Source organism: Limnohabitans sp. MMS-10A-192 (assembly GCF_003063335.1).
GTDB lineage: Bacteria > Pseudomonadota > Gammaproteobacteria > Burkholderiales > Burkholderiaceae_C > Limnohabitans_A.
The window spans coordinates 113,434-211,902 of the sequence record NZ_NERX01000007.1 but is presented as its reverse complement, the minus strand read 5'-3'; the positions used below and the strand labels follow the sequence as shown (position 1 = coordinate 211,902).

Here is a 98,469-nt window from a genome sequence, read left to right as displayed (position 1 = left end):
TCGCCTCGGTGTTCGAGCACCATACGAACAGCGCGTTCGCGCACCTCGGGTGAAAAACGGTTTGATTTCTTGCTCATGGCTCCATCTTCTCAAAGTGTGGAGCCTCCTCAAAATCCGGGGCGATTCAATTTTCCACAGAACTCAATCAGTTTCTATAGAAGAAATACTAACCTCGAACGTACGCTTGGACTTAAGTAAGTTGCCTGATGAGGTTAGATATATAGCTGCTGAAACTTTACTACGAAAGATTTTTAGAGTACTTCGACTTCGAGGACCAATCCCAGTTCAACCTCTTGATGATCGTCAACGATTCAGATTATTCATCATCATCGATGAAGCGAAAATTCTCAGCACTGGAGGAGGTGATCCTGATGCACCAGACAGAATTTTGAATTTACTCTTCACTGAAGCTCGAAAGTTCGGTTTGGGAATGATTCTCGCGTCTCAAATGAGTGATCATTTCGGTTCTGAGGTAAAGGCAAATGCCGCTTCTTGGCTTGTACTAAAGCCGATGGATATGAAAGAAGCAAAGAAGAATGCTCCAAATGTTCATATGGATCCTGAAGCACTTACTAGTCTTAGAGGCCGTGGGGACGGATACCTACGTGACCGCACCTCGAACCGAGCTCGTCGAATTCAAGTCAACCCTCTAATTTCGGATTCGTGACATTGCCACTTGAGATCGCGAAGATCCAAAGTTTTATATGAAACACCCTTTGGGTCGAATCGATCTCAACAACAAAGTTTCATTCGGCTTGGTTCAAAGCCTGTTTTGCCTTCATCCGCAAATTCACGGCTCGGAACCAAGTCCGAAAAAGTCATGAGGTTTTGAGACAAACGGGGTTTGAGACGCTTTTTCCGGTCCCCTGGCGCAGGCCGCAGTCAGGAGCCCAAAGCAAAAAGCCCCGCGTGGTGCGGGGCCTGAGGCTGCCTCAAGGCCTGCTAAGCAGGTTTGAGGTCTTTGTACTGGCGGAAACGGAGGGATTCGAACCCTCGATGAGGCTCTACACCCCATACTCCCTTAGCAGGGGAGCACCTTCGGCCACTCGGTCACGTTTCCAGTGGATGAAATTATAGCTTACGCTTGATCCAGATCGAAGGCTTTGTGCAAGGCACGCACCGCCAATTCCATGTATTTTTCATCGATCACGACCGAGGTCTTGATTTCCGAGGTGGAGATCATCTGAATGTTGATGCCTTCTTCGCTCAAGCTGCGAAACATCTTGCTGGCCACGCCCACATGGCTGCGCATGCCGATGCCGACGATGGACACTTTGCAGATCTTGGCATCGCCGCTGACTTCTGTGGCACCCAGGCCGGGCAAGACTTTTTCCTTGAGCAAATCGATGGTCTTGGCGTAGTCGTTGCGGTGCACGGTGAAGCTGAAGTCGGTCTTGCCGTCTTTGCTCAGGTTCTGGATGATCACGTCCACTTCGATGTTGGCATCGGCCACAGCGCCCAAGATTTGGTAGGCAATGCCAGGCTTGTCGGGCACGCCCAACACGGAGATTTTGGCTTCGTCGCGGTTGAAAGCGATGCCGGAAACGACGGCTTGTTCCATTTGTTCGTCTTCCTCAAAAGTGATCAGGGTGCCAGAGGCGGCTTCTTCGTTGATGTCGATGTCCCAGGGCGTGAAGCTGGACAGCACGCGCATGGGCACTTTGTATTTGCCCGCAAATTCGACCGAGCGGATTTGCAAAACTTTGGAGCCCAGCGACGCCATCTCCAGCATTTCTTCAAAGCTCACTGTCTGCAAGCGGCGCGCTTCGGGCACGACGCGCGGGTCGGTGGTGTACACGCCGTCCACATCGGTGTAGATCAGGCATTCATCGGCTTTGAGGGCTGCCGCCACGGCTACGGCCGAAGTGTCGGAGCCGCCGCGGCCCAAGGTGGTGATGTTGCCTTGCTCGTCCACACCCTGGAAGCCGGTGATGATCACGACTTTGCCTGCGTTCAAGTCGCCGCGCACGCGCACGTCATCGATCGATTCGATGCGGGCTTTGGTGAACGCGCTGTTGGTCTTGATGGGCACTTGCCAACCGGCGTAGCTCACCGAAGGCTGGCCTTCGGCTTGCAGGGCAATCGCCAGCAAGGCCGACGACGCTTGCTCACCGGTGGAGGCCAGCATGTCCAACTCGCGGCTGTAAGAAGTGTCGGGTTTGGCGGGGGCCAACTCCTTGGCCAAGCCGAGCAAGCGATTGGTCTCGCCGCTCATGGCGCTGGGCACCACCACGATCTGGTGGCCAGCACGCGTCCATTTGGCCACGCGCTTGGCGACATTGCGGATGCGCTCGGTCGAGCCCATCGAGGTGCCGCCGTATTTGTGAACGATCAAAGCCATGTTGAATTCTGGATAGAAGAGAAAGCGGATTTCAGGCGTCAATAAGGTCTTGAAACCAGAACATCACGCATTGAATAAGGGTTTATCCCCAGCAAAACCCGTCGATTGTACCAACCGCTCAGACTGCATCGAAGATCGTTGTTTTGTCATACCCGACTGGATCGGGTATCCGCGGGCGTCGCAGGCATGGATCCCGGGTCAAGCCCGGGATGACATTGAAATATTCGGGATGACATTGAAGTGTTCGAGATGACATTGAAGAGCCAGGGATGAGCAGGCAGCTTCAATGCCAAGACAAGAGATGCCCTTCTCGCGTCACATGACCGGCGCCAACCTTCAAGTCCAAACGGTGCCCACGGGTGGTGCAGGCGGCCACTTGATCGAGCAGCTCGTTCAGCTGTGCCGTTGAAGGCGTGGTGGCGTGACAGGTGCGCAGCCAGTGCCGCAAGACCAAGGCCTGTCGTGCACGGCTCAGCGCCTGCAAGGCGGCAATGCGTGGTGGCTGGCCCACATGGGCGAAGTCCTGCGCGGCCACCTCGTCAAGCACCTCTTGCGCCTGGGCTGCGTGGGCGGCACTGCGGGCGAAAGTGTCCCTGAAAGCCGGAAAGGCTTCGGCCAGCACAGGAAGCAGGCGGGCGCGGATGCGGTTACGGGTGAAATGCTGGTTGCTGTTGGTCGGGTCTTCCACCCAGGCTTGGCCACACTCGCGCAGCCAGTCCCGCAAAGCCGCACCGGGCACCGCCAAAAATGGCCGATGCCAGTTCAGTCCGCCACGTTGCCAATGTGCGGGCATGCTGGCCAGCCCGGGCAAGCCCGCGCCCCGCGACAGGGCAATGAGCAAAGTTTCCACTTGGTCGTCGGCATGCTGGGCCACGGCCACATCGTGCACATCAGGCCATTCGGTTTGCACGGCCTTGGCCAAGGCGGCATACCGGGCCTGGCGGGCCGCGTCTTCGGGGCTTTGCCCGGGGGCATGGCCGGCATGCACACGGCACACCAACAAAGGCAGGCCCAAATGTTCACACAGTGCGCGGCAATGCGCTTCAAAGCCATCGGCGGCATCTTGCAAGCCATGGTGGATGTGCACCGCCCTCACCTGCCCGGGCCAGCGCCGGGCGCAAGCCAGCAGCAAGGCGGTGGAGTCGGCACCGCCACTGAAGGCGACCGCAAAAGGAAAGCCCGGGCTGAAATCAGCCAGGGCCTGTTCAAGGGTTTGAGCCATGTGCGAAAGCCTTGCGGCTCGCCTGAGGGTTTTACTTACCCGCTTTGGTGTCGGTGAAACGACCGTAGCTGTTGAGGCGCTCGTAACGACGCTCTTGCAACTCTTTGGGCTTGAGGTCGGCCAATTGGCGCCACGCATCGCCCAGCGCACGCTTGAGCAAGGCGATCATTTGTTCGTGGTCGCGATGCGCGCCGCCCACAGGCTCGCTGACGATCTTGTCGATCACGTTCAAAGCCTTCAAGCGGTGCGCGGTGATGCCCAATGCTTCAGCAGCCACTTCGGCTTTTTCGCCGGTTTTCCACAGGATCGAAGCGCAACCTTCGGGACTGATCACCGAGTACACCGAGTACTGGAGCATCAGCACCTGATCGGCCACCGAGATGGCCAAGGCACCGCCGGAGCCCCCCTCTCCGATGATGGTGGTGATGATCGGCACTTCGAGCTGGGCCATTTCAAAAATATTTCGGCCAATGGCTTCGGACTGACCGCGTTCTTCGGCGTCAATGCCGGGGTAAGCGCCGGGCGTGTCCACAAAAGTGAACACCGGCAGCTTAAATTTTTCGGCCGTCTTCATCAGGCGCAGCGCTTTGCGGTAGCCCTCGGGCTTGCTCATGCCAAAGTTGCGCAGGGTGCGCTCCTTGGTGTCGCGGCCTTTTTGGTGGCCCAGCACCATGCAGGCTTGCCCATTGAAACGGGCCAGCCCGCCCACGATGGACAGGTCGTCGGCAAAGTGGCGGTCACCGTGCATTTCGACGAAGTCGGTGAAGATGCCGTTGATGTAGTCCAGCGTGTACGGACGCTCAGGATGGCGCGAGATTTTGGTGACCTGCCAGGGGGTCAGGTCACTGTAAATGTCTTTGGTCAGTTGCTGGCTTTTTTTGCTCAGCTGATCAATTTCCAGGGTGATGTCCACCGCAGATTCGCTTTGCACGTAGCGCAGCTCTTCGATCTTGGCTTCGAGTTCGGCAACGGGTTGCTCAAAGTCGAGAAATGTTCTTTTGGCCAAGTTTTGCTCCTCTGTTCATCAGCAGGCGGACAGGTGTGTCCAGCCCTCAATACGCCACCGGAACCGGGTCCAGCGAGCGCCAAATATACCAAGTTGCCACCGTGCAATACGGACTCCAAGCCTGGGCCACCTCACGCGCATCGCTGCGGCTGACCGGCTCACCCGAAAAATAGTTGCTGCTGATGCCGTTGATCAGGCCCACATCGTCGAGCGGCAGCACATTGGGTCGCATCAGGTGGAAGATCAAAAACATCTCGGCCGTCCAGCGGCCAATGCCACGGATGGCCACCAATTCGTCGATGATGGCCTCGTCGTCCATCGCCTGCCAATCCTTGACGTGCACGGCACCATTGCTGAAATGCAAGGCCAGATCGACCAGGTATTCCACCTTGCGCACCGACAGCCCGGCAGCGCGCATGTCGTCCACCTTGAGCTTGAGCACCGCAGCGGGTGTGAGCTTTTTGCTCAGTGCCGAAAATTTGTCCCACACCGACTGCGCGGCCTTGACCGAAATTTGCTGACCCACGATGGAGCGGGCCAAAGTGACAAAAGCGTCGCCACGCGTCTCCAAAATGGCATCGCCAAACTGGGGGATCAGCTTTTTCATGACCCGGTCTTTTTTGGCCAGGTGCGCGCAGGCCTGTGCCCAATATTCGGGCGTGACCGGAACCACGTCTTTGGACGCCACTGTGGAAGCCACGCTCACGGAGCCGCCTCCCAGGTGGTGCCCGTGGCCGAGTCTTTGAGCACGATGCCCTGCGCCAGCAAGTCGTTGCGAATGCGGTCAGCCTCGGCAAAGTTCTTGGCTTTCTTGGCGTCCGCACGGGCTTGAATTTGAGCTTGGATCGCGGCGTCATCCAAGCCAGCACCAGACTGCAGATACGTGGTGGGATCGGTTTGAAGCAAACCCAGTAAGCCTCCCAGCGCCTTGAGCAAGCCAGCACGATCGGCCGACTGGCTGCGGTTGACTTCGCTGGCCAGCTCAAACAAGACGGCCACGGCGTCGGGTGTGCCAAAGTCTTCGTCCATGGCCGCTTTGAAACGGGCGGCCATCGGGTCAGCCCAGTCGATGCTCACATCGGCAGGTGGCACGGCTTGGAGGGCGGTGTAAAGACGTTTCAAAGCGCCCTTGGCGTCGTTCAAATGCACATCGCTGTAATTCAGAGGGCTGCGGTAATGGCTGCGCACCACGAAGAACCGCACCGTTTCGGCATCAAAGGCCTTGAGCACATCGCGGATCGTGAAGAAATTGCCCAGGCTCTTGGACATTTTCTCGTTGTCCACATTGATGAAGCCGTTGTGCATCCAGTAACGCGCAAAAGGCTGACCGTTGGCGCCTTCGCTTTGGGCGATTTCGTTTTCGTGGTGCGGGAACTGCAAGTCGGCACCGCCGCCGTGGATGTCAAAAGTCTGGCCCAGCAGCTGGCAAGCCATGGCCGAGCACTCGATGTGCCAGCCGGGACGGCCGGATCCAAAGGCGCTGTCCCATTTGCAGTCAGCGGGCTCGCTGGGTTTAGCGCTCTTCCAGAGCACAAAATCCAGCGGGTCGTGTTTGCCACCTTCTTCGGTGTTCACCGCCACGCGCTCACCGGCGTTCAACTCGTCCAGGGATTTGCCCGACAACTTGCCGTAGCCGGGAAATTTGCGCACGGCGTAGTTCACATCGCCGTTGCCAGCGCGGTAGGCCAGGCCTTTTTCCTCCAAAGTGCCGATCATCGACAGCATTTGCGGCACAAATTCGGTGGCACGGGGCTCGTGCTGCGGGCGCTCAATGCCCAAGGCATCGGCATCCTGGTGCAGCGCATCGATCATGCGGTCGGTCAGGTTGCGGATGGTTTCGCCGTTTTCCAAGGCACGCCTGATGATCTTGTCATCGATGTCGGTGATGTTGCGCACATATGTCACCTTCAGGCCGCTGGCTTTGAGCCAACGCTGTACCACATCGAAAGCGATCATCGAGCGGGCATGGCCCAGGTGGCACAGGTCATACACGGTCATGCCACAGACGTACATGCGCACATGGCCTGGCTCGGCAGGCGTGAACTCGGACACCGCACGGGTGAGTGTGTTGAAGATGCGCAGACTCATGACAAATCAGGGAACAGTCGGAAAACAAAAAAAGGCCATACAGCGCACAGGGCGCGCAGCCAAATTCATGCAGAAAATCGGGGGCCAGGGCGGCTGTCGTACACGTGGACAGCAGGTCAAGCTGAGGAGGCCGAAAAAACAAGGCCTCCGCTACAATGACCCTCAGTATAGCCCCGTCAGGCCTTCCCATGTGGGCCTAAGCCTCCCCCAGACCCGATCCTTATTGCTGCATGCGCCCTCTCATTTCGTTCGCTTTGTCTTGCGCCCTGATGGCCCTCAGTGCCAGTGCACGGGCTGACCTGTACAGCGACGTGAACCGCCTGATTCAGAGCGGCCAGTGGGACAAAGCCCAGCAGCAGGTGGACCAGCGCCTGAAAACAGCGCCCACCGATCCGCAAATGCGCCTCTTGCTCAGCCGCATCCAGGACGCACAAGGCCAGACCCAGGCCGCCATGGACACCTTGCAGGCCTTGACCCAGTCCTTTCCTGAACTGGCCGAGCCCCACAACAACCTGGCCGTTTTGCTGGCCCGCGAAAACCGCCATGCCGATGCCCTGGCTTCATTGCAAGCGGCCATTCAGGCGCGCCCCGACTACGCCATGGCCCTCGAAAACATGGGCGATGTCTATGCCGCGCTGGCCAGCATGTCTTATGGCAAAGCGCTTCAAATCACACCCAATCAACGCCGCATTCAAGTCAAGCAACTGAGCATCGACCAGATGCTCAAAGCTGCGCCCTGAGCGCCAAAGCCTCTAACCCATGAAAACCTCACGCTTTTTTGTCGCTTGCGCCTTGGGCGCATCCTTGCTCACCGGCTTGCTCTTGCCCCTGAATGGACACGCGCAGAGCAATGGGATCAGCAAAGTCCGCATCAGCACCTCTATGGGTGACATCGAAGCCGAGCTGTATGCCGATAAAGCCCCACGCACCGTGGCCAACTTTTTGCAGTACGTCAAAGACAAGCATTACGACGGTACCCTCTTTCACCGGGTGATTTCCAGCTTCATAGTGCAAGGCGGCGGCTACGATGCCAAGTACCAGCAAAAGCCCACACGTGCGCCCATCGAACATGAAGGCCGCAAAGCCCTGGCCGCCGGCCTGAAAAACACCACCGGCACTTTGGCCATGGCCCGCACGGGTGACCCGCACTCGGCGTCTTCTCAGTTTTTCATCAATGTGGTGGACAACGCTTTTCTGGACCCCACCCCCATCCCCGATGGCGACCCGGTGGCCAAGTTTGAATACCAAGGCCGCGTCTACGAAAACGTCGCACGCTCGCAACTGGTCAACGCGCCGCAGTTGTTTGGCTACACCGTTTTTGGCAAAGTCACGTCCGGCATGGACGTGGTCCAAAAAATCAGGAACACCCCCACTGGCGCGGGTGGTCCTTTTCCTTCCGACGTTCCCAAAACGCCGGTCCTCATTCAATCCGTTACTTTGTTGAAATAAACCATGAGCAACCCACAAGTAGAACTGCACATCACCGGCTACGGCGTCATCACGCTCGAACTGGATGCTGAAAAAGCCCCCAAGTCCACCGCCAACTTCTTGGCTTATGTGAACAACGGCCACTACAACAACACGATCTTTCACCGTGTGATCCCCGGCTTCATGATCCAGGGCGGCGGCTTTGAGCCCGGCATGGCACAAAAGCCCACCGATGCGGCCATCGAAAACGAAGCCAACAACGGTCTGAAGAACGCCAACTACACCGTGGCCATGGCCCGCACCCAGGCGCCCCACTCCGCCACGGCGCAGTTCTTCATCAACGTGGCCGACAACGGCTTCCTCAACCACACCGCCCCTTCGCTGCAAGGCTGGGGTTATGCCGTGTTCGGCAAAGTGGTCAAGGGCACTGAGGTGGTGGACCAGATCAAGGGCGTGAAAACCGGCAACCGTGGCGGCCACGGTGATGTGCCCAAAGAGGACGTCATCATCGAAAAGGCTGTCGCCCTGTAAGGGCTGCCTGGCCATGGACGCGACGCCCACAACACCGGCCATAGGCCTGTTGCAAGCGCCCGCGTCATGGCAAACCGTGGACCTGATCTCGGACCTGCACCTGCAAGCGTCCGAGACGGCCACCTTTGAGGCGTGGCGCCAGTACATGGCCACCACACCCGTCCAAGCGGTTTTGATGCTGGGCGATCTGTTTGAAGTCTGGGTCGGCGACGATGCGGTGGCCCACGATCCTTTTTTGCAAGCCTGCGCAGAGGTCTTGCGCCAAACTGCGCAGCGCTGCCATGTGGCCTTCATGCCCGGCAACCGGGACTTCTTGGTGGGCCCCGGTTTTTTATCGGCCTGCGACGTTCATGCCCTGCAGGACCCCACCGTGTTGGCTTGGGGTGATCAACGCATTTTGCTCAGCCATGGCGATGCACTGTGTCTGAGCGACACCGACTACCAGGTCTTTCGCCAGCAAGTGCGATCAGCGCCGTGGCAAACTGAATTTCTGGCCAAACCCTTGAACGAGCGGCTGGCCTTGGCCCGCGCCATGCGTGCGCAAAGCGAATCACAAAAGCAAAGCGGCGTGACCTATGCCGATGCCGACACGGCGCTCAGCCTGCAGTGGCTGCAAGATGCTCAGGCGGATCGCCTGATCCACGGCCACACCCACCGCCCGGCCGATCACGCCATGAGCTCGGCCACTCGGCAAGTGCTGAGCGATTGGTCACTCGATCACGCGCCTGTGCGGGCAGAAATTTTGCGCTTGCATGCCCATGGTCTTTCTGAGCGCATAGGCCTGAGTTAGCACGTCGACACCAACAAAAAGGCCGCTCCACTGAGCGGCCTTTTTGTTGAACATGCGGCGCTTTAGCGGCGCAGCAAGTTTTTGAGCACGTTTTGCAGGCGGCGTGCGGTGTTGGCTTCGTGCGGGCCAGACAAGACCTGCGCCACATCCTGCGCCCAGGTTTCAGCAGGTCCAGGTTGGTTGCGCTGGGTCAGCAGTTGCAATTGCAGTGCGCGACGCTCACTCAGCTGCTCGGCAGGAGTGGGCACTTCGGCGGCCATTTCCAGACGCAACAAAGCGGTTGTGGCAGGTGCCTTGGCTTCGGTGCTGACCGCTTGCGTCCAGGCCTGACGGGCCGAGGCATTGACGGCCTTGCCCAGCTCTTGAGCGCTGGGCAGTGCATCGGCCTGGCGGTCTTGCCACGCAGACATCAATCGGGTCAGGGTCTCGCCGTGGGCTTGAGCTGCCAGCTTGCGCAAGGACATCTCGGCACGCTCCATGGCCTCGCGTTGGGCACGGAAGGCGGTATCGCCCAAGCGCGGTGCGCGTTCGCCACGGTCGGCAAAATCACCACGCGGGAAGCGGTCGCCGCGATCACCCGAACGGGGGCCACGCTCGCCTGGACGGGCAGGACGATCGCCTGCGCGGTCACCCGGGCGGGCATTGCGGTCACCAGGGCGGGCATCGCGACGGCCATCACGGCCAGCGGGCGCTTCGGTTTTCTTTTGGCCTGGGCGGTCATCGCCACGCACAGCAATCACCTGTTTGGCAGGCTTGGGCGGGGCGACAGGTGCAGGTGCGGACACGGGTTCTTCAGCGGTTTCGCTGTCGGTGGCTGGCATCTCGGATTCTTCGCTGGGCGCGCTGGCGTCATCGGCAGGCGTGGAAGCTGGAGAAGCTTCGCTGCCTGTCGCCTCTTCACCGGCAACCTCAGCTGCCTGCCCTTGAGGAGCGGATGCGACAGCTTGTGCCGTCGCTTGCTCGGCCACTTCTTGCGCCTGCCCACGCAAGGCGGCGTCCAACGCAGCCATGGCAGCACGGATCTTGGCCGCGTCGCCGCTGGCGTTGGCCGCGTCCAGGGCCTTGGAGGCGTCGATCACGGCGCGGTCACGGGCACTCAAATGGGTTTCGGCTTGCTGGCGTTCGGCACCTTTGCGCTGGAAGGCTTCGTCCAAAGGTGCACGGAAAATCTCCCACAACTTTTGCTCGGTCTTGCGATCCAGCGGCACCGCCTGGGCTTCGGCTTGCCAGCGTTGCTGCAGGGCCTTGACGGCGTCCACACGCAGCGGCGCTGCAGACATGTCCTTGGCTTCGGCGATCATGGCTTGGCGCCGCTCGATGCTGGCTTTTTGCGCCGCATCGACACGCGCAGCAGCGGCCTTGATGAGCGCTTTCCACTGCGACTGCATTTCGGCAAATGATTTTTCGCTCAAGTGACCCGCATTGCGCCAGCGCTCACCAAACTGATGCAGCGCGCGCAACTGGCCACGCCAGTCGTTGCTCTCGGCGTTGGCCGCAGTCCAGGCTTTGACTTCTTCCATCAAGGCCACACGCTGTGCGCGGTGCGCGGCCGACTCCTGCTTGATTTGGTCCAGCCAGGTTTGTACGGTCTTGTAGGCCTCGTTGCAGGCGGCGTCGAAACGCTTCCACAAACCATGGTTGGGCAAGCCGCCCTGGTCTGTTTGCTTCCAGCTCTCGCGCAATTGGCGCAGGTTTTCCTGCATCTTGCGCCCACCCATGGCTGGCGCTTTGTCGGCACCCAGCAGGGCTTCGGCCTTGGTCACCAGTTCTTGGCGGATCTGGTCGGCGCGCCAGCGCTGCCAGCCTTCGAGCTCACCCGCAGCCGTCAGTGCTTCGTGCACGCGGGCATCGAGTGCCGTGTCCAAATTTTTGCCATGCGTTTTGAGCACGGCGCGCAAGGCCGTAGCCGCACCGGCGCTGGCTTTGCCATGGCCTTCGGTGACTTCTTTTTCGACCGCCTCCAGCACTTCGGTCACAGCGGCGGTGGCCTGCTCGCGCAGGGCCTGGCGCTGAGCCGGGTCCATTTTGGGTTTGGCCGCCTTGGGCGCATCGGTGGGGACTGAAGCAGCGCTCACGGCTTCGCCACGCAAACGACGGATTTCATCGGCCCACACAGGGACGGGCGGCAAAGCTGCTGCGGCATCATTCTGGGCCAGAGCAGCCAAAGACAAAGCGGATGTAAAACCGTCCCACACCGCTTGCATCTGCGTGCGCGCTGCGTCCAATTGAGCCGGGTATTTCAAATCAACGCTGAGCCAGACCGTGTTTTGCGTGAGTGTCTCCGCTTGGGTTTGCCACTGGGCCACATCGGCCTGCAAACCGGTCTGGCCTACTTGGGCCTCGGACAGCGGCTTGGTGGACAACACCTCGATCCGCTGGGCCAACAACACGGCGGCTTCTCGCTGCACCATCACCTGGTGCTGCAAATCTTCCACACCTTTGACCACTTCGGCCAAACGCAGCTTCAAACTGGCCAGCGGCTCGCGCGACAAAGGCGCACCGGCTTTGGCTGCATCGCGCTGCCAGGCCAGGGCATCGGCGATGTTCAAACGTGGTGCCTGGAGCATTTGCTCAGCCTTCTGGGCCCAATCAATGGCCAAAGCATCCTGGCCATGGGCGCGTTTGATTTCGTCGAGCTTTTCCTTGAGGATCTTGGCCACGCCCTTGTCCCGCGAAGACAACTCACGGTAGACCTCGTGCATTTGCTCTTCCTTGGGTTCCGACTGGAGCCATTCGCGCAAACGGGCACCACGCTCACCGGAAGTGGCAGCGTTGAACGCGCCCCCGGTCAATTGGTCAAGGGCGGCGAGGTCAAGGGGCTTGGAAGAAGTCACGGTCAAAACACTTTAAAACACGATCCATGCCAAATACGGCATCCCGATCGATCCCGAATTTGAGATCGACCAAACAATTGCGTATTTTCGCCGGTAATTGGCCCACTCTGGCAGACTGGATCTAATCTGAGGCAATCTCTATGAACTGACGCAGGATTAGCCAGTAGAAAATGCTAAAAAATTAATTAAAAATTATACATTTAAAAAGCCATTCGATTTGTTCGTAGAATCGGCAAGCTCGGGGGCGAGATCACAACCTTAAAAAAGTGCCTCCTGATTTGCAACCACCTCGCGCTAGGTCTTGCACAGCAAAGCCCTCCCTCCACTTGGATCACTGGATGAAACAACCGCCACTTGAACGGTCTTCACACCCCCATCATGAAAGCCAATAACCGCCTTACACGCCTATGGTTGGTGCTGCGCACCATGACCAAGGATGTAAGTGACGGGTTCGTTGAGATCAGCCACCATGGCCTGGCATTGTTGGGACTGGTCGTTGTGGCTGTCTCCTTGACGTTCATGGCTCGTCCGAGTTTGCAAATGACGGTCAATGATTGGGTGCTTGGCTGGCTGGAAATGAGGCAAGCCGAAACCTTGACTGTCCCCTCGGCCACTGATGCGGCCTACCGTGCAACTGCCACATCGGTCAAAGGGCTGTCCAAAAACCAGCTGGCCGTAACGCACTCCTTGAGTCGCAGATACCGCGTGTCGCCAGAACCTGTCGCCGCATTGGTCAAGGAAGCATGGGCTGTGGGTGAGCGAACCCAGATTCCGGCCACACTGATCCTGGCGATCATGGCCATCGAGTCAAAATTCAACCCCTTCACATCGGGCACTCAAGGCGCCGTGGGTTTGATGCAAATCGATCCTGATGCCCATACGAGCGAACTGGCACCTTTTGGTGGCCGCTTGGCGGTTTTTGACCCACTGACCAATTTGCGCGTGGGCACTCGGCTGCTGCAAGACTTAATGCTGCAAAGCGAAACCATCGATGAAGCACTGCGTCAATACGCTGCCGCTTCCGGCCAAACCGACGAACGCGTCTACGTCGAGCGTGTACTCAACGAGCAACAACTGCTCGAGAAATTATTTTGAAACAAGCCATCAGCTGTGGCTGAACCCATGCCTCGCAACAACACCTGGACCCGTGGGTGGCATTCGCCATGCCAGCCTCGGCTACACTCAGGGGGTGCGCAACTGGCGATAGGAGCGCTGTCCAGTCATTCGACGGGGACAGCTGACTCTGACGTGGACCGCGGTCATCCTTGCCCCGAGTAATGACCCCAAACCACTGGGAAGCGCGCAACCCGGAACCGGCCAACAAGGCCCCGACCAGGGTTTTCAGCCGTTCGCCTGGGCAGCCCTTGTCAGCAACACCCTTGTTGAGCCAAGGTTCCATCTCTTTTGAAGGACTGCCATGTACGACCGCAACATTCTGATTGAACAAGCCGACCCCGAAATTTTTGCCGCCATCCAGGCCGAAAACGCGCGTCAGGAACACCACATCGAGCTGATCGCCAGCGAAAACTACGCTTCGCCCGCCGTCATGGCCGCGCAAGGCTCACAGCTGACCAACAAATACGCCGAGGGCTACCCCGGCAAGCGCTACTACGGTGGCTGCGAATTCGTCGACATCGCCGAGCAGCTGGCCATTGACCGCATCAAGCAGATTTTTGGCGCCGACTGCGCCAACGTGCAGCCGCATTGCGGCGCATCGGCCAACGAAGCCGTGTTCCTGGCTTTCCTGAAACCCGGCGACACCATCATGGGCATGAGCCTGGCCGAAGGCGGTCACCTGACCCACGGCATGCCGCTGAACATGTCGGGCAAATGGTTCAACGTCGTGTCCTACGGCCTCGACAAGAACGAAGCCATCGACTACGACGCGATGGAAGCCAAAGCCCGCGAGCACAAACCCAAATTGATTGTGGCGGGCGCATCCGCTTACTCTCTGCACATCGACTGGGCCCGCTTTGCCAAAGTGGCCAAAGAAGTCGGCGCAATTTTCCTGGTCGACATGGCCCACTACGCCGGCTTGATTGCCGCAGGCGTGTACCCGAACCCTGTGCCCCACGCTGACGTGGTCACCTCAACCACCCACAAGAGCCTGCGCGGTCCACGCGGCGGCATCATCTTGATGAAGGCCGAGCACGAAAAAGCCATCAACAGCGCCATCTTCCCCGGCCTGCAAGGCGGCCCGCTGATGCACGTCATCGCGGCCAAGGCCGTGGCCTTCAAAGAAGCGTTGCAGCCCGATTTCAAGGCCTACCAAGCCCAGGTGATCAAGAACGCCCAGATCGTGGCCGAGACCCTGACCCAGCGCGGCCTGCGCATAGTGAGCGGTGGCACCCAAAGCCACGTCATGCTGGTGGATCTGCGTGCCAAAGGCATCACCGGCAAGGAAGCCGAAGCCGCATTGGGCGCAGCCCACATGACGATCAACAAGAACGCGATCCCGAACGACCCTGAAAAGCCGTTCGTGACCAGCGGCGTGCGCATCGGCACCCCTGCCATGACCACCCGTGGCTTCAAGGACGAGGAAGCCCGCATCACGGCCAACCTGATCGCCGACGTGCTGGACAACCCCAAGGACGAAGCCAACATTGCCGCCGTGCGCGCCAAGGTCAACGCCTTGACCGCACGCTTTCCGGTCTACAAGTAAGGCCTGAGCCATGAAATGCCCCTTCTGCGGTCACCTCGAAACCCAAGTGGTGGAGACCCGGCTGGCCGAAGACGGGGGCTTCATCCGGCGCCGCCGCCAGTGCGGTGCCTGTGAAAAGCGCTTCACCACCTACGAAAAACCCGAGGTCAGCTTCCCTGCCATCGTCAAAAAAGACGGTCGCCGCATCGAATACCAACGCGACAAACTGCGCGCCAGTCTGAACCTGGCCCTGCGCAAACGCCCTGTGAGCACCGAACAGGTGGACGGCGCGATCGAGCGCATCGAAGAAAACCTGCTCAACCAGCCGCATCGCGAAGTCGCGTCCAACCGCATCGGCGAATTGGTCATGCGCGAGCTGAAGAAACTCGACAAAGTGGCTTATGTGCGCTTTGCCAGCGTCTACCGCAGCTTTGAAGACATCGACGACTTCAAGACCCTGGTGGACGAAGTCCGCTGAGCGCCCTGCGCTTCAGTTGCAGCCGTCAGCGGCTGCTTTTTCGAGCCTGGGCTTGCCCAAGGCATTGATGACCAAGCGCCATATTTGCAGGGCTTCGGCTTGGCACAAGGTCAGCGTGCCGGCCTGAAAAGCCCCTGAGATCGTTTGGCTGCGACCCTCCAGGCCATACGACACATAACGGCTGACCAGACTGTTGCCTTCTAGCGTCAACCCTGCAGGCAAGGCTTCGCGCTTTTGCAGCAGCGGCTCATCACTTTCCCTTTGTGCATTGGCGTTGCCATCCACAAACACCATCCAGCCCCTTGTCCAAGGCCCAGTGGACGCACATCGATCGTCTGGCGTTCGGACGCACACGGTCACCCTTTGTTGCAGCCGCAGGGCCTCCGATCGGGCCAACATCAAGCTGCTGAACAGAGCCTCCGCCTGGGCCTGCATGCGGTGCTGCTGGCGCAAGCGGTTCATCGCAGGCGCAGCAATACCCGCCAGCACCCCCACCAGTGCCATCACCACCAAAGCCTCCAGCAACGTGAACCCTGACGAACGCCTGCAACCGTTCATGGCGTGCCTCCATGCATCCTCACCTTTACAAAGAATACCCGGGTATTCAAAATACTCAAAACAAGATATCAGGGAGACGCGCCATGGACAAGCACACAGGTCTGCAATACCGCTGCGCACAGCGCATCTGCCAATCAGGCTGGACTCTGAGCGAAATGATGATCGCTCTGGCCTTGATGGCCATCCTCGCCGCTGTGGCGCTGCCCAGTTACAGCAGCCAGCAACGACAAGCCCGCCGGGCCGATGCCCGGCAGGCCTTGCAGCAAGTGCAGCTCGAACAAGCACGTTGGCGAGGCCAACATGAACAGCACGCCGAGCAACTCAGCAGCCTGGGTTGGACCAGTGACCGGTCTGCACTGGGGCACTACCAAATCGCCATCGAAGAAGCCAGCAGCAAGGGCTACACCGTCAAAGCCACGCCGATCGGCTCCCAAGGTCAAGACACCGCTTGCAATCCCATGCGCTTGCAATTGATGGACAACGCCCTCCTTGTGCTCTCCAGCGGCGCAGATTCACAGACCGATTCAGCCAAATGCTGGCAACCATGAAGGCCCATCGCCAAAGCGGCGAAACCCTGGTCGGATTGGTGGTGGGTCTCGGGCTCGGTATGTTGGTTTTGGCGGCAGGCACACAGATGTTGGCACATCAACTGCGGGGTCATCGCTGGCAACTTCAAGACAGCCATGTTCACCACGATTTGCGTGCCGCGATGAGCAGCATCACCCAACAACTCCGACAAGCCCAAGCGACTGAAGACGCCTGGAAGCTGAGAACCAGCGCACCATGCCAAGATGCATTTTGTAATGGTGCAGAAGACTTCAGCATCAGCGACGACCGGATCAACTTCAGCATCGACCGCAACCGCAACGGCCTGCAAGACAACAACGAATGCCTGGGCTTTCGCCTGAGCAACGGCGAACTCAAAGCGCGCACCTCTTGCGAGCCCGAAGTCTGGACATCGCTCACCGATGTCGGCAGCTTGAAAATCACCCAACTCCAATGGCAAGTGAACTGCGCGCCTCAAGGTCGTCTGTGGCAGCGCTGGGTCACCGTGAGTCTGACCGCCCAGTGGCCTGGCGATGCATCGCGCCAATGGCAAGCCAGCCAAACCATCACGCTGCGCAATGCACTGCCAGCGCTCCAGGCGCCCGCTTATTGCTCAGGCGCCACATGAAGCACAGCCCTCGCCAGCAACAAGGCGCCATCACGCTGATGGTGGCCACCAGTCTGGTGCTGGTGGCCGCATTAGTGGGCTATTACAGCGTGCAAAGTGTCTTCATTGATCGGCTGGCAGGCCATGCACAGATCCAGGCCACCCAAGCCCGGCTGGCGGCGGAAGCGGCGTTGGCTTGGGCGCAAGCCGAAATTCAGCGCACATCACAAACCTCCTCCGCCACAACCTTTTGGAGCACCATGCCGACCACGCCCTGCCCTGCCAACCGCCAAGGTGTGCAGTGGCAGTGCGTGCGACTGCAGGCGCCTGCATTGCAGGAGGCAGAGACCGCCAGCGCCGATGTGGTGGCCATGCGCGATGTGGTCAACGCCCCGCACGTGGCCGAATTGCAAGCCAACGCGGTCTTGAACGACCAGCGCAGCCGTGCCCAAGTCCAGCAAAGCGTGTTCATGCCAACGGTGCTGCCGGTGCCCGCGTCCGCCAGCACTGCGGCGGTGGTGTTGAGCACAGGCACCACCCCACCCTGCGCCACGACCGCATGGCAACAGGTACTGGGCAAGCTGAGCGCCGAGCACATCCGGGCTTGGTCACAAGCCCAAGAACGGCAAGGCCTGCATGCCCTGAGCCGGCCGCCCCGTTCCATCTATTGGGTGGACAGCGCGACTCCTTGGAGCCAAAGTGTGGGCACCGCGCAAGCGCCCGTGCTGCTGGTTTTTTCGGCCACGGCCTGCACGCCACGTTGCCCCAGCATGGTCAGCGGCGTGCACATCCACGGCACCGTGGTGCTCGACACGCAATGCCAGGACGACAAGGCCCGCGCTTGGCGTGCCGGTCAAATCGACGGCCAGCTCTTGATCAACTCGGCTTGGCCCGAGGCCCCCAACACCACCCAAGTGACGGCTCAGCCCTATGCCCGCAAAGCCTACCTGCTGCCTTGGCCACAAGGCATGGACGCACAGCAGGTGCAAATCGTCAACGGCAGCTGGAGCGAAGGCGCGCCATGAAAACCAAGCCTTCACAAACCGGCATGGCCATGGTCGAGGCTTTGGTCGCATCGGCTGTTCTGGGTGTGGGCATGATGGGCGCCGTGCAGCTGGCCACACAAGGCCTGCAAACCGCGACCGACACCCGGCAGCGCCTCCTGGCCCACGGCCTGGCGGTGGATGCGATGGAATGCCACCAGTCGCTGCGTCCAGACTGCCCCGTGAACGACCAAACCACCGCGCAAGCCACGCCCTTCACGCGCCGGGTCGAGCTGACACCCCGGGCCGGTGCGAGCCTGACCGACATCACCGTCACGGTGCAGTGGCCAGGCGCTGCGCGGGCGGGAACCGCGGGCACGCCCAGCCAATTGGTGCTGCGCAGCAGCCGTGCCGCGGTGCCCATCTGGGTTGGCGTATCCTTGCCCTGAATTGACCTGCTGTTTTCACCGTGACTTCTACCGACCTGTTGAATCCCCCCACTGCGGCCCAGCCCCCCATGCAACGCGCGCTTGAGCTCGCCAAGCAAGCCCTGTGGCTGACCTCGCCCAACCCCCGCGTGGGCTGCGTGATCACCGCCGCCGATGGCTCGGTGCTGGGCGAAGGCCACACCCAGCGCGCAGGCGGCCCGCATGCCGAGGTGATGGCCTTGCGCGATGCCGCTGCCCGTGGCCACAGCGTGCAAGGCGCCACCGCCTGGGTCACGCTGGAGCCCTGCGCCCACCAGGGCCGCACCGGGCCGTGCTGCGATGCGCTGGCAGCAGCCGGCATTGGCCGCGTGGTCTCGGCCATGACCGACCCCAACCCGAAAGTAGCAGGCCAAGGCATGGCGCGTTTGGCGGCAGCAGGCGTGCAAACCGAAACACTGGCCCCTGGCTTAGACGAAGCCATTGAAGCGCGCGAACTGAACATCGGATTTTTCAGCCGCATGGAACGCGGCTTGCCTTGGGTGCGCATGAAAATCGCCGCATCCCTCGATGGCCAAACGTCCCTGCAAAACGGCCAAAGCCAGTGGATCACCAGCGAGCCCGCCCGCACCGACGGCCACGCCTGGCGCGCCCGCGCCTGCGCCGTACTGACCGGCATCGGCACCGTGCTGGAAGACAACCCGCGCCTGGATGTGCGCGGTCACGACACACCGCGCCAACCGCATCTGGTGATCGTGGACAGCCGACTCGAAACGCCGCTGGACGCTCGCCTGTTTGAAACCTTGGGCCAGAGCGATCAAGCCCGCCAGATCTGGATTTACACCGCCGCCGAAGAGGCGGCAGACCCACGCGCAGCTTTGCAAGCGCGAGGCGCCACCGTGATCGATATGCCCGGCCCCGGCGGCAAAGTGGATCTGGCCGCCATGCTGCGAGACTTGGCACGGCGCGAGGTCAACGAGCTGCATGTCGAAGCCGGGCACAAGCTCAACGGCTCGTTCATCCGCGAAGGACTGGTCGACGAATTTCTGGTTTACCTGGCCCCGCAACTGCTGGGTCCCGGCCAGGGCATGGCCAACTTGCCCGCACTGACTGCGCTGAGCGGATCAGTCAAGCTGGCCTTCCATGCGGTGGACCGCGTCGGGCCCGATTTGCGCTTGCTGTTGCGCCGCCGCTAGACGTCCACGAGACAGCCGACACTGGCCCACCAAGGCCACAATGGCCGTCTGTTTTTGGGAGCCCCAATTGAACATTGCACACCTGTTGCAACGCCAAGCCCGCATCGATCCGATGCGGCCTGCCATCTTTGAAGGCTCGGCATTGACGGCCACTCACGGCCAATGGGCCGAGCGCTGCGCGCACCTGGCGGCACAGTTTCAGACCGCAGGCCTGCAGCCCGGGGACCGCGTGGCCCTGTTCATGCGCAACCATGTGCGTTACCTCGAAGTCATGTTTGCAGCCTGGTGGGCAGGTTTGGCCGTCGTGCCCATCAACGCCAAACTGCATGTGCGCGAAGCCCAGTGGATCATCGACAACGCCCAGGCGCGCTGGGCTTTTGTGAGCGCCGACATCACCAGCGACACGGGCGAGAACCTCACCGGCCTGGAGCGCGTGATCGATGTGGACAGCGCCCAGGCCCATACGCTGTGGCAGTTGCCCGCGTCGCCGACCGACACGCCGATCTGCGAGCGCCAGGCCGATGACCTGGCCTGGCTGTTCTACACCAGCGGCACCACCGGCCGCCCCAAAGGCGTGATGATCACGCACCGCAACCTGATGACCATGGGCTTGGGTTACTTCTGCGACGTGGATGCGATCGCCGCACACGACACCATCGCCTACGCCGCGCCCATGTCGCACGGGGCTGGCATTTACGCCATCCCGCACCTGATGGCCGGGGCTCGGCACATGGTGCCGCCTTCGGGGGGCTTTGATCCGGCCGAGTTGTTTGCGCTGGGCCTGCAAGCGGGGCCCCTGTCGATGTTCGCTGCGCCCACCATCGTCAAGCGACTGGTGGACCATGCCGAGGCCACGGGGCTTTCGCAGGATGATTGTGGCCAAGCCTTCAAAACCGTGGTCTATGGCGGCGCCCCCATGTATGCGGCCGACATCCAGCGGGCCCTGCGCGTCATGGGTCCTCGCTTTGTGCAAATTTACGGCCAAGGCGAAAGCCCCATGGTGGGCACAGCCCTGTCGCGCCACCACCTGCAAGACACGCAGCACCCGCGTCACCTGGCGCGGCTGGCCTCGATTGGCGTGGCGCAAACGCCCGTGCACATCCGCGTGACCGACGAGCAAGGCCGAGACTTGCCACTGGGCGAGATTGGCGAAGTGCTGATTCAGGGCGACAGCGTGATGGCGGGCTACTGGCGCAACCCAGAGGCCACGGCCCAAGCCATTCAGAACGGTTGGCTCTTCACCGGCGACATGGGCTGTCTGGATGCCGACGGCTTTTTGACCCTGAAAGACCGCAGCAAGGACATGATCATCAGCGGCGGCTCCAACATCTACCCGCGCGAAATCGAAGAGGTGCTGCTGCACGCACCGGGTGTGGCCGAAGTGGCCGTGGTGGGCGCGCCCGATGCCGAATGGGGCGAAGTGGTGGTGGCCTTTGTGGTGCCGCAAGCCGGTCACACGCTCGACACCGCCACTTTGGACGCCCTGTGCCTGCAAGAAATCGCCCGCTTCAAGCGCCCCAAGCGCTACGAAGTGGTGAGCAGTCTGCCCAAAAACAATTACGGCAAGGTGCTCAAAACCGAGCTGCGACAACGGCTGGCCTGAAACACCCGATCAGAAGTTCAGCGTCTTCACACCCGCTGTCGTGCCCAGCAAACACACTTGCGCTTTTTGCAGCGCGAACACGCCCACCGTCACCACACCCGGCCACTGGCTGACTTCGGTTTCAAACGCGACCGGGTCGGTGATCTTCAAGCCCTTCACGTCCACGATGTGCTGGCCGTTGTCGGTGACCAGGGGCTGGCCGTCTTTGAGGCGCACGGCCGCCGTTGCGCCCATGGCCACAAACTGGCGCATCACGCGGGCCGTGGCCATGGGGATGACTTCGACCGGCAAGGGGAAAGCGCCCAAGGCATCGACCAGCTTGCTCTCGTCGGCGATGCACACAAACTGTTTGCTCTGAGCGGCTACGATTTTTTCGCGGGTGAGCGCCGCGCCGCCGCCCTTGACCATGTGGCCCTGGTGGTCGATCTCGTCCGCACCATCGATGTAAACCGACAGGCTCTCGACCTCATTGCTGTCGAACACGGGGATGCCGAGGGCTTTGAGGCGGACCGTAGAAGCTTCCGAGCTGGACACAGCGCCTTTGATCTGGTCTTTCATCGTGGCCAGGGCGTCGATGAATTTGTTCACCGTGGAGCCCGTGCCCACACCGACGATCTCGCCGGGAACAACGTATTTCAGGGCGGCTTGGCCCACCAGGGCTTTGAGTTCGTCTTGTGTCATGGGGTCGGGTCTGGGTAAAAAATGAAAGCGCTTGCGGGGTTTGAGACAATCGGGAGAAATGTCTTCAAAGCCTTTGCTGGCCGGAATTATCCAATGTCCCTGATCCCTTACGCCCTCGCCCGCTCGTTTTTGTTCAAGATGGACCCCGAAGAGGCCCACGAAATGACCATCGAGGGCCTGGCCCGCACCCAAAACACCCCGCTCGACCGCGTCTACCGCCAGCCCTTTGTGGACCAACCCATCACGCTGGCGGGTCTGCACTTTCCCAACCGGGTGGGCCTGGCTGCGGGTCTCGACAAAAACGCCCGCTGCATCGACGGTCTGGGCGCCATGGGCTTTGGCTTTGTCGAAGTCGGCACCGTCACGCCCAAGGCGCAGCCGGGCAACCCCAAGCCGCGCATGTTCCGCCTGCCCGAGGCCAACGCGCTGATCAACCGCCTGGGCTTCAACAACGATGGCCTGGACGCTTTCATCGCCAACGTCAAGCGTTCCAAGTTCCGCCAGCAGGGGCGCCTGCTGGGCCTGAACATCGGCAAAAACGCCGCCACGCCCATCAAGAACGCCACCGACGATTATTTGATCGCGCTGGCGGGCGTCTACCCGCATGCCGACTACGTGACGGTGAACATCTCCAGCCCCAACACCAAAAACCTGCGCGCCCTGCAAAGCGACGAAGCGCTCGACGGCCTGCTGGGCACTCTGGTGGCTCGGCGCGAAGAACTGGCCGCTGAGCACGGCCGCCGCGTGCCCATGTTCCTGAAAATTGCCCCTGATTTGGACGAGACCCAGGTGGGCGTGATCGCCGCCACCCTGCAAAAGCACGGCATGGACGGCGTGATCGCGACCAACACCACGCTGGCACGCGACGCCGTGAGCGGCTTGGCGCATGCCGAAGAAATGGGTGGCCTGTCGGGCGCGCCCGTGCTGGCGAGCAGCAACCGCGTGATCCGCCAACTGCGTGCGGCCCTGGGCAAAGACTTCCCCATCATCGGTGTGGGCGGCATCCTGAGCGGCCACGATGCGATTTCAAAAATAGAAGCCGGGGCCGATGTGGTGCAGATTTACACCGGCCTCATCTACAAAGGCCCGGCGCTGGTCACCGAAGTGGCCAGCGCTTTGCAGCAGATGAAGCGCTGAGAGCTCAGTCCTTGAAGTAAACCAGCTGGTGCGTGCTCGCCAGCAGCTGCCCCTCAGGGCTCCACAGCTCGCCGGTCTGGTCAAAGTAGCCGTGGCGGTAGTTGAGCGCCTTGGCCACGCCCAGCACATGGCGCGTGCCGACTTGCGCCAGCAAAGCGCTGTCGGCATGGAAATAGGTGGTGAGAGTCACCGTGCCAATGAGCGCACGGCGGCGGCGGCGGATGTAGATGCGCGGGAAGAAGCTGTCGCTGATGGCGACCAAAGAAGCAAAGTCCAGCGCCCGCTCGGGCTCGTCGCGCACCCACAGGGTCGAGCGCGAATGGGCTTGCTCCTGCTCGTCAAAGGCAGCGGGGAACGCGCCTTCCACAAAGCGCATGTCGTAGCGTTGGGGCCAGGCGGGCATGCCCTTCACGGGCATCCGGGGCACGGCGTCGGGCGCGGGAACGTTGGCGGGCATCACAGCCTCCACGTCTGACCAGGTCTCGCGCCGCAAGGCAAACACCGCCGTGGCGGTCGCCACAACGCCGTCCGATTGATGCGCTTCGATGATCCAGTGCTGGGTCGATCGGTTGGTGCGCGCCGCACGCGCCACAAAACGGATCGCCCCATCGGCCACCGGGGCCGCAAAGTTGACCGTCAGGGCCACGGGTTCGCCCAGACGCTCAGGGTGCAACATGACCGACTGCAACAACTGCGCCGAAGTGGTCCCGCCAAAGGGCCCGACCATATTGGCATAAGCAGGATGGGTTGCGCCTTTGAATTCGTTGGGCGCAGCAGCTTGGAGATCAATGGCTTCGTCTAAAGGGTGCATGCGCGCCATGATAGGAGCACGCCAGCGGTCTGCGCTGTCCCGCAAGAGATCATGCCAAGCATACGCAGGCCTTGTCGGCCATTGCCTGTGACAGGACAAGATGACGCATGTCCCAAGTCCCCCCCAAACGAGGACAAGCCTGCGCAGTGGCGCTTTGCACGAAGCAAAGGTGTTACCGAGTGTTTTTTGTAGCTCAAAATGACTCATATAAGACTTAGACTGCGCGCAGCCGACATCCGTTGGCAAGCAACTCTTTCGGAGGAAATCATGAAGAAATACGGTGCCGAATTTTTCGGAACTTTTTGGCTGGTCCTGGGCGGATGTGGCAGCGCGGTGCTTGCTGCGGCATTCCCACAACTGGGCATTGGCTTTGTAGGCGTTTCGCTGGCCTTTGGCCTGACTGTCTTGACGATGGCATTTGCCATCGGTCACATCTCAGGCTGCCACCTGAACCCGGCCGTCTCGATCGGCTTGTGGGCCGGTGGGCGATTCCCTGGCAAAGACCTGGTGCCATACATCGTTTCCCAAGTGCTGGGCGGCATTGCCGCAGCTGGCGTGCTCTACCTGATCGCCAGCGGCAAAGCGGGCTTTGACTTGGCAGGCGGCTTTGCATCGAACGGTTTTGGCGAACACTCCCCTGGCGGCTACAACATGGTGTCGGCCCTGGTCACCGAAGTCGTCATGACCATGATGTTCCTGCTGGTGATTTTGGGTTCAACCGACAAGCGCGCACCGCAAGGCTTGGCACCGATCGCCATCGGTCTGTGCCTGACGCTGATTCACCTGATCAGCATCCCGGTCACCAACACCTCCGTCAACCCTGCCCGCAGCACCGGCGTGGCCTTGTTCGTCGGCGACTGGGCCGTGTCACAGCTGTGGCTGTTCTGGCTGGCACCGATCGCGGGTGCCGTTTTGGGTGCCCTGGTTTACCGCCTGATTGGCTCCGAAGAGAACTGATCTTCACGCATCCCTACGGGATTGCATTCAAGGCCATGCATCTGCATGGCCTTTTTTCATTCAAAGCAAAGTGCGCACTTGTTCGGCAATCGCCAGCGAACTGGTCAGCCCCGGCGACTCGATGCCCAGCAAATTCACCAAGCCCGGCACACCGTGGTCGGCAGGCCCCTGGATCATGAAGTCAGCCGAGACTTCGTGCGGCCCACTGATTTTGGGGCGCATGCCCGCGTAGCCCGCTTGCAGCGCACCATCGGCCAGATCGGGCCAGTACTTGCGCACCTCGGCATAAAAAGCATCGCCACGGCGTGGGTCCACTTGCAAATCGGTCGGCTCATCAACCCACTGCACATCGGGGCCAAACTTGGCCTGACCGCCCAAGTCCAGCGTGAGGTGCACGCCCAAACCCGCCTTCTCGGGCACGGGGTAAATCAAGCGTGAGAACGGGGCTTTGCCAGCCAAAGTGAAGTAGTTGCCCTTGGCATACCAGGCCTTGGGCAGGCGCGTGTGATCCAGCCCCTCTGTGCGTCGCGCCAGATCGACCGCATGCAGCCCCGCGGCATTGACCAGCACCCGACATGCCAGCTCGGTGCCGTCTTGCGTGGTCACGCGGATCGGGTGTGTGCCCGTGCCCAGCGCCACGCCGATGCGTTCCACCGGTGAGACCAGCGCCAGCAAGCCGCCTGCGTTTTCCATGTCGCCTTGCAGGCTGAGCATCAGGCCGTGACTGTCGATCACGCCGGTGCTGGGCGAGAGCAAAGCCGCCTCGCACGACAATGCAGGCTCCAGCGCCTGCGCTTGGGCCTTGGTGAGTTTCTGCAGGTCGTGGACGCCGTTGGCAGCAGCTTTGGCAACGATGCCGTCCAGGTCTTGGACCTGCTCAGGACTGGTCGCCACGATCAACTTGCCCAAGCGCTGGTGCGCCACGCCGCGCTCGGCGCAATAGGCGTAGAGCATCTCTTTGCCTTGCACGCACAAGCGGGCCTTGAGCGAGCCCGCCGGGTAATAAATGCCCGCGTGGATGACCTCGCTGTTGCGCGAGCTGGTACCGGTGCCGATGGCGTTTTCCGATTCGAGCACCATGACTTCGCGGCCTGCCAGCGCCAAGGCTCTGCCCACGGCCAGCCCCACCACACCGGCCCCGATCACCACCGCATCGACTTGTTCCACATGCACCTCACAAATTCATGGCTTCAACGCGATTGTGGCCCATGCCCACCAGGGCAAAAGCCGCTCAACTGACACGCGCAAGACAGACACCCGCACCGTGCCCGGGCAGACTGCATGGCATTCATAAAGGAGACTTTTCATGTCCTTGTTCAATCTGAAAGGCCAAGTGGCCATCGTGACCGGCTCCAGCCGGGGCATTGGCCGATCCATCGCACACCAGCTGGCCCGGCAAGGCGCCAAGGTGGTGGTGTCCAGCCGCAAGCAAGACGCTTGCGAAGCGGTGGTCAAAGAGATCCAGGCGGCAGGTGGCGAGGCCATGGCGATTGCCGCCAGCATCTCCAGCAAAGAGCAGCTGCAAAACCTGATCGATCAGACCCGCCAAGCCTGGGGCCCCATCGACATCTTGGTGTGTAACGCGGCCACCAACCCGTATTACGGCCCCACCACGGGCATGAGCGACGAGGTGTTTGACAAGGTCATGCGCAACAACGTGCTGTCCAACACCTGGTTGTGCAACATGGTCTACCCCGACATGAAAGCCAAAAAGAACGGGGCCATCGTGATCGTCTCGTCCATTGGCGGGCTGCACGGCTCGGCCGTGATCGGGGCCTACAACATCTCGAAAGCTGCCGACATGCAGCTGGCGCGCAATCTGGCTGTGGAATGGGGTCCAGACAACATCCGCGTCAATTGCGTGGCCCCTGGTCTGATCAAAACCGACTTTGCCAAGGCCTTGCACGAAGACCCGGTGCTCAGTGCCAAGTACAACAACGAAACCCCGCTGCGCCGCATGGGAGAGCCCGACGACATTGGCGGTGTGGCGGTGTTTTTGGCCAGCCCTGCCGGGCAGTACGTGACAGGTCAAACCATCGTGGCCGATGGCGGGATGATGATTCGCTGACTTTTTGTTGGCGCGTGGTCCGCTGAGCACGCGGTGGGGCTGGGCGCCTCATGCTGGGGTACCCGAAATCGACGCCCGGCCCTACCCCGTTCTCAGCTCAGTGGTTTTTCAAAAGAGCCCGCCGAGAAAAACAAAAAGCCCGCATCAGCGGGCTTTTTGACTTGGGGACAACGTAGATCAGCCGAAGTTCTTCTCGGCGAAAGACCAGTTCACCAGCTTGTCGAGGAAGGTCTCGACGAACTTGGGACGCATGTTGCGGTAGTCGATGTAGTAGGCGTGTTCCCACACGTCCACAGTCAACAAGGCGGTGTCGCCGGTCGTCAAAGGTGTGCCAGCGGCGCCCATGTTAACGATGTCGACCGAGCCGTCGGCTTTCTTGACCAGCCATGTCCAGCCGGAGCCGAAGTTGCCGACTGCGCTCTTGACGAAGGCTTCTTTGAAGGCCGCATAGCTGCCGAACTTTGCGTTGATGGCTGTGGCCAATGCACCTGTGGGCTCGCCACCGCCGTTGGGCTTCATGCAGTTCCAGAAGAAGGTGTGGTTCCAGATTTGGGCTGCGTTGTTGTACACACCACCGCTGGACTTCTTGACGATTTCTTCGAGGCTCATGCTCTCGAATTCGGTGCCTTTTTGCAGGTTGTTCAGGTTCACAACGTAAGCGTTGTGGTGCTTGCCGTGGTGGAACTCGAGGGTTTCCTGGCTGTAGTGAGGGGCCAGCGCGTCGATCGCGTAAGGCAGTGCGGGCAAGGTGTGTTCCATGATGGTTTCCTCTTGTTGTTGCGGTTGGAAAAAGTTGACTCGTGCATTTTAGGGGCATGGGCATCCCCCCTTGGTGTTACGGGTCACTGAGGGGCTGTCTCTGTCAACGTTGAAATGGGTCAGGGCCCCATGGCCTCATGGGGAGTACCCCGGAAATCGGCCATGAGGCCATGAGGCCCTGACCCATTTCAACTTGCGCCGTTTCAATCATTGACTGTCAAAGGCACGTCGCCATCGGCCAAGGTCGCACGCACGCTTTGCCCGGCTTGAAACTGCCCGACCTTGGTCAGGGCATGGCCGTTTTCGTCGCTGAGCCAGGCATAACCACGGTCGAGTACGCGATGAGGGTCCACGGACGACAGCCGCAAAGCGGCGCGTTCCAGCCGTTGTGCACGCTGCTGAACTTGCTGCGCCCGGTTGAAGTCCAGACGGTCATTGAAGCGATCCAGCCTGTGTACACCCTCAGTCAGCTGACTTTGCACGCCCGATTGCAGTCGGCTTGCCAGACGGTCCAGCCACTGGCTGTGCTGGCCGAGCAGCGCTTGCGGGCGGCTCAGACGGGCTGCCACAGCGGCCAGGCGCTGGCTTTGACGGTCTTGCTGGCGAGCCAAGCCAAGCCCCCAGCGAGCCGCCACACTGTCCAGCCGCTGGGCATGCCGGTCTTGCTGACGCAGCAAGCCTCGACTCAAGCGGTTTTCAAGCTCTGCCAAGACTTGCAGCGCCACGCCCCGATCGGTCGCGGCCATTTCGGCGGCGGCGGTGGGGGTGGGCGCACGCACATCGGCCACAAAGTCGGCGATGGTGAAGTCGGTCTCATGCCCGACACCACAAACCACAGGGACCGGGCTTTGGGCGATCACGCGGGCCAGGTTTTCATCGTTGAAGGACCACAGGTCCTCCATCGACCCGCCACCGCGCACCAGCAAGATCACGTCCACCGGTGGCGCCAGAGGGTTGTCTTCAGCGGTCAAGGCGTACATGTTCTGCAGGGCTTGCACCAAAGTGGCCGCAGCCCCGGCGCCCTGCACCAGGGCGGGCGCCATGAGCACCGGGATATGGGGCACCCGGCGCTGCAAAGCGGTCACCACATCGTGCCAGGCCGCAGCGCCCAGGGATGTGACCACGCCAATGGCACGGGGCTGCTCGGGCAATGCCCGTTTGTGAGCTGGCTCAAACAGGCCCTCGGCTTCCAGCTTGGCTTTGAGGCGCAAGAACTGCTCGAACAAAGCGCCCTGGCCGGCACGCTCCATGGATTCAACCACCAGTTGCAAATCACCCCGAGCTTCGTACACGCCCAGGCGACCACGCACGTCGACCAGCTCACCATCGCGTGGCGAAAAGTTCATCAAGCTGGCCGCACGGCGGAACATGGCACAGCGGATCTGACCGGTGTCGTCCTTGATCGAAAAATAACAATGCCCGCTGGCTGCGCGCGAGAAGCCCGAAATCTCGCCGCGAACCGCAACAGGATTGAACTGTGCATCCAGACTGTCAGCAACGGCGCGGCACAGCGCGGAAACTGTCCACGCACGCGGCTTCAAATCGTCAAAATGGTCCATTTGTCTATATTTCATCACGGTTTTCAGGCCATTTTCAACGCTGCGCAGCAGCAGCGTTGGCCAAAGTACTCCACAAGCCTGAACCATGCCATTTGCAAGATTCCCTGACCTCACCGGCGTGCGCCCGAAAAACGCAAGCCATTGATTTGATTGACTATTTTTTTGAAAATTAGAGAAAACCCGAAGAAAATCAGAGAAACTCAAGTATTCAAACAAGGGCTCTGAGAAAAGTTTTTCACAAAGTTATCCACAGAAAAATGTCGAAATCCAGTTCGCCTCAAGCCATGCGCCTCAGGGGGGCGCCCTTCGTCCATAATCTCAAACGTTTGCGACCGTTATTCACCAGGAAGGAATTGTTTTGTTGTCCATCATACAAGCCGCAGGTTGGCCCATCTGGCCTTTGATACTGTGCTCCATTTTGGCGGTCGCACTGATCCTGGAGCGACTGATCCAACTTCAAGAAAGCAAGGTTTTGCCCGCCAAAGTGATGGAGCAAGCCATGGACGCCACCCGCCGCGGCTTTGCCAGTGAAGACAGCTTGAACAAGTTGGAAAATGCCGGCCTCCTGGGCCCGGTCTTGGCCAGCGGCCTGCGTTGTCTGCAGAAAAATCCTCAAGCCAGTGACGAGGACGTGAAGTCCAGCATGGAAATGTCGGGCCGCATTGCGGCACATCACCTGGAGCGTTATCTGCCTGCTTTGGCCACCATTGCATCGGTGGCGCCCTTGCTGGGTTTGCTGGGCACCGTGGTCGGCATGATCGAGATTTTTGGGGCCACCAACCCAGCTGCCAGCCAGCCGGCGCAGCTGGCCCATGGCATCTCTGTGGCGCTGTACAACACTGCCTTTGGCCTGATTGTGGCCATTCCCACCTTGATGTTCTGGCGTTATTTCAGAGGCATTGCGGACCGGCACCTGCTGGCCCTGGAAGTCTCGGCAGAGCGCTTTGCACGCCACGTGGCCCAACTTCGCAACTGAGTGAGTGGTTTGTGAATTTCAAAAAAAACCGGACCACGCCGGAGCCCGAAATCAACCTGATCCCCTTCATCGACGTGTTGTTGGTGGTGGTGATTTTCCTGATGCTGACCACCAGCTGGTCGCGTCTGACCGAGATCAACCTGACCTTGCCCGCCGCCGATGCCCAAAAGCTGACGGAGCGGCCCAAACAGATCATCTTGAGTGTGACGGCTCAGGGGCAATACGCGATCAACAAGTCCCCCGTGGGCGGCAGCTCAGTTGGCGCCTTGACGGCCTTGTTGACCCCCATGGCCGCCAAAGACATCACCTTGGTGATCAGCGCTGACGCCATGGCCAGCCACCAATCGGTGGTCAACGCCATGGAAGCGGCCCGCCGCAGTGGTCTGTCACAGATCACCTTTGCCACCCAATCCTCGGAGTCTTCGGGCTCCTGACACGGCATGAGCCTGTCCACCCGGCTTCACCAGCACCTGCCCAAGGTCTGGATGGGCCGTGGGCCAGCCGCGTGGGCATTGCGCCCTGTGGCCTGGCTTTACGGTGCGCTGATGGCCCTGCGGCGCCTGGGCTACCGCTTGGGTATGCACCCAACTGAACGCTTGCCAACGCTGGTCATTGTGGTGGGCAATGTGGTGGCAGGGGGTGCAGGCAAGACGCCGCTGACGATCGCCTTGGTCAAGCACTTGATGGCCCAAGGTTTGCGCGTGGGCGTGGTCTCTCGCGGACACGGCCGCCTCACGCAAGACACCCGTGCGGTTCATGCCCACAGCTTGCCCCAGGAGGTGGGCGACGAGCCCCTGCTGATACGACAAAGCACGGGCGCGCCCGTGTGGGTGGGCGCCTTGCGAGCTGAAGCAGGCCGCCAATTGCTGCAGGCCCATCCCGATGTGCAGGTGATCGTTTGTGACGACGGCCTGCAACACCTCGCTTTGGCCCGTGACATCGAGATTTGCGCCATGGACGAACGCGGCGTGGGCAACGGCTGGCTCTTGCCTGCGGGCCCGCTGCGCGAAGCCTGGCCGCGCCCGGTGGATCTGCTGGTGCACACCGGGCAGTCGACGGTGACAGGCGGCTTTCAGGCGCAGCGCCAACTCGCCGACCATGCCCTGACCCGCGAAGGCGTGAAGGTTCCGCTGGCCAATCTAAAAACCCAAGCCCTCGACGCTGTGGCCGGTCTGGCCCGACCCGAAGCATTTTTTGACATGCTGCGCCAAACGGGGCTGCAACTGGCCCAGACCCTGGCACTGCCCGACCACCACGACTACCGCCATTGGCAAGCCATCGGCTCGGGGCACCCCTTGCTGTGCACAGAAAAAGACGCGGCCAAGCTGTGGGCGCATGAACCCCAAGCGCTGGCTGTGCCGCTTCAATTGACGCTTGAACCCGCCTTTTGGCCCGCGCTGGATGCGCTGGTCCAAAAACACCTGCACGCCTGAGCCAAAAACCAGACCCCATGCAGGGGCCGTTATCATCGAGATATGGATACCAAACTGCTTGAACTGCTGGTCTGCCCGGTCACCAAGGGCCCCTTGAACTTTGACCGTGAGCGCCAGGAACTGCTGTCTCGCAGCGCCCGCTTGGCCTACCCCGTGCGCAACGGCATTCCCATCCTGCTGGAAAACGAAGCCCGAACCTTGAGCGACGAAGAGATCGCCAAGCTGGCCACCGAACGTCCGCCTCTCTGAGTCCACTCCATGACAACAGCCCCTGCACCGACGGGCTTCACCGTGGTGATTCCGGCACGCATGGCGTCGAGCCGCCTGCCCAACAAACCGCTGGCCGACATCGCCGGCCTGCCCATGGTGGTGCGCGTGGCCCAACGCGCCTTGCTGTCCAAAGCCAGCTCTGTGGTGGTGGCCGCCGATGACGAACGCATCGTGCAAGCCTGCGAAGCCCATGGCATCCACGCCTTGCTGACCCGACAAGACCATGTCAGCGGCAGCGACCGACTGGCCGAAGCTTGCCAACTGCTCGGTCTGCCCGACGATGCGGTGGTGGTGAACGTTCAGGGCGATGAGCCTTTGATCCACCCCGGCCTCATCAACGAGGTGGCTGATCTGCTGATGCAACGCCCCGAAGCCAGCATGAGCACAGCCGCTCACGCGATTGCCCATCTGGAAGAGTTCACCAACCCCAATGTGGTCAAGGTGGTGCTCGACGCCCGGCAAATGGCCTTGTATTTCAGCCGCGCCCCCATCCCTTGGTGGCGCGATGGCCAGTCTGGCGGCGCCTTCCAAAGCCTGCCCAGCCCTGCGCCGCTGCGCCATGTTGGCATTTATGGCTACCGAGCTGGCTTTTTGCGCCTGTTCCCCCAACTGCCGCCTGCGCCCATCGAAACAATGGAATCGCTGGAACAGCTGCGCGCCATGTGGCATGGCCACAGGATTGCCGTCCACATCACCCCCGAAGCCCCCGGCCCCGGCGTAGACACCCCCGAAGATTTGGACCGCGTTCGAGCCCTCTTGGCGGCGTAAGCCAGCTTTGAGACTCGCGTGATATTCTCAAGAACAACCGTCAGGCCCACCTGACCGCAATGATTTCAAGCTATAAGGACTTCCCATGAGACTGATTCTGTTGGGCGCACCCGGCGCCGGCAAAGGCACACAAGCCACTTTCATTTGCCAGAAATACAACATCCCTCAAATCTCCACCGGCGACATGCTGCGCGCCGCGGTCAAGGCAGGCACCCCCTTGGGTCTGCAAGCCAAAGCCGTCATGGAGTCCGGCGGTCTGGTCAGCGACGACCTGATCATCAACCTGGTCAAAGAGCGCATCGCCCAAGCGGACTGCGCCAACGGCTTTCTGTTTGACGGCTTCCCCCGAACCATTCCTCAGGCCGACGCCATGAAGGCAGCGGGCGTGAAGCTCGACTATGTGCTCGAAATCGATGTGCCCTTTGACGCCATCATCGAACGCATGAGCGGCCGCCGCTCGCACCCCGCTTCGGGCCGCACTTACCACGTCAAGTTCAACCCACCCAAAGTGGCCGGTGTAGACGATGTGACTGGCGAGCCCTTGGTGCAGCGCGCCGACGACCAAGAAGACACCGTCAAAAAACGCCTTCAGGTCTACAGCGACCAGACACGTCCTCTGGTGGATTACTATTCTGGCTGGGCCAAGGCCGACGCCGCTGCTGCGCCCAAGTACCGCGCCATTCAAGGCACCGGCAGCGTGGAAGACATCACCGCACGTGCATTTGCAGCACTCGCTGACTGATTTCAGTTTTGCGCTGTCCCCAAAGCCCGGTTCTACCGGGCTTTTTCAATGGCGCTGACCCACTTCAAACCGAGGACTCGGCGAGCAACTCCAGCATCAAACTGATGCGGGCTTTCAAAGGACTCAAACCCGCCATATCGGGCCACTGGCTGCTGTTGCCCACAATGCGCCCCTCGATACAACGCGTGCTGAGCCGTACCCGCACGCCCGCTTGTTCGGCATCTTTCAAAGCCGCTTGCAAGACATGGTGCACCGTGCCATTGCCCGAGCCAGCCACCACCAAGCCCGAAACGCCCGCTTGCACCAAAGCATCCACCACACGGCGACCAGCGCCTGCGTGGCTGAAGACCACTTCAACCGCAGGCCAATGATCGACATCAGACGTCATGACACTGTTGGCCGAAGTGGACGTCTGCAAGGCGGTACGGGCGTAGACGGCCGACCATTGCACCTGCCCACGGTCCATCCAACCCAGCGGCCCCACATCGCCAGAGCTGAAAGCGTCCAGCCGGTACGGGTGAACCTTTTGCACATCACGAGCACTGTGGATCACGCCCGCGCACACCACACACACGCCTGCAGCCAAAGGCTGGGCGCTGACGACCAAGGCATCGCGCAAGTTCTGCGGGCCATCGGCCTCGTCAGAACTGGCAGGCCGCATGGCGCACACCATCACCACGGGCTTGTGCGGCTGCAAAACCGATTGCAAAAACCAGGCGGTTTCCTCGAGGGTGTCGGTGCCATGGGTGATCACCAAGGCGCCAACATCATCTTGCGCCAACCAATGCGCACAGCGGCGAGCCAAGAGCAGCCAAGTGGCGTGGTCCATGTCCTTGCTGTCCAGCTGGGCCAATTGCTCCAGCAGCAACTGGCGGCCGTCGAGCACCTTGTCCAGCCCCGGCACAGCCGCCGTGAGTTGGTCCACGCCCAGCTGCGCTGCGGTGTAGGCCACTTGCTCTGAGGCACTGGCGGCGGTGCCGGCAATGGTGCCGCCTGTGCCCAAAACCACCACTTTCTGAGTTTTTTTCACAGAAACCACTTGCACAGCCTTAAAAACTGGTTAAAAATACAGTCACTGGATGAAAAAACAGTTTCATCTGACTTCTCAAGGAAGACGACATGACCGACAGCCCCAAACTCACCGCCCGGCAGCAGGAAATTCTGGAACTCATCCAGAACACCATCGCCAACACCGGCGCACCACCCACGCGTGCAGAAATCGCCAGCGTGCTGGGCTTCAAGTCGGCCAACGCCGCAGAAGAGCACCTCAAGGCCCTGGCCCGCAAAGGCGCCATCGAATTGGTCAGCGGCACCTCGCGCGGCATTCGCCTCAAAGGCGGCTCACGCAGCAGTCTGCGGGCACCGTCCGATCTGTTCAGCCTCACCCTGCCTGGCTTGGGCCAACTGAGTTTGCCACTGGTCGGCCGTGTCGCGGCGGGTTCGCCAATTCTCGCCCAAGAGCATGTGGACCGGACCTACCAGGTCGAGAGCACTTTGTTCAGCGAACAACCCGACTACCTGTTGCGCGTACGCGGCATGTCCATGCGCGATGCAGGCATCATGGACGGCGACTTGCTGGCCGTCAAATCCACCAAAGACGTGCGCAACGGCCAGATCGTGGTCGCCCGCCTGGGCGATGAAGTCACGGTCAAGCGCTTGCGCAAAACGGCGCAAGGCATTGAGTTGCTGCCCGAAAACCCCGACTACAAGACCATCGTGGTCAACCCCGAAGAGCCTTTCGACATCGAAGGCCTGGCAGTGGGTTTGATCCGCAACACCTTGCTGATGTAAGGCACCTGTTTACACGCCCATTGCACCAGGTGGCGGGCGCTGATGGTTTGAACCAGCAGCCCTGATGCAATTGGCTTTTTCAGCAATCCTGCCTGTGTCCAACCTCCATGCTTTTGAAAGGTTTCACATGGGAATCGCTCTTCTTGCTCTTTCAAGTCTTTTTCAAGGCCTGACATCGTTCAACCGTACAGCACCAGCACCGCGCCCTCGCCCCGCAGGCCGCGTCCATCCGGTCTGGACGGTGCGCCGCCCCACTTGCCAAACCATGGCGTCTTCGATCATGGCCAAGAAAACCACCATCATGCCCCCGGCACTGCGCGTTTTGCGTGTGGCCGAAAACGGTCCGCGATCGGATTGCGCAGGCCGCATGGTGATCTCTGGGCGCATGGCTGACGTGTGCGCCGAATTGGACCGCATGGTTGCCCTGGAGGCCGCCCAAGTCCGTCATTGATGCGGCGCTGACCGTCTCTGCATCCAGGCTCAGTCGTATCGACGAGGACAGAGCCTGAGCAAAAGATCACGCGACATGCGCACCTGTGAAGCCCATCATGGCTTTGGCTCAAGGCACAATGGAGGGATGAACATTGTGATCCTCGACGACTACCAGGATGCGGTCCGCAAACTGGACTGCGCAGCCAAACTCGAACAATTCCCCGCCAAGGTTTACACCAACACCGTCAAAGGGATTGGTCAACTTTCGGTGCGTCTGAAAGACGCTGATGTGATCGTGCTCAACCGCGATCGCACAGAAATCAACCGGGCCTTGGTCGAGAAACTGCCCAAGCTCAAACTGATCGCCCAAACAGGCAAGGTGGGCAACCACATCGATCTGGCGGCCTGCACCGAACGCGGCGTGGCCGTGGCCGAAGGGGTGGGGGCGCCCGTCGCACCGGCAGAGCTGACATGGGCCTTGATCATGGCGGCCTCTCGCCGTTTGCCCCAATACATCAGCAACCTCAAACATGGCGCCTGGCAACAGTCGGGGCTCAAATCGAGCGCCATGCCGGCCAACTTTGGCCTGGGCACCGTGCTCAGGGGCAAAACCCTGGGCATCTGGGGCTACGGCAAGATCGGTCAACTGGTCGCTGGTTATGGCAAGGCGTTTGGCATGACCGTCAAGGTCTGGGGCAGCGATGAATCTCGCGTGCGTGCCGCCCGTGACGGTTACGAAGCTGCCACCAGCCGTGAAGCCTTTTTTGAAGAATCGGACGTCTTGACGGTCCATCTGCGCTTGAACGACACCACCACAGGCATCGTCACCTCAGACGACTTGGGCCGCATGAAACCCACAGCCCTGTTTGTGAACACCTCACGGGCGGAATTGATCGAAACGAATGCACTGATCAGCGCATTGAACCGTGGGCGGCCGGGCCTGGCTGCTGTGGATGTGTTCGAGTCCGAGCCCATCTTGCAAGGCTCCGCCTTGTTGCGCCTGGAAAACTGCATTTGCACACCCCACATTGGTTACGTCGAAAAAGACAGCTACGAGCTGTATTTCGGCGCGGCCTTTGACAACGTGGTGAACTTCATCAAAGGCACACCGACCAACATCGTCAACCCCGGCGCCCTGCAAGTGCGGCGCTGAGTCTTGAACTCGGCAACAACTCGGCGCCAGAGACTGCCCCAAGTCCTCTGGCCCATGATGTTTGGCAACGTGGTGATCGGCACCGGCGTGATGATGGCCGCCGGCACCCTCAACGACATCGTGGACTCCTTGTCGATCTCGGTGGCCACCGCAGGTCAACTGATTTCCAGCAGCGCATTGCTTGTTTGTTTTGGTGCCCCTGTGCTGGCGGCTGTGGTGGCCGGATGGGACCGCCGCAAATTGCTGGTGGGCAGCTTGCTCTGGTATGCGCTTTGGCATTTTCTGGCCGCTTTGTCCCCCGGTTTTTACAGCCTGCTGGGTTTTCGCGCCATGGCCATGTTGGCCGCAGCCATCTTCACACCGCAAGCCGCATCGTGCATCGGCTTGCTGGTCAAAGAACATCAGCGCGGACAAGCCATGACCTTTGTGTTTTTGGGCTGGTCTGTGGCTTCTGTACTGGGCATGCCGCTGGGCTCATGGATTGGTGGCCACTTCGGTTGGCGTTGGTCCATGGGCTTGATTGCCCTCTTGTCGGTGATCGGCGCCTATTGGCTTTGGCGCCAAATGCCCAGCAAGGTCTTGCCTCCTGCCCTGTCTGGCGCAGCTTGGCGCCAGACCTTGACCTCTCGCACCATCTGGGTCACCTTGAGTGTGACCATGATGCTGGCAGCAGGTCAATTTGTGTTGTTCAGCTACCTCGCCCCCTACGTGAAAGAGCGATTTGGCGTCAGTCCCGCACAATTTAGCCTGATGTTGCTGGCCTACGGCAGCATGGGTTTTGTCGGCAATGCCCTCTTGTCTCGATTTATTGACCGGATCGGACCGTCCCGGTGCATTCTGATTTCACTGTCATCCATGTGCCTGAGCGTGCTGATCGCCGGCGAGGTCACCCATGCGACAGGCATGGCGCTGGCCTTGGGTTTTTGGGGGCTGGGTGGTTTTTCATCCAACTCGGCACAACAGGCCAGACTGGCCTCACAAGCCCCTTGGCTGGCGTCGGCCTCCATTTCGCTGAACACCTCGGCCATGTACGCGGGACAGGCCATCGGTGCCACGGTGGGTGGCTGGACGATTGTTCATCAGGGCATGAGCGCGCTGCCCCAGCGCGGGCTCATCGGTTTGCTGCTGGCCATTGGCCTGAGCCTGTTGGCCACCCGCTACGCCCGGCTTCACCCTTTGCGCTCGCCTGAAAAGGCCTGAATCTGAGGCCATAATGGCCTCTTCAAAGGCTTGTTAGCTCGCCGTTACCGCACGGACTGTCCTTTGACTGTTTGAGACCTCTGTTATTTGCAAACATCCACTATGACTCTCGCATTCTCCAAAGTCGCCATCATTGGCGCCGGCGCCATGGGCCGGGGCATTGCCCAAATCGCCGCGCAAGCGGGCAGCCAAGTCTGGCTGTACGACACACAGGCCGAAGCCATTCAGAAGGCGCGCGATGCCGTGTTCCAGCAATGGGACAAGCTGCAAGAAAAAGGCCGCCTGACACCCGAAGCCGTCGCTGCTTACAAAAGCCGCTTGCTCGGCGCCACCAGCCTGCAAGACTTGGCGGAGTGCGAATTGGTGGTCGAAGCCATCGTTGAAAAACTTGAGATCAAGAAAAGCCTGTTCAGCGATCTGGAAAAAGTGCTGCCCACCAGCGCCGTGCTGGTGACCAACACCTCTTCGCTGTCCGTGACCGCCATTGCAGCTGCCCTGCAGCGCCCGGCGCAGTTTGCGGGTTACCACTTCTTCAACCCCGTGCCGCTGATGAAAGTGGTCGAGGTCATTGCGGGCCTGAAAACCGATGCTGCGGTTTGCGAGCGTCTGTCCGAATTTGCCCGCCAGATGGGCCACACGCCTGTGCAGGCCCAAGACACCCCCGGCTTCATCGTCAACCATGCTGGTCGCGGTTATGGCACCGAAGCCCTGCGCATCGTGAGCGAAGGCGTGGCCGATTTCGCCACCATTGACCGCATCCTGCGCGACCAGGTCGGCTTCAAACTCGGCCCCTTCGAGTTGTTTGACCTGACGGCGCTGGACGTTTCGCACCATGTGATCGAATCGATTTACCACCAGTATTACGAGGAGCCGCGCTACCGCCCCAACGTGATCACCGCCCAGCGCCTGGCCGGTGGTGTGGTCGGCAAAAAAGTCGGCGAAGGCTTTTACAAATACGTAGAAGGTGCGGCGCAAGTGCCTGCAGAACCACCTGTGCCCACGGTCGAGATCATCCCTCCTGTGTGGGTCTCGCCGCGCGCCGCGCGCCGCATGGAACTGCTGCAACTGCTCAAAGACCTGGGCGCCCAAATCGAAACCGGTGCATCGCCCTCACCCGAGGCCCTGACCCTTGTGGCGCCACTGGGCTTTGACATCACCACCGTGGCCGTGGTCGAGCGACTGGACCCGGCCCGCACCGTGGGCATCGACATGCTGTTTGCAGACGGCTCGACCAAGCGCCGCGTTCTGGCCACCAACCCCGCCACCCGCGCAGACATGCGCGACGCGGCGCACGCCCTGTTTGCACGAGACGGCAAAGCCGTCTCGGTGATCCGCGACAGCGGTGGCTTTGTCACGCAACGCGTGGTGGCCACCATCGTCAACATCGCGTCCGACATTTGCCAGCAGCGCATCTGCAGCCCACAAGACCTGGAAACCGCGGTCACGCTGGGCCTGGCTTACCCCATGGGCCCCTTGGCCATGGGCAACCGCCTGGGCCCGGACAGCATCCTTGAAGTGCTGTTCAACCTGCAAACGGTCTACGGTGATCCACGTTATCGCCCCAGCCCCTGGTTGCGTCGCCGTGGCGCCATTGGCCTGTCTTTGATGCACACCGAAGAGTAAAGCAATGACCGCACAACTGCTCAGCACCAGCGAAGGCCAGACCTTGGTCTTGACCCTCAGCAACCCGGAGTTTCGCAATGCACTGGGCCCCGAGATGTATGCGGCCGGGGTCGAAGCGTTGAGCGTGGCCGAGTCGAATCCGGATGTGCGCAGCGTGGTCATCACCGGGGCCAACGGCATCTTCAGCGCGGGCGGCAATTTGCAGCGTTTGCAAAACAACCGCCAGCTGCCACCCGAGCACCAAGCGCAAAGCATCGAAGGCCTGCACAACTGGATCGAAGCCATCCGCACCTTCCCCAAGCCTGTGATCGCAGCGGTCGAAGGCCCTGCGGCCGGTGCAGGTTTCTCGCTCGCTTTGGCCTGCGACATGATCGTGGCGGCGCGCAACAGCGTGTTCGTGATGGCCTACAGCGGCATCGCCCTGTCGCCCGATGGCGGCGGCAGCTGGAGCCTGTCTCGCGCTGTGCCGCGCCAGCTGGCCACCGAACTGCTCATGTGCGGTGAGCGCATCGGTGCCGAGCGCCTGCAGCAACTGGGCGTGGTCAACCGCTTGAGCGAAGCCGGTCAAGCGCTGGAGCAAGCCCTGCAACTGGCAGCCCAACTCAATGCCCGCGCACCGAACGCGCTGAGCAGCATCAAGGAACTGTTGGCCGATGCCGATGGCAGCACGCTCAACGCACAGCTGGCGCGCGAGCGCGACAACTTCGTCAAGAACCTGCACCACCACAACGCCGGCATCGGCATTGCTGCGTTCCTGAACAAGCAAACACCGCAATACGAATAAGCCGCCCGGTCCCCCAGGCGACAAAAAACCCTTTACCAGTCACTGAAAAGACAGCCCATGGACGAACCCATTCTGACAATGGAAGAAAGAGAAGCGATCAACAGCGGTCGCTGGTTTTCAACCCTTTCACCATCGCTTCGGCACGACATACTTCGATGCGCTTACGTCAAACGATTCAAGGACGGCGACATGCTCGCTGCGCGGGGGGACCCTCCCGAGCAGTGGATCGCCTGCGCCAAGGGTGCGGTGCGCGTGAGCTCGACCTCAGTCTCGGGCAAGCAGATCACCTTGACCTATGTGGAGCCTGGCATCTGGTTTGGCGATGTGTCGATCTTCGACGGGGATCGCCGCACGCACGACTGTTACGCACATGGCGAGACCACCACATTGAATGTGGCCAAGGCCGACTTCAAAAAAATCTTGTCGCAGCACGTCGAGTTCTCCGAAGCCATGCTGCGCTTGCAATCGCGTCGCATTCGCCAACTCTACGGTTTGGTGGAAGACCTCAACACCCTGCCCTTGCGTGCGCGTCTGGCCAAACAGCTCAACCACTTGCTGCGCAGCTACGGCACGCCGAGCTTGTCGGACGCCAAGGCGATTCGCATCAGCTTGCAGCTGGCGCAGGAAGAACTGGCACAGCTGCTGGGCGCATCGCGTCAGCGCGTCAACCAGGAACTCAAGCAAATGGAACGCGAGCACATCATCCGCATCGAGCCGGGTGGTCTGGTCGTGTTGGACCGCGATGGCTTGATGGCCATCGTGAACGCGGATCACTGAGCCGCAATTTTTATCAATCACCGCTGACATCAGCGGACACAGGTGCCCCATGAGTGCTTTTGATCATTTCGTGGGGACCCGGCCTGTCACGGGCTCCCACGCCTTCGACATCTCTGCCCTGGAAGCTTGGCTCAGCGCCAAGCTGGAGGGCTTTGCTGGCCCCTTGAGCGTGGAAATGTTCAAGGGCGGCCAGTCCAACCCCACCTACAAGCTCATCACGCCATCGCGTCAGTACGTGATGCGGGCCAAGCCTGGCCCGGTGGCCAAGCTGCTGCCTTCGGCCCACGCCATCGAGCGCGAATTTGCGGTCATGAAAGGCCTGCACGGCACCGATGTGCCTGTGGCCCAGATGCATGTGCTCTGCGACGACGAATCGGTCATCGGCCGCGCCTTCTACGTCATGGAGTTTGTGCAAGGCCGCGTGCTGTGGGACCAGGCCCTGCCCGGCATGACACCCGCCGAGCGTGGTGACATTTACGACGAGATGAACCGCGTGATGGCCGCGCTGCACAAGGTCGACTTTGCCAAGCAAGGCCTGGCCAGTTATGGCAAGCCCGGCAACTACATCGAACGCCAGATCGGCCGCTGGAGCAAGCAATACGTGGCCTCCATCACACAGCCCATCCCCGAGATGGACAAGCTGATGGCGTGGTTGCCCCAAAACATCCCGGACAGCGCGAAAAGCGAAACCTTGGTCAGCATCGTGCACGGTGACTACCGCTTGGACAATCTGATGTTCCACCCCACCGAGCCACGCGTGCTCGCCGTGCTCGACTGGGAGCTGTCCACATTGGGTCACCCGCTGGCCGACTTCAGCTACCACTGCATGGCCTGGCACATCAAGCCAGGCACCTTCCGAGGCATTGGCGGACTGGACCTGGACGCCCTGGGCATTCCGTCCGAGGCAGAGTACATCCGCCGCTACTGCGCACGCACCGGCTTCACCACACCTGAGGCTTTGGCCAAGGACTGGAACTTCTACCTGGCCTACAACATGTTCCGCATCGCGGCCATCTTGCAAGGCATTGCCAAACGCGTCGAGGACGGCACTGCCTCCAGCGACCAGGCCAAGACGTCCGGCGCAGGCGCCAAACCCATGGCCGAGCTGGCTTGGCAATTCGCCTGCAAATTCTGATTTTCACCCCCTGACCCACAAGGAGACACCCCATGGATTTTGAATACACCCCCAAGGTCAAGGAGATGCAAGCGCGCTTGCTGGCCTTCATGGACGAGCACATCTACCCGAACGAGCAGCGCTTTTTCGACGAGATTGCCGAAAACCGTGCCAAAGGCAACGCCTGGATTCCAACCAAGATCGTCGAAGAACTCAAGCCCCTGGCCCGCAAAGCCGGCCTGTGGAACCTGTTCCTGCCCAAGTCGCCTCGCGCACCGCAAGGCCTGTCGAACCTCGAATACGCGCCCTTGTGCGAGATCATGGGCCGCGTGCCCTTTGCCGCAGAAATCTTCAACTGCTCGGCCCCCGACACGGGCAACATGGAAACGCTGGAACGCTACGCCAGCGAATCCCTCAAAGACGAATGGCTCGAGCCTCTGCTGCGCGGTGAAATCCGTTCGGCCTTCCTGATGACCGAGCCCGATGTGGCCTCTTCGGATGCGACCAACATCGAATGCGACATCCGCCGCGATGGCAACGAATACGTCATCAACGGCCGCAAGTGGTGGTCGTCCGGCGCCGGTGACCCACGTTGCGCCGTCTACATCGTGATGGGCAAGACCAACCCCGATGCAGGCCGTCACGAACAGCAATCCATGATCGTGGTTCCTGCCAATACGCCAGGCATCACCGTGGTGCGTGCCCTGTCGGTGTTTGGCTACGACGATGCGCCGCACGGCCACATGGAAGTGGTGCTCAAAAACGTGCGCGTTCCCGCCGACAACATCCTGCTGGGCGAAGGCCGTGGCTTTGAAATCGCACAAGGCCGCTTGGGCCCTGGACGCATCCACCACTGCATGCGCACCATCGGCATCGCTGAGCGCGCGCTGGAGCTGATGTGCAAACGCCTGAACAGCCGCGTGGCCTTTGGCCGCGAAGTGGCTCGCCAAACGGTTTGGCAAGAGCGCATTGCCGAGTCACGCTGCATGATCGAGCAGGCCCGCCTGCTGACCCTCAAAGCCGCCTCCATGATGGACACCGTGGGCAACAAGGTCGCCAAGGCCGAGATCGCCATGATCAAGATCGTGGCCCCTCAAATGGCCTGCCAAATCATCGACTGGGCCATCCAGGCCCACGGCGGTGGCGGCGTGTCGCAAGACTTCCCGCTGGCCTATGCCTACGCCCACCAGCGCACATTGCGCCTGGCCGACGGTCCGGACGAGGTGCACCGCAACTCGCTGGCCAAGCTGGAGTTGGCCAAACACCTGGCCATGCCCGGCGAAGTGGACATGCCCATCACACGCGGCAGCTGAAGCTTGAAAGCTGACCGGACAAACGGCCTGCTGCGCAGATGTGTGGCAGGCCGTTTTTTTGCCATCATCACCTCTTTGACTCCGACAGAAAGCAAGCTCCCATGATCGACCTGTACACATGGCCCACGCCCAATGGCCACAAAATCCACATCATGCTGGAAGAATGTGGCCTGCCCTACAAGGTCCATGCCATCAACATCGGCACCGGCGACCAGTTCAAGTCCGCATTCCTGAAAATCAGCCCCAACAACAAGATCCCCGCATTGGTGGATTCCGACGGTCCGGACGGCAAGCCCATCGCCCTGTTCGAGTCCGGCGCCATCTTGCTGTACCTGGCGGGCAAGACCGGCAAATTTTTGCCGCAAAGTGACCGCGCCAAATACGATGTGCTGCAATGGCTGATGTTCCAAATGGGCGGCGTGGGCCCCATGCTGGGCCAAGCCCACCACTTTCGCATCTACGCCCCCGAAAAAATCGAGTACGGCATCAACCGTTACACCAACGAGGCCAAGCGCTTGTATGGCGTGATGGACAAACAGCTCAAAAACCATGACTGGATCGCAGGCGATGAGTACTCCGTGGCCGACATGGCCATCTTCCCCTGGCTGCGCAGCTGGCAAAACCAGGGCATCGACTGGGCCGATTACCCTCACCTCAAAGTCTGGTTTGACCGCATCGCCGAACGTCCCGCCGTACAAAAAGCCGTGCAAGTGCTGGCCGATGCTCGTAAACCTTTGCTGGACGACAAAGCCCAAAAGGCCTTATTTGGTGCCGCTCAGTACAAAAAACGCTGAAGTTTTTTAACGCCCAACCCAAGAACAGGCGATTTGCTGGTTAGAATAACGGCAGTCGGAGCGTAGCGCAGCCTGGTAGCGCATCTGCTTTGGGAGCAGAGGGTCGCGAGTTCGAATCCCGCCGCTCCGACCATTCCTTAAGACCCGCGAGGGCACTTAGCATCAAAGGCCCGTCAGGGCCTTTTTTGTTTTTGAAACTGTCCGTAGCTCAGTTGGATAGAGCAACAGCCTTCTAAGCTGTGGGTCACAGGTTCGATTCCTGTCGGACAGGCCAAACTCCCCCCTTCATGCATCTCGCACCGCCCCTTGGCATGGGCGCTGGGACATTGCGCCGCAGCTGTAACTGCCTGCTTGAGCCCGCCGTCCATGCCCCAAAAGTTGCGATTTCCTGCATCTTTATGGCGATTATTCGGGAAATCACCTAGTTCCCGAAGTGTCTCTTGTGCAACATAATGCATCAACCAGCTGATTCTCGTCCGCTATGCTGTTCAGCAGCGTTTCGGAAAAAATTCCAACGCCTTCCTTGAAAAGCATGAACTGGAGACCCTTGACATGACCCATTCCCCATCCCGCCGCCAAATGCTCAGCCACAGCGCGGCCCTTGTGGGCGCAAGCACTACCGGCTTGCTGCTGCCCCAAAGTGTGCTGGCCCAAACCGGCAAGATCCGTGTGGGCTTCATGCTGCCCTACACCGGCACCTTTGCCCAGCTGGGCATGGCCATCGAAAACGGCGTGCGCATGGCCATCAATGAACAAGGCGGCAAGCTCGGCGGTCGCGAGATCGAGTGGTTCAAGGTCGATGACGAATCCGAGCCGTCCAAAGCCATCGAGAACGCCAACAAACTGGTGCAGCGCGACAAAGTCGATGTGCTGATCGGCACCGTCCATTCGGGCGTGCAGATGGGCATTCACAAAGTGGCCCGCGACAGCGGCGTGATCAGCCTGATCCCCAACGCAGGCGTGCACATCGCTACCCGTGCGCAATGTGCCCCCAACGTGTTCCGCACCAGCTTCTCCAACAGCCAGCCCACCATGGCGCTGGGCGAGGCCATGGTCAAGCGTGGCCACAAAAAGGCCGTCTGGATCACCTGGAAATACGCCGCTGGCGACGAGGCTTATGAAGGCTTCAAGGAGAGCTACACCAAGGCCGGTGGCACCATTGTCAAAGAGCTGGGCCTGCCCTTCCCCAACGTCGAGTTCCAGGCGCTGCTGACCGAAATCGCCGCGCTCAAACCCGACGCCGTGGCCTGCTTCTTTGCGGGTGGCGGTGCCGCCAAATTCCTCAAGGACTACGCGGCCGCTGGCCTCAAGGGCAAGATCCCGCTTTACGGCTCGGGCTTCCTGACCGAAGGCGTGTTGGATGCCGCTGGCCCCGCAGCCGATGGCGTGCTGACCACGCTGCACTACGGTGACGGCATCGAGACCAAGCGCAACAAAGAGTTCCGCCTGAACTACGCCAAAACCTTCAAGATGCAACCCGATGTGTACGCCGTTCAAGGCTATGACACCGGCTTGCTGTTGGTGCAAGGCGCCAACGCGGTTCAAGGCGATGTCAGCAAAAAAGCCGCCATGATCAAGGCCATGGAAGTGGCCGTGATCGACAGCCCACGCGGCAAGTGGACCATGAGCAAGGCGCACAACCCTGTGCAGGACATCTACCTGCGCGAGGTCTCCAACAAGGAAAACAAAGTGATCAGCGTCGCCGCCAAGGCCTTGGCCGACTCTGGCGCTGGTTGCCGCCTCTAAACCAAACCGGGCCGGTGTGCAGCACTGGCCCCCGATCCCGTGAACGGCGGACTGGTTCCGCCGTTTTCACACCCGCTTCGCAAAGACCCTCCCCGATGGACTTCGTTAACTTCTTGATCCAGCTGCTCAACAGCGTCCAGTACGGACTGCTGCTGTTCATGCTGGCCGCTGGCCTCACGCTGATCTTCGGCATCATGGGCGTGGTCAACCTCGCCCATGGCAGCTTTTACATGCTGGGTGCTTTTTTGGCCTGGTCTTTGTCGGGCATGCTGGGCAGCTTCACGCTGGCCATCATCGTGGGCACGTTGCTGTCGGTGGTGTTTGGGCTGTTGCTCGAAAAACTGCTGTTCAAACATTTCTACCACCGCGACCACCTCGACCAGGTGTTGCTGACCTTTGGCCTGATCTACGTGTTTGAAGAGCTGCGCTCCATGCTCTGGGGTGACGATGTGCACGGCGTGCAAATCCCTGAAGCGTTGTCGGCCTCCATTGCGCTGACCGACACGCTGTCCTACCCGGTCTACCGTCTGTTCATGTCGGGCGTGTGCCTGCTGCTGGCGCTGGGTCTGTATTTGCTGATCTCCAAGACCCGCCTGGGCATGAAGATCCGCGCCGGTGCCTTCAACCACGAAATGACCGAAGCACTGGGCGTGAACATCAGCCTGATCCACGCGGTGGTGTTTGCGCTGGGCGTGGGTCTGGCGTCCATCGCGGGCATGATCGCCGCGCCCATTTCCAGCGTCTATCCCAATATGGGCTCACAAGTGCTGATCATGTGCTTTGTGGTCGTGGTCATTGGCGGCATCGGCTCGGTGCGTGGCGCGCTGATCGCGGCGCTGCTGGTGGGCCTGGTGGACACCTTTGGCAAAGTCCTGCTGCCCCAAGTCTCGGGCATGCTGGTGTATGTGCTCATGGCCGCGGTGCTTTTGTACAAGCCCGAAGGCCTTTTCAAACAGTGAGATCGCCATGAGCGCCCCCCAAACCCATCTTGAAATCCTGCCGCGCAGCGTGCAGCTGCTGCTCGTGCTGGGCCTTGTCGCCCTGATCGCCTTCCCCTTTGTGGGCACGCCTTTCTACATCGACATGGTCAACCGCATGATGATCCTGGCAATCTTTGCGATGAGCCTGGATCTGCTGCAAGGCGTGACTGGCCTGGTGTCGCTGGGCCATGCGGCCTACTTTGGCCTCGCCGGTTATGCACTGGCTTTCCTCACGCCACAAGACGCCCCCATCAGCCTTTACACCAGCTTGCCACTGGCCGTCGGTGCCTCGGCGCTGGCCGCACTCATCATCGGCTTTCTGGTGGTACGCACGCACGGCATCTACTTCATCATGGTCACCATGGCCTTTGCGCAGATGGTGTTCTTCCTGTTCTTTGACAACAAAGTGCTGGGTGGCTCGGACGGCTTGTTCCTCAACTTCAAACCCGATGCCGTGCTGATCGATCTGGAGAACAAACAGGTGTTTTACTTCTTCACCCTCGCCTGCTTGGTGGGTGTTTACGCCTTCTTGCGCCGCCTGCTCTGGAGCCCCTTTGGCCGTGCGCTGTCGGGCATCCGCGTGAACGAGCACCGCATGCGCGCCCTGGGCTTTGGCAGCTTCAGCCACAAGCTGGCGGCCTTCACGCTGGCTGGCGCCTTGGCAGGATTGGCCGGGTATTTGTGGGCTGCCCAAAGCGGCTTCGTGAACCCCGAACTCATGGGCTTTCACATGAGCGCGCACGCCATCATGATGGTCATCTTGGGCGGCATGGGCAACTTCGCGGGGGCCATCGTCGGCGCGTTCAGCTTTGAAATGCTGCTGCACGTCTTCAAGGACCTGCCCGATGTGGGCGAGTTCAAGACCGGCAAACACTGGCAGATGTGGATGGGCCTGTTCATCGTGGCCCTGATCGTGTTCGCGCCCAAAGGCATTCTGGGCCTGATCACCCGCATCGTGGCCCGCAAGGAGGCGCAACATGAGTGAACGCCAAACCCTGATGTCGGCACGCCAGCTGACCAAACGCTTTGGTGGCCTGGCCGCCGTCAACGAAGTCAATGTCGATTTGTGGCTGGGCCACATCCACGCCGTGATCGGCCCCAACGGCGCAGGCAAATCCACGCTGACCAACTTGCTGTCGGGCGATCTGCCGCCCACATCGGGCCAGATCACGCTGGACGGTCACGACATCACAGGCTGGACGCCCGAGAAAATCTCGCGCCACCGCCTGGGCCGCAGCTACCAGAAGACCAACATCTTCCGCACCTTCAGCGTGTGGGACAACGTGCGCCTGGCTGCACAGTCCCGCGTGCAACCCTCGCCCTTCAACCCGCTGGGCTGGCTGAGCCGCGCAGCAGGCATGTCGGCGGTCAATGCACAGGCTGAGCGGGCGATTGAGCTGGCAGGTTTGCAAAACCGCCGCAAAACAATAGCCGGTGCGGCCAGCCATGGCGAGCAACGCCAGCTGGAGATCGCCATGACGCTGGCCACCGAACCAGTGGTGCTCTTGTTGGACGAGCCCCTGGCCGGCATGGGCGTGGCCGAAGCCGAAAGCATGGTGCAGCTTTTGCTGCGCCTGAAAAAAGACCACGCCATGATGCTGGTGGAACACGACATTGACGCGATCTTCACCCTTGCCGACCACCTGACGGTGATGGTCAACGGCCAGGTGATCGCCAGCGACAAGCCCGCTGTGGTGCGTGCCGACAGCGGCGTGCAAGCGGCCTACCTTGGTGAAGAGACTGGCGAGGAACATTGAGATGAGCGAACTCTTGATCAACGCCCAAGGCCTGCAAACCTATTACGGCGCCAGCCACATCCTGCGCGGCATCGACTTCCAGGTGGCACGCGGCGAAACCATTGGCCTGATGGGCCGCAACGGCATGGGCAAAAGCACCTTGCTCAAATCCATCATGGGCATCGTGCCGCCGCAAAGCGGCACCGTGCAGATCAAAGGCCAAGCCATGAACGGTCGCCCCACCTTTGAAGTGGCACAGATGGGCATCGCCTACGTGCCCGAAGGTCGGGGCATCTTTGGCAATCTGAGCGTGGTGGAGAACCTGAAAATGGCCGCCCGTGCGGGCACCCGTGGCCAGCGCGACTGGACTTACGAGCGCGTGCTGGAGACCTTCCCGCGCCTGACCGAACGGCTGAACCACGGTGGCCAGCAGCTGTCTGGCGGTGAACAGCAAATGCTGACCATTGGCCGGGCCTTGATGACCAACCCCGATGTGCTGATTTTGGACGAAGCCACCGAAGGCCTGGCCCCGCTGATCGCCCGTGAAATCTGGCGCATTTGCAGCCTGATCAAGGAAAGCGGCATCAGCGCCATCATCGTGGACAAGAACTGGAAACACGTCACCCAGATCACCGACCGCAACGTGATTCTGGTCAAAGGCCAGGTGGTGTTTGAAGGCTCCTCGCAAGCCCTGCACGACGCCCCCAGCGTGCTGGAGCAGCATCTGGGCGTTTGAGTCACACAAGGGTCTTCACCAAAGGGGCTATGCCAAAATCAGCTGCAACACATTCACAGGTTTGCAGTACGCATGTTTCGCAACGCAGTCATCACCGGCGCATGTGGCGGTCTGGGGCAGGCCCTGGCCCGGCAGCTGATCGCACAAGGCACCCACGTGGCCCTGGTCGGCATGAACACCACCGCCTTGCAAGCCCTAGGAGCGCTGGCCCCCGAGCGCTGTCGCATTTACACCCCCGATGTCTCTGACGCAGTCGCCATGCAAGCCATGGGCGCAGACTGGCTGCAACACCATGGCGTACCCGATTTGGTCATTGCCAATGCGGGCGTGGCCGGTGGTTTTGATACGGCCGAAGTGTCTGACCTGACCGTGATGCGCCGCATGCTGGAGATCAACCTGCTGGGCGTGGCCACCAGCTTCCATCCCTTTTTGCGTGCCATGCAAACCAGCGGCCAAGGCGGCGCATTGGTCGGCGTGGCCAGTGTGGCGGGTTGGCGCGGCATGCCGGGCAACGGGGCTTATTGCGCGAGCAAGGCCGGACTGATCGCGTACTTGCAAAGCCTGCGCGCCGAGTTGCGGCCCACCCTGCTCACGGTGCACACCATCAGCCCCGGCTATTTGCGCACCGCGCTCACGGCAGGCAACACCTTCGCCATGCCGGGCCTGCTCGGCCCCGACGAAGCCGCCAGCGCTTTGCTGCAAGGGGTGGCCCAAGGCCGTGAACACATCGTCTTGCCCCGGCGCATCGGCTGGCTGTCCAAAGCCTTGTCGCTGCTGCCTGCAAGGCTGCACGACCGCATCTTGCTGGGCCAGCCCCGCAAGCCGCGTGCAGGCCAAGCGGGCGCCACGCCCATTCCGGGTCTGCCCCCATCCTCATCGTCCCCACCATGACCACCACCCGCACCGAAGAACAAATCGCCCTCATCGGCGCAGGCCCCGCTGGCCTGGCCGGTGCGCGGGCGCTCAGCCTGCACGGCGTGCCCTTTCAGGGCTTTGAAGCGCACACCGAAGTGGGTGGCCTGTGGAACGCAGGCAACCCCCGCTCCACCGTCTACGAGTCCGCCCATCTGATCTCCAGCAAACGCATGACGGAATTCACCGAATTCCCGATGACTGGTGATGCCGCCGACTACCCCAGCCACCGCGAGTTGTTGCCCTATTTCAAGGCCTATGCCGAGCATTTCGATTTGCTGCGGCATTACCGCTTTGGCGTGCGCGTGGTCCGGGTGGAACCCGTGAGCGATGCCCCCGACACGCTTTGGCGCGTGAGCATCGACCCCGGCAACGGCCCACTGGAGACGGCCAACTACAAAGGCGTGGTGATTGCCAACGGCACACTGGCCGAACCCAATATGCCCACTTTTGAAGGCCAGTTCAGCGGCGAACTGCTGCACACCTCGGCCTACAAAAGCGCCCGCCAGTTCGATGGCAAGCGCGTGCTCATCGTCGGCGCTGGCAACTCGGGTTGCGACATCGCGGTCGACGCCGTGCACCACGCCCAAAGCATCGACATCTCGGTGCGCCGGGGTTATTACTTCGTGCCCAAATACGTGTTCGGCAAACCGGCCGACACCGTGGGCGGCAAGATCACGCTGCCCATGCGCCTGAAGCAGGCCATTGACAGCACCATCCTCAAATGGTTCACCGGCGACCCGGTGCGCTTTGGTTTTCCCAAGCCCACCTACAAGATGTACGAGTCGCACCCGGTGGTCAACTCACTCATCCTGTACCACATCGGCCATGGCGATGTGAAGGTGCGCCCCGACATCGCGCGGCTGGACGGCCGCACCGTGCACTTCAAGGACGGCAGCCAAAAAGACTACGACATGGTCATGGCCGCCACCGGCTACAAGCTGCACTACCCCTTCATCGATCGCGCCCTGCTCAACTGGCAAGGCATGGCGCCCAAGCTCTACCTCAACATCTTGTCGCCACAGTTCAGCCGCTTGGCCGTGCTGGGCATGGTCGAGGCCAGTGGCCTGGGCTGGCAAGGCCGCTACGAACAAGCCGAGCTGGTGGCCCGCTACTTCAAGGGTTTGGCCACTGGCAGCGCAGCAGCCGCCGCCTTGAACCAGGCCCGCCAAGGCCCCTCGCCCGATGTGTCGGGGGGCTACCAATACCTGCAACTCGAACGCATGGCTTACTACGTCAACAAAGACGCCTACCGCGCTGCCGTGCGCCAAGCCTCGGCCGCGCTGGCCTGACCACAGCCCCCATAAGGAATACCCCATGCTGCCTGTTGACGAGATCCGCCTGAACTTCAACCCCGCCTCGCTGGCGGTGCTCAATGCCGTACTGGGCTTTTTGATGTTCGGCATCGCGCTCGATACCCGCATCGAAGACTTCCGCCGCTTGCTGCGCATGCCCATGGCTTTTGCAGTGGGCATTGCGGCGCAGTTTCTGGTGCTGCCCGCCATCACCTTTGGCTTGACGCTCGTGCTGCAGCCCGCGCCGAGCATCGCACTGGGCATGATTTTGGTGGCTTGCTGCCCACCCGGTAACGTCAGCAACATCCTGACCCACCGGGCCAACGGCAATGTGGCGCTCAGCGTGTCCATGACCGCCGTGTCGAACGCCATCTCGGTGTTTGCCATGCCGCTCAACTTTGCTTTCTGGGGCAGCATCCACCCCACGGCGTCCAAACTGCTGACCAGCATCGCGCTCGATCCTGCGCAGATGTTCGTGCACATCCTCTTGATCATCGGCTTGCCCTTTGTGCTGGGTCTGGCTTGCGTGCACCGCTTTCCGGTCTGGACCGAGCGCTTCAAAAAGCCGCTGCGCATCCTCAGTTTTCTGGCCTTGATCGGCTTCATCATCGGCGCCATCGCGGGCAACTGGCGCTACTTCATGGACTATGTCGGCCTGGTGCTCATGGCGGTGGTGTTGCACGACGCGCTGGCCTTTGCCACCGGCTGGTCGATTGCGCGCATGGCACGATTGAGCGACTACGACTGCCGCGCCGTGTCCATTGAAGTGGGCATCCGCAACGCAGGGCTGGGCCTGGTGCTGATCTTCAGCTTCTTCAACGGCTTGGGCGGCATGGCCGTGGTGGCGGGGGTGTGGGGCTTTTGGGACATCATCGCGGGCCTGATCCTGGCCGGTTGGTGGGCGCGCAAACCCTTGCGCAGTGGCGGGCCTGCCGCTGCGGAATGCACAAAGTGAAGACGCCCCAAGCCGCCCGCGTGCTGGTCACCGGGGCCTCTGGCTTTTTGGGCCAGGGCCTGATTCGCACCCTGGCAGAGCGCCGAACCTGCGCACACCTTGTCGCCGTCGATGTGCGCGAGGTGCCGCCCGAGCAACGACTGCCCGGCATCACCTACGTCACGCAAGATGTGCGCGATCCGGCGCTGGAGAGCACCCTTGCCGCGCACCGCATCGACACCGTGGTGCACCTGGCCTCCATCGTCACACCCGGCAAAGATTCGAACCGCGCATTTGAATATTCCGTCGATGTGGGGGGCACTCAAAACGTGCTGCAAGCCTGCGTGCAAAGCGGCGTGGCGCACATCGTGGTCTCGTCCAGCGGCGCGGCCTACGGCTACCACGCCGACAACGCGGCCTGGCTCACCGAAGACATGCCGCTGCGCGGCAACGAAAGCTTTGCCTACTCGCACCACAAACGTCTGGTCGAAGAGATGCTGGCGCGCTACCGCCAGAGCCACCCGCAACTGGCGCAAACCGTGCTGCGCATCGGCACCATCCTGGGCGAACGGGTCAACAACCAGATCACCGCCCTGTTTGAGAAAAAGCGACTACTGGCGATCAAGGGCAGCGACAGCCCCTTTGTGTTCATCTGGGACGAAGACGTCACCGGCGCCATCGTGCATGCGCTGAGCGGCCTGGCCGAGAGTGGCTGCTTCAACCTGGCCGGTGACGGCGCTCTGACGATCTTCGAGATCGCTCAGCGCTTGAATAAACCAGCCCTTGTCTTGCCCGCTTGGCTGCTGCAAACCGCCTTGTTTGTGGGACACAAGCTGGGCATCAGCCGATACGGCCCCGAACAGCTGGACTTCTTGCGCTACCGGCCGGTGCTGCTGAACACGGCCCTCAAAGCGCCGTTCGGCTACACGCCGAGCAAGACCAGCGCGCAGGCCTTTGAAGCGTTCGTGGCTGCTCGCGCGATCACAGACAAGCCTGTGCGCTGTCTCTGAGCCTCACAGCAAAGGCCGCAACTCCCGCGCTGCCTCCAAGAGCAGCGGCAACCACTTGCGTTGCACCGCAGCGTCTGACAGCTGCTCGGGCGTGCCCACCACATTGAGCGCAGCCAAAGTTCGGCCCTGCATATTGCGCAGCGGCACCGCCAGCGCATGGATGCCCAACTCATGCGCATCGCGCGACAAGGCGTGGTCTTGCGTGCGAACTTGGTCGATGATTTTTTTGAAAGCCGCCGTACCCACTTCGGTCTGCGGCGTGATGCGGGCCAGGCTACGGCCCTTGAGCCAGGCACTCAAATCGGCTTTGGGCCAATTGGCCAACAAGACCTGCCCGGTGGATGTGGCGTGTGCCGGCAATCGCGCGCCCAAGTGCAAGCCGTACGCGAGGTGGCGCACCGGCTCGGCCACGCCCGCGCTGCGCGCCACGATCACGCATTCGTCACCGTCCAGCACCACCGCAGAAAACGCCGCCTGCGTCTGCGAGGCCAGGCGGTTGAGCGTGGGTTGCAAGGCTCGCGGTAAGCGTGAGGTGGCCATGTAGCTGCCCGCAAAGCGCAGCACACGGGCCGACAACCAGTAGTGGCTGCCATCGGTTTCCAGATAACCCAACTCGGCCAGCGTGAGCAAATGCCGCCGCGCCGCCGCACGGGTGATGCCGGTGCGTTGCGCGGCCAAGGTCGCATTCAAGCGCTGGCGCTCGGTGTCAAAGGCCTCCAGCACGGCCAGGCCTTTGGCCAGGCCTTCGATGTAATCTGCTTTGGCGATGGTCATGTGGTCCTTGATCGTGAAACGTCGGGGCTGAAGCCAGCGACCTACAAAAGGCAGACCCGGTAGGTCGGTGACACAAGACCCTTGATCTGCGTTAATTTGCGCGATCATCGCACAAACATCACGCGATTCGCACAAACCCGAATCGACAACAGCACCAAGCCCCGTCTTCTTGCCTAAGCTTGTGGGCATTGCCTTTCACCCACATTCCCGGAGACTTTTCATGACCAAAGCCACCCGCACCCAAGTTGCCATCATTGGCGCAGGCCCCTCGGGCTTGCTGCTCGGCCAATTGCTGCACAAGGCAGGCGTTGACGCCATCATCGTGGAGCGCCAAAGCGGCGATTACGTGCTGAGCCGCATCCGTGCAGGCGTGCTGGAGCAAGTCACCATGGACCTGCTCGATGAAGCGGGGGTCGGCCAGCGCATGCATGCAGAAGGCTTGATCCACGGCGGCTTTGACCTGCTGTTCAAGGGCGCCCGCCACCGCATCAACATGAACCAGCTCACGGCCGGCAAAAACGTCATCGTTTACGGCCAGACCGAAGTCACCCGCGACCTGATGGATGCCCGCCAGGCCGCAGGCTTGCCCACCATCTACGAAGCGGCCAACGTGCAGGTGCACGAGTTCGACTCCGCCAAGCCTCGCGTCACGTACGAAAAAGATGGACAGACCCACACCATCGAGTGCGACTTCATCGCTGGCTGCGACGGCTTTCACGGCGTGTGCCGCGCCAGCGCCCCCAAAGACAAGATCCGCGAATACGAAAAGGTCTACCCCTTCGGCTGGCTGGGCGTGCTGTCCGACACCCCGCCTGTGCACCACGAACTCATTTACGCCAACAGCACCCGCGGCTTTGCCCTGTGCTCACAGCGCAGCGCCACGCGCAGCCGCTACTACCTGCAAGTGCCGCTGACCGACAAGGTCGAAGACTGGAGCGATGAAGCCTTTTGGGAAGAGCTGCGCAATCGCCTCGACCCCGAAGCGCGTGAGCACCTGGTCACCGGCCCCAGCATCGAAAAAAGCATCGCCCCGCTGCGCAGCTTTGTGACCGAGCCGATGCGCTTTGGCCGCATGTTCCTGGCCGGTGACGCCGCCCACATCGTGCCGCCCACCGGCGCCAAGGGCCTGAACCTCGCCGCCACCGACGTGAAGTACCTGTCCACCGCCCTGATCGAGTACTACCAAGAGAACTCGGAAGCGGGCATCGACAGCTATTCCGAGCGCTGCCTGCGCCGCATCTGGCGCGCCGAGCGTTTTTCCTGGTGGTTCACCAGCCTGATGCACAACTTCCCGGAAAACGGCGACATCGGCCAAAAGTTCCAGGACGCTGAACTCGATTACCTGATCCACAGCGAATCGGGCTCCAAAACCATTGCCGAAAACTACGTGGGGCTGCCGCTGGATTTTGGTGACTGATTCGGAACCCCATGGATACCGGCTCGCCGGCCGGTATGACATGCTTTTTTGCAAGCCGTGACATGCGCGCCTGGCTCTTATGACATCAAGACGGCAACATGCTCGCCGCATCAAAAAAGCAACTTGCGCGCTGCATCGAAACAGCAACTTGCTCATCCCATCGAAAACGCAACTTGCTTGTCACCCCGGACTTGATCCGGGGTCCATGCCTTGCGCCACATGACCAGTCAGGGTTGTGCCTGGCCTGCAAACGTCGGACCTGAAGGTGCCGTCCTGCGGGAGCCGGCTATTTGCAGGTCGGCGGATTCGACGCCAAGCACACGTGACAGTACCCCGTCAGCGCACTGCTCATAATGTGGACCAAAGCATTTCAAGGTCCCGCATGTCCTCTACCAAACCCCTGCGCGGTGTGCGCGTTCTCAGCCTCGCCCTCAACCTGCCCGGCCCCGCCGCGCTCATGCGCTTGGCCCAAATGGGCGCCAGCTGCACCAAGGTCAACCCGCCTTCGGGTGACCCGATGCAGCACTACACACCCGACGGCTACGACATGCTGCACCATGGCGCCAAGCACAAGACGCTGGACCTCAAAACCGCCACCGGTCAGGCGGCGCTGCACAAACTGCTGCCCAAGACCGATGTGCTGCTGACCTCGTTCCGTCCTTCGGCCCTGAGCAAGTTGGGCCTGAGCTGGAAAACCCTGCACAAGCAATACCCCACACTGAGCTTGATCGAAGTGGTCGGTGCCCCCGGCCCGCTGGCTGAAATTCCCGGCCACGATTTGACGTACCAAGCCGAAGTCGGTTTGGTCAACGGCATGGACTTGCCGCCCAGCCTGTTCGCCGACATGGGCGGTGCACTCATGGCCAGCGAAGCCACACTCAAGGCCTTGATCACGCTCAAGACCACCGGCAAAGGCAGCCACCACGAAGTGGCCTTGTCAGATGCCGCCGCCTGGTTGGCCCTGCCCCGCCAGCTGCGCATGACCACGCCCGATGGCGCTGTGGGTGGCGCACACGCGGGCTACCGGGTCTATGCCTGCAAAAACGGTCGCGTCGCCGTGGCTGCGCTGGAGCCGCACTTTGCCATCCGTCTTTGTGAGGCCGCTGGCATCACGTTGGCACACCCCGTCAAAGACCTGTTCAAGCCCGCCACGCGCAAAGCCGTCGAAACATTCCTGGCCAGCCAAACCCGCGCCCAGCTGGACAAGCTGGCCACGGCCAAAGACATTCCGATGCTGACGCTGCCGCGCTGAAACGACTGTCCTGACGCGCCTCAGACTTCGATCGCCCCACGGCGGATCTGATCGCGCTCCAAGCTCTCAAACAGCGCCTTGAAGTTGCCTTCGCCAAAGCCCTCGTCGGCTTTGCGCTGGATGAACTCAAAAAACACCGGCCCCAGCAAGGTCTGGCTGAAGATCTGCAGCAGCAAACGCTTTTCGCCGTTGGCGGTGGAGCCATCCATCAAGATGCCACGCGCCTGCAACTCGGGCACCGGTTCGCCGTGGCCGCTCAAGCGCTCTTCGAGCATCTCGTAGTAAATGTCGTTGGGTGCGGTCATGAGCGGAATGCCCGCCATCTGCAGCGCGTCGACACTTTTCAAAATGTCATCGGTCAAAAGCGCAATGTGCTGGATGCCCTCGCCATTGAACTGCATCAGGAACTCTTCGATCTGGCCCCCGGTCTTGCCCGACTCTTCATTCAGCGGGATGCGGATCAGGCCATCGGGCGCGGTCATGGCCCGGCTGGTGAGACCCGTGTATTCGCCCTTGATGTCGAAGTAACGGATCTCGCGGAAGTTGAAAATCTTCTCGTAGAAGCTGCCCCAAAACGCCATGCGGCCTTTGTACACGTTGTGCGTCAAGTGGTCGATGCGTTGGAAGCCATGGCCAGGCGGGTGGCGGTCCACGCCGTCGATGAATTCGAAGTCGATGTCGTAGATACTCTTGCCGTCTTCGTAACGGTCGATCAAATACAGCGGCGCACCGCCAATGCCCTTGATCGCGGGCAGGCGCAACTCCATCGGGCCGGTGGGCACATCCACCGGCTGTGCGCCCATCTCCAATGCACGGGCATAAGCTTTGTGCGAATCCTTCACGCGAAACGCCAAGGCACAGGCACAGGGGCCGTGCTCAGAGGCAAAGTAGCCGGCCAGGCTCTTGGGCTCGCGGTTGACGATGAAATTGATGTCGCCCTGACGGTAGAGCACCACGTCCTTGGACCGGTGCTTGGCCACCAGAGAAAAGCCCATTTTTTCAAACAAGGGCTCCAGCGTGTTGGCGACAGGGGAAGCGAACTCGACGAACTCGAAGCCGCACAGGCCCATGGGGTTGTCAAACAAATCAGCCATGAAAAATCTCCAGCAGTGAACCGGGCCATGCTGCTTTGTGCGCGTGGCCCGAATTGAAATCGGTCAAACAAAAAAGGATTTTTGTAGGTCGGACCTTCAGGTCCGACGTGGCACTTCTTGATCACCAACATGTCGGGGCTGAAGCCGCCGACCTACAAGGAAAAGTTCAGACCCACTGCGGCGGCGCGCAAGGCTTGCCCCGCGTGCTGCGCGCGAGGTGGATACCGACGATCAAGACTTGGATACTCATGGGAAAAGTGTCAACAACAGCCCAGCAGTTTGCCTGCATTTGGGCCATTCGTCCAGTTTAAACCGCTGGCTCAGGCGGCCAAACACAAAGCCCCGCAAAACGCATGCTTTGCGGGGCTTTGTGCGCTGCGACCACCAGGGCCGCAACAACATCAAGCGATTTTGAGCAAACGGGCCTGCCCATTGGGCTTCTTGGGCAAGGTCAGCAGCAAGACGCCGTTTTCGTACTTGGCCTGCGCGGCCGCCTGGTCCACATGCTCATCGAGCGTGAAGCTGCGCGACACGCTGCCGTAATAACGCTCGCTGCGGATGACTTTGGCGCCTTCCTTTTCTTCTTTTTCTTTTTTCACTTCAGCACTGAGCGACACCTGGTTGCCGTCCACAGACACCTTGATGTCGTCCTTGCTGACACCCGGAATTTCAGCTTTCACAAAGAAATTTTTGTCATCCTCTGACAGGTCAAGCCGCATCTGTGGCTCCCCCTCCAGCATGCGGTACGCCGGACGCATGGCAAAGCCTTTGAAAAAATCGTCTCCAAAAGGATCTCTCAATTCACTGAAAGGGTTAAAGCGTGTGAGGTTGCTCATGGTCATTTCTCCATTGGTTGAAAAACATCTGCACCCCTTGGGCTGCAACGTGTTCGAGCGTTGACGGGACGCATCGCCCGCGAGACGGGTGGCTCACCCAGCCCCATACGCACTGTCACGCTGGACGATCGGCCTGTCTGTTTATCAGCCCACACAGACAAGCCCCACCCAAAGCCTGCTAACCTGCAGCAACACAGCCATGAGGTCCAGATGACATCCCCAACTCACACCGTCACGCCCGCACCAAAGGACGATAGCCAGCAGCTTGAACTGCTGCGCCAGCACCGCCGTGCTCATCGGCAAAAACACGCCATCGTCCCGATGCTGACGGCCGAGCACCTGCAGATCGCGCCGCCCACACGCGGCCAATGGCTGGCCGACATCGTGGCCGCCACCGTGGGTTCGTGGCGCTTCATCATCATCCAGAGCACCGCCATCGTGGTCTGGATCGTGGGCAACGTCTTGAGCGGTGCAGCGGCTTGGGACCCCTACCCCTTCATCTTGCTGAACTTGCTGCTGTCGTTTCAGGCGGCCTACACCGCGCCAGCGATCATGATGAGCCAAAACCGCCAGTCCGAGATGGACCGGCGCCATGCGCAAAACGACTACGAAATCAACGTCAAAGCCGAACTGGAAATCGAACTCCTGCATGAAAAAATCGACATCATGAAAGAGCAGGAACTGCTGGTGCTGACCCAAGCCGTGCGCGAGCTGTCCGAACAAGTCAAAGTCCTGTCACAACGGCTGCCCAAGGCCCACTGAGCCCACTCAGGGCCACAAGCCACTGCGTCAAGCCGCTGCGTCGGCCAGCGAACAGACCACCGGCCAGCCTGGCCGCAACATGCAGCCACCGACTTACCGGAGCACGGCGCATGCACACCCCACCGATTCCTGTACAAATCACTTTTCTTCATCTGGACCCGTCCGAGGCGGTTGAAAGCCGCATCCGAGAGAAAGCCCAAAAACTGGGCAACGTAGCCTCAACCATCCAAAGCTGCAGCGTGACGCTGGAGCAGCGGCACCGCCACCACCAGGGCCCACAATTTCATGTGAGCATCAGCGTGAACCTGCCCGGACACACATTGGTGGCCAACCGTGAGCCCGAGGAAAACCCAGCCAACACCGATGTGTATGTGGCCTTGCGCGATGCCTTCAGCGCCATGCGCAGGCAGCTGCAAGCCCTGTCACAGCAACAGCAAGGCCTGGTCAAACACCACGCAGAAAAACCGCATGGCCACATCACCGAGATCTCGCCAGACAAGACCCATGGCCGCATCGAATCGGTGGATGGCCACTGGCTCTACTTCCATCGCAACAGCCTGATCGGGGCAGAACTCGATGCATTGACCGAAGGCACACCGGTGTACTTCGTCGAAGAGATGGGCGAAGAAGGCCCGCAAGCGAGCAGCGTTTACCCAGCGGGCAAACACCACATCACGCTGTGATGCACCCACCGTCAGCAGGCGCACAGAGCCCATCGCGGTACCGAATTAAGCTGACCAGACACCCTGCAACTTTCTATCAAGGCCTGTCATGAGCACCGCATTTCACCGATGGAGCGCCCTCTGCCTGATGGCGATCACCCTGAGCCTGTCTGCCTGTGGCTACAACCAGTTCCAAAGCGGCAACGAGCAAGTCAAGGCCAGCTGGTCCGAAGTCCTCAGCCAATACCAGCGCCGTGCCGACCTGATCCCCAACCTGGTCAATGTGGTCAAAGGCCAGGCCGACTTTGAGCAAAGCACCTTGCAAGCCGTCGTCCAGGCGCGGTCCAAAGCCACATCCATCCAGGCATCCCCTGAATTGGTGAACGACCCCCAGGCCTTCCAGAAATTCCAGCAAGCCCAAAAAGACCTGTCGGGCTCCTTGTCGCGTTTGCTGGTGGTCTCGGAAAACTACCCCGCCTTGCGGGCCAACCAGGGCTTCATGGACTTGCAGGCCCAGCTCGAAGGCACCGAAAACCGCATCGCCGTGGCCCGCAACCGTTACATCAAGGCTGTGCAGGACTACAACGTGACCGTGCATTCCTTTCCCTCCAACCTGACGGCCATGGCACTGGGTTACAAAGATAAACCCAACTTCACAGTGGAGAATGAAGCGGCCATCGCCCAACCACCTTCGGTCCATTTCGGGCCCCCAACGCCTGCGTCAAAGTGACCATGTGGCGGCGCGCACTCAGCCGGTTCATTTGGCTTGTCGCCTTGCTGAGCGGGGCGCTGTGCGCACAGGTGCCGGTGCCCCCATTGAGCGGCCATGTTGTCGACCAAACCCGCACACTCACAGCCGATCAAAAGCAAACGCTCGAACAAATCCTGAGTGAGCTGGAATCGCGCAAAGGCAGCCAGCTGGCGGTGCTGCTGGTGCCCAGCACGCAAGCCGAAACGATCGAGCAATACGCCCTGCGCGTGGCCGAGCGTTGGCAATTGGGTCGCAAAAAAGTCGACGACGGCGCGATTTTGCTGGTGGCCAAAAACGACCGCAGCGTGCGCATCGAGGTGGGCTACGGCCTGGAAGGCGCGCTGAACGACGCCACCAGCAAACGGATCATCGAAGAAGTCATCACGCCCCGCTTTCGGCAACAAGACTTCGCCGGAGGCCTGCAAGCCGGTGTGCAGCGCATGGTGCGGGTGATCGATGGCGAGCCCCTGCCCGCCCCCAGCATGGAGACCCCCACGGCGCCCTACATGGACATCACTTGGATCATCGTGGCCGGTGCTCTGCTCGGCTTTGTCTTGCGTGCCGTTCTGGGGCGCTTTCCTGGCGCGGTCATGACCGCCGCCATCGTCGGTGCTGTCACCTGGCTTTTGCTGGGCATCTTCTCCATGGCCCTGATGGCAGGTGGCATCACCTTGCTGACCACCTGGATCGGCCTGGCTGGCTTGCTGCGTGCCCGCTATGGCCGTGGTGGCCCGGGCGGCGGCTTCAAAGGCGGCGGTGGCGGTTTTGGCGGCGGCGGTGCATCGGGCAAATGGTGAGCAAGGTGGCGCTTTAACAAGATTTTTTAATGCGAAGAATGGATCGGTGATGTTCAAAAACCGTCTGGACGCTGCACGGCAATTGGCCAAAGCCTTGAAGGCCTACCAAGGTCAGCATCCCTTGGTCTTGGCCATTCCAAGAGGGGCGGTGCCCATGGCCTTGGTGCTTGCACGGCAACTGCATGGCCAGATGGATGTGGTGCTGGTGCACAAACTGCGTGCCCCCTGGATGCCGGAAGTGGCCATTGGGGCCGTCGACGAATATGGCGACACCTGTTTGACCGACCATGCCCAAGACCTGGGTGCCGACAGCCACTACATCCAAAAAGAAACCGCGATTCAGTTGCAAACACTGCAGCAAAGAAGGCGACAGTACACGGCGATACGCGCCCCCATCAGTCCGACCCACCGCACCGTGATTGTGGTGGACGATGGCTTGGCCACGGGGGCCACCATGGTTGCAGCGTTGAAAACCCTTCGACAAAAAAACCCCGCTCGGCTGGTGTGCGCCGTTCCTGTGGCCAGTGCCCAAGCGCTCGAATACGTCAAACCCTGGGCCGACGAGCTGGTGTGCCTGCTGGTGCCAGAGAACTTCCAGGGGGTCGGGCAGTTTTACGAAGATTTTCAGCCCGTCGAAGATGCAGCAGTGCTGCAGATGATGCGATCTGCAGCGCCACTCAAACCATGAAATCTTTGCGCCAACGCGCTTCGATGTCTTGCGCAGACAGTGACGTCAAATCCAGGGGATGCGTGGCCCGAATTGTCTTTTTCAAGGCGCCGTCCAAGTGCGCCATCAACTCGCCCAAAAAAGGATTGGAAGCAAAGATCTCCAGTTCTTGCCACTTGTCCATGACCATCGCCTGCTCCAAGTCCTTGGCCACGGCTTGGGCAAACACGGCGCGCTCGCGGTGCCGGGTGTCTGTGTGTGGCGCCAGGCCCGTGCGTCCAGCCATCGAATGCCCCGGCGGCGTACGCTCCAGATCACGGGCATGCATTTGGCCTTCGCCGTGCCACCAATCCTGAACCTCCACCCAAGGTTGCAACAAGCTGCGTCGTTCAAACAAACGCGCCAAGGACGAATTCGCCACCAAGATCGCATGACAGGGCACCATGGCATCCACCTCTCATAAAATGTGGATGGATTTTTCAGCGCCCGCCGCATGGGGTCAATTCACCGTCGGGTGTAGACATGGTGTCTAACGGCTTGGTGCCGCGTCACCGGCCCCCACATGGCGAACCAAGCCAAGTCCTCCACCCAGAAAGTCAAAGGTCCCCGATGCAACGCTGCCCCTGGTGCGAAGGCTTTGAGCTTTACCGCCACTACCACGACACCGAATGGGGCGTGCCCCTGCGCGATGACCGGGCCTTGTTCGAGCTGATCAACCTCGAAGGCGCACAGGCCGGACTGTCGTGGTCGACCGTCTTGAAAAAACGCGAGACCTACCGCCTCGCTTTTGACCAGTTTGACCCTGGAAAAATCGCCCGCTACGACGAGCACAAAGTCGCCCAGCTGCTGGCCGACCCAGGCATCGTGCGCAACCGACTGAAGGTGGCGGCCACCATTGGCAATGCCAAAGCCTATTTGGCCCTGCAAGCGAGCGGGCAAAGCTTCAGCGGCTTCGTGTGGCAATTCGTCGATGGTCAGCCCCTGCAGCACCAGCGCCGCAGCATGAGCGAGGTGCCCGCCCAAACACCGCAGTCCGACGCCATGAGCAAAGCCCTGCTCAAAGCTGGTTTCAAATTTGTGGGCTCCACCATTTGCTATGCCTTCATGCAAGCCTCAGGCATGGTCAACGACCACCTGGTCAGCTGCCACAGGCATGCACCTCTGAGCGCTGAGCGCTGAATCCCGAAGTCAAAATGCATGGGCCCTGCGCCATCGAAGCGCAGCAGGACGCAGCCTGATCTGATCGGCCTTGTTTCAGGCCCTTACAAAAAACTTCGGGCAAAACACGCGCAAACAGACGCCAGTCCACGGAATTGACAAATTCGTCACACCGCTTTTCGTAAACTGAACAGCTCTGCACACCGTACCCGTGCTGCGCAGCGCGTGGTGACAACATTTGAAAATTTCATGAAAAACCGCCATCTCCACAAAGCCGTCAGTGCCAGCTTGCTAGCCTTCATGGGCCTGTTCGCCAGCAGCACCTCCTTCGCGCAAATCTGCACCCGCGAATACGCCCCCGTGTGCGGCCAGGTTGCGGGCGAGCCCGCGCCCCGCACATTCCCCAACCGCTGCATGCTCGATGCGGCCAAAGCCACCTTTGTGTCGCAAGGAGAATGCATCACCATGTCCACGCCCAAGCCCGCGACGATGCCCATGCCCATGCCGATGCCCATGCCCGGCAGCGATGTGGACGCGCATGGCTGCAAAGGCTCTGCAGGCTTCCAATGGAACGAAGAGCTGAACCAATGCGTGCGCCCCTGGCTGAGCAGCGCCGTCACGCTGGAAGTGGCGCCCAAGCGCCGCAGCTGCACCGGCATGGTCGAGATGCAATGCCTCATGGTGCGAGAGCGTGAGCCCGGCCAAGCAGCCCCCCGATGGGAGCCCCTGTTTAGCAGCATCGCAGGCTTCACGCACGTGCCGGGCAAACACTACACCCTGCGCGTGCGCAAAGACAAAATTGAAAACCCGCCAGCCGATGCGCCCAGCATCACCTACACCTTGCTGAAGGTGGTGCGGTGACCTTGCGCATCCCCCCATGGCTGGCGCTGCTGGTCTGCACCATCGCCGGTTTTGTGGCGCTCTATTTGGGCTGGGGCCGGGCCTTTGTGGCCAATGACCGCTGCCTGGACGATGGCGGGCGCTACGAAGAACGCTGGGACACCTGCAACAAGTCCACCCAGACTTCACCCCGAACCACGTACAACGGCCCCACCTACATCGGCGAGCTGGATGGCCAAGACATCGAGCTGCAACTGCGCGACGACCTCCTGGGCTACCGGATGCTGGCCGACGGCCAACGCGTGATCGGCGACCTGAATACCGAACGCGGCCACGACCGCGACCCCAATGCCACGGTCTATGTACTCAACCCCTTGTCGGAGCACGACCGGCGGGTCCGATTCGTGGTTTCCAAAAACGCAGGCGTAGAAGAACTGGTGCTCCTCGGGCCCGATGGGGAACTTGAAACCACTCACTTGAAGAGTGTGAACAACTGATGGCGAATACGATATCGCAAGCTTGAAACGCGCCACCGCCAACACCAAAGCACCTGCGGGTGCTTTTTTCATGGGCAGGCATCGGCAGCCGCCCATGACCGGCAGCTGCCCGCTTGTCAGGTTTAAACCAAGGCCCGCTTCGCCGCCACACTGGCCCGAGCTGCGTGCAGTTTTTTGTAGCTGTCGAGCAAGCGCTGGTGCCGGTCCAGGGTTTCAAGCTGGAGGCTGGTGGGCGTGAGGCCATGAAAGCGCACGCTGCCGTCCACCGAGCCAATGGCCGCATCCATGCGCTCATCGCCGAACATGCGCCTGAAGTTCACCACGTAGTTTTCCAGGGCCAAGTCATCGTCCAGCGTCACCTCCAGCACCACGTTCAAGGCTTGGTAAAACAAGCGGCGCTCCACCGTGTTGTCGTTGTACTGCAAGAAAGCACCCACCAGTTCGTGGGCCTCTTCCAGCTGCTGCAAAGCCAGATGGATCAAGAGCTTGAGCTCCATCACCGTCAGCTGGCCCCACACCGTGTTGTCGTCGAACTCGATGCCAATCAGCGTGGCGATGTCGAGGTAATCGTCCAGCTCGTTGTTCTCCAACCGGTCCAACAAAGCCTCCAGCGCCTCGTCGTCCAGGCGGTGCAGGTTCAGCACATCGGCGCGGAACAAAAGCGCTTTGTTGGTGTTGTCCCAGATCAGGTCGTCGACCGGGTACACCTCGGAATAACCCGGCACCAGGATTCGACAGGCGGTGGCACCGAGTTGGTCGTGCACCGCCACATAAGCTTCTTTGCCCATGGCCTGCAAAATGCCGAACAGTGTGGCGGCCTCTTGCGCGGTGGCGTCCTCGCCCTCCCCGGCAAAGTCCCACGCCACAAATTCGTAGTCCGATTGCGCGCTGAAAAACCGCCACGAAACGATGCCACTGGAGTCGATGAAGTGCTCCACAAAGTTGTTGGGCTCGGTCACCGCGTTGCTGATGAAGGTGGGCGCGGGCAGGTCGTTGAGGCCCTCAAAACTGCGGCCCTGCAGCAGCTCGGTCAGGCTGCGCTCCAGCGCCACCTCCATACGCGGGTGTGCGCCAAAGGACGCGAACACACCGCCCGTGCGCGGGTTCATCAGGGTCACGCACATCACCGGGTAGACCCCGCCGAGCGACGCGTCTTTGACCAAGACCGGGAATCCCTGCGCTTCCAAAGCCTCGATGCCCGCCACGATGCCGGGGTACTTGGCCAGCACGGCTGGCGGCACGTCGGGCAAAGCCATTTCGCCTTCCAGAATCTCGCGCTTGACGGCGCGCTCAAAAATTTCTGACAGGCACTGCACCTGCGCTTCCACCAGGGTGTTGCCCGCGCTCATGCCGTTGCTCACGAACAGGTTTTCCACCAAGTTGGACGGAAAGTACACCACCTCACCGTCGGACTGGCGCACATAAGGCAGCGCACAAATGCCGCGCTCGGTGTTGCCCGAGTTGGTGTCGAACAGGTGCGAGGCCTTGAGCTCGCCATCAGGGTTGTAGATGGGCAGGCAGTGCGCGTCCAACAAGCCTTTGGGCAGCGCGTCGCGCTTGCCGGGCTGGAACCAGCGCTCTTTCGGGTCGTGCACAAAGTCGGCCTGCGCGATGTCTTCGCCAAAAAACACACCCGCGTAAAAGTGGTTGTTGTTCAGGCGCTCGATGTATTCACCCAGCGCCGAGGCCAAGGCGCTCTCTTTGGTCGAGCCCTTGCCGTTGGTGAAGCACATGGGCGAATGCGCGTCGCGGATGTGCAGCGACCACACGTTGGGCACCAGGTTGCGCCAGGACGCGATTTCGATCTTGATGCCCAAATCGGCCAAGACCCGCGTCATGTTGGCGATGGTCTGCTCCAGCGGCAAGTCCTTGCCCGTAATAAAGGTCTGCGCTTGCGCATCGGGGTTGAGGGTGAGCAAGGCCTGCGCATCGGCGTCGAGGTTGTCCACCGCTTCAACGATGAAGGTAGGGCCCGCTTGGATCGCCTTTTTGACCGTGCAACGGTCAATCGACCGCAAAATGCCCACGCGGTCCTTGTCGGACATGTCGGCCGGCAACTCCACCTGAATCTTGATGGTCTGCAGGTAGCGGTTGTCGGGGTCCACGATGTTGTTTTGCGACAGACGGATGTGCTCAGTAGAGATGCCGCGCGTCTCGCAATACAGCTTCACAAAATAAGCCGCACACAAAGCCGACGAGGCCAAAAAATAATCAAACGGCCCCGGCGCCGAGCCATCGCCCTTGTAACGAATGGGCTGATCGGCCAGCACGGTGAAGTCGTCAAACTTGGCCTCCAGGCGCAGTTTGTCGAGAAAATTGACTTTGATTTCCATGCTGTGGTTCCGGGCAATTGAGGCGTCCCAGCGGCTGACGTATCGATTGATTGGCGGCTGGGAAGGTGAACGAAGGTGCGTAGTTTGCCTGAGTGATGCATCACAGCGGTTTTTACTGAAATTGCACTCCACCAGAAAATAAGAATTTGTTACTTAATAATCCATTCTTATGGTCGATATGTGGCCAGTCTTGAGGCATTGCTGCCTCCAACACACTTACATAGTGTGAACAACTGATTACAATCACGATGTACACGATCAAACGCATGCCCGAGTTTGATGAGTGGCTGGCCAACCTCAGGGACGGCATGACACGCATCCGACTGACCCGACGGCTCGAAAAAGTCCAGCGCGGTTTGCTGGGCGATGTGGCCCCTGTGGGCGAAGGCGTCAGCGAAATGCGCGAGTTCTTTGGACCCGGCTGGCGCATGTATTACGTCGAGCGGGACGGCATGCTGATCTTGATGCTGGGCGGTGGCGACAAGTCCACGCAGTCAGACGACATCGCCCGTGCCATTGCATTGAGCCGAACCATCACGGAGTGATTGAGCATGACCCGAAAAATCAAAGCCGCCGACCTGCCCGACTTCGACATGGCCGAATACCTCAAGACCGATGAGGACGTGGCCAACTACCTGACGTTGGTGCTGGAAGAAAACGACCCCACCGAGCTGACCCACGCGCTGGGCACCATCGCCCGCGCACGCGGCATGACCGAAGTGGCCCGTGCCTCAGGGCTGACCCGCGAAGCGCTCTACAAAGCCCTGCGCCCTACTTCGCACCCGCGCTTTGACACGATTGCCCGCGTCTGCACAGCGCTGGGGGTGAAACTGGTGGCGCAACCCGTGCAGGCTTGAGTCGCCACACAGCCAACACCAGGGCACCGTCGGGTGCTTTTTCATTGACGGACGTCACCACAAACTCCCTTCAATGATTCAACTGCCCCCAAGCCTTCTCCAGCCGCTTGATGCTCACCGGCTGCGGGGTGCGCAGTTCTTGTGCGAAGAAGCTCACGCGCAGCTCTTCCAGTAGCCAGCGGAACTCCAGCATGCGGGCATCTTGGGCGCCTTTGCGTTCGGCCACCAGACGCCAATAGCGTTGCTCTTGGGGTTTCAGCTCCGTCAGGCGCTGGGCGTCGCGGGCGGGGTCGGCGCGGTATTTTTCCAGGCGCAGGGTGATGGCCTTGAGGTAGCGGGCGCAGTGCTGCAGCTGCGGCCACGGCGTGGTGGCCATGAAGTTTTTGGGCATCAGGCGTTGCAGTTGCTGCGTGCAGTCTGCCGTCGCGTCGGGGGCATTTTTGGTGTCTTTGATCTTGCGGGTGGCTGCGCCAAACTCCAGCAAGATGGTGCCCGCCAAGCGGGCCACTTCGTTGGCAATCAGGGTGAGGCGACCCCGGCCTTCTTCGATGCGGCGCTTGAAGGTTTGTTCGTCATTGGGCAGCGGGTCGAGCAAAAAGGCGCGGTCCAGCGCCACGTCGATGATCTGGGTTTTCAGCTCATCCGCCGTGCCCAGTGGCATGTAGGCCACGGCCATTTTTTGCAGGTCGGGGATGTTTTTCTCAAGGTACTTGAGCGCGTCTTTGATCTGCAGCGCAAACAGGCGGCGCAGGCCCGCACGGTTTTTGGTGGCGGCCACGTCGGGCTCGTCAAATACCTCGATGGTGACGGCGTCTTGCACGTCCACTAGGGCGGGGAAGCCGATCAAGGTCTGGCCGCCTTTGCTGATTTCCATCAGCTCGGGGAGTTCGCCAAAGGTCCAGGTGGTGTAGCGCTGGGGGGCCAGGGGCTTGGGTGCGGCGGCGGGTTTGGCTGTTGCGGGTGCGCGTTGGCTGGATTGCCGCGCTTCGCTCGCAATGACGGGAAATGGGTCCGCGTTATTTTGAGGGCCATTCGCAGGTGACGGACTGGCCGCGACTTTCAGCTGCGCCAGCGCCTGAAACGCGCCACGCGCTTTGGCGCCCAGCTCGCCTTTGAGCGCACCCAGGTTGCGGCCCATGCCCAGTTGGCGACCGTGTTCGTCGACCACGCACAGGTTCATGAACAGGTGCGGGCTGAGCATCTCGTGTTTGAAGTCGGTGCGCTTGATGTCCAGGCTGGTTTCGTCGCGGGCTTTTTTGAGCAGCACGTCGGTCAGCGACCCGGCACCAAACACCTCGGGCACCGACAGCTCAGCGGCCAGGCGCGTGGCCGACTCGGGCAGCGGCACAAAGCGGCTGCGCGGGCGCTGCGGTAGGCTTTTGAGAAGGGCCTGAATTTTGTCTTTGAGCAAACCGGGCACCAGCCATTCGCAACGGTCTTCGCTCACCTGGTTCAGCACAAACAGCGGCACCGTCACGGTGACGCCATCGCGGGCGTCGCCGGGTTCGTGCAGGTAGGTCGCCTGGCAGTCGGTGCCGCCCAGGCGAATGTGTTTGGGGAAGGCCTGCGTGGTGATGCCTGCGGCTTCGTGGCGCATCAGCTCTTCGCGGGTCAGCAGCAAGAGGCGCGGCTGCTTGGCGCTTTCGGCCCGGTACCAGTTTTCCAGCAGGCGGCCGCTGCACACGTCGGCGGGCAGTTGCTGGTCATAAAAAGCGTAGATCAGCTCGTCGTCCACCAAAACGTCTTGGCGGCGCGACTTGTGTTCCAGCTCTTCGACCTTGGCGATCATCTTATGGTTGGCGGCCAGGAACGGCAGCTTGGTCTCCCACTGGTCACCCACCAGCGCTTCGCGGATGAAGATCTCGCGTGCGCCGTGCATGTCCACCCGGCTGTAGGGGGTGCGGCGGCCGCTGTAGACCACCAGGCCATAGAGCGTGGCCCGCTCCAACGCCACCACTTCGGCGGATTTCTTTTCCCAATGCGGGTCAAGCAGTTGTTTCTTGAGCAAATGCGCGCCAACCTGCTCCAACCACTGTGGCTCAATCGCGGCAATGCCCCGGCCAAACAGGCGCGTGGTTTCCACCAGCTCGGCCACTACGATCCAGCGGCCCGGCTTTTTGCTCAGGTGCGCGCCGGGGTGCTTGTGGAACTTGATGCCACGTGCGCCCAAATAGGCTTCTTCGTCTTCGAGCTTGTAGCCCACGTTGCCCAGCAGGCCGGCCAGCATGGACAGGTGCAGCTGCTCGTAGCTCGCAGGCTGTGTGTTGATGCGCCACTTGTGCTCAGCCACCACCGTGAGCAGCTGGGTGTGCGTGTCACGCCACTCGCGCACTCGGCGGATGTTGATGAAGTTCTGGCGCAGCAGTTGTTCGTATTGGCGGTTGCTGAGTTTGTGGGTGGACGGGTTGGTGCGGCCCCCGTCATCGCGAGGAGCGGAGCGACGCGGCGATCCAGCCTGAAGACCACTGGATTGCCGCGCTTCGCTCGCAATGACGGATACACGGGGATGGGGTTCGCCGCCACGTGCGTCGTGAATCCACTTCCACAGTTTCAGGTAGCCGGTGAATTCGCTCTTGTCATCGTCAAACTTGGCGTGTTGCTGGTCGGCCTGGGCCTGCGCGTCCATGGGGCGGTCGCGCACGTCTTGCACACTCATGGCGCTGGCGATCACCAGTACTTCGTCGAGCGCTTCGCGGCCACGGGCTTCCAAAATCATGCGGCCGACGCGGGGGTCCAGCGGCAAGCGGGCCAGCTCTTTGCCAATGGGGGTGAGCTCGTTGTCGTCGTCCACTGCGCCCAGCTCGGCCAGCAATTGGTAGCCGTCGGTGATGGCGCGTTTGGATGGCGCTTCGATGAACGGGAAGTCTTCCACCACACCCAGGTGCAGGCTCTTCATGCGCAAGATCACGCCTGCCAAAGACGAGCGCAAAATTTCCGGATCGGTGAAGCGCGGGCGGCCTGCAAAGTCTTTGTCGTCGTACAGGCGAATGCAAATGCCGTTGGCCACGCGACCGCAACGACCGGCACGCTGGTTGGCTGCCGCCTGACTGATCGGCTCGACCATCAGCTGCTCGACCTTGCTGCGCAGGCTGTAGCGCTTGACCCGCGCCGTGCCTGCGTCGATCACGTAGCGGATACCCGGCACCGTCAATGAGGTTTCGGCCACGTTGGTGGCCAGCACGATGCGGCGGCCATTGGACGCTTCAAAAATCCGGTCTTGCTCAGCCTGCGACAGGCGGGCAAACAGCGGCAACACTTCGGCGTTGCGCGTGAGCGGCTGATGCGCCAAGTGCTTGCGCAGGTGGTCGGCGGCTTCGCGGATCTCGCGCTCGCCGGGCAAAAAGATCAGGATGTCGCCCCCTGCCCCGCCTTGCCAAAGTTCGTCCACGCCGTCGGCCATGGCCTCGTTCAGGCCGTAGTCACGCGTCTCTTCAAACGGGCGGTAACGCTGCTCCACCGGGAAGGTGCGGCCCGAGACCATGATGACCGGCGCCGGTCCGTGGCGCGAGGCAAAGTGTTTGGCAAATCGGTCAGCGTCGATCGTGGCCGAAGTGACGACGATTTTCAGGTCGGGGCGGCGCGGCAAGATTTGGCGCAGGTAGCCCAGCAAGAAGTCGATGTTCAGGCTGCGTTCGTGCGCCTCGTCGATGATGATGGTGTCATACGCTTGCAGCAGCGGATCGGTCTGGGTTTCGGCCAGCAAGATGCCATCGGTCATGAGCTTGACGGAGGCGTTTTTGCTCAAACGGTCTTGAAACCGCACCTTAAAACCCACCACTTCACCCAGCGGCGTCTTCAATTCCTCGGCAATGCGCTTGGCCACCGAGCTGGCCGCAATGCGCCGGGGCTGGGTGTGGCCGATCATGCGGGCGCGTTCACCGGGCTTGGCGTTCAGCTTGCCGCGCCCCAGCGCCAGCGCAATCTTGGGCAGCTGCGTGGTTTTGCCCGAGCCGGTTTCGCCGCAGACGATGATGACTTGGTGCTGGTCCATGGCGGCCATGATTTCGTCACGGCGGGCAGAGACCGGCAGGCCTTCGGGGAAGTCGATTTGGAGGGGGGTGTCGGACAAGGCGGAAACTTCTGTGAAAATCAATGCAAGAACAGCGGGGGATTATCCCAGTCCCGCGCACCCTGCCACTTTTGCAGCCGATTGCCCGCCCATGCCCACAGTCTTCAATTTCACTTTCGTGCCCTGGTTCCGGTCGGTGGCGCCCTACATCCACATGCACCGAGGCAAGACCTTTGTGGTGGGCATCGCGGGCGAGGCCATTGCGGCAGGCAAACTGGGCCTGATTGCACAAGACTTGGCGCTGATCCAGAGCATGGGCGTCAAGGTGGTACTGGTGCACGGCTTTCGCCCCCAGGTCAACGAGCAACTGGCGGCCAAGGGCCACACCCCCAAGTATTCGCACGGCATGCGCATCACCGACAGCGTGGCACTCGACTGCGCCCAAGAGGCTGCGGGCCAATTGCGTTATGAGATCGAAGCGGCCTTCAGCCAGGGCTTGCCCAACACGCCCATGGCGGGCTCCACGGTGCGGGTGATTTCGGGCAACTTCATCACGGCGCGGCCGGTGGGCATTGTGGACGGGGTGGACTTTCAGCACTCGGGTCTGGTGCGCAAGGTGGACGTGGACGGCATCATGCGCACGCTGGACATGGGCGCGATGGTGCTGTTGTCGCCCTTTGGCTTCTCGCCCACGGGCGAGGCCTTCAACCTGACCATGGAAGAAGTCGCCACCAGCGTGGCGGCCGAACTGCAGGCCGACAAGCTGATTTTTGTGACCGAGATTCCGGGCATTCGCATCCACCCGAACGAGCCGGCCAGCGAGGACAACCCGATCGACACCGAGCTGCCACTGGCCGCGGCCAAGAAGCTGCTGGCCGAGTCGCCCAACCCCACGCAGCCGACCGACTTGGCGTTTTATCTGCAGCACTGCGTGAAGGCTTGCGAAGAAGGCGTGGAGCGCAGCCACATCTTGCCCTTTGCGGTGGACGGCGCATTGTTGTTGGAGGTGTATGTGCACGACGGCATCGGCACGATGATCGTGGACGAGAAGCTCGAAGAACTGCGGGAAGCGACTTCCGACGATGTGGGTGGCATCTTGCAACTGATCGAGCCGTTTGAGAAAGACGGCACGCTGGTCAAGCGCGACCGCACCGAGATCGAACGCGACATTGACCACTACACCATCATCGACCACGACGGCGTGATCTTTGCCTGCGCAGCGCTCTACCCCTACCCCGAAGCCAAAACCGCAGAGATGGCGGCGCTGACCGTGTCGCCCCAATCGCAGGGCCAGGGCGACGGCGAGAAGGTGCTCAAACGTGTGGAGCAACGCGCCCGCGCCATGGGCCTGAAAAGCATTTTTGTGCTGACCACGCGCACCATGCACTGGTTCATCAAACGCGGTTTTGTGCAGGTCGACCCCGACTGGCTGCCCGAAGCGCGCAAACGCAAATACAACTGGGACCGCAAGAGCTTGGTGCTGGTCAAGAAGCTGTGATGTGGGGCAGGCGTTGTGCCTGCTCAGACATGGATACCGGATCAAGTCCGGCATGACAGGCTATCGCCGATGTTATGACCGGTGCCGCCCATCCGGCCCCCTGTGATCGCGAGCGTAGCGTGGCGATCCAGTCTTTGCGGCCCCTGCACACGCTGGATTGCCGCGTCGCTGCGCTCCTCGCAATGACACCCGTTGAATCAGCGGCTGCGCCAAGCCTGCACAGCGATCAGCAAGCCCATCAACGCAAATCCGACAAAAGCCAGGAACGACCAGTTGGCGATCGAGCCGCCGAGGAAAGTCCAATCCACCTTGGTGCAATCACCGCTGCCCTTGAAGATCATGGGGATGGCGCGGTTGATCGGGAAGTTCTCGACCATGCCGTAAAAATCACGGCCGCAGGTGACGATCTCGGGCGGGTACCACTGCAGCCAGCTTTGGCGTGCAGCCACAAAAGCGCCAAAACCAGCCATGAGCGCCAACAGCACGCCGATCAACGACATCGCGCCTGGCTTGCGCAAGCGTGAGCCCAGCAGCGCGATGAGCGTCACCCCAATGAGCGCATAGCGCTGCACGATGCACATGGGGCATGGGTTCAGACCCACCACGTGTTGCAAGTACAAGCCAAACGCCAGCATGCCAATGCACAACAGCGCAATGAGCGCCATACAGCGGTTCAAGGTGATGGAAAACAGTTTCATGGGGCTTTGCAAATGGAAACGGGAGCATTGTGCTCCCGTTGTGCTGGGCTGGTCGTGACGCAAGTCACAAAGCCATGGACTGGGCCTGAAATATCAGGCGTCGGCAAATGCCCGTTCGATCACAAAGGCGCCAGGGGTGCTGGTGTTGCCTTCGGCCAGGCCATGCTCTTCGCAGATGCGCTTGAGGTCCTTGAGCATGCCTGGGGAGCCGCAGATCATGACGCGGTCGGTTTCGGGGTTGAGCTTGGGCATGCCCAAGTCCGCGAACAGTTTGCCGTTTTCGATCAGGTCGGTCACGCGGCCCTGATTTTTGTAGGGCTCGCGGGTCACGGTGGGGTAATACAGCAACTGGTTCGTCACCATCTCGCCCAAGAACTCGTTGGCGGGCAGCTCTTGGGTGATGTAGTCGTGGTAGGCCAGCTCATTGACCTGGCGCACGCCGTGCACCAGGATGACTTTTTCGAAACGCTCGTAGGTTTCGGGGTCACGGATGATGCTCATGAAGGGGGCCAAGCCCGTGCCGGTGGACATCAGGTACAGGTTTTTGCCAGGCAAGAGGTAGTCGCACAGCAAGGTGCCGGTGGGCTTGCGGCCCACAACGATGGTGTCGCCCACCTGGATGTGCTGCAGCTTGGAGGTCAGCGGGCCGTCGGGCACCTTGATGCTCAAAAATTCGAGGTGTTCTTCGTAGTTGGCGCTGGCAATCGAGTAAGCGCGCAGCAGCGGTTTACCGCTTTCCTGACGCAGGCCGATCATGGTGAAGTGGCCATTCGAAAAGCGCAGGGCCTGGTCACGCGTGGTGGTGAAGCTGAACAGTCGGTCGGTCCAGTGGTGAACGCTCAGAACGCGTTCTTCGAGAAATGCACTCATGAAATCTTTTGGGTTGGGGGCCAGGACAAGAGTCCCATGGCCACAAAGGGGAGCTGAAAGCTTGCTACAGTTGGGCCTTGAAAGACGGCGAGAAAAGCCGATCTGTCGCAAAACAGGCCGTATTTTCCCCCGAACCGCTTACAACTGGAAATACTGAAATTTTATATCCGTATAACCAGAGCTTCTTAAGATAGATCAAGGCAGCAATCACCATGGCACGTACCGTTCAATGCATCAAACTCGGCACCGAAGCAGAGGGCCTGGATTTTCCGCCCTACCCCGGCGATTTGGGCAAACGCATTTGGGAAAGCGTGAGCAAGCAAGCCTGGGCCGATTGGCTCAAGCACCAGACCATGCTGGTCAATGAAAACCGCCTGAACCTGGCCGATCTGCGCGCCCGCCAATACCTGGCCCGCCAAATGGAAAACCATTTCTTTGGCTCTGGCGCTGACGCGGCACAAGGCTACGTACCCCCAGCAGCCAACTGATTTGGCTTCGCCCAGCGCAAACCCTGACGCCTTGAGCCACCCGCCACAGACACGCCACGCGCTGGTCATGGGTGCGGGTCTGTCCGGCTCCGCCGTAGCGCACAGCTTGGCCGTGCGCGGATGGGCCGTCACGGTCATCGACCAGGCGGGCGGTGTTGGCGCTGGTGCATCGGGTTTGCCTGCAGGTTTGGCCGCACCCCATGTCTCGCCCGACGACAACGTGCTGTCTCGCATCACGCGTGCGGGGGTTAGCGCCACGCTGCAACGCGCCCAGGCGCTGCTGCAAAGCGGCAACGACTGGGCCCTGACGGGTGTTCTGGAACACAACCTGGCCGGCAAACGCAAACTGCCCACGGCCGATCCGGGCTCCCCAGACAATGCGCTGGATGGCAGCAGCCCAGCCAGTGCAGCACAAATTGCGGCTGCAGGACTTGCGCCCGACACACCGGCGCTCTGGCACGGGCAGGCCGGCTGGATCAGGCCCCGGCAACTGGTGGCGGCGCAGCTGCAAACACCTGGCGTGCAGGTGCTCTGGCAACACAAAGCGCAAACCATTGAACGGCGCGGCGATCTGTGGACCGTGACCGATGCCCAAGGCCAGACCCTCGGCCAAGCCTCCTTGTTGGTGGTGGCCAGTGCCTTTGACAGCCTGGCTTTGCTGCAGCCCCTGCCCGGTTTTGCCGTGCCGCTGAACCCCTTGCGTGGCCAAATCAGTTTTGGCCACATGCACGATTTGAACGAGGCCCAGCGGCAGCTGCTGCCACCGTTCCCGGTCAACGGCCACGGCAGCTTCATCAGCAACGTGCCCACCCCGGACGGTCAGCCCGGCTGGTACATCGGCTCTACCTTCGAGCGCAACTGCGAACAAGCCCCTGTGCGTGAGGAAGACCACGCGGCCAACCAACTGCGCCTGGCCACCTTGCTGCCCGACTTGGGTGAGGCCATGCAAGACCAGTTTGGACCTGAGCATGTGCAGGGCTGGGCCGGTTTGCGCTGCACCCTGCCCAACCGCCTGCCCGCTGTGGGCCCCATCGACAGCGAAAGGCTGCCCGGCCTGTGGCTGTGCGCGGGCATGGGTGCACGAGGCATCAGCTTGGCGGTGCTGTGTGGTGAACTCTTGGCGGCTTGGCTCGAAAACGAAGCCCTGCCGTTGGCACCTTCACTGGCCAAGCATCTGGCGGCGGAACGCTATAAGAAGCACTGAACGACTTGCGCCTTGCTGTGCTGACATGCCGGCCCGCTCCCGTTGGGAGCTCTATTCCTCATGCCTCCTCGCACTTGATGAGCGGCCCATGCCAAGCTGTCACCCCGCACTGGATGCGGGGTCCATGCCACCCCGTCACCCCGCACTCGATGCAGGGTCCATGCCACCCCGTCACCCCGCACTTGATGCGGGGTCCATGCCCGAGCAAAGATGGATCCCGGGTCAAGCCCGGGATGACTAACTTTGGAGGGATGACGAACTGGCCAGGGATGACGAACTGATCTAGGATGACGAATGAGCCCGGGATGAGGGCTTTACTTCATCGCCTCGGCCGGGCGGCGCGACCTCACATACGCGTCGGTCGGCTGGTAGCTTTTGCCGTCGGCGTAGCGCCACTGGACCATGGTGCCCTTGCCGCCGCGCTGGTCGAGCTTGCCGACGTAGGCGCCCATGGTGGATTGCTGGTCAATCGCGCGGAACTCGGCCGGGCCAAACGGGGTGCTGAACTTCAAACCGCGCATGGCGGTGACCAGTTTTTCGTTGTCGGTCGAGTTGGCTTTCTTGATGCCTGCAAAGATGGCCTGCATGGTGGCGTAACCCACCACCGAGCCGACCTTGGGGTTCTCGTTGAACTTCTTGTAGTAGTTGGCCGCAAAGCTGGCGTGTTCTTTGTTGTCCAGCTGGTCCCAGGGGTAGCCGGTCACGATCCAGCCCTTGGGCGTTTCGTCTTTCAGCACTTCCAGGTATTCAGGCTCGCCCGACAGCAGCGACACCACGGGTGTCTTGGGGAACACATTGCGCTGGTTGCCTTCGCGCACCAGCTTGGCCAGGTCCGCGCCAAAGGTCACGTTGAAAATCGCGTCGGGCTTGCTGGCCATGGTGGCCGTCAGCGTGCTGCCCGCGTCGATCTTGCCTTGGGCGGGCCACTGCTCGCTGACAAACTCCACATCGGGGCGCTTGGCCTTGAGCAGCTCCTTGAAGCTGGCCACGGCACTTTGGCCATATTCGTAATTGGGCGCGATCGTGGCCCAGCGCTTAGCGGGCAGCTTGGCCGCTTCTTCGACCAGCATGGCCGCTTGCATGTAGGTGCTGGGGCGCAGGCGGAAGGTGTAGCGGTTGCCCTTGTCCCAGACGATGGCATCCGTGAGCGGCTCGCTGGCCACAAACAGGCGCTTGTTCTTGTGCGCGTGGTCGGCCAGGGCCAAGCCCACGTTGGACAAAAAGCCGCCGGCCAGCACGTCCACTTTTTCTTTGGAGCTCAGCTCGATGGCGTGGCGCAGGGCTTCTTCGGGCTTGCCCGCGTCGTCTCGGGCGATGACCTCGACCTTGCGGCCCAGCAGCCCGCCTTGGGCATTGATTTCTTCAACAGCCAGTTGCCAGCCTTGCTTGTAGGGCTGGGTGAACTGGGGGATGGCGGAATAGCTGTTGATTTCGCCAATTTTGATGGGGGTCTGGGCAAAGGCTGTGGAGGAGACGAGCACCAAGCCTGCGGTCATAAAGCGGTTCATAAGGGCCTAGGGGTTAGCGTTAAAAAACGTGACTTTACCAGCCGACTTCAACCCTGTCGCACCAGTGACATTCAACAAGATCGCGCGCATGTCGGATGAAACCCCTGATTGCACCCGGCCCCCGTGGCCTGCGCTTGACGAGGCGGTGTCGCCAACAGGCAGGCCATGTTGTGTAGTTTGCAAATAATGCGCAGATGAAACAAACCGACCTGTCCCGATTCCATGTGGCCTTGATCCTCGGCGGCGCTGCCGTGATGCTGAGTTTGGCCATGGGCATGCGCCAAAGCTTTGGCTTGCTGCAGCCCCACATGATCCGCGACATCGGGATCACGGCGGCCGATTTCTCGCTGGCCATTGCCATCCAGAACATCGTTTGGGGCGCCACGCAGCCCTTCATGGGCATCCTGGCCGACCGGCATGGGGCGCGCCCCGTGGCCTTGCTGGGGGTGACGATTTATGCCTTGGGGCTGGCCTTTGCCCTCACGGCGTCATCCGCTTGGGGCGTGACGCTGGGCATGGGCCTGTGTGTGGGCTTGGCGCTGTCGTGCACCGCATCCAACATCGCCATGAGCGTGACGGCCAAAGCCGTCTCGCCCCTGAAGCGCAGCATGGCCATGGGCTCGGTGTCTGCCTTGGGCTCTTTGGGGCTGACCTTGGCCTCGCCCATGGCGCAACACCTGATCAGCACAGCGGGCTGGCAAACCGCCGTGATCGGCTTTTTGGGCTTGGCCGCGGTCATGGTGCCAGCGGCCTTCATGGCCGGGCGTGCGGACCAGATTGAAGTGCCAGCCCCATTGGGCGTACAACAAACCGTGACCGAAGCCATTCGTGAAGCCTTGGGCCATCGCGGTTACCTGGTGTTGGCCATTGCCTTCTTTGTGTGCGGCTTGCAATTGGTCTTCATCACCACCCATTTGCCCACTTACCTGGACATCTGCGGCATGGACCCCAGCGTGGGCAGCACAGCCTTGGCGCTGGTGGGCTTGTTCAACGTGATGGGCTCGTACCTGTTCGGCTGGTTGGGCGGCAAGTATTCCAAACGCCTGCTGTTGGGCGGCATTTATGTGCTGCGCTCGGTCATCATCGCGGTGTATTTTCTGACGCCACCCACCCCCACCAGCACTTTGATCTTTGCCGCCGCCATGGGCACGCTGTGGTTGGGCGTGGTCCCCTTGGTCTCGGGTCTGGTGATCCATTTGTTTGGCCTTCGCTACATGGCCACTTTGTCGGGCGTGGCGTTTTTCAGCCACCAGGTGGGCTCCTTCATCGGCGCCTGGGGCGGTGGTTTGATTTACAACCGCCTGGGCAATTACGACCTGGCCTGGCAAGGCGCCGTGGCCATTGGCTTGTCGGCGGGCCTGTTTCAAATGACCATGAATGTGAAGCCTTCTGCCCGAATCCTGGCGGAACGGTCAGCCGCCGTGGGCGCTTGAACACGTTCTTATATCGATTTGACATATATCTACAACCAATAAATCGTTTGTTTTGGCATAAAGGACGTTTACAGTCCTGCCCATGGTTGATTTCGCTTATGTCTTTGCAGGTTTCTTCGTCGGCACCATCGTGGGTCTGACGGGCGTCGGTGGCGGCTCCTTGATGACGCCGCTGTTGATCTTTTTCTTCGGCGTGAAGCCCTACATGGCGGTCGGCACCGATTTGCTGTTTGCGGCCTTCACCAAGCTGGGCGGCACCGTCTCGTTTGCCCGCCAGCGCATCGTGCCTTGGCGTGTGGTGGGCTTGCTCAGCGCGGGCAGCATCCCGGCGTGTCTGGTGACTTTGGGCTTTTTGCACTGGGTGGGCCCAGCCTCTGCAGCGGTTCAGTCGCTGATGACCACGACCTTGGGCATCGCCTTGTTGTTGACGGCGGCAGCCATGCTTTACAAGGCGGTGCGTGGCAAACAAGTGCCCCGCCATCTGGCCGCAGCCGATGAGGCCCGTGCCAGCACACCCCGCCACTGGAGCCTGCCGGTGCTGTTTGGTGCGCTGATCGGCACCTTGGTCACCCTCACATCGGTTGGCGCGGGCGCGATTGGCGTCACCGTGCTGCTCTTGCTCTACCCCATGCTGCCCCTGCCCCGCATCGTGGCGGCCGACATCGCTTACGCCGTGCCCTTGACCCTGGTGGCAGGGCTGGGCCATGCATCCCTGGGCTCGGTGGACTGGCCATTGCTGGCCAAGCTGCTGGCGGGCTCGATTCCCGGCATCTGGCTGGGCTCGCGCCTGACGCACCACACGCCCGACCGCGTGATCCGCTCGCTGCTGTCCGTGCTGCTGGCATGGGCGGGCACCAAGTTGGTCTTGATCTGATTTTTTTGCATTGCCCTTGATATGTACCAGTACACCGATTTCGACAAAGCCTTTGTGCGCGCCCGCGCCGCAGAGTTCCGCGACCAGTTGGGTCGTTGGCAGACGGGTCAATTGACCGAAGACCAATTCCGCCCCCTGCGCCTGCAAAACGGCTGGTATGTGCAGCGCTACGCGCCCATGCTGCGCGTGGCGGTGCCCTATGGCGAAATCAACGCCGCCCAGATCAAGGTGTTGGCCCAAATCGCCCGCGAGTTCGACACGCCCGACGCCGCCTTGCTGGCCGAAGCCCAAGCCACCCAAGACAAAATCGCTGGACTGGCCCCCAAACTGACGACCAACTACGGCCACTTCACCACGCGCCAGAACGTGCAGTTCAACTGGATTCCGCTGGACAAATCGGCCGACGTGATGGAGCTGCTGGCCACCGTGAACATGCACGGCATCCAGACCAGCGGCAACTGCATCCGCAACACCACCACCGACGAGTTGGCCGGTGTGGCGGTGGACGAGATCGTGGACCCCCGCCCCTACGCCGAGCTGATCCGCCAATGGAGCACGCTGCACCCCGAGTTTGCGCACCTGCCGCGCAAGTTCAAGATCGCCATCACCGGCGCCACCGAAGACCGCGCCGCCATTGGTTGGCACGATGTGGGCTTGCAAGTGATTCACAACGCTGCGGGCGACGTGGGCTTCAAGGTGCTGGTCGGTGGCGGCATGGGCCGCACGCCGGTCAACGGTGTCGTGATCCGTGAGTTCTTGCCTTGGCAGGACATCATGAATTACCTCGAAGCCGTGGTGCGCGTCTACAACCGCTGGGGCCGCCGCGACAACAAGTACAAAGCCCGCATCAAGATTTTGGTCAAGGCCGAAGGCCAGCGCTACTTTGACGAAGTCGAGACCGAGTTCCGCGAAATCATCGAGCGCGACGGCGCGCCGCACACCCTGCTGCAAGCCGAACTCGACCGCGTGAAAGCCGGTTTTGTGGACCCTGCGCTGAACTTGCCTGAGAACACCGATGAGTGGCTCGCCCAAGCCGAAGCCGCTTTGAGCATCGAAGCAGCCAAGACGCCCGCCTTTGCCCGTTGGCTGGCGCGCAATGTACGCCCGCACCGCAACCCGCAGCTGCGCGCCGTGTCACTGTCGTTCAAGCGCCCGGGCTACGCCCCCGGTGACGCCACCGCCGAGCAGCTCGATGCCGCTGCCGCACTGGTCGAGAAATATTCGGCTGGCGAAGCCCGCGTTTCGCACACCCAAAACCTGCTGCTGCCCTGGGTGCGCCTGGACCAGCTGCACGCCCTGTGGCTCGAAGCCAAGGCGCTGGGCGTGGCCCAGCCCAACATCGGCCTCTTGACCGACATGATCGCCTGCCCCGGCGGCGACTACTGCGCACTGGCCAACGCCCGCTCCATCCCCACGGCCAGCGCCATCACCGAGCGCTACCAGGACCTGGACGAGCTGGAAGACCTGGGGCACATCGACTTCCACATCAGCGGCTGCATCAACTCCTGCGGTCACCACCACTCGGGCCACATCGGCATTTTGGGTGTCGACAAAGACGGCAAGGAGTGGTACCAGGTCACGCTGGGCGGCTCGGACGGCAAGGACCTGTCCGGCGCGGCCACACCTGGCAAGGTGGTCGGCCCGTCGTTCTCCTCTTTCGAGGTGCCCGATGTGATCGAAGCCATCTTGGAGACCTACAAGCAGCTGCGTGTGTCCACCGATAAGGGCCAGCAAGAAGCCTTCATCGAGACCCTGCGCCGTGTCGGCCAAGACCCGTTCAAAGCCGCCGCCAATGCAGCACGCCATCCAGCAGCAGACGCTGAAACCGTCTGAACGCAGGGAGAACACGATATGAAAATCATCACCACACAAGAACACCAGGCCACGGACAAGACCGGCGTGCTGGAATTGGCCAACGACCTGGACCCACGCACACTGGATCTCTCGGGCATCACCCGCATCGACTTGCAGTTCCCGGCTTTCACCGATGGCCGCGCCTACAGCCAGGCCTTTTTGCTGCGCCGCCGCCTGCGCTTTGCGGGCGAACTGCGCGCCACAGGCGACGTGCTGATCGACCAACTGGTGCAGATGCAGCGCACCGGCTTTGACGTGGCTGTGCTGAAAGAAGGCGTCGACGCCAGCGCCGCCCAGCGCCAGCTGGACCGCTACGCCGGTTTCTACCAAGGCTCGGCTGTGGAGACAAAACCTCATTTCGCACAGGCGGCCTGATGACTTCGTCCCTGATTTCTTCCCGCAACGCCCCGCTCAAAGCCACTGAGCAAAACGCCAAGGCCAGCCCTGACTTTGCCGCCAAGCTGGCCGAGACCCAGGCTTTGTTGCAACGTGCTGCCGCCGAGTTCACCCCGGTCACCCAAGCCTCCAGCTTGGGCGCCGAAGACGTGGTGATCACGCACCTGATCAACAGCCTGCAGCTCGACATCCCGGTGTTTGTGCTGGAGACCGGCGCACTGCACACCGAAACCCTCGCCCTGTTGGAGCGCACGCAGGCGCATTCGCGTGCGCCCATCCACGTGTTCCGCCCGGTGCAGGAGTCGGTGATCCAGTTTGTACGTGACAAAGGCCAGGACGCGATTTATAAGTCCATGGAACTGCGCAAAGAGTGCTGCGGCGTGCGGAAGATGGAGCCGCTGGCCCGCGCCCTGAAAGGCCAACGCGCCTGGATCACCGGTTTGCGCCAAGAACAATCCACCGCCCGCGCCGAGGTGCCGCTGCTGGACACCAGCGAAGAAGCCACCAAACACCTGGCCAAGTTCAACCCGCTGGCCAAGTGGAGCTGGGGCGACGTGTGGCACTACATCGCCGAAAACCAAGTGGACTACAACCCGCTACACGACCAGTTCTTCCCCAGCATCGGCTGTGCCCCTTGCACCCGCGCCATCAGCCTGGGCGAAGAGTTCCGCGCAGGCCGCTGGTGGTGGGAAGACGAGGCGGCCAAGGAGTGTGGGCTGCACGTCAAGAAATGATTTGGGGGAGTGATGTGTGGGGCGCGGCAGGCTCCTCAGAAGTCGCTTCGCGCCACACATCGTCGCCTCCCGCGCCCCACACATCAAGTCGATCACCCTTGGATATTTCTGACGCCGCCTTGACCAAATTTGAAGAGTAATCAACATGAACGCCATGACACAAACCGAGTTGCACACCCTGAGCAACAGCCACCTCGATGCGCTGGAAGAAGAAACCATCTTCATCCTGCGTGAAGTCGCCGCCGCCTTCGAGCGCCCCACCTTGCTGTTTTCGGGCGGCAAGGATTCGTTGGTCATGCTCAAGTGCGCCGAAAAAGCCTTCGGTGCTGGCCGCATCCCCTACCCACTGCTGATGATCGACACCGGGCACAACTTCAAGGAAGTGACCGATTTCCGTGACTCGCGTGCCAAAGAACTGGGCGCTGAGCTGATCGTGCGCAGCGTGGAAGACTCGATGAAGCGCGGCACCGTGCGCCTGGCCCACCCGGGCGAGAGCCGCAACGTGCACCAGTCGGTCACGCTGCTCGAAGCGATTGAAGAGTTCCGCTTTGACGCGCTGATCGGAGGGGCCCGCCGTGACGAAGAAAAAGCCCGCGCCAAGGAGCGCATCTTTTCGCACCGCGACAGCTTTGGCCAATGGCAACCCAAGGCCCAGCGCCCCGAGTTGTGGACCTTGTTCAACCATAAGCTGCAACCGGGCGAGCACTTCCGTGTGTTCCCCATCAGCAACTGGACCGAGCTGGACGTGTGGCAGTACATCGCCCGCGAAAACATCGCGCTGCCCTCGATTTACTACACCCACAAACGCGAGGTGGTGGATCGCCGGGGCCTCTTGGTTCCGGTGACCGAGTTGACACCTCCGAAGGACGGCGAGAAGGTCGAGATTCGTGACGTACGTTTCCGCACCGTGGGCGACATCACCTGCACCTGCCCGGTGGAAAGCGATGCAGCCACACCCGAGCAGATCGTGATCGAGACGCTGGCGGCCGATGTGAGCGAGCGCGGCGCCACGCGCATGGACGACAAGACGTCCGAGGCTTCGATGGAAAAGCGCAAAAAGGATGGCTACTTCTGAGAAACACCCATCCGTCATGGCGAGCGAAGCGTGGCCATCCAGCCTCTGTGCAAGGTCAAAGCCCCATGGATCGCCACGTCGCTTCGCTCCTCGCGATGACAGGCTTTAGCCAAACCTCACAGCCACTTTTATTCCGATCCAGGACAAAAACATGAAGACTCCAAATCAAGCCAGCGCCCTCAAATTCATCACCTGCGGCTCGGTCGACGACGGCAAAAGCACGCTGATTGGCCGCCTGCTGGTGGACACCAAGGCCGTGCTGCAAGACCACCTGGCGGGCGTGCAGCGCTCGGGTGAAACCGATCTGGCTTTGCTGACCGACGGCCTGAGCGCCGAGCGCGAGCAAGGCATCACCATCGATGTGGCTTACCGCTACTTCAACACCGAAGCGCGCAAATTCATCATTGGCGACGCGCCCGGCCACGAGCAGTACACCCGCAACATGGTCACCGCCGCATCGAGCGCCGATGCCGCGGTGGTGCTGGTCGACGCCATCAAGCTCGACTGGGCCAACCCCGAGCTGCAACTGCTGCCACAAACCCGCCGCCATTCGCTGCTGGTCAACCTGCTGCGCGTGCCTTCCATCGTGTTTGCCATCAACAAGCTCGATGCTGTGGCCGATGCGGCTGTGGCCTACAAGAACATCGCAGGCGCTTTGAACAAGTTCGCCCAGGAAGCTGGCATCCAGGTCACTTCCATGGTGCCCGTGTCGGCGCTCAAGGGCTGGAACGTGGTTGAGTCACAGCCTGACTGGTGCGGCTACACCGGCCCCAGCCTTTTGAGCATCCTCGAAGACCTGCCGGTCACCCCGGCCGAGACCGATGTGGCCTTCAGCTTCCCGGTGCAGTGGGTCGAAAAATTCCACGACTCCGGCGTGACCACCCAGGGCCGCCGCGTGTTCTGGGGCCGTGTGGCCACGGGCAGCATCGAGCCGGGCCAGACCGTCAAGGTTTTCCCCAGCGGCCAGACCGCCGTGGTCTCGCAAGTGCTGTCGGCCACCCGCCAGCCGCAAAACAAGGCCGCAGGCCACAGCGCGGGCATCGTGCTCGACCGTGAGGTGGACGTGTCCCGTGGTGACTGGCTGTTGGCTGCAGAGGGTTCGCCCGAAGGCCAACGCCAGCTCAACACCACCGTGGCCTGGATGGACGACGAGCCCCTGGTGGCCGGTCGCCTGTACTGGGCGCTGCACGGTCACCGCTGGGTCAAGGTCAAGGTGCAGCGCGTGGTGCACCGCCTGAACGTGAACACCCTGGCCGAAGAAGAGGCCACCGAGCTGGCGCCCAACGCCATCGGCCACGTGACCCTGGCCTTGCAAGAGCCGCTGGTCACCCTGCCCTTCGCCCAGTCACGCATCCTCGGCGCCCTGGTGCTGGTGGACACGGCCAGCCACAAGACGTCCGGGGCGGTGTTGGTCCATTGACGAAGCTTGTCGGGCTGAAGCCGCCCACCTGCCCTTCATTGCGCAGGTCGGTGGTTTGAGCCCCGACACAACAAGCCCCTGCTTCCGCCAATGTCCTTGATTCGCCATCAACCCCTTGCGCTGCAGGGCTGGCCCACGAATTGACCGGCGATCTCCCTTAAAATCAGCGTTTGCGCAAACCCGGCTGCTCATCCTCTTTATTCCGAGTCCATCATGACCCACGTTGTTTCCGAATCCTGTATCCAGTGCAAATACACCGACTGTGTGGACGTTTGCCCTGTGGATTGCTTCCGCGAAGGCCCCAACTTCCTGACCATCGACCCCGATGAATGCATCGACTGCGCCGTGTGCATCCCAGAGTGCCCCGTGAACGCCATCTATGCCGAAGAAGACCTGCCGGCCGACCAACAGCACATGACCCAGCTCAACGCCGAGCTGGCCTTGTTGCCCGGCTGGAAGAGCATCACCAAGCGCAAAGCCCCTCTGGCCACGGCTGACGAGTGGAAAGACAAGACCGGCAAGCTGGCCGAACTGGTCCGCTGAACCCCTCAGCTTTGACACGATGGCCGAATCTTTCGGCCATTTTTTTCTCAAGCCGCCACGCACACCATGACCACCCCCATCGACACCGAAGCGCTGGTCATTGGCGCAGGCCCCGTTGGCCTGTTTCAGGTGTTTCAGCTCGGCTTGCAAGGCATTCACTGCCAAGTGGTAGATGCCTTACCCCATGTGGGCGGCCAGTGCGCCGAGCTGTACCCATCCAAACCGATTTACGACATCCCGGGTATCCCGTTTTGCACCGGCAGCGAATTGGTCGCGCGTTTGCAGCAGCAGATCGCGCCTTTCAAGCCCACGCTGCATCTGGGCCAGCAAGTGAGCGCCATCGAACGCTTGCCTGACCAACGCCTGCAAGTCCAGACCGCATCCGGCAGCACATTCCGCACACAAACCCTGTTCATCGCAGCGGGCGTGGGCGCTTTTATGGCGCGGCAACTGGTGCTCGATGGCCTGAGCGCCTTTGAAGGCAAGCAGGTCTTTGCCGAACACCCACAACCCGAGCGCTGGGCGGGTCAACACCTGGTGGTGGCCGGTGACGGCGATTCGGCCTTGCAAGCCTGCCTGGCTGCCATTGAAGGCCCCCAAGCCGCCGCCAGCGTGAGCCTGCTGCACCGACGCGACCAATTCACAGCCGCCCCCGAGCTGGTGGCTCAAATGCGCGAAGGCTGTGCCGCTGGCCGCATGCGCTTTGTGGCCGGTCAACCCACCGGCTTGCGCACCGAAAATGGCCGCTTGCAGGCCTTGGAACTGCTCAACCCGCAGGGCGACAACGAGTGGCTGCCGCTGGACGTGCTGCAAACCTGCTTGGGTCTGTCGCCCAAGCTCGGGCCTGTGGCGCAATGGGGCCTGGCCATGGAGCGCAAACAACTGGTGGTGAACACCGAAAACTTCGCCACCTCCGAGCCCGGTATTTTTGCCGTGGGTGACATCAACACCTACCCTGGCAAAAAGAAGCTCATTCTGTGCGGCTTCCATGAAGCCACGCTGGCCGCCTTTGGTGCGGTGGCCTTGCTGCGGCCCGATGAAAAGACCCTGCTGCAGTACACGACAACGTCCACGCTGCTGCACAAGCGTCTGGGCATCGCCTAAAATACACACTGCGCCGCATGTTTGCGGCGCATTCGCTAGGGGTGTTGAAGTCCGTGAGGCCTTCGACTGAGAAAGTCCCTTTGAACCTGATTGAGGTAATCCTCGCGCAGGGAAGCTTGTCAAAAGAACGGTGCCGCCTTGGGTGCGCGCCATGTTCCCAGTCAGCCGACCTGCCATTGCGTTGAAGGAAACGTTGTGGCATTTTTTTCGCCCGTCTCTTGCCGGTCTACGGACCGTTTTGTTTTTCATGCCAGCCGAGTGGCCAGTGCTGTGGCCATGCTTGCTGGGGGCTTTGCCCACGCGCAAAGCCCCAACGAAATCACCATCACCGACACCGCCCCATCGCAAGTGAGCGGGTTTGGCGATGTGCCCTTGAGCAAAGCGCCATTCAGCGCCATCAGTTTTGATCGCCAGGTGCTGCAGGACGTGGGTGCACAACGTGTATCGGACGCCTTGCGCCTGGACGCCAGCGTGGCCGACAGCTACAACTCGCCGGCCTATTGGGACATGCTGAGCGTGCGCGGCTACACGCTGGACAACCGCTACAACTACCGCCGTGAAGGTTTGCCCATTTCGGCCGAAACCATGATCGGCATGGACAACAAGGAGCGCATCGAGCTGTTCAAAGGCACGAGCGGCATCCAGGCGGGCACCAGTGCACCGGGCGGTTTGGTCAACTACGTGGTCAAGCGTGCACCCAGCGGCAACGACGAAGTCATCCGCAGCGTGAGCGCCAGTTACGGGCCGGGCAAAAGCAGCAGCATCGGCTTGGACCTGGGCGGACGCTTTGGCAAGAACAAGGACTTTGGCTACCGTTTCAACGCGGCCTATGAAGACCTGAACCCCTACATCCGCAACACCCAAGGCCACCGCAACCTGGTCGCCCTGGCCATGGACTGGCGCATTTCACCCGACAGCAAGCTGGAGTGGGAGTTTGAACATAGCGAACGCCAGCAGATGGGTGTCAATGGCTACAGCTTGTTGGGCGACAAACTGCCGGCCCCCGTGGATGGCAAAACCAACCTGACTCGCCAAAGTTGGTCGGTGCCTGGTGCGTTTGCCGGCACCACGGGCTCTGTGCGCTTCAAGCAAAACCTGGGCGATGGTTGGCTCTGGACAACCAGCTATGGTGCGCAACGTTTGCGGACGGATGATCGGCTGACTTTTGCACAGGGGCATAACTGCTATGACACGGTCCCCAATGCACCCATGCTGTGCGACCGTTACAGCGCCAATGGCAAGTTCGATCTTTACGACTTTCGCAGCGACAACGAGCGCCGAAAAGTTGATGCATTGAAAACTGAGCTTTCGGGCAGCGCTTCGTGGGGGAACATCAGCCATGATTTCAATGCCTCGATCATGCGTTTCAGGTCGCTCGACCGCCTGCCACCGCTGCAAGCCTATAACTTGATTGGTGAGGGCAATACAACAGACGGATTCACCAGCGCCCCGGACCCAACACCGTCTTACCCCAACGTCAACCGCTCTGAATACAACACAGAATTGGCCCTGAGCGATCGCATCACATTGCCGACGGCAACCACCGTCTGGGTGGGCATGCGTCACACGCAGTACAACCGCCAAAGTTCTGAAAATGCGACCTGTGACGAGAACTACGTCTGCACCCCCGCACCGGGCACAAACCCTGCAGCAGTCAAAGGGCAAATCACCACACCTTGGCTTGCCCTCTCGCAACAGTTGACACCCTCACTGCAAGCCTATGCCAGTTATGGCCAAGGTGTTGAACTCCATGTCACGCCCAACAAGCCGACTTACATCAACGCGGGACAAGCACTTCCCGCTTTGCGCAGCAAACAATACGAATTGGGACTCAAGAGCCAAACAGCAACCTCACGCTGGCAAGCCACAGTCTTTGACATCAATCGGCCACAGTCGGCCGATGCCTGCAATGCAGATGGTGACATCTGCACGCGGCAAATTGACGGTCAAGCACACCACCGAGGTCTTGAACTGTCTGGTGGCTTGACGCACGGCCAGTGGAATGGCGATGTGAGCGCAGCCTGGATCGATGCCAAGCGACAGAAGGCCGAGATTGACCCGACCGTCAATGGACAAACCGCGCTGAATGTGCCGCGCATGACTTTGCGCGCCCTGGCTCAATACCGCTTCACCGAAATCCCTGGTCTGCGCGCCAGCCTGCGTGTGAGCCATGAAGGCGAACGCCGTGTGCTGGAAGACGGCAGCATCAATTTGCCTGCATGGACCACACTGGACCTTGCCGCCCACTACGACACGCGCATCGACGGCACCCGCACACAATGGACGCTGGCGATCGACAACGTGGCAGACCGCCATTACTGGCGTGAGTCACCCAAGCAATTTGGGCACTATTACCTCTACCCTGGCGCACCGCGAACCTTGCGTTTGGCCGTCAAAGCGAGCTTTTGAAATTGAGAACGCAAGTTTTTTTAAAAAACTCCATCCCCCTCTCAAAAGCATGAAAATATGACGCTATAATTTCGGTATTGTTCCTCAATAGCTCAGTCGGTAGAGCGCCGGACTGTTAATCCGTAGGTCCCTGGTTCGAGCCCAGGTTGAGGAGCCAAAAAAGACAAGCCTCTGCATTCACGTGCAGAGGCTTTTTCTTTGGCCTGTTCAAGGTCATGCGGCGCGTCCACTGCGTGACAGCGATGGCAGTTTGATTGCCCAATACTGCCCGCATGAAAATCTTCTTCTCCCCCACCTCCCCCTATGTTCGCAAGTGCATGGTCACCGCGCATGAAGTCGGCTTGGTCGACCAGTTGGAATTGCTCCCCGCCAGCGCACACCCCGTCACACGCGACCAGAACATCGTTACCAGCAACCCCTTGGGCAAAGTGCCGACCCTCGTCAACGATCAGGGGCTTGCCCTCTACGACAGCCGGGTCATCTGCGAATACCTCAATGAGCTCGGCCATGGTCATTTGCTGGCCAAAGAAGGCCCCCTGCGATGGGAGGCTTTGACCCTGCAATCGCTGGGGGACGGCATATTGGACGCAGCACTGCTCGCCCGCTACGAAAACCATGTTCGCCCCGAAGCGCTGCGCTGGGCCGATTGGGTCAAGGGCAAGCTGGACGCCATCCACACCTCTTTGGCGCAATTGAATCAGCATCCCGAATGGTTCGACCGTGATTTCAACCTCGGTTTGCTGACCATCGGCTGCGCACTTTGGTACCTTGATCTGCGGTATCCGGAGCTGAACTGGCGCCAGAACTATCCGGTGCTCTCCAAAGCGGCAGAGCCCATTCTGAACCGCGAATCCATGCAACAAACGTGGGCCCTGAAGTCTCTTCCGACCTGAAAGGATTCACAATGCAAGCCGCTTGGTACAGCCAAAATGGAGAAGCCAAATCTGTCCTGATCGTGGGGGAGCAAGCCACGCCGACACCCCACGCCGGGGAGGTCCGGGTCAAACTCCACACATCCGGGGTCAACCCGTCGGATGTCAAGTCACGCAAGGCCCGACCCATTTCAGACCCTTTGATCATTCCGCACAGCGATGGCGCGGGCGTGATCGATGCGGTGGGTGATGGCGTCTCCAGCGCCAGAGTGGGCGAACGTGTATGGGTCTGGAATGGCCAATGGCAGCGCCCTTTGGGTACAGCCTGCGAATACATCACCTTGCCAGCGGCCCAAGCTGTGTCTTTGCCCTCGCACATCGACGATGGTGCGGCCGCCTGTTTGGGCATCCCGGCCCTGACGGCTGTGCAAGCCGTCCATTTAGCCGGCGATGTTCACAAGAAAACCGTTCTGGTCACGGGCGCCTCTTCGGCAGTGGGCCACTACATCACCCAGCTGCTGACCTTGCAAGGCGCGCACGTGGTGGGCACCGTTGGCTCTGCAGCCAAAGCGGCGCATGCACAGTCTGCTGGGTGCAAAGACGTCATCTATTACAAAACAGAATCTGTGCCCCAACGCCTTCAGGAAATCACCCAAGGCGCTGGTGTTGACCTGATCATTGACATGGATTTCGCTACAACGAGTCAATTGATCTCCGCTGGTGCGCTCAAACCCCACGGCACCGTGGTTTGCTATGGCTCCAACAACCCTGGTGACGTTTCCATCAACTTCCGACCACTGCTGTGGGGTTCGATCACCCTGAAATTCTTTTTGGTGTATGACCTCACCCCTGAAGACCGACATGGGTGCGTCAAGGCATTGTGTGAATTGCTGAACACCGACACACTGAAACACACCATTGCGGCAACGTTCAAGCTCAAAGACATTGCTTTGGCCCATGAATCGGTAGAACAGGGCCAACTGATCGGCAACGTGGTGATCGACCTGCGGCTTTGATGCGAAGCAATTGATCAGCGCAATTCCCGTCACCAGCAAAAGGTTGGGCACAATTTCTACAATTTGAAAATGAACCCTTTTTTGAATGCGCTAGGCTTCCAATCTGCTTGGTGGATCTGCGTCGCTGGTGCAGGGTCTTGGCTAGAGATACCGGCTTTGATTTATTGCGCCGCGCTGATGTGCGCGCATCTTTACTGGTCCTGCCATCGATGGCAGGAGATCAAGCTGGCGGCATTGGTGATGTCAATGGGCATCGTGCTAGATTCTGGCCTTCAATATTTTGCAGTGATCGACTTTCACGGTTTGTCGGTGGGGCCGCTTGTACCGTTTTGGCTTTGGCTGCTATGGGCTTTGCTGGCCTTGACTTTGAACTCCTCGCTGAACTTTCTCAAAACCAAACCACTTGTACTGTCTTCTGTTTTGGGCCTGGTTTTCGGACCGCTGTCTTACTTCGCAGGCGCCTCGTTCGGCGCGGCATCCGTCGAGCGCTCCAGTACAAATTTCTGGGTCCTGGGCTTGGCCTGGATGCTCGCGATGCCTGCCATGGTCCATCAAGCGCAACGCATCTTGCCGGATGCCAAGAACCCCAAGCAAAGTGCGACCGACTGACGCAGCGCTATCAACACTGAGGCCTGGCTGCCCCTTCTCCAAGAAAACAAGAGCCCACATCTACGCGCCTCAAAACCCTACATCGTCGGATCTTGCTTCTGCTGAAACCCGCCCCGCTCGCACCAGTGAATTGACCGCGCTTGAAGAGACATCACGTCTTACTGATGCGGCACACAAATGAACAATGCCAAGGACGGAATGAAGAAGCTTGAAAATTTCCTTGTTCAGCGTCCAAAACCAAAGGTGACAAAACGGCCATTTTGGTCACTCACCGTCAATATTTTCGAATTCATGGGCCCAAACATTGGATCGGGTGACATGTTTTGTTCAAAATTGACATGAAAGGAAAAACGCTTCCTACAAAGTCTTTACACGGCCCGAGTGAAGTAGCCACAGCCCTTGATCGCCAAAAACAATTCCACCGATATAAACAATTAAACAGTATTGAAAAATTAATCACACCTTATAACTATAAAATTCGATAAAAAGTTAAAATTCTTTCGTCCTGTTTGATGGCGACTTAGAGATTTTTATGGAATTGATCACTCTCATTTGGCTTGTTGCGGCCACTGCATTCGCATGGCCGCACGACGAGATGGCTAGCCAACGGGTCACATTGCTGCCATCGGCAAATGGTGAAGCTGGTGCGGTGGTGGTCAGCACTGCTGGGATCGAACACCTATTGAACAAACCCTATGCAAGCTTGGATGTTATGCACAATGGGACTGCAATAGAGACCACGCGCTCCCCCTCAGAAGTCGATGCACGTTATGGTCTTTTGCTTCAGGCGCAGCCGCCAAGACCTCAAAGTTTTCAGCTTTATTTTGTCAATGGGTCAGACCGCCAATTAACAGTCGAGTCGGCACATGTCCTTGCGAGTCTGCAGGCTTACCTGCAATCGCGCCCATCGCCAGAAGTGACGGTGATTGGCCACACCGACCGAACCGGCCAAGCCGCTGGCAACGATGCCTTGTCACTGAAAAGAGCTCTGAGTGTGCGCGAGTTGATTCACAAGGCGGGCATTGCCACCGACAACATACCCGCGTTGGGTCGTGGCGCCAGAGAGCCGTTGATGACTGGCGATCAAGAACACTTGAATCGCCGCGTCGAAATCCACGTACGCTGAGCGGCAGTCCGAGGGAATATGAAACTGATCAAACAAATACTGATCACAGGCAGAGGACGTCCTGCAGCGATATTCATTTTGTTGTGGGCCTTGACGATGAACATCCTGACGGAGTTGCCGCCGTCTTGGCCGACCCTGCAAAAGCCGTGGAGCATGGTCACCACTTATTTCGGAACGCCCTTTGCATCGGCTCGCCATTTGCTGTTCGACGGTTATCAAAAAGAATACCCCAGACAGCCTCAATCGCAACCCGTGACCATCGTGGCCATTGATGAAAAGAGTCTGCAAGCTTTTGGACAATGGCCTTGGCCTCGGTACAGGCTGGCTCAGCTGATTGAAGCCATTGGCAAGCACAAGCCGGCAGCCGTGGGACTTGACCTGTACATGCCCGAGTTTGACCAAACCTCACCAGCACAAGTGGCCAAGGGATTGAAACCTGAACACCAAGCCCTGGCGGAGCAACTGCGCAGCTTGCCATCCAATGAACAAGTTCTTGCACAGTCATTTCGGCACGTACCAACGGTGCTCAGTGCGGCGGGCTTTGACCAACCGGCCTACACCACCACGGCTGGTATGCGAACGTGGCCCGTCAAACTCGATGGCGCAGACAAGCTGCCAGAATTTTCGCGACGCTTTGACCGAGTCCTGGCGAGCTTGCCAGAATTGCAAGCCGCGGCTCGCGGTCAAGCCCTGGTGAGCGTGGATCTGGAAAATGGACTGGTCCGGCACCTGCCATTGGTGATGAATTTGACCGATCAAGCCGTACCAAGCTTGGCACTTGAAATGTTTCGTGTAGCAACGGACTCTGCGGCCGTTCAGGTACAGATCAATCCTCGAGGCATCCAATCTGTTGGCGTCGCAGACTTGACTGTACCGACCCTGCCCAAAGGCGACATCCCCTTGCACTTTGCCCAACACAAGACAATGGCCACACGCTATGTGTCAGCCAGCGACGTGATTCAAGGACAAGTTGCACACCAAATGTTGTCTGGCAAATTGGTACTGGTTGGCTTGACCGGCTCGGGCCTGAGCGACATGCGTACCACTGCGCTGGGTGAAACCGTGCCTGGCATCGAAATCCAGGCACAACTGATTGAGTCCTTATTCGACGGCAGGATTCTGCAAAGGCCCTACTGGTTCAAATGGGCGGAGACCTTGGCTTTGCTGATCGTTGGAGGCGTTTTGATTTGGTATGTGCCACGCCCCCAATCGCTGCTATCCACTTACTTGCGCAAAGTACCCAAATCCAGCCTTTGGCTGACTTTGGCCACCAACGGTTTGATCATTTGGATCGGTTTCAAAATCTTTGCCCATACAGGCTTGCTGTTTGATGCGGCCTCTTTCTTCTTAATCATAAGCGCCGTCATGGGCAGTTTGGTATCCACCGTGCTGGCCGAGATTGACAACTTGAAAAAGTCTCAAGAGGACATGCGACCCGATGTAGTCGGATAAGAGCCCCACCAGATTGGCATTGCGTTGCATCGCTACGCTCATTCAACCACCTGTCCGCCCATTTTCAATACATTTTCATGACGGGATCAGAACATGAAAAACGCCCTCTTTTTAATCTGCTTGAGCTTGATTGCCATGGCAAGCGATTCGACCGAAATTGCTGGTACGGTCAAAACTGTCAAAGGTCAGGCCTATATTGAAAGAGCTGGCAAACACATTCCTGTCTCTGTGGGCTCCAGCCTCTACCCTTTTGACCGCCTAATCAGCGGCCCCAGCAGCAGTGTTGGCGTCACGTTGAGCGACAGCACCATGCTCACGGCAGGACCGAACTCCACGATCGAGCTGAACCAATATGCATTTGACAGAAACACCCGCGCAGGTCGCATGGACACATCGGTCAAGCGGGGAACAGTGGCTATTGTGTCTGGCCAAATTGCCAAGGCTAACCCGGAGCAAGTGGTCTTTCGAACGAGTACAGTGACATTGGGCGTCAGAGGTACTGAATTCATCATCGACGTAGATGCTGAAATAAAATCTGAAAAATGAAGCGGATAGGGCTATGACAGGACCAAACTGGTGTAAATTGTCATTCATGTCAATTTCACCGCGTCAACCCATAGCAATGCCTTTGAAACAACACCAACACGTCTCGACTGTATCGGTCGGGGATCTGGTTTTTTGAAGATGAACGCCATGGCTATGCACACCACCAAATGCCGCGCTCGCTGCGTCAGTCAAAGCATATTGTGGCTATGGCTCTGTCTGATGAGTCTGTCGGGTCATGCCCTGACCTTGGGCGATTTGGCTGTGCCATCAACCGCAGCGCCCCACTTTTCTGCAAGCTTTCCGTTTTCGGATGACAGACCGGTCAAATTGTCCGAGATGCAAGCGCGTGTGGCCACCCGCAGCGAATACGCACGGCTGGGCTTTCCAATGTCATCCGTGGTGCGTGAATTGCGCGTGCGCGTTGTGCCTGCGTCTGCAACCGTGGGATATGTCGAGCTCTACTCACCGTCACAGCTTTCGCAAAATCATTTCGATTTGCTCATATGGTCCAGCTATTTCGGACAAACGACCTTGACGCATTACCGCGTGGCGTTGAATGAGATGCCATTTCTGATCAAGGGCAAAGTGCTCAGTTCAACATCCGCACAATCGCCAACGCCCCGATCTGAAGTAGCGGCTACAGCGGTTGAAAAAACGAAAAAAAACCCCCGATCAAAAAAGACCCTCTCGCCCACTGTGGCCATAGATTCTGATGCCGTCACCCCAAGCGAAACAGAAGCGGCAGAAGACCCGGCCAACATCATCACGCCAGCCATTGAACAGGCTAATCCGACCCCTCTGGCTGCAGCCGTCAATGGCTCTACCAACGAAGCGCGCATGGCATCGGATACGAGTTCTACGGCATCCCACGTTTTACCCCCATTGATGGAGGCATTACCAGCGACGACCTTCACGCAGACGCAAGGCCAGTTCAACACGGTGGGCATGCTCCTGGTGGCTTCTCTTGTATTGTTTTTAATTGGTTTTCTCGCGGGGAGGCTGCGCAGTGGCCTGCGCATCCCAAAAACAGCCGCCAAGCCAATATCGATCGATAGCTTGGAGCCCACCAAACGTGATTTAGCACAACCTGCGCCCCGACCCAACCAATCACACGATACGGATTTTTACAGCGCCGCACCAGCCATGCACTTCGCACAACAAGCATCAAGCGAGCAGGGGGGCGTTCACGGAAGCACACATGAAATACTGCTTCCCCCAGTCATGCCAACGCATGTTGCACCGCACGCGGCCTTTTCGAGCAAGGCGGTGACGCGTGCGTCAGCCTCTGCTTTGCCCACACCAGGATTTGACAATCGCTCAGGCCGCAACAAAAAAACCGGCCACACAAAATCTGCGGGCAACGCCAACATTGATCTGGCCAAGATTTACCTGAGCATGGGTGACCCCAGTACGGCACTGATGATGTTGCGACAAGTGGCAGAACAAGGCTCAGATGCCGAAAAAGCCGCAGCAAAGCAGCTGATTAACGGCATAACTTGAGCCGTTGCCTGAGTCGCTTCAGACGATCACTATTTATTGCTTGATCTTGCGATATAGGGTCCGCAAAGTCACTCCGGCGATTTCGGCGGCCTTCTTTTTATCGCCGTCACAGAAGTCAATCAACTTCATGATGTAGTCTCGCTCTTGAGCCTTAAGCGCGGTGAAAGAATTAGCGCCTTCTATGTCAACCACTTCTGCGGCACGATCACCAGCTTGCCACATCGCGCCAGGCGAGGCCGAGTTGTAATGACGCGCCATGTAAGCCTGCCCATGCTTTTGACCAGCGATTTGAGCAGCCAAAAATTCATCATCGGCAACATCTTGGGCTGACAAGTTGTCCAGATCATCGTCTGGCACCTCTGTATTGGACTGGGTGCTGTGCGAGCTTTGATTCGTGTGCTTTGGCGCGAGAAAACTGGCAGATTGATGATTTTGATCATCGGACTGCGCGCGTGCGCCGCTCGCATTGGCCACATAACCCTTGAAATCAGGCAACATCGACCGGAGCGAACTTTTCTCAATCACGCGCTCTGATTTGCTGGACGGCGTTCCTGCATGAATGGACTGAATGACATGATGCTCCGAATAAACATCCGTCTCAAATGTGCCAACCAAGCGATGGATGATGTTGCGCAGCTCCAAAATATTGGCAGTGAATCTGTGGTGACACAAAACCTCCATCGCCTCTGGCGTGAGTTGTTTACCGGATGCAGTGGGCATCTCAAGCATGATTGAGCGCACCAGATCGGCGATATCGTCCCTTCGC

The 98,469-nt window shown here is 60.4% G+C and carries 97 protein-coding genes, 4 tRNA genes and 2 riboswitches (1 of these 103 only partly in view); of the genes, 77 read left to right on the top strand and 24 right to left on the bottom strand.

Features of this window, described 5'->3' with window-relative positions; genetic code table 11:
- A partial coding sequence (locus tag B9Z43_RS17170) for a hypothetical protein (RefSeq protein ID WP_199222321.1) occupies positions 1 to 667 on the top strand: 667 nt, incomplete at its 5' end.
- A gap of 300 nt (positions 668 to 967) precedes the next feature.
- On the opposite strand, the gene B9Z43_RS14715 is transcribed toward B9Z43_RS17170, so the two are convergent.
- From B9Z43_RS14715 to cysS, 6 genes are all read right to left on the bottom strand, one after another.
- Positions 968 to 1,060, bottom strand: a tRNA-Ser gene (locus B9Z43_RS14715).
- 18 nt (positions 1,061 to 1,078) lie between these two features.
- Positions 1,079 to 2,341, bottom strand: coding sequence for an aspartate kinase (locus tag B9Z43_RS14710; protein ID WP_108326711.1), 1,263 nt, complete (start codon positions 2,339 to 2,341; stop codon positions 1,079 to 1,081).
- Positions 2,342 to 2,624: 283 nt separating this feature from the next.
- Positions 2,625 to 3,563: a tRNA lysidine(34) synthetase TilS gene (tilS, locus tag B9Z43_RS14705; RefSeq protein WP_108326687.1), complete on the bottom strand. Its 939-nt coding sequence runs from the start codon at positions 3,561 to 3,563 to the stop codon at positions 2,625 to 2,627.
- A gap of 31 nt (positions 3,564 to 3,594) precedes the next feature.
- Complete coding sequence (locus B9Z43_RS14700; protein WP_108326686.1) at positions 3,595 to 4,569, bottom strand: acetyl-CoA carboxylase carboxyltransferase subunit alpha; 975 nt, start codon at positions 4,567 to 4,569, stop codon at positions 3,595 to 3,597.
- A gap of 46 nt (positions 4,570 to 4,615) precedes the next feature.
- Positions 4,616 to 5,275: a DNA-3-methyladenine glycosylase gene (locus B9Z43_RS14695; protein ID WP_233250086.1), complete on the bottom strand. Its 660-nt coding sequence runs from the start codon at positions 5,273 to 5,275 to the stop codon at positions 4,616 to 4,618.
- Positions 5,272 to 6,657 (bottom strand): cysteine--tRNA ligase, encoded by a 1,386-nt coding sequence (cysS, locus tag B9Z43_RS14690; protein WP_108326685.1) that lies wholly within the window; start codon positions 6,655 to 6,657, stop codon positions 5,272 to 5,274. The genes B9Z43_RS14695 and cysS overlap by 4 nt, the downstream gene beginning before the upstream one ends.
- 230 nt (positions 6,658 to 6,887) lie before the next feature.
- Between cysS and B9Z43_RS14685 the strand changes: the two genes are divergently transcribed.
- The 4 genes from B9Z43_RS14685 to B9Z43_RS14670 are packed head-to-tail and all read left to right on the top strand — an operon-like array spanning position 6,888 to position 9,406.
- Positions 6,888 to 7,397 carry a tetratricopeptide repeat protein gene (locus B9Z43_RS14685; protein WP_108326684.1) on the top strand — a complete coding sequence of 170 codons (510 nt, stop codon included), beginning with the start codon at positions 6,888 to 6,890 and terminating at the stop codon, positions 7,395 to 7,397.
- A gap of 19 nt (positions 7,398 to 7,416) precedes the next feature.
- Complete coding sequence (locus B9Z43_RS14680; RefSeq protein ID WP_108326683.1) at positions 7,417 to 8,106, top strand: peptidylprolyl isomerase; 690 nt, start codon at positions 7,417 to 7,419, stop codon at positions 8,104 to 8,106.
- A 3-nt stretch (positions 8,107 to 8,109) separates the two neighbouring features.
- Positions 8,110 to 8,616, top strand: a complete 507-nt coding sequence (locus B9Z43_RS14675; RefSeq protein WP_108326682.1) for a peptidylprolyl isomerase — start codon at positions 8,110 to 8,112, stop codon at positions 8,614 to 8,616.
- A gap of 13 nt (positions 8,617 to 8,629) precedes the next feature.
- Positions 8,630 to 9,406: a UDP-2,3-diacylglucosamine diphosphatase gene (locus B9Z43_RS14670; RefSeq protein ID WP_108326681.1), complete on the top strand. Its 777-nt coding sequence runs from the start codon at positions 8,630 to 8,632 to the stop codon at positions 9,404 to 9,406.
- 62 nt (positions 9,407 to 9,468) lie between these two features.
- Here the strand turns inward: B9Z43_RS14670 and B9Z43_RS14665 are convergent, their stop codons facing one another.
- Positions 9,469 to 12,246, bottom strand: a complete 2,778-nt coding sequence (locus B9Z43_RS14665; RefSeq protein ID WP_233250087.1) for a DUF349 domain-containing protein — start codon at positions 12,244 to 12,246, stop codon at positions 9,469 to 9,471.
- A gap of 372 nt (positions 12,247 to 12,618) precedes the next feature.
- On the opposite strand from B9Z43_RS14665, the gene B9Z43_RS14660 reads away from it, so the two are divergent.
- From B9Z43_RS14660 to nrdR, 3 genes are all read left to right on the top strand, one after another.
- On the top strand, positions 12,619 to 13,335 hold the full coding sequence (locus B9Z43_RS14660; protein ID WP_108326680.1) for a transglycosylase SLT domain-containing protein: 717 nt from the start codon (positions 12,619 to 12,621) through the stop codon (positions 13,333 to 13,335).
- Positions 13,336 to 13,423: 88 nt separating this feature from the next.
- A riboswitch (ZMP/ZTP riboswitch) is annotated at positions 13,424 to 13,606 on the top strand.
- A 51-nt stretch (positions 13,607 to 13,657) separates the two neighbouring features.
- On the top strand, positions 13,658 to 14,902 hold the full coding sequence (gene glyA / locus B9Z43_RS14655; protein WP_108326679.1) for a serine hydroxymethyltransferase: 1,245 nt from the start codon (positions 13,658 to 13,660) through the stop codon (positions 14,900 to 14,902).
- Positions 14,903 to 14,912: 10 nt separating this feature from the next.
- Complete coding sequence (nrdR, locus tag B9Z43_RS14650; RefSeq protein ID WP_108326678.1) at positions 14,913 to 15,359, top strand: transcriptional regulator NrdR; 447 nt, start codon at positions 14,913 to 14,915, stop codon at positions 15,357 to 15,359.
- 12 nt (positions 15,360 to 15,371) lie between these two features.
- Here the strand turns inward: nrdR and B9Z43_RS14645 are convergent, their stop codons facing one another.
- Positions 15,372 to 15,917 (bottom strand): GspH/FimT family pseudopilin, encoded by a 546-nt coding sequence (locus B9Z43_RS14645; protein WP_108326708.1) that lies wholly within the window; start codon positions 15,915 to 15,917, stop codon positions 15,372 to 15,374.
- An 83-nt stretch (positions 15,918 to 16,000) separates the two neighbouring features.
- Between B9Z43_RS14645 and B9Z43_RS14640 the strand changes: the two genes are divergently transcribed.
- From B9Z43_RS14640 to B9Z43_RS14615, 6 genes are all read left to right on the top strand, one after another.
- Positions 16,001 to 16,465 (top strand): type IV pilin protein, encoded by a 465-nt coding sequence (locus B9Z43_RS14640; RefSeq protein WP_158270125.1) that lies wholly within the window; start codon positions 16,001 to 16,003, stop codon positions 16,463 to 16,465.
- Positions 16,462 to 17,091 carry a hypothetical protein gene (locus tag B9Z43_RS14635; protein WP_108326707.1) on the top strand — a complete coding sequence of 210 codons (630 nt, stop codon included), beginning with the start codon at positions 16,462 to 16,464 and terminating at the stop codon, positions 17,089 to 17,091. The genes B9Z43_RS14640 and B9Z43_RS14635 overlap by 4 nt, the downstream gene beginning before the upstream one ends.
- Positions 17,088 to 18,095 carry a hypothetical protein gene (locus B9Z43_RS14630; protein ID WP_108326676.1) on the top strand — a complete coding sequence of 336 codons (1,008 nt, stop codon included), beginning with the start codon at positions 17,088 to 17,090 and terminating at the stop codon, positions 18,093 to 18,095. The genes B9Z43_RS14635 and B9Z43_RS14630 overlap by 4 nt, the downstream gene beginning before the upstream one ends.
- Positions 18,092 to 18,502, top strand: coding sequence for a hypothetical protein (locus B9Z43_RS14625; protein ID WP_108326675.1), 411 nt, complete (start codon positions 18,092 to 18,094; stop codon positions 18,500 to 18,502). The genes B9Z43_RS14630 and B9Z43_RS14625 overlap by 4 nt, the downstream gene beginning before the upstream one ends.
- Before the next feature lie 68 nt (positions 18,503 to 18,570).
- Entirely contained in the window at positions 18,571 to 19,674 is a 1,104-nt protein-coding gene (gene ribD / locus B9Z43_RS14620) for a bifunctional diaminohydroxyphosphoribosylaminopyrimidine deaminase/5-amino-6-(5-phosphoribosylamino)uracil reductase RibD (RefSeq protein ID WP_108326674.1), read from the top strand.
- A gap of 67 nt (positions 19,675 to 19,741) precedes the next feature.
- Complete coding sequence (locus B9Z43_RS14615) at positions 19,742 to 21,277, top strand: AMP-binding protein (RefSeq protein WP_108326673.1); 1,536 nt, start codon at positions 19,742 to 19,744, stop codon at positions 21,275 to 21,277.
- 9 nt (positions 21,278 to 21,286) lie between these two features.
- Here B9Z43_RS14615 and rpiA read toward each other — a convergent pair whose 3' ends face one another.
- The gene (rpiA, locus tag B9Z43_RS14610; protein WP_108326672.1) at positions 21,287 to 21,958 is read right to left on the bottom strand and encodes a ribose-5-phosphate isomerase RpiA; all 672 of its coding nucleotides are present in this window, start codon (positions 21,956 to 21,958) and stop codon (positions 21,287 to 21,289) included.
- Between the two features lie 93 nt (positions 21,959 to 22,051).
- Here rpiA and B9Z43_RS14605 point away from each other — a divergent pair, with 93 nt between their 5' ends.
- Positions 22,052 to 23,095, top strand: coding sequence for a quinone-dependent dihydroorotate dehydrogenase (locus B9Z43_RS14605; RefSeq protein WP_108326671.1), 1,044 nt, complete (start codon positions 22,052 to 22,054; stop codon positions 23,093 to 23,095).
- A gap of 4 nt (positions 23,096 to 23,099) precedes the next feature.
- Here B9Z43_RS14605 and B9Z43_RS14600 read toward each other — a convergent pair whose 3' ends face one another.
- Positions 23,100 to 23,906: an acyl-CoA thioesterase II gene (locus B9Z43_RS14600; protein ID WP_108326706.1), complete on the bottom strand. Its 807-nt coding sequence runs from the start codon at positions 23,904 to 23,906 to the stop codon at positions 23,100 to 23,102.
- Positions 23,907 to 24,173: 267 nt separating this feature from the next.
- Between B9Z43_RS14600 and aqpZ the strand changes: the two genes are divergently transcribed.
- Entirely contained in the window at positions 24,174 to 24,863 is a 690-nt protein-coding gene (aqpZ, locus tag B9Z43_RS14595) for an aquaporin Z (RefSeq protein ID WP_108326670.1), read from the top strand.
- A 60-nt stretch (positions 24,864 to 24,923) separates the two neighbouring features.
- On the opposite strand, the gene B9Z43_RS14590 is transcribed toward aqpZ, so the two are convergent.
- Positions 24,924 to 26,030 (bottom strand): NAD(P)/FAD-dependent oxidoreductase, encoded by a 1,107-nt coding sequence (locus tag B9Z43_RS14590; protein WP_108326705.1) that lies wholly within the window; start codon positions 26,028 to 26,030, stop codon positions 24,924 to 24,926.
- A 139-nt stretch (positions 26,031 to 26,169) separates the two neighbouring features.
- Here B9Z43_RS14590 and B9Z43_RS14585 point away from each other — a divergent pair, with 139 nt between their 5' ends.
- Positions 26,170 to 26,931 carry an SDR family NAD(P)-dependent oxidoreductase gene (locus B9Z43_RS14585; protein WP_108326669.1) on the top strand — a complete coding sequence of 254 codons (762 nt, stop codon included), beginning with the start codon at positions 26,170 to 26,172 and terminating at the stop codon, positions 26,929 to 26,931.
- Between the two features lie 177 nt (positions 26,932 to 27,108).
- Here the strand turns inward: B9Z43_RS14585 and B9Z43_RS14580 are convergent, their stop codons facing one another.
- Positions 27,109 to 27,690, bottom strand: a complete 582-nt coding sequence (locus tag B9Z43_RS14580) for a superoxide dismutase (protein ID WP_108326668.1) — start codon at positions 27,688 to 27,690, stop codon at positions 27,109 to 27,111.
- Positions 27,691 to 27,893: 203 nt separating this feature from the next.
- On the bottom strand, positions 27,894 to 29,264 hold the full coding sequence (xseA, locus tag B9Z43_RS14575; RefSeq protein WP_233250088.1) for an exodeoxyribonuclease VII large subunit: 1,371 nt from the start codon (positions 29,262 to 29,264) through the stop codon (positions 27,894 to 27,896).
- A gap of 343 nt (positions 29,265 to 29,607) precedes the next feature.
- Between xseA and B9Z43_RS14570 the strand changes: the two genes are divergently transcribed.
- From B9Z43_RS14570 to adk, 6 genes are all read left to right on the top strand, one after another.
- Positions 29,608 to 30,225, top strand: a complete 618-nt coding sequence (locus B9Z43_RS14570; RefSeq protein WP_108326666.1) for a MotA/TolQ/ExbB proton channel family protein — start codon at positions 29,608 to 29,610, stop codon at positions 30,223 to 30,225.
- A gap of 11 nt (positions 30,226 to 30,236) precedes the next feature.
- Positions 30,237 to 30,659 (top strand): biopolymer transporter ExbD, encoded by a 423-nt coding sequence (locus B9Z43_RS14565; RefSeq protein ID WP_108326665.1) that lies wholly within the window; start codon positions 30,237 to 30,239, stop codon positions 30,657 to 30,659.
- Between the two features lie 6 nt (positions 30,660 to 30,665).
- A complete protein-coding gene (gene lpxK, locus B9Z43_RS14560) occupies positions 30,666 to 31,658 on the top strand; it encodes a tetraacyldisaccharide 4'-kinase (protein WP_108326664.1) in 993 nt (330 codons plus the stop codon).
- A gap of 42 nt (positions 31,659 to 31,700) precedes the next feature.
- The gene (locus B9Z43_RS14555) at positions 31,701 to 31,907 is read left to right on the top strand and encodes a Trm112 family protein (RefSeq protein ID WP_108326663.1); all 207 of its coding nucleotides are present in this window, start codon (positions 31,701 to 31,703) and stop codon (positions 31,905 to 31,907) included.
- Positions 31,908 to 31,916: 9 nt separating this feature from the next.
- Positions 31,917 to 32,696 carry a 3-deoxy-manno-octulosonate cytidylyltransferase gene (kdsB, locus tag B9Z43_RS14550; RefSeq protein ID WP_108326662.1) on the top strand — a complete coding sequence of 260 codons (780 nt, stop codon included), beginning with the start codon at positions 31,917 to 31,919 and terminating at the stop codon, positions 32,694 to 32,696.
- Positions 32,697 to 32,781: 85 nt separating this feature from the next.
- Positions 32,782 to 33,438 carry an adenylate kinase gene (gene adk, locus B9Z43_RS14545; RefSeq protein WP_108326661.1) on the top strand — a complete coding sequence of 219 codons (657 nt, stop codon included), beginning with the start codon at positions 32,782 to 32,784 and terminating at the stop codon, positions 33,436 to 33,438.
- Between the two features lie 64 nt (positions 33,439 to 33,502).
- Here adk and B9Z43_RS14540 read toward each other — a convergent pair whose 3' ends face one another.
- Complete coding sequence (locus tag B9Z43_RS14540) at positions 33,503 to 34,468, bottom strand: asparaginase (RefSeq protein ID WP_233250089.1); 966 nt, start codon at positions 34,466 to 34,468, stop codon at positions 33,503 to 33,505.
- A gap of 89 nt (positions 34,469 to 34,557) precedes the next feature.
- On the opposite strand from B9Z43_RS14540, the gene lexA reads away from it, so the two are divergent.
- The 21 genes from lexA to B9Z43_RS14435 all read left to right on the top strand — a co-directional run bounded on the left by lexA (position 34,558) and on the right by B9Z43_RS14435 (position 53,768).
- Positions 34,558 to 35,229 (top strand): transcriptional repressor LexA, encoded by a 672-nt coding sequence (lexA, locus tag B9Z43_RS14535; protein WP_108326659.1) that lies wholly within the window; start codon positions 34,558 to 34,560, stop codon positions 35,227 to 35,229.
- A gap of 127 nt (positions 35,230 to 35,356) precedes the next feature.
- Positions 35,357 to 35,680, top strand: a complete 324-nt coding sequence (locus B9Z43_RS14530; RefSeq protein ID WP_108326704.1) for a hypothetical protein — start codon at positions 35,357 to 35,359, stop codon at positions 35,678 to 35,680.
- 126 nt (positions 35,681 to 35,806) lie between these two features.
- Positions 35,807 to 36,814, top strand: a complete 1,008-nt coding sequence (locus tag B9Z43_RS14525; protein WP_108326658.1) for a D-2-hydroxyacid dehydrogenase family protein — start codon at positions 35,807 to 35,809, stop codon at positions 36,812 to 36,814.
- Positions 36,815 to 36,868: 54 nt separating this feature from the next.
- Positions 36,869 to 38,014, top strand: a complete 1,146-nt coding sequence (locus B9Z43_RS14520; RefSeq protein WP_108326657.1) for an MFS transporter — start codon at positions 36,869 to 36,871, stop codon at positions 38,012 to 38,014.
- 102 nt (positions 38,015 to 38,116) lie between these two features.
- Positions 38,117 to 39,637 carry a 3-hydroxyacyl-CoA dehydrogenase gene (locus B9Z43_RS14515; RefSeq protein ID WP_108326656.1) on the top strand — a complete coding sequence of 507 codons (1,521 nt, stop codon included), beginning with the start codon at positions 38,117 to 38,119 and terminating at the stop codon, positions 39,635 to 39,637.
- A 4-nt stretch (positions 39,638 to 39,641) separates the two neighbouring features.
- Positions 39,642 to 40,421, top strand: coding sequence for an oxepin-CoA hydrolase, alternative type (locus B9Z43_RS14510; protein ID WP_108326655.1), 780 nt, complete (start codon positions 39,642 to 39,644; stop codon positions 40,419 to 40,421).
- Between the two features lie 57 nt (positions 40,422 to 40,478).
- Positions 40,479 to 41,198, top strand: a complete 720-nt coding sequence (locus tag B9Z43_RS14505) for a Crp/Fnr family transcriptional regulator (RefSeq protein ID WP_108326654.1) — start codon at positions 40,479 to 40,481, stop codon at positions 41,196 to 41,198.
- A 49-nt stretch (positions 41,199 to 41,247) separates the two neighbouring features.
- Entirely contained in the window at positions 41,248 to 42,333 is a 1,086-nt protein-coding gene (locus B9Z43_RS14500) for a phosphotransferase (protein ID WP_108326653.1), read from the top strand.
- A 32-nt stretch (positions 42,334 to 42,365) separates the two neighbouring features.
- The gene (locus tag B9Z43_RS14495) at positions 42,366 to 43,625 is read left to right on the top strand and encodes an acyl-CoA dehydrogenase family protein (RefSeq protein WP_108326652.1); all 1,260 of its coding nucleotides are present in this window, start codon (positions 42,366 to 42,368) and stop codon (positions 43,623 to 43,625) included.
- Between the two features lie 101 nt (positions 43,626 to 43,726).
- Positions 43,727 to 44,419, top strand: a complete 693-nt coding sequence (locus B9Z43_RS14490; RefSeq protein WP_108326651.1) for a glutathione binding-like protein — start codon at positions 43,727 to 43,729, stop codon at positions 44,417 to 44,419.
- A gap of 56 nt (positions 44,420 to 44,475) precedes the next feature.
- A tRNA-Pro gene (locus B9Z43_RS14485) sits at positions 44,476 to 44,552 on the top strand.
- A 64-nt stretch (positions 44,553 to 44,616) separates the two neighbouring features.
- A tRNA-Arg gene (locus B9Z43_RS14480) sits at positions 44,617 to 44,693 on the top strand.
- Positions 44,694 to 44,971: 278 nt separating this feature from the next.
- Positions 44,972 to 46,165, top strand: coding sequence for an ABC transporter substrate-binding protein (locus B9Z43_RS14475; RefSeq protein WP_108326650.1), 1,194 nt, complete (start codon positions 44,972 to 44,974; stop codon positions 46,163 to 46,165).
- Positions 46,166 to 46,260: 95 nt separating this feature from the next.
- Positions 46,261 to 47,124 carry a branched-chain amino acid ABC transporter permease gene (locus B9Z43_RS14470; RefSeq protein ID WP_108326649.1) on the top strand — a complete coding sequence of 288 codons (864 nt, stop codon included), beginning with the start codon at positions 46,261 to 46,263 and terminating at the stop codon, positions 47,122 to 47,124.
- A 7-nt stretch (positions 47,125 to 47,131) separates the two neighbouring features.
- Positions 47,132 to 48,130 carry a branched-chain amino acid ABC transporter permease gene (locus B9Z43_RS14465; RefSeq protein ID WP_108326648.1) on the top strand — a complete coding sequence of 333 codons (999 nt, stop codon included), beginning with the start codon at positions 47,132 to 47,134 and terminating at the stop codon, positions 48,128 to 48,130.
- Positions 48,123 to 48,902 carry an ABC transporter ATP-binding protein gene (locus tag B9Z43_RS14460; protein ID WP_108326647.1) on the top strand — a complete coding sequence of 260 codons (780 nt, stop codon included), beginning with the start codon at positions 48,123 to 48,125 and terminating at the stop codon, positions 48,900 to 48,902. The genes B9Z43_RS14465 and B9Z43_RS14460 overlap by 8 nt, the downstream gene beginning before the upstream one ends.
- 1 nt (position 48,903) lies before the next feature.
- Positions 48,904 to 49,617, top strand: coding sequence for an ABC transporter ATP-binding protein (locus B9Z43_RS14455; RefSeq protein ID WP_108326646.1), 714 nt, complete (start codon positions 48,904 to 48,906; stop codon positions 49,615 to 49,617).
- 72 nt (positions 49,618 to 49,689) lie between these two features.
- Positions 49,690 to 50,508, top strand: a complete 819-nt coding sequence (locus B9Z43_RS14450; RefSeq protein WP_108326645.1) for an SDR family oxidoreductase — start codon at positions 49,690 to 49,692, stop codon at positions 50,506 to 50,508.
- Entirely contained in the window at positions 50,505 to 51,821 is a 1,317-nt protein-coding gene (locus tag B9Z43_RS14445) for an NAD(P)/FAD-dependent oxidoreductase (protein WP_108326644.1), read from the top strand. The genes B9Z43_RS14450 and B9Z43_RS14445 overlap by 4 nt, the downstream gene beginning before the upstream one ends.
- Positions 51,822 to 51,846: 25 nt before the next feature.
- The gene (locus tag B9Z43_RS14440; protein WP_108326643.1) at positions 51,847 to 52,779 is read left to right on the top strand and encodes a bile acid:sodium symporter family protein; all 933 of its coding nucleotides are present in this window, start codon (positions 51,847 to 51,849) and stop codon (positions 52,777 to 52,779) included.
- Entirely contained in the window at positions 52,776 to 53,768 is a 993-nt protein-coding gene (locus tag B9Z43_RS14435; protein ID WP_233250090.1) for an SDR family oxidoreductase, read from the top strand. Before B9Z43_RS14440 ends, B9Z43_RS14435 begins: the two co-directional genes overlap by 4 nt.
- A 3-nt stretch (positions 53,769 to 53,771) precedes the next feature.
- Here the strand turns inward: B9Z43_RS14435 and B9Z43_RS14430 are convergent, their stop codons facing one another.
- Positions 53,772 to 54,542 (bottom strand): IclR family transcriptional regulator C-terminal domain-containing protein, encoded by a 771-nt coding sequence (locus tag B9Z43_RS14430; RefSeq protein WP_108326641.1) that lies wholly within the window; start codon positions 54,540 to 54,542, stop codon positions 53,772 to 53,774.
- A gap of 220 nt (positions 54,543 to 54,762) precedes the next feature.
- On the opposite strand from B9Z43_RS14430, the gene pobA reads away from it, so the two are divergent.
- The gene (gene pobA / locus B9Z43_RS14425) at positions 54,763 to 55,959 is read left to right on the top strand and encodes a 4-hydroxybenzoate 3-monooxygenase (RefSeq protein WP_108326640.1); all 1,197 of its coding nucleotides are present in this window, start codon (positions 54,763 to 54,765) and stop codon (positions 55,957 to 55,959) included.
- Positions 55,960 to 56,341: 382 nt separating this feature from the next.
- Positions 56,342 to 57,211: a CoA transferase gene (locus B9Z43_RS14420; RefSeq protein WP_108326639.1), complete on the top strand. Its 870-nt coding sequence runs from the start codon at positions 56,342 to 56,344 to the stop codon at positions 57,209 to 57,211.
- A 20-nt stretch (positions 57,212 to 57,231) separates the two neighbouring features.
- Here the strand turns inward: B9Z43_RS14420 and hppD are convergent, their stop codons facing one another.
- Both hppD and B9Z43_RS14410 read right to left on the bottom strand, forming a co-directional pair.
- The gene (hppD, locus tag B9Z43_RS14415; protein WP_108326638.1) at positions 57,232 to 58,305 is read right to left on the bottom strand and encodes a 4-hydroxyphenylpyruvate dioxygenase; all 1,074 of its coding nucleotides are present in this window, start codon (positions 58,303 to 58,305) and stop codon (positions 57,232 to 57,234) included.
- Between the two features lie 401 nt (positions 58,306 to 58,706).
- On the bottom strand, positions 58,707 to 59,141 hold the full coding sequence (locus B9Z43_RS14410; protein WP_108326703.1) for an Hsp20/alpha crystallin family protein: 435 nt from the start codon (positions 59,139 to 59,141) through the stop codon (positions 58,707 to 58,709).
- Between the two features lie 210 nt (positions 59,142 to 59,351).
- Here B9Z43_RS14410 and B9Z43_RS14405 point away from each other — a divergent pair, with 210 nt between their 5' ends.
- From B9Z43_RS14405 to B9Z43_RS14385, 5 genes are all read left to right on the top strand, one after another.
- Positions 59,352 to 59,903, top strand: a complete 552-nt coding sequence (locus B9Z43_RS14405; protein WP_108326637.1) for a DUF1003 domain-containing protein — start codon at positions 59,352 to 59,354, stop codon at positions 59,901 to 59,903.
- Between the two features lie 110 nt (positions 59,904 to 60,013).
- Complete coding sequence (locus tag B9Z43_RS14400; RefSeq protein ID WP_108326636.1) at positions 60,014 to 60,586, top strand: HPF/RaiA family ribosome-associated protein; 573 nt, start codon at positions 60,014 to 60,016, stop codon at positions 60,584 to 60,586.
- A gap of 88 nt (positions 60,587 to 60,674) precedes the next feature.
- Positions 60,675 to 61,295 carry a LemA family protein gene (locus tag B9Z43_RS14395; RefSeq protein WP_233250091.1) on the top strand — a complete coding sequence of 207 codons (621 nt, stop codon included), beginning with the start codon at positions 60,675 to 60,677 and terminating at the stop codon, positions 61,293 to 61,295.
- A gap of 2 nt (positions 61,296 to 61,297) precedes the next feature.
- The gene (locus B9Z43_RS14390) at positions 61,298 to 62,113 is read left to right on the top strand and encodes a YgcG family protein (RefSeq protein WP_108326634.1); all 816 of its coding nucleotides are present in this window, start codon (positions 61,298 to 61,300) and stop codon (positions 62,111 to 62,113) included.
- Positions 62,114 to 62,162: 49 nt separating this feature from the next.
- Positions 62,163 to 62,801: a phosphoribosyltransferase gene (locus tag B9Z43_RS14385; protein WP_108326633.1), complete on the top strand. Its 639-nt coding sequence runs from the start codon at positions 62,163 to 62,165 to the stop codon at positions 62,799 to 62,801.
- On the opposite strand, the gene B9Z43_RS14380 is transcribed toward B9Z43_RS14385, so the two are convergent.
- Positions 62,791 to 63,225, bottom strand: a complete 435-nt coding sequence (locus B9Z43_RS14380; RefSeq protein WP_108326632.1) for a host attachment protein — start codon at positions 63,223 to 63,225, stop codon at positions 62,791 to 62,793. The genes B9Z43_RS14385 and B9Z43_RS14380 overlap by 11 nt on opposite strands.
- 164 nt (positions 63,226 to 63,389) lie before the next feature.
- Here B9Z43_RS14380 and B9Z43_RS14375 point away from each other — a divergent pair, with 164 nt between their 5' ends.
- The 3 genes from B9Z43_RS14375 to B9Z43_RS14365 all read left to right on the top strand — a co-directional run bounded on the left by B9Z43_RS14375 (position 63,390) and on the right by B9Z43_RS14365 (position 65,275).
- Positions 63,390 to 63,959: a DNA-3-methyladenine glycosylase I gene (locus B9Z43_RS14375; RefSeq protein WP_108326631.1), complete on the top strand. Its 570-nt coding sequence runs from the start codon at positions 63,390 to 63,392 to the stop codon at positions 63,957 to 63,959.
- 228 nt (positions 63,960 to 64,187) lie between these two features.
- Positions 64,188 to 64,799, top strand: a complete 612-nt coding sequence (locus B9Z43_RS17565; protein ID WP_108326630.1) for a DUF4377 domain-containing protein — start codon at positions 64,188 to 64,190, stop codon at positions 64,797 to 64,799.
- Positions 64,796 to 65,275, top strand: a complete 480-nt coding sequence (locus tag B9Z43_RS14365) for a hypothetical protein (protein WP_108326629.1) — start codon at positions 64,796 to 64,798, stop codon at positions 65,273 to 65,275. The genes B9Z43_RS17565 and B9Z43_RS14365 overlap by 4 nt, the downstream gene beginning before the upstream one ends.
- A 122-nt stretch (positions 65,276 to 65,397) precedes the next feature.
- On the opposite strand, the gene B9Z43_RS14360 is transcribed toward B9Z43_RS14365, so the two are convergent.
- Positions 65,398 to 67,608: an OsmC domain/YcaO domain-containing protein gene (locus B9Z43_RS14360; protein ID WP_108326628.1), complete on the bottom strand. Its 2,211-nt coding sequence runs from the start codon at positions 67,606 to 67,608 to the stop codon at positions 65,398 to 65,400.
- Positions 67,609 to 67,856: 248 nt separating this feature from the next.
- On the opposite strand from B9Z43_RS14360, the gene B9Z43_RS14355 reads away from it, so the two are divergent.
- Together B9Z43_RS14355 and B9Z43_RS14350 are read left to right on the top strand one after the other, a co-directional pair.
- Complete coding sequence (locus B9Z43_RS14355; RefSeq protein WP_108326627.1) at positions 67,857 to 68,153, top strand: type II toxin-antitoxin system RelE/ParE family toxin; 297 nt, start codon at positions 67,857 to 67,859, stop codon at positions 68,151 to 68,153.
- Between the two features lie 6 nt (positions 68,154 to 68,159).
- Complete coding sequence (locus B9Z43_RS14350; RefSeq protein ID WP_199222318.1) at positions 68,160 to 68,465, top strand: addiction module antidote protein; 306 nt, start codon at positions 68,160 to 68,162, stop codon at positions 68,463 to 68,465.
- Between the two features lie 70 nt (positions 68,466 to 68,535).
- Here B9Z43_RS14350 and hrpA read toward each other — a convergent pair whose 3' ends face one another.
- A complete protein-coding gene (hrpA, locus tag B9Z43_RS14345) occupies positions 68,536 to 72,534 on the bottom strand; it encodes an ATP-dependent RNA helicase HrpA (protein ID WP_108326702.1) in 3,999 nt (1,332 codons plus the stop codon).
- Positions 72,535 to 72,625: 91 nt separating this feature from the next.
- On the opposite strand from hrpA, the gene argA reads away from it, so the two are divergent.
- Positions 72,626 to 73,972 carry an amino-acid N-acetyltransferase gene (gene argA / locus B9Z43_RS14340; protein WP_108326625.1) on the top strand — a complete coding sequence of 449 codons (1,347 nt, stop codon included), beginning with the start codon at positions 72,626 to 72,628 and terminating at the stop codon, positions 73,970 to 73,972.
- Positions 73,973 to 74,169: 197 nt separating this feature from the next.
- Here argA and B9Z43_RS14335 read toward each other — a convergent pair whose 3' ends face one another.
- Positions 74,170 to 74,670: a disulfide bond formation protein B gene (locus tag B9Z43_RS14335; RefSeq protein WP_108326624.1), complete on the bottom strand. Its 501-nt coding sequence runs from the start codon at positions 74,668 to 74,670 to the stop codon at positions 74,170 to 74,172.
- A gap of 93 nt (positions 74,671 to 74,763) precedes the next feature.
- Positions 74,764 to 75,540 carry a ferredoxin--NADP reductase gene (locus B9Z43_RS14330; RefSeq protein WP_108326623.1) on the bottom strand — a complete coding sequence of 259 codons (777 nt, stop codon included), beginning with the start codon at positions 75,538 to 75,540 and terminating at the stop codon, positions 74,764 to 74,766.
- Between the two features lie 212 nt (positions 75,541 to 75,752).
- On the opposite strand from B9Z43_RS14330, the gene B9Z43_RS14325 reads away from it, so the two are divergent.
- Both B9Z43_RS14325 and mnmC read left to right on the top strand, forming a co-directional pair.
- Entirely contained in the window at positions 75,753 to 76,028 is a 276-nt protein-coding gene (locus B9Z43_RS14325; protein WP_108326622.1) for an oxidative damage protection protein, read from the top strand.
- Positions 76,029 to 76,059: 31 nt separating this feature from the next.
- Positions 76,060 to 77,232 (top strand): FAD-dependent 5-carboxymethylaminomethyl-2-thiouridine(34) oxidoreductase MnmC, encoded by a 1,173-nt coding sequence (gene mnmC / locus B9Z43_RS14320; protein ID WP_233250093.1) that lies wholly within the window; start codon positions 76,060 to 76,062, stop codon positions 77,230 to 77,232.
- Between the two features lie 314 nt (positions 77,233 to 77,546).
- On the opposite strand, the gene B9Z43_RS14315 is transcribed toward mnmC, so the two are convergent.
- Positions 77,547 to 78,740 carry an ABC transporter substrate-binding protein gene (locus tag B9Z43_RS14315; protein ID WP_108326621.1) on the bottom strand — a complete coding sequence of 398 codons (1,194 nt, stop codon included), beginning with the start codon at positions 78,738 to 78,740 and terminating at the stop codon, positions 77,547 to 77,549.
- Positions 78,741 to 78,934: 194 nt separating this feature from the next.
- Here B9Z43_RS14315 and B9Z43_RS14310 point away from each other — a divergent pair, with 194 nt between their 5' ends.
- From B9Z43_RS14310 to B9Z43_RS14225, 18 genes are all read left to right on the top strand, one after another.
- A complete protein-coding gene (locus B9Z43_RS14310) occupies positions 78,935 to 80,173 on the top strand; it encodes an MFS transporter (RefSeq protein ID WP_108326620.1) in 1,239 nt (412 codons plus the stop codon).
- Between the two features lie 82 nt (positions 80,174 to 80,255).
- Entirely contained in the window at positions 80,256 to 81,047 is a 792-nt protein-coding gene (locus tag B9Z43_RS14305; RefSeq protein ID WP_108326619.1) for a sulfite exporter TauE/SafE family protein, read from the top strand.
- 21 nt (positions 81,048 to 81,068) lie between these two features.
- The gene (locus tag B9Z43_RS14300; protein ID WP_108326618.1) at positions 81,069 to 82,880 is read left to right on the top strand and encodes a nitrite/sulfite reductase; all 1,812 of its coding nucleotides are present in this window, start codon (positions 81,069 to 81,071) and stop codon (positions 82,878 to 82,880) included.
- Positions 82,881 to 82,898: 18 nt separating this feature from the next.
- The gene (locus B9Z43_RS14295) at positions 82,899 to 83,276 is read left to right on the top strand and encodes a DUF934 domain-containing protein (protein WP_108326617.1); all 378 of its coding nucleotides are present in this window, start codon (positions 82,899 to 82,901) and stop codon (positions 83,274 to 83,276) included.
- On the top strand, positions 83,276 to 84,031 hold the full coding sequence (locus B9Z43_RS14290; RefSeq protein WP_108326616.1) for a phosphoadenylyl-sulfate reductase: 756 nt from the start codon (positions 83,276 to 83,278) through the stop codon (positions 84,029 to 84,031). Before B9Z43_RS14295 ends, B9Z43_RS14290 begins: the two co-directional genes overlap by 1 nt.
- Positions 84,032 to 84,176: 145 nt before the next feature.
- Complete coding sequence (cysD, locus tag B9Z43_RS14285) at positions 84,177 to 85,106, top strand: sulfate adenylyltransferase subunit CysD (protein WP_108326615.1); 930 nt, start codon at positions 84,177 to 84,179, stop codon at positions 85,104 to 85,106.
- A gap of 151 nt (positions 85,107 to 85,257) precedes the next feature.
- Positions 85,258 to 86,526, top strand: a complete 1,269-nt coding sequence (locus B9Z43_RS14280) for a sulfate adenylyltransferase subunit 1 (RefSeq protein ID WP_108326614.1) — start codon at positions 85,258 to 85,260, stop codon at positions 86,524 to 86,526.
- Between the two features lie 213 nt (positions 86,527 to 86,739).
- Positions 86,740 to 87,069, top strand: a complete 330-nt coding sequence (fdxA, locus tag B9Z43_RS14275; RefSeq protein WP_108326613.1) for a ferredoxin FdxA — start codon at positions 86,740 to 86,742, stop codon at positions 87,067 to 87,069.
- Positions 87,070 to 87,135: 66 nt separating this feature from the next.
- Entirely contained in the window at positions 87,136 to 88,173 is a 1,038-nt protein-coding gene (locus B9Z43_RS14270) for an NAD(P)/FAD-dependent oxidoreductase (RefSeq protein ID WP_108326612.1), read from the top strand.
- A 27-nt stretch (positions 88,174 to 88,200) separates the two neighbouring features.
- Positions 88,201 to 88,303, top strand: a riboswitch (TPP riboswitch).
- Between the two features lie 65 nt (positions 88,304 to 88,368).
- A complete protein-coding gene (locus B9Z43_RS14265) occupies positions 88,369 to 90,582 on the top strand; it encodes a TonB-dependent siderophore receptor (protein ID WP_233250094.1) in 2,214 nt (737 codons plus the stop codon).
- Between the two features lie 81 nt (positions 90,583 to 90,663).
- A tRNA-Asn gene (locus tag B9Z43_RS14260) sits at positions 90,664 to 90,739 on the top strand.
- Between the two features lie 115 nt (positions 90,740 to 90,854).
- The gene (locus tag B9Z43_RS14255; protein ID WP_108326611.1) at positions 90,855 to 91,475 is read left to right on the top strand and encodes a glutathione S-transferase; all 621 of its coding nucleotides are present in this window, start codon (positions 90,855 to 90,857) and stop codon (positions 91,473 to 91,475) included.
- Between the two features lie 11 nt (positions 91,476 to 91,486).
- Entirely contained in the window at positions 91,487 to 92,470 is a 984-nt protein-coding gene (locus B9Z43_RS14250; RefSeq protein WP_108326610.1) for an NADPH:quinone reductase, read from the top strand.
- Positions 92,471 to 92,539: 69 nt separating this feature from the next.
- Positions 92,540 to 93,079, top strand: a complete 540-nt coding sequence (locus B9Z43_RS14245) for a DUF2878 domain-containing protein (RefSeq protein WP_108326609.1) — start codon at positions 92,540 to 92,542, stop codon at positions 93,077 to 93,079.
- Between the two features lie 532 nt (positions 93,080 to 93,611).
- Positions 93,612 to 94,205 (top strand): OmpA family protein, encoded by a 594-nt coding sequence (locus B9Z43_RS14240; RefSeq protein ID WP_108326608.1) that lies wholly within the window; start codon positions 93,612 to 93,614, stop codon positions 94,203 to 94,205.
- An 18-nt stretch (positions 94,206 to 94,223) separates the two neighbouring features.
- Positions 94,224 to 95,657, top strand: coding sequence for a CHASE2 domain-containing protein (locus B9Z43_RS14235; protein ID WP_108326607.1), 1,434 nt, complete (start codon positions 94,224 to 94,226; stop codon positions 95,655 to 95,657).
- Positions 95,658 to 95,750: 93 nt separating this feature from the next.
- On the top strand, positions 95,751 to 96,203 hold the full coding sequence (locus B9Z43_RS14230; protein WP_108326606.1) for a FecR domain-containing protein: 453 nt from the start codon (positions 95,751 to 95,753) through the stop codon (positions 96,201 to 96,203).
- 147 nt (positions 96,204 to 96,350) lie between these two features.
- Positions 96,351 to 97,703: a FimV/HubP family polar landmark protein gene (locus B9Z43_RS14225; RefSeq protein ID WP_158270124.1), complete on the top strand. Its 1,353-nt coding sequence runs from the start codon at positions 96,351 to 96,353 to the stop codon at positions 97,701 to 97,703.
- 33 nt (positions 97,704 to 97,736) lie between these two features.
- Here the strand turns inward: B9Z43_RS14225 and B9Z43_RS14220 are convergent, their stop codons facing one another.
- Positions 97,737 to 98,469 carry the 3' portion of a sigma 54-interacting transcriptional regulator gene (locus B9Z43_RS14220; RefSeq protein WP_108326604.1) on the bottom strand. Its footprint extends 554 nt past the window's final position, so 733 of the gene's 1,287 nt are visible here — the last part of the coding sequence; the start codon falls outside the window, past its right edge; the stop codon is at positions 97,737 to 97,739.

What these genes read in the sequence shown, in the direction of transcription:
- B9Z43_RS14385 (WP_108326633.1), top strand. Translation starts at nt 62,163, where the DNA reads ATGTTCAAAAACCGTCTGGACGCTGCACGGCAATTGGCCAAAGCCTTG.
- B9Z43_RS14515 (WP_108326656.1), top strand. Translation starts at nt 38,117, where the DNA reads ATGACTCTCGCATTCTCCAAAGTCGCCATCATTGGCGCCGGCGCCATG.
- B9Z43_RS14225 (WP_158270124.1), top strand. Translation starts at nt 96,351, where the DNA reads ATGGCTATGCACACCACCAAATGCCGCGCTCGCTGCGTCAGTCAAAGC.
- B9Z43_RS14585 (WP_108326669.1), top strand. Translation starts at nt 26,170, where the DNA reads ATGTCCTTGTTCAATCTGAAAGGCCAAGTGGCCATCGTGACCGGCTCC.
- B9Z43_RS14470 (WP_108326649.1), top strand. Translation starts at nt 46,261, where the DNA reads ATGGACTTCGTTAACTTCTTGATCCAGCTGCTCAACAGCGTCCAGTAC.
- B9Z43_RS14525 (WP_108326658.1), top strand. Translation starts at nt 35,807, where the DNA reads ATGAACATTGTGATCCTCGACGACTACCAGGATGCGGTCCGCAAACTG.
- B9Z43_RS14360 (WP_108326628.1), bottom strand. Translation starts at nt 67,608, where the DNA reads ATGGAAATCAAAGTCAATTTTCTCGACAAACTGCGCCTGGAGGCCAAG.
- B9Z43_RS14505 (WP_108326654.1), top strand. Translation starts at nt 40,479, where the DNA reads ATGGACGAACCCATTCTGACAATGGAAGAAAGAGAAGCGATCAACAGC.
- B9Z43_RS14410 (WP_108326703.1), bottom strand. Translation starts at nt 59,141, where the DNA reads ATGAGCAACCTCACACGCTTTAACCCTTTCAGTGAATTGAGAGATCCT.
- B9Z43_RS14625 (WP_108326675.1), top strand. Translation starts at nt 18,092, where the DNA reads ATGAAAACCAAGCCTTCACAAACCGGCATGGCCATGGTCGAGGCTTTG.
- adk (WP_108326661.1), top strand. Translation starts at nt 32,782, where the DNA reads ATGAGACTGATTCTGTTGGGCGCACCCGGCGCCGGCAAAGGCACACAA.
- B9Z43_RS14380 (WP_108326632.1), bottom strand. Translation starts at nt 63,225, where the DNA reads ATGGTGCCCTGTCATGCGATCTTGGTGGCGAATTCGTCCTTGGCGCGT.
- B9Z43_RS14580 (WP_108326668.1), bottom strand. Translation starts at nt 27,690, where the DNA reads ATGGAACACACCTTGCCCGCACTGCCTTACGCGATCGACGCGCTGGCC.
- B9Z43_RS14445 (WP_108326644.1), top strand. Translation starts at nt 50,505, where the DNA reads ATGACCACCACCCGCACCGAAGAACAAATCGCCCTCATCGGCGCAGGC.
- B9Z43_RS14235 (WP_108326607.1), top strand. Translation starts at nt 94,224, where the DNA reads ATGAAACTGATCAAACAAATACTGATCACAGGCAGAGGACGTCCTGCA.
- B9Z43_RS17565 (WP_108326630.1), top strand. Translation starts at nt 64,188, where the DNA reads ATGAAAAACCGCCATCTCCACAAAGCCGTCAGTGCCAGCTTGCTAGCC.
- B9Z43_RS14490 (WP_108326651.1), top strand. Translation starts at nt 43,727, where the DNA reads ATGATCGACCTGTACACATGGCCCACGCCCAATGGCCACAAAATCCAC.
- B9Z43_RS14245 (WP_108326609.1), top strand. Translation starts at nt 92,540, where the DNA reads ATGAACCCTTTTTTGAATGCGCTAGGCTTCCAATCTGCTTGGTGGATC.
- B9Z43_RS14635 (WP_108326707.1), top strand. Translation starts at nt 16,462, where the DNA reads ATGAAGGCCCATCGCCAAAGCGGCGAAACCCTGGTCGGATTGGTGGTG.
- nrdR (WP_108326678.1), top strand. Translation starts at nt 14,913, where the DNA reads ATGAAATGCCCCTTCTGCGGTCACCTCGAAACCCAAGTGGTGGAGACC.
- ribD (WP_108326674.1), top strand. Translation starts at nt 18,571, where the DNA reads ATGCAACGCGCGCTTGAGCTCGCCAAGCAAGCCCTGTGGCTGACCTCG.
- B9Z43_RS14670 (WP_108326681.1), top strand. Translation starts at nt 8,630, where the DNA reads ATGGACGCGACGCCCACAACACCGGCCATAGGCCTGTTGCAAGCGCCC.
- B9Z43_RS14455 (WP_108326646.1), top strand. Translation starts at nt 48,904, where the DNA reads ATGAGCGAACTCTTGATCAACGCCCAAGGCCTGCAAACCTATTACGGC.
- B9Z43_RS14255 (WP_108326611.1), top strand. Translation starts at nt 90,855, where the DNA reads ATGAAAATCTTCTTCTCCCCCACCTCCCCCTATGTTCGCAAGTGCATG.
- cysD (WP_108326615.1), top strand. Translation starts at nt 84,177, where the DNA reads ATGAACGCCATGACACAAACCGAGTTGCACACCCTGAGCAACAGCCAC.
- B9Z43_RS14520 (WP_108326657.1), top strand. Translation starts at nt 36,869, where the DNA reads ATGATGTTTGGCAACGTGGTGATCGGCACCGGCGTGATGATGGCCGCC.
- B9Z43_RS14500 (WP_108326653.1), top strand. Translation starts at nt 41,248, where the DNA reads ATGAGTGCTTTTGATCATTTCGTGGGGACCCGGCCTGTCACGGGCTCC.
- B9Z43_RS14465 (WP_108326648.1), top strand. Translation starts at nt 47,132, where the DNA reads ATGAGCGCCCCCCAAACCCATCTTGAAATCCTGCCGCGCAGCGTGCAG.
- B9Z43_RS14280 (WP_108326614.1), top strand. Translation starts at nt 85,258, where the DNA reads ATGAAGACTCCAAATCAAGCCAGCGCCCTCAAATTCATCACCTGCGGC.
- B9Z43_RS14420 (WP_108326639.1), top strand. Translation starts at nt 56,342, where the DNA reads ATGTCCTCTACCAAACCCCTGCGCGGTGTGCGCGTTCTCAGCCTCGCC.
- B9Z43_RS14605 (WP_108326671.1), top strand. Translation starts at nt 22,052, where the DNA reads ATGTCCCTGATCCCTTACGCCCTCGCCCGCTCGTTTTTGTTCAAGATG.
- fdxA (WP_108326613.1), top strand. Translation starts at nt 86,740, where the DNA reads ATGACCCACGTTGTTTCCGAATCCTGTATCCAGTGCAAATACACCGAC.
- B9Z43_RS14475 (WP_108326650.1), top strand. Translation starts at nt 44,972, where the DNA reads ATGACCCATTCCCCATCCCGCCGCCAAATGCTCAGCCACAGCGCGGCC.
- B9Z43_RS14630 (WP_108326676.1), top strand. Translation starts at nt 17,088, where the DNA reads ATGAAGCACAGCCCTCGCCAGCAACAAGGCGCCATCACGCTGATGGTG.
- B9Z43_RS14250 (WP_108326610.1), top strand. Translation starts at nt 91,487, where the DNA reads ATGCAAGCCGCTTGGTACAGCCAAAATGGAGAAGCCAAATCTGTCCTG.
- glyA (WP_108326679.1), top strand. Translation starts at nt 13,658, where the DNA reads ATGTACGACCGCAACATTCTGATTGAACAAGCCGACCCCGAAATTTTT.
- B9Z43_RS14335 (WP_108326624.1), bottom strand. Translation starts at nt 74,670, where the DNA reads ATGAAACTGTTTTCCATCACCTTGAACCGCTGTATGGCGCTCATTGCG.
- B9Z43_RS14390 (WP_108326634.1), top strand. Translation starts at nt 61,298, where the DNA reads ATGTGGCGGCGCGCACTCAGCCGGTTCATTTGGCTTGTCGCCTTGCTG.
- B9Z43_RS14405 (WP_108326637.1), top strand. Translation starts at nt 59,352, where the DNA reads ATGACATCCCCAACTCACACCGTCACGCCCGCACCAAAGGACGATAGC.
- B9Z43_RS14495 (WP_108326652.1), top strand. Translation starts at nt 42,366, where the DNA reads ATGGATTTTGAATACACCCCCAAGGTCAAGGAGATGCAAGCGCGCTTG.
- B9Z43_RS14230 (WP_108326606.1), top strand. Translation starts at nt 95,751, where the DNA reads ATGAAAAACGCCCTCTTTTTAATCTGCTTGAGCTTGATTGCCATGGCA.
- B9Z43_RS14290 (WP_108326616.1), top strand. Translation starts at nt 83,276, where the DNA reads ATGACTTCGTCCCTGATTTCTTCCCGCAACGCCCCGCTCAAAGCCACT.
- B9Z43_RS14450 (WP_108326645.1), top strand. Translation starts at nt 49,690, where the DNA reads ATGTTTCGCAACGCAGTCATCACCGGCGCATGTGGCGGTCTGGGGCAG.
- B9Z43_RS14600 (WP_108326706.1), bottom strand. Translation starts at nt 23,906, where the DNA reads ATGCACCCTTTAGACGAAGCCATTGATCTCCAAGCTGCTGCGCCCAAC.
- hppD (WP_108326638.1), bottom strand. Translation starts at nt 58,305, where the DNA reads ATGGCTGATTTGTTTGACAACCCCATGGGCCTGTGCGGCTTCGAGTTC.
- B9Z43_RS14460 (WP_108326647.1), top strand. Translation starts at nt 48,123, where the DNA reads ATGAGTGAACGCCAAACCCTGATGTCGGCACGCCAGCTGACCAAACGC.
- B9Z43_RS14350 (WP_199222318.1), top strand. Translation starts at nt 68,160, where the DNA reads ATGACCCGAAAAATCAAAGCCGCCGACCTGCCCGACTTCGACATGGCC.
- B9Z43_RS14395 (WP_233250091.1), top strand. Translation starts at nt 60,675, where the DNA reads ATGAGCACCGCATTTCACCGATGGAGCGCCCTCTGCCTGATGGCGATC.
- B9Z43_RS14685 (WP_108326684.1), top strand. Translation starts at nt 6,888, where the DNA reads ATGCGCCCTCTCATTTCGTTCGCTTTGTCTTGCGCCCTGATGGCCCTC.
- B9Z43_RS14325 (WP_108326622.1), top strand. Translation starts at nt 75,753, where the DNA reads ATGGCACGTACCGTTCAATGCATCAAACTCGGCACCGAAGCAGAGGGC.
- B9Z43_RS14555 (WP_108326663.1), top strand. Translation starts at nt 31,701, where the DNA reads ATGGATACCAAACTGCTTGAACTGCTGGTCTGCCCGGTCACCAAGGGC.
- tilS (WP_108326687.1), bottom strand. Translation starts at nt 3,563, where the DNA reads ATGGCTCAAACCCTTGAACAGGCCCTGGCTGATTTCAGCCCGGGCTTT.
- argA (WP_108326625.1), top strand. Translation starts at nt 72,626, where the DNA reads ATGCCCACAGTCTTCAATTTCACTTTCGTGCCCTGGTTCCGGTCGGTG.
- B9Z43_RS14640 (WP_158270125.1), top strand. Translation starts at nt 16,001, where the DNA reads ATGGACAAGCACACAGGTCTGCAATACCGCTGCGCACAGCGCATCTGC.
- B9Z43_RS14310 (WP_108326620.1), top strand. Translation starts at nt 78,935, where the DNA reads ATGAAACAAACCGACCTGTCCCGATTCCATGTGGCCTTGATCCTCGGC.
- B9Z43_RS14300 (WP_108326618.1), top strand. Translation starts at nt 81,069, where the DNA reads ATGTACCAGTACACCGATTTCGACAAAGCCTTTGTGCGCGCCCGCGCC.
- B9Z43_RS14710 (WP_108326711.1), bottom strand. Translation starts at nt 2,341, where the DNA reads ATGGCTTTGATCGTTCACAAATACGGCGGCACCTCGATGGGCTCGACC.
- cysS (WP_108326685.1), bottom strand. Translation starts at nt 6,657, where the DNA reads ATGAGTCTGCGCATCTTCAACACACTCACCCGTGCGGTGTCCGAGTTC.
- B9Z43_RS14270 (WP_108326612.1), top strand. Translation starts at nt 87,136, where the DNA reads ATGACCACCCCCATCGACACCGAAGCGCTGGTCATTGGCGCAGGCCCC.
- B9Z43_RS14305 (WP_108326619.1), top strand. Translation starts at nt 80,256, where the DNA reads ATGGTTGATTTCGCTTATGTCTTTGCAGGTTTCTTCGTCGGCACCATC.
- aqpZ (WP_108326670.1), top strand. Translation starts at nt 24,174, where the DNA reads ATGAAGAAATACGGTGCCGAATTTTTCGGAACTTTTTGGCTGGTCCTG.
- B9Z43_RS14400 (WP_108326636.1), top strand. Translation starts at nt 60,014, where the DNA reads ATGCACACCCCACCGATTCCTGTACAAATCACTTTTCTTCATCTGGAC.
- pobA (WP_108326640.1), top strand. Translation starts at nt 54,763, where the DNA reads ATGACCAAAGCCACCCGCACCCAAGTTGCCATCATTGGCGCAGGCCCC.
- B9Z43_RS14645 (WP_108326708.1), bottom strand. Translation starts at nt 15,917, where the DNA reads ATGAACGGTTGCAGGCGTTCGTCAGGGTTCACGTTGCTGGAGGCTTTG.
- B9Z43_RS14330 (WP_108326623.1), bottom strand. Translation starts at nt 75,540, where the DNA reads ATGAGTGCATTTCTCGAAGAACGCGTTCTGAGCGTTCACCACTGGACC.
- B9Z43_RS14675 (WP_108326682.1), top strand. Translation starts at nt 8,110, where the DNA reads ATGAGCAACCCACAAGTAGAACTGCACATCACCGGCTACGGCGTCATC.
- B9Z43_RS14430 (WP_108326641.1), bottom strand. Translation starts at nt 54,542, where the DNA reads ATGACCATCGCCAAAGCAGATTACATCGAAGGCCTGGCCAAAGGCCTG.
- B9Z43_RS14680 (WP_108326683.1), top strand. Translation starts at nt 7,417, where the DNA reads ATGAAAACCTCACGCTTTTTTGTCGCTTGCGCCTTGGGCGCATCCTTG.
- B9Z43_RS14660 (WP_108326680.1), top strand. Translation starts at nt 12,619, where the DNA reads ATGAAAGCCAATAACCGCCTTACACGCCTATGGTTGGTGCTGCGCACC.
- B9Z43_RS14375 (WP_108326631.1), top strand. Translation starts at nt 63,390, where the DNA reads ATGCAACGCTGCCCCTGGTGCGAAGGCTTTGAGCTTTACCGCCACTAC.
- lpxK (WP_108326664.1), top strand. Translation starts at nt 30,666, where the DNA reads ATGAGCCTGTCCACCCGGCTTCACCAGCACCTGCCCAAGGTCTGGATG.
- B9Z43_RS14240 (WP_108326608.1), top strand. Translation starts at nt 93,612, where the DNA reads ATGGAATTGATCACTCTCATTTGGCTTGTTGCGGCCACTGCATTCGCA.
- B9Z43_RS14440 (WP_108326643.1), top strand. Translation starts at nt 51,847, where the DNA reads ATGCTGCCTGTTGACGAGATCCGCCTGAACTTCAACCCCGCCTCGCTG.
- B9Z43_RS14510 (WP_108326655.1), top strand. Translation starts at nt 39,642, where the DNA reads ATGACCGCACAACTGCTCAGCACCAGCGAAGGCCAGACCTTGGTCTTG.
- kdsB (WP_108326662.1), top strand. Translation starts at nt 31,917, where the DNA reads ATGACAACAGCCCCTGCACCGACGGGCTTCACCGTGGTGATTCCGGCA.
- xseA (WP_233250088.1), bottom strand. Translation starts at nt 29,264, where the DNA reads ATGAAATATAGACAAATGGACCATTTTGACGATTTGAAGCCGCGTGCG.
- lexA (WP_108326659.1), top strand. Translation starts at nt 34,558, where the DNA reads ATGACCGACAGCCCCAAACTCACCGCCCGGCAGCAGGAAATTCTGGAA.
- B9Z43_RS14315 (WP_108326621.1), bottom strand. Translation starts at nt 78,740, where the DNA reads ATGAACCGCTTTATGACCGCAGGCTTGGTGCTCGTCTCCTCCACAGCC.
- B9Z43_RS14530 (WP_108326704.1), top strand. Translation starts at nt 35,357, where the DNA reads ATGGGAATCGCTCTTCTTGCTCTTTCAAGTCTTTTTCAAGGCCTGACA.
- B9Z43_RS14355 (WP_108326627.1), top strand. Translation starts at nt 67,857, where the DNA reads ATGTACACGATCAAACGCATGCCCGAGTTTGATGAGTGGCTGGCCAAC.
- B9Z43_RS14295 (WP_108326617.1), top strand. Translation starts at nt 82,899, where the DNA reads ATGAAAATCATCACCACACAAGAACACCAGGCCACGGACAAGACCGGC.
- rpiA (WP_108326672.1), bottom strand. Translation starts at nt 21,958, where the DNA reads ATGACACAAGACGAACTCAAAGCCCTGGTGGGCCAAGCCGCCCTGAAA.